This window comes from Psychrobacter sp. 1Y4 (genome assembly GCF_051847555.1).
In genome coordinates, this window is the sequence record NZ_JBPYDE010000014.1 from 1 (window position 1) to 106,914 (window position 106,914).

The 106,914-nt window shown below is 42.3% G+C and carries 89 protein-coding genes, 1 tRNA gene and 3 pseudogenes; 60 read left to right on the forward strand and 33 right to left on the reverse strand.

Annotated elements, in window-relative coordinates:
- Nucleotides 1–178 precede the first annotated feature (178 nt).
- Together ACS8FC_RS11630 and ACS8FC_RS11635 are read left to right on the forward strand one after the other, a co-directional pair.
- On the forward strand, nucleotides 179–1,855 hold the full coding sequence (locus ACS8FC_RS11630) for an arylsulfatase (RefSeq protein ID WP_439296919.1): 1,677 nt from the start codon (nucleotides 179–181) through the stop codon (nucleotides 1,853–1,855).
- A 173-nt stretch (nucleotides 1,856–2,028) separates the two neighbouring features.
- Complete coding sequence (locus ACS8FC_RS11635; RefSeq protein WP_439296920.1) at nucleotides 2,029–3,333, forward strand: anaerobic sulfatase maturase; 1,305 nt, start codon at nucleotides 2,029–2,031, stop codon at nucleotides 3,331–3,333.
- Nucleotides 3,334–3,352: 19 nt separating this feature from the next.
- Here the strand turns inward: ACS8FC_RS11635 and ACS8FC_RS11640 are convergent, their stop codons facing one another.
- Nucleotides 3,353–4,204 carry an IclR family transcriptional regulator gene (locus ACS8FC_RS11640; RefSeq protein WP_439296921.1) on the reverse strand — a complete coding sequence of 284 codons (852 nt, stop codon included), beginning with the start codon at nucleotides 4,202–4,204 and terminating at the stop codon, nucleotides 3,353–3,355.
- 345 nt (nucleotides 4,205–4,549) lie between these two features.
- On the opposite strand from ACS8FC_RS11640, the gene maiA reads away from it, so the two are divergent.
- The 10 genes from maiA to ACS8FC_RS11690 all read left to right on the forward strand — a co-directional run bounded on the left by maiA (nucleotide 4,550) and on the right by ACS8FC_RS11690 (nucleotide 17,347).
- Nucleotides 4,550–5,191: a maleylacetoacetate isomerase gene (gene maiA, locus ACS8FC_RS11645; RefSeq protein WP_439261292.1), complete on the forward strand. Its 642-nt coding sequence runs from the start codon at nucleotides 4,550–4,552 to the stop codon at nucleotides 5,189–5,191.
- 402 nt (nucleotides 5,192–5,593) lie between these two features.
- Nucleotides 5,594–6,556 carry a LysR substrate-binding domain-containing protein gene (locus ACS8FC_RS11650; protein ID WP_439260917.1) on the forward strand — a complete coding sequence of 321 codons (963 nt, stop codon included), beginning with the start codon at nucleotides 5,594–5,596 and terminating at the stop codon, nucleotides 6,554–6,556.
- A 328-nt stretch (nucleotides 6,557–6,884) separates the two neighbouring features.
- Nucleotides 6,885–8,312, forward strand: coding sequence for a 2-oxoadipate dioxygenase/decarboxylase HglS (gene hglS, locus ACS8FC_RS11655; RefSeq protein WP_439296922.1), 1,428 nt, complete (start codon nucleotides 6,885–6,887; stop codon nucleotides 8,310–8,312).
- A gap of 192 nt (nucleotides 8,313–8,504) precedes the next feature.
- Complete coding sequence (gene amaB / locus ACS8FC_RS11660; RefSeq protein ID WP_439260915.1) at nucleotides 8,505–9,995, forward strand: L-piperidine-6-carboxylate dehydrogenase; 1,491 nt, start codon at nucleotides 8,505–8,507, stop codon at nucleotides 9,993–9,995.
- A gap of 217 nt (nucleotides 9,996–10,212) precedes the next feature.
- A complete protein-coding gene (gene nhaC, locus ACS8FC_RS11665) occupies nucleotides 10,213–11,682 on the forward strand; it encodes a Na+/H+ antiporter NhaC (RefSeq protein WP_439296923.1) in 1,470 nt (489 codons plus the stop codon).
- Between the two features lie 15 nt (nucleotides 11,683–11,697).
- Nucleotides 11,698–12,984, forward strand: coding sequence for an L-pipecolate oxidase (gene amaA / locus ACS8FC_RS11670; protein ID WP_439260913.1), 1,287 nt, complete (start codon nucleotides 11,698–11,700; stop codon nucleotides 12,982–12,984).
- A 159-nt stretch (nucleotides 12,985–13,143) separates the two neighbouring features.
- The gene (locus ACS8FC_RS11675; protein ID WP_439296924.1) at nucleotides 13,144–13,995 is read left to right on the forward strand and encodes an HpcH/HpaI aldolase/citrate lyase family protein; all 852 of its coding nucleotides are present in this window, start codon (nucleotides 13,144–13,146) and stop codon (nucleotides 13,993–13,995) included.
- A 121-nt stretch (nucleotides 13,996–14,116) separates the two neighbouring features.
- Nucleotides 14,117–15,379: an efflux RND transporter periplasmic adaptor subunit gene (locus ACS8FC_RS11680; RefSeq protein WP_439296925.1), complete on the forward strand. Its 1,263-nt coding sequence runs from the start codon at nucleotides 14,117–14,119 to the stop codon at nucleotides 15,377–15,379.
- Nucleotides 15,376–16,599, forward strand: a complete 1,224-nt coding sequence (locus ACS8FC_RS11685; RefSeq protein ID WP_439296926.1) for an ABC transporter permease — start codon at nucleotides 15,376–15,378, stop codon at nucleotides 16,597–16,599. The genes ACS8FC_RS11680 and ACS8FC_RS11685 overlap by 4 nt, the downstream gene beginning before the upstream one ends.
- Before the next feature lie 16 nt (nucleotides 16,600–16,615).
- Nucleotides 16,616–17,347, forward strand: coding sequence for an ABC transporter ATP-binding protein (locus ACS8FC_RS11690; protein WP_439296927.1), 732 nt, complete (start codon nucleotides 16,616–16,618; stop codon nucleotides 17,345–17,347).
- A 32-nt stretch (nucleotides 17,348–17,379) separates the two neighbouring features.
- Here the strand turns inward: ACS8FC_RS11690 and ACS8FC_RS11695 are convergent, their stop codons facing one another.
- From ACS8FC_RS11695 to ACS8FC_RS11715, 5 genes are all read right to left on the reverse strand, one after another.
- Nucleotides 17,380–17,964: a TetR/AcrR family transcriptional regulator gene (locus ACS8FC_RS11695; RefSeq protein ID WP_439296928.1), complete on the reverse strand. Its 585-nt coding sequence runs from the start codon at nucleotides 17,962–17,964 to the stop codon at nucleotides 17,380–17,382.
- 17 nt (nucleotides 17,965–17,981) lie between these two features.
- Nucleotides 17,982–18,839, reverse strand: a complete 858-nt coding sequence (gene yghU / locus ACS8FC_RS11700) for a glutathione-dependent disulfide-bond oxidoreductase (protein ID WP_439296929.1) — start codon at nucleotides 18,837–18,839, stop codon at nucleotides 17,982–17,984.
- A 38-nt stretch (nucleotides 18,840–18,877) separates the two neighbouring features.
- Entirely contained in the window at nucleotides 18,878–19,561 is a 684-nt protein-coding gene (locus ACS8FC_RS11705; protein WP_439296930.1) for a glutathione S-transferase family protein, read from the reverse strand.
- A gap of 132 nt (nucleotides 19,562–19,693) precedes the next feature.
- A complete protein-coding gene (locus ACS8FC_RS11710) occupies nucleotides 19,694–20,953 on the reverse strand; it encodes an MFS transporter (protein ID WP_439296931.1) in 1,260 nt (419 codons plus the stop codon).
- 504 nt (nucleotides 20,954–21,457) lie between these two features.
- Nucleotides 21,458–22,657 (reverse strand): sugar transporter, encoded by a 1,200-nt coding sequence (locus ACS8FC_RS11715; protein ID WP_439296932.1) that lies wholly within the window; start codon nucleotides 22,655–22,657, stop codon nucleotides 21,458–21,460.
- A 501-nt stretch (nucleotides 22,658–23,158) separates the two neighbouring features.
- Here ACS8FC_RS11715 and ACS8FC_RS11720 point away from each other — a divergent pair.
- Nucleotides 23,159–23,674 (forward strand): hypothetical protein, encoded by a 516-nt coding sequence (locus tag ACS8FC_RS11720; protein ID WP_439296933.1) that lies wholly within the window; start codon nucleotides 23,159–23,161, stop codon nucleotides 23,672–23,674.
- A 108-nt stretch (nucleotides 23,675–23,782) separates the two neighbouring features.
- On the opposite strand, the gene ACS8FC_RS11725 is transcribed toward ACS8FC_RS11720, so the two are convergent.
- The 6 genes from ACS8FC_RS11725 to otsB form a co-directional block, all read right to left on the reverse strand.
- Entirely contained in the window at nucleotides 23,783–24,454 is a 672-nt protein-coding gene (locus ACS8FC_RS11725) for a glycosyltransferase family 2 protein (protein WP_439296990.1), read from the reverse strand.
- Nucleotides 24,455–24,517: 63 nt separating this feature from the next.
- Entirely contained in the window at nucleotides 24,518–25,309 is a 792-nt protein-coding gene (locus tag ACS8FC_RS11730; RefSeq protein WP_439296934.1) for a class I SAM-dependent DNA methyltransferase, read from the reverse strand.
- Nucleotides 25,293–26,111, reverse strand: a complete 819-nt coding sequence (locus ACS8FC_RS11735; protein WP_439296935.1) for a PIG-L deacetylase family protein — start codon at nucleotides 26,109–26,111, stop codon at nucleotides 25,293–25,295. The genes ACS8FC_RS11730 and ACS8FC_RS11735 overlap by 17 nt, the downstream gene beginning before the upstream one ends.
- Entirely contained in the window at nucleotides 26,099–27,178 is a 1,080-nt protein-coding gene (locus tag ACS8FC_RS11740; RefSeq protein ID WP_439296936.1) for an acyl-CoA dehydrogenase, read from the reverse strand. Before ACS8FC_RS11740 ends, ACS8FC_RS11735 begins: the two co-directional genes overlap by 13 nt.
- Nucleotides 27,179–27,276: 98 nt before the next feature.
- Complete coding sequence (locus tag ACS8FC_RS11745) at nucleotides 27,277–28,920, reverse strand: alpha,alpha-trehalose-phosphate synthase (UDP-forming) (protein ID WP_439296937.1); 1,644 nt, start codon at nucleotides 28,918–28,920, stop codon at nucleotides 27,277–27,279.
- The gene (otsB, locus tag ACS8FC_RS11750) at nucleotides 28,917–29,858 is read right to left on the reverse strand and encodes a trehalose-phosphatase (RefSeq protein ID WP_439296938.1); all 942 of its coding nucleotides are present in this window, start codon (nucleotides 29,856–29,858) and stop codon (nucleotides 28,917–28,919) included. Before otsB ends, ACS8FC_RS11745 begins: the two co-directional genes overlap by 4 nt.
- A 312-nt stretch (nucleotides 29,859–30,170) precedes the next feature.
- Between otsB and ACS8FC_RS11755 the strand changes: the two genes are divergently transcribed.
- The 3 genes from ACS8FC_RS11755 (at nucleotide 30,171) to rluF (ending at nucleotide 32,887) form a co-directional block, all read left to right on the forward strand.
- Nucleotides 30,171–30,815, forward strand: coding sequence for a glutathione S-transferase (locus ACS8FC_RS11755; protein WP_439296939.1), 645 nt, complete (start codon nucleotides 30,171–30,173; stop codon nucleotides 30,813–30,815).
- 103 nt (nucleotides 30,816–30,918) lie between these two features.
- Complete coding sequence (locus ACS8FC_RS11760; RefSeq protein WP_439296940.1) at nucleotides 30,919–31,632, forward strand: DarT1-associated NADAR antitoxin family protein; 714 nt, start codon at nucleotides 30,919–30,921, stop codon at nucleotides 31,630–31,632.
- Between the two features lie 262 nt (nucleotides 31,633–31,894).
- The gene (gene rluF / locus ACS8FC_RS11765; protein WP_439296941.1) at nucleotides 31,895–32,887 is read left to right on the forward strand and encodes a 23S rRNA pseudouridine(2604) synthase RluF; all 993 of its coding nucleotides are present in this window, start codon (nucleotides 31,895–31,897) and stop codon (nucleotides 32,885–32,887) included.
- A gap of 151 nt (nucleotides 32,888–33,038) precedes the next feature.
- Here rluF and ACS8FC_RS11770 read toward each other — a convergent pair whose 3' ends face one another.
- The 3 genes and pseudogenes from ACS8FC_RS11770 to ACS8FC_RS11780 all read right to left on the reverse strand — a co-directional run bounded on the left by ACS8FC_RS11770 (nucleotide 33,039) and on the right by ACS8FC_RS11780 (nucleotide 34,473).
- Entirely contained in the window at nucleotides 33,039–33,566 is a 528-nt protein-coding gene (locus tag ACS8FC_RS11770; protein ID WP_439296942.1) for a peroxiredoxin, read from the reverse strand.
- Between the two features lie 162 nt (nucleotides 33,567–33,728).
- Nucleotides 33,729–34,148 (reverse strand): annotated as a pseudogene (locus ACS8FC_RS11775) (IS630 family transposase); the annotation flags it as partial.
- Nucleotides 34,117–34,473 carry an IS630 transposase-related protein gene (locus ACS8FC_RS11780; protein WP_350657583.1) on the reverse strand — a complete coding sequence of 119 codons (357 nt, stop codon included), beginning with the start codon at nucleotides 34,471–34,473 and terminating at the stop codon, nucleotides 34,117–34,119. The gene ACS8FC_RS11780 and the pseudogene ACS8FC_RS11775, both read right to left, overlap by 32 nt.
- Before the next feature lie 50 nt (nucleotides 34,474–34,523).
- Between ACS8FC_RS11780 and ACS8FC_RS11785 the strand changes: the two genes are divergently transcribed.
- The gene (locus tag ACS8FC_RS11785; RefSeq protein WP_439296943.1) at nucleotides 34,524–34,832 is read left to right on the forward strand and encodes an AAA family ATPase; all 309 of its coding nucleotides are present in this window, start codon (nucleotides 34,524–34,526) and stop codon (nucleotides 34,830–34,832) included.
- Nucleotides 34,833–34,839: 7 nt separating this feature from the next.
- On the forward strand, nucleotides 34,840–35,826 hold the full coding sequence (locus tag ACS8FC_RS11790) for a hypothetical protein (protein WP_439296944.1): 987 nt from the start codon (nucleotides 34,840–34,842) through the stop codon (nucleotides 35,824–35,826).
- Nucleotides 35,827–36,039: 213 nt separating this feature from the next.
- On the opposite strand, the pseudogene ACS8FC_RS11795 reads toward ACS8FC_RS11790, so the two are convergent.
- Nucleotides 36,040–37,030, reverse strand: a pseudogene (locus tag ACS8FC_RS11795) (IS3 family transposase); the annotation flags it as partial.
- Between the two features lie 247 nt (nucleotides 37,031–37,277).
- On the opposite strand from ACS8FC_RS11795, the gene ACS8FC_RS11800 reads away from it, so the two are divergent.
- The 4 genes from ACS8FC_RS11800 to ACS8FC_RS11815 all read left to right on the forward strand — a co-directional run bounded on the left by ACS8FC_RS11800 (nucleotide 37,278) and on the right by ACS8FC_RS11815 (nucleotide 41,958).
- Nucleotides 37,278–38,633 carry an aminotransferase-like domain-containing protein gene (locus tag ACS8FC_RS11800; RefSeq protein ID WP_439296945.1) on the forward strand — a complete coding sequence of 452 codons (1,356 nt, stop codon included), beginning with the start codon at nucleotides 37,278–37,280 and terminating at the stop codon, nucleotides 38,631–38,633.
- A gap of 367 nt (nucleotides 38,634–39,000) precedes the next feature.
- Nucleotides 39,001–40,290 carry a CitMHS family transporter gene (locus ACS8FC_RS11805; RefSeq protein ID WP_439296946.1) on the forward strand — a complete coding sequence of 430 codons (1,290 nt, stop codon included), beginning with the start codon at nucleotides 39,001–39,003 and terminating at the stop codon, nucleotides 40,288–40,290.
- A 24-nt stretch (nucleotides 40,291–40,314) separates the two neighbouring features.
- Complete coding sequence (locus ACS8FC_RS11810; protein ID WP_439296947.1) at nucleotides 40,315–41,658, forward strand: acyclic terpene utilization AtuA family protein; 1,344 nt, start codon at nucleotides 40,315–40,317, stop codon at nucleotides 41,656–41,658.
- On the forward strand, nucleotides 41,659–41,958 hold the full coding sequence (locus ACS8FC_RS11815; protein ID WP_439296948.1) for an AtuA-related protein: 300 nt from the start codon (nucleotides 41,659–41,661) through the stop codon (nucleotides 41,956–41,958).
- A gap of 86 nt (nucleotides 41,959–42,044) precedes the next feature.
- Here the strand turns inward: ACS8FC_RS11815 and ACS8FC_RS11820 are convergent, their stop codons facing one another.
- Nucleotides 42,045–42,260, reverse strand: coding sequence for a hypothetical protein (locus ACS8FC_RS11820; RefSeq protein WP_439296949.1), 216 nt, complete (start codon nucleotides 42,258–42,260; stop codon nucleotides 42,045–42,047).
- A gap of 176 nt (nucleotides 42,261–42,436) precedes the next feature.
- On the opposite strand from ACS8FC_RS11820, the gene ACS8FC_RS11825 reads away from it, so the two are divergent.
- A complete protein-coding gene (locus tag ACS8FC_RS11825) occupies nucleotides 42,437–42,715 on the forward strand; it encodes a peptidylprolyl isomerase (RefSeq protein ID WP_439296950.1) in 279 nt (92 codons plus the stop codon).
- Between the two features lie 335 nt (nucleotides 42,716–43,050).
- Here the strand turns inward: ACS8FC_RS11825 and ACS8FC_RS11830 are convergent.
- Nucleotides 43,051–43,125, reverse strand: a tRNA-Gly gene (locus ACS8FC_RS11830).
- Nucleotides 43,126–43,394: 269 nt separating this feature from the next.
- Between ACS8FC_RS11830 and ACS8FC_RS11835 the strand changes: the two genes are divergently transcribed.
- On the forward strand, nucleotides 43,395–45,065 hold the full coding sequence (locus tag ACS8FC_RS11835; protein ID WP_439296951.1) for an alpha-keto acid decarboxylase family protein: 1,671 nt from the start codon (nucleotides 43,395–43,397) through the stop codon (nucleotides 45,063–45,065).
- 110 nt (nucleotides 45,066–45,175) lie between these two features.
- On the opposite strand, the gene ACS8FC_RS11840 is transcribed toward ACS8FC_RS11835, so the two are convergent.
- Nucleotides 45,176–45,952 carry a DUF5020 family protein gene (locus ACS8FC_RS11840; RefSeq protein WP_439296952.1) on the reverse strand — a complete coding sequence of 259 codons (777 nt, stop codon included), beginning with the start codon at nucleotides 45,950–45,952 and terminating at the stop codon, nucleotides 45,176–45,178.
- A gap of 390 nt (nucleotides 45,953–46,342) precedes the next feature.
- Nucleotides 46,343–47,131, reverse strand: coding sequence for an IclR family transcriptional regulator domain-containing protein (locus tag ACS8FC_RS11845; RefSeq protein ID WP_439296953.1), 789 nt, complete (start codon nucleotides 47,129–47,131; stop codon nucleotides 46,343–46,345).
- Between the two features lie 34 nt (nucleotides 47,132–47,165).
- Between ACS8FC_RS11845 and ACS8FC_RS11850 the strand changes: the two genes are divergently transcribed.
- From ACS8FC_RS11850 to ACS8FC_RS11865, 4 genes are all read left to right on the forward strand, one after another.
- A complete protein-coding gene (locus ACS8FC_RS11850) occupies nucleotides 47,166–48,536 on the forward strand; it encodes a lyase family protein (RefSeq protein ID WP_439296954.1) in 1,371 nt (456 codons plus the stop codon).
- 123 nt (nucleotides 48,537–48,659) lie between these two features.
- The gene (locus ACS8FC_RS11855) at nucleotides 48,660–49,718 is read left to right on the forward strand and encodes a TRAP transporter substrate-binding protein (protein WP_439296955.1); all 1,059 of its coding nucleotides are present in this window, start codon (nucleotides 48,660–48,662) and stop codon (nucleotides 49,716–49,718) included.
- Between the two features lie 133 nt (nucleotides 49,719–49,851).
- Nucleotides 49,852–50,874: a TRAP transporter substrate-binding protein gene (locus tag ACS8FC_RS11860; protein WP_439296956.1), complete on the forward strand. Its 1,023-nt coding sequence runs from the start codon at nucleotides 49,852–49,854 to the stop codon at nucleotides 50,872–50,874.
- Between the two features lie 94 nt (nucleotides 50,875–50,968).
- Nucleotides 50,969–51,889, forward strand: coding sequence for a TauD/TfdA dioxygenase family protein (locus ACS8FC_RS11865; protein ID WP_439260885.1), 921 nt, complete (start codon nucleotides 50,969–50,971; stop codon nucleotides 51,887–51,889).
- Nucleotides 51,890–52,242: 353 nt separating this feature from the next.
- Here the strand turns inward: ACS8FC_RS11865 and bhcD are convergent, their stop codons facing one another.
- From bhcD to bhcA, 4 genes are all read right to left on the reverse strand, one after another.
- Entirely contained in the window at nucleotides 52,243–53,241 is a 999-nt protein-coding gene (gene bhcD, locus ACS8FC_RS11870) for an iminosuccinate reductase BhcD (protein ID WP_439260884.1), read from the reverse strand.
- A 153-nt stretch (nucleotides 53,242–53,394) separates the two neighbouring features.
- A complete protein-coding gene (gene bhcC, locus ACS8FC_RS11875; RefSeq protein ID WP_439296957.1) occupies nucleotides 53,395–54,546 on the reverse strand; it encodes a 3-hydroxy-D-aspartate aldolase BhcC in 1,152 nt (383 codons plus the stop codon).
- 138 nt (nucleotides 54,547–54,684) lie between these two features.
- Nucleotides 54,685–55,665 carry a beta-hydroxyaspartate dehydratase BhcB gene (bhcB, locus tag ACS8FC_RS11880; RefSeq protein ID WP_439296958.1) on the reverse strand — a complete coding sequence of 327 codons (981 nt, stop codon included), beginning with the start codon at nucleotides 55,663–55,665 and terminating at the stop codon, nucleotides 54,685–54,687.
- 49 nt (nucleotides 55,666–55,714) lie between these two features.
- Nucleotides 55,715–56,878: an L-aspartate--glyoxylate aminotransferase BhcA gene (gene bhcA, locus ACS8FC_RS11885; protein WP_439296959.1), complete on the reverse strand. Its 1,164-nt coding sequence runs from the start codon at nucleotides 56,876–56,878 to the stop codon at nucleotides 55,715–55,717.
- 928 nt (nucleotides 56,879–57,806) lie between these two features.
- Between bhcA and ACS8FC_RS11890 the strand changes: the two genes are divergently transcribed.
- Complete coding sequence (locus tag ACS8FC_RS11890; protein ID WP_439296960.1) at nucleotides 57,807–59,489, forward strand: NAD-dependent malic enzyme; 1,683 nt, start codon at nucleotides 57,807–57,809, stop codon at nucleotides 59,487–59,489.
- A gap of 231 nt (nucleotides 59,490–59,720) precedes the next feature.
- Here ACS8FC_RS11890 and ACS8FC_RS11895 read toward each other — a convergent pair whose 3' ends face one another.
- The 3 genes from ACS8FC_RS11895 to ACS8FC_RS11905 all read right to left on the reverse strand — a co-directional run bounded on the left by ACS8FC_RS11895 (nucleotide 59,721) and on the right by ACS8FC_RS11905 (nucleotide 63,337).
- On the reverse strand, nucleotides 59,721–60,566 hold the full coding sequence (locus ACS8FC_RS11895) for an IclR family transcriptional regulator (protein WP_439260879.1): 846 nt from the start codon (nucleotides 60,564–60,566) through the stop codon (nucleotides 59,721–59,723).
- Nucleotides 60,567–60,786: 220 nt separating this feature from the next.
- Nucleotides 60,787–62,052: an MFS transporter gene (locus ACS8FC_RS11900; RefSeq protein WP_439296961.1), complete on the reverse strand. Its 1,266-nt coding sequence runs from the start codon at nucleotides 62,050–62,052 to the stop codon at nucleotides 60,787–60,789.
- Between the two features lie 130 nt (nucleotides 62,053–62,182).
- Nucleotides 62,183–63,337, reverse strand: a complete 1,155-nt coding sequence (locus ACS8FC_RS11905) for an acyl-CoA dehydrogenase family protein (protein ID WP_439260877.1) — start codon at nucleotides 63,335–63,337, stop codon at nucleotides 62,183–62,185.
- Between the two features lie 313 nt (nucleotides 63,338–63,650).
- On the opposite strand from ACS8FC_RS11905, the gene ACS8FC_RS11910 reads away from it, so the two are divergent.
- The 7 genes from ACS8FC_RS11910 (at nucleotide 63,651) to ACS8FC_RS11940 (ending at nucleotide 72,087) form a co-directional block, all read left to right on the forward strand.
- Complete coding sequence (locus ACS8FC_RS11910; protein ID WP_439260876.1) at nucleotides 63,651–64,427, forward strand: enoyl-CoA hydratase; 777 nt, start codon at nucleotides 63,651–63,653, stop codon at nucleotides 64,425–64,427.
- A gap of 97 nt (nucleotides 64,428–64,524) precedes the next feature.
- Nucleotides 64,525–66,135, forward strand: coding sequence for a 3-hydroxyacyl-CoA dehydrogenase (locus ACS8FC_RS11915; protein WP_439296991.1), 1,611 nt, complete (start codon nucleotides 64,525–64,527; stop codon nucleotides 66,133–66,135).
- Nucleotides 66,136–66,218: 83 nt separating this feature from the next.
- Complete coding sequence (locus ACS8FC_RS11920) at nucleotides 66,219–67,421, forward strand: 3-oxoadipyl-CoA thiolase (protein ID WP_439260875.1); 1,203 nt, start codon at nucleotides 66,219–66,221, stop codon at nucleotides 67,419–67,421.
- 48 nt (nucleotides 67,422–67,469) lie between these two features.
- Nucleotides 67,470–69,209 (forward strand): fatty acid--CoA ligase, encoded by a 1,740-nt coding sequence (locus ACS8FC_RS11925; RefSeq protein ID WP_439296962.1) that lies wholly within the window; start codon nucleotides 67,470–67,472, stop codon nucleotides 69,207–69,209.
- Between the two features lie 97 nt (nucleotides 69,210–69,306).
- Nucleotides 69,307–69,777 carry an acyl-CoA thioesterase gene (locus ACS8FC_RS11930; protein ID WP_439296963.1) on the forward strand — a complete coding sequence of 157 codons (471 nt, stop codon included), beginning with the start codon at nucleotides 69,307–69,309 and terminating at the stop codon, nucleotides 69,775–69,777.
- Between the two features lie 151 nt (nucleotides 69,778–69,928).
- Nucleotides 69,929–70,960: a porin gene (locus ACS8FC_RS11935; protein ID WP_439296964.1), complete on the forward strand. Its 1,032-nt coding sequence runs from the start codon at nucleotides 69,929–69,931 to the stop codon at nucleotides 70,958–70,960.
- A gap of 311 nt (nucleotides 70,961–71,271) precedes the next feature.
- Entirely contained in the window at nucleotides 71,272–72,087 is an 816-nt protein-coding gene (locus tag ACS8FC_RS11940; RefSeq protein ID WP_439296965.1) for a thioesterase family protein, read from the forward strand.
- Between the two features lie 218 nt (nucleotides 72,088–72,305).
- Here the strand turns inward: ACS8FC_RS11940 and ACS8FC_RS11945 are convergent, their stop codons facing one another.
- The gene (locus ACS8FC_RS11945) at nucleotides 72,306–72,872 is read right to left on the reverse strand and encodes a TetR/AcrR family transcriptional regulator (protein ID WP_439296966.1); all 567 of its coding nucleotides are present in this window, start codon (nucleotides 72,870–72,872) and stop codon (nucleotides 72,306–72,308) included.
- Between the two features lie 649 nt (nucleotides 72,873–73,521).
- Here ACS8FC_RS11945 and ACS8FC_RS11950 point away from each other — a divergent pair.
- The 14 genes from ACS8FC_RS11950 to ACS8FC_RS12015 all read left to right on the forward strand — a co-directional run bounded on the left by ACS8FC_RS11950 (nucleotide 73,522) and on the right by ACS8FC_RS12015 (nucleotide 87,969).
- On the forward strand, nucleotides 73,522–74,352 hold the full coding sequence (locus ACS8FC_RS11950; RefSeq protein WP_439296967.1) for an alpha/beta fold hydrolase: 831 nt from the start codon (nucleotides 73,522–73,524) through the stop codon (nucleotides 74,350–74,352).
- A 12-nt stretch (nucleotides 74,353–74,364) separates the two neighbouring features.
- Complete coding sequence (locus ACS8FC_RS11955) at nucleotides 74,365–74,673, forward strand: bifunctional 3-phenylpropionate/cinnamic acid dioxygenase ferredoxin subunit (RefSeq protein ID WP_439296968.1); 309 nt, start codon at nucleotides 74,365–74,367, stop codon at nucleotides 74,671–74,673.
- Nucleotides 74,670–75,911, forward strand: a complete 1,242-nt coding sequence (locus ACS8FC_RS11960; protein ID WP_439296969.1) for an NAD(P)/FAD-dependent oxidoreductase — start codon at nucleotides 74,670–74,672, stop codon at nucleotides 75,909–75,911. Before ACS8FC_RS11955 ends, ACS8FC_RS11960 begins: the two co-directional genes overlap by 4 nt.
- A 65-nt stretch (nucleotides 75,912–75,976) precedes the next feature.
- A complete protein-coding gene (locus ACS8FC_RS11965; RefSeq protein ID WP_439296970.1) occupies nucleotides 75,977–76,864 on the forward strand; it encodes a VOC family protein in 888 nt (295 codons plus the stop codon).
- Between the two features lie 50 nt (nucleotides 76,865–76,914).
- Nucleotides 76,915–77,700 carry a 2-keto-4-pentenoate hydratase gene (locus ACS8FC_RS11970; RefSeq protein ID WP_439296971.1) on the forward strand — a complete coding sequence of 262 codons (786 nt, stop codon included), beginning with the start codon at nucleotides 76,915–76,917 and terminating at the stop codon, nucleotides 77,698–77,700.
- A gap of 56 nt (nucleotides 77,701–77,756) precedes the next feature.
- Nucleotides 77,757–78,698, forward strand: coding sequence for an acetaldehyde dehydrogenase (acetylating) (locus ACS8FC_RS11975; RefSeq protein ID WP_439296972.1), 942 nt, complete (start codon nucleotides 77,757–77,759; stop codon nucleotides 78,696–78,698).
- 3 nt (nucleotides 78,699–78,701) lie between these two features.
- Nucleotides 78,702–79,721 carry a 4-hydroxy-2-oxovalerate aldolase gene (gene dmpG, locus ACS8FC_RS11980; RefSeq protein ID WP_439296973.1) on the forward strand — a complete coding sequence of 340 codons (1,020 nt, stop codon included), beginning with the start codon at nucleotides 78,702–78,704 and terminating at the stop codon, nucleotides 79,719–79,721.
- 5 nt (nucleotides 79,722–79,726) lie between these two features.
- Complete coding sequence (locus ACS8FC_RS11985; RefSeq protein ID WP_439296974.1) at nucleotides 79,727–80,695, forward strand: NAD(P)H-dependent flavin oxidoreductase; 969 nt, start codon at nucleotides 79,727–79,729, stop codon at nucleotides 80,693–80,695.
- 168 nt (nucleotides 80,696–80,863) lie between these two features.
- On the forward strand, nucleotides 80,864–82,714 hold the full coding sequence (locus ACS8FC_RS11990) for an AMP-binding protein (RefSeq protein WP_439296975.1): 1,851 nt from the start codon (nucleotides 80,864–80,866) through the stop codon (nucleotides 82,712–82,714).
- Nucleotides 82,715–82,747: 33 nt separating this feature from the next.
- Nucleotides 82,748–84,055 (forward strand): aromatic ring-hydroxylating oxygenase subunit alpha, encoded by a 1,308-nt coding sequence (locus tag ACS8FC_RS11995; protein WP_439296976.1) that lies wholly within the window; start codon nucleotides 82,748–82,750, stop codon nucleotides 84,053–84,055.
- A 13-nt stretch (nucleotides 84,056–84,068) separates the two neighbouring features.
- Nucleotides 84,069–84,617 carry a 3-phenylpropionate/cinnamic acid dioxygenase subunit beta gene (locus tag ACS8FC_RS12000; protein WP_439296977.1) on the forward strand — a complete coding sequence of 183 codons (549 nt, stop codon included), beginning with the start codon at nucleotides 84,069–84,071 and terminating at the stop codon, nucleotides 84,615–84,617.
- A gap of 36 nt (nucleotides 84,618–84,653) precedes the next feature.
- The gene (locus tag ACS8FC_RS12005; protein ID WP_439296978.1) at nucleotides 84,654–85,436 is read left to right on the forward strand and encodes an SDR family NAD(P)-dependent oxidoreductase; all 783 of its coding nucleotides are present in this window, start codon (nucleotides 84,654–84,656) and stop codon (nucleotides 85,434–85,436) included.
- 78 nt (nucleotides 85,437–85,514) lie between these two features.
- A complete protein-coding gene (gene mhpT / locus ACS8FC_RS12010) occupies nucleotides 85,515–86,768 on the forward strand; it encodes a 3-(3-hydroxy-phenyl)propionate transporter MhpT (protein ID WP_439296979.1) in 1,254 nt (417 codons plus the stop codon).
- 148 nt (nucleotides 86,769–86,916) lie between these two features.
- Entirely contained in the window at nucleotides 86,917–87,969 is a 1,053-nt protein-coding gene (locus ACS8FC_RS12015) for a hypothetical protein (RefSeq protein WP_439296980.1), read from the forward strand.
- Nucleotides 87,970–88,181: 212 nt separating this feature from the next.
- Here the strand turns inward: ACS8FC_RS12015 and ACS8FC_RS12020 are convergent, their stop codons facing one another.
- Nucleotides 88,182–89,666, reverse strand: coding sequence for a PucR family transcriptional regulator (locus ACS8FC_RS12020; RefSeq protein WP_439296981.1), 1,485 nt, complete (start codon nucleotides 89,664–89,666; stop codon nucleotides 88,182–88,184).
- Between the two features lie 278 nt (nucleotides 89,667–89,944).
- On the opposite strand from ACS8FC_RS12020, the gene ACS8FC_RS12025 reads away from it, so the two are divergent.
- The 4 genes from ACS8FC_RS12025 (at nucleotide 89,945) to ACS8FC_RS12040 (ending at nucleotide 97,414) form a co-directional block, all read left to right on the forward strand.
- Nucleotides 89,945–91,708: a sodium:solute symporter family protein gene (locus tag ACS8FC_RS12025; RefSeq protein WP_439296982.1), complete on the forward strand. Its 1,764-nt coding sequence runs from the start codon at nucleotides 89,945–89,947 to the stop codon at nucleotides 91,706–91,708.
- Complete coding sequence (locus ACS8FC_RS12030; RefSeq protein WP_439296983.1) at nucleotides 91,705–93,666, forward strand: oxidoreductase; 1,962 nt, start codon at nucleotides 91,705–91,707, stop codon at nucleotides 93,664–93,666. Before ACS8FC_RS12025 ends, ACS8FC_RS12030 begins: the two co-directional genes overlap by 4 nt.
- 288 nt (nucleotides 93,667–93,954) lie before the next feature.
- A complete protein-coding gene (locus ACS8FC_RS12035) occupies nucleotides 93,955–95,670 on the forward strand; it encodes a 5-guanidino-2-oxopentanoate decarboxylase (protein ID WP_439296984.1) in 1,716 nt (571 codons plus the stop codon).
- Between the two features lie 232 nt (nucleotides 95,671–95,902).
- Nucleotides 95,903–97,414: an aldehyde dehydrogenase family protein gene (locus ACS8FC_RS12040; RefSeq protein WP_439296985.1), complete on the forward strand. Its 1,512-nt coding sequence runs from the start codon at nucleotides 95,903–95,905 to the stop codon at nucleotides 97,412–97,414.
- Nucleotides 97,415–97,882: 468 nt separating this feature from the next.
- Here the strand turns inward: ACS8FC_RS12040 and ACS8FC_RS12045 are convergent, their stop codons facing one another.
- The 4 genes from ACS8FC_RS12045 to ACS8FC_RS12060 all read right to left on the reverse strand — a co-directional run bounded on the left by ACS8FC_RS12045 (nucleotide 97,883) and on the right by ACS8FC_RS12060 (nucleotide 102,175).
- The gene (locus ACS8FC_RS12045) at nucleotides 97,883–98,329 is read right to left on the reverse strand and encodes a hypothetical protein (RefSeq protein WP_439296986.1); all 447 of its coding nucleotides are present in this window, start codon (nucleotides 98,327–98,329) and stop codon (nucleotides 97,883–97,885) included.
- A 209-nt stretch (nucleotides 98,330–98,538) separates the two neighbouring features.
- A protein-coding gene (locus tag ACS8FC_RS12050; RefSeq protein ID WP_439296987.1) for an IS3 family transposase occupies nucleotides 98,539–99,704 on the reverse strand; the annotation gives its coding sequence in 2 pieces (ribosomal slippage) (nucleotides 98,539–99,446 and nucleotides 99,446–99,704; 1,167 coding nt in all).
- A gap of 193 nt (nucleotides 99,705–99,897) precedes the next feature.
- The gene (locus ACS8FC_RS12055) at nucleotides 99,898–101,451 is read right to left on the reverse strand and encodes an ATP-binding protein (RefSeq protein WP_439296988.1); all 1,554 of its coding nucleotides are present in this window, start codon (nucleotides 101,449–101,451) and stop codon (nucleotides 99,898–99,900) included.
- Nucleotides 101,441–102,175, reverse strand: a complete 735-nt coding sequence (locus tag ACS8FC_RS12060) for a heavy metal response regulator transcription factor (RefSeq protein ID WP_025645672.1) — start codon at nucleotides 102,173–102,175, stop codon at nucleotides 101,441–101,443. Before ACS8FC_RS12060 ends, ACS8FC_RS12055 begins: the two co-directional genes overlap by 11 nt.
- A gap of 227 nt (nucleotides 102,176–102,402) precedes the next feature.
- Between ACS8FC_RS12060 and ACS8FC_RS12065 the strand changes: the two genes are divergently transcribed.
- From ACS8FC_RS12065 to ACS8FC_RS12090, 6 genes and pseudogenes are all read left to right on the forward strand, one after another.
- A complete protein-coding gene (locus tag ACS8FC_RS12065; RefSeq protein WP_439296989.1) occupies nucleotides 102,403–102,729 on the forward strand; it encodes a hypothetical protein in 327 nt (108 codons plus the stop codon).
- Between the two features lie 134 nt (nucleotides 102,730–102,863).
- Entirely contained in the window at nucleotides 102,864–103,142 is a 279-nt protein-coding gene (locus ACS8FC_RS12070) for a hypothetical protein (protein WP_193006275.1), read from the forward strand.
- 125 nt (nucleotides 103,143–103,267) lie between these two features.
- Entirely contained in the window at nucleotides 103,268–103,864 is a 597-nt protein-coding gene (locus ACS8FC_RS12075) for a c-type cytochrome (RefSeq protein WP_025645677.1), read from the forward strand.
- Nucleotides 103,865–104,003: 139 nt separating this feature from the next.
- A complete protein-coding gene (locus tag ACS8FC_RS12080) occupies nucleotides 104,004–104,633 on the forward strand; it encodes a DUF411 domain-containing protein (protein ID WP_025645678.1) in 630 nt (209 codons plus the stop codon).
- Between the two features lie 67 nt (nucleotides 104,634–104,700).
- Nucleotides 104,701–106,398, forward strand: coding sequence for a copper resistance system multicopper oxidase (locus ACS8FC_RS12085; protein WP_439260842.1), 1,698 nt, complete (start codon nucleotides 104,701–104,703; stop codon nucleotides 106,396–106,398).
- 25 nt (nucleotides 106,399–106,423) lie between these two features.
- A pseudogene (locus ACS8FC_RS12090) lies at nucleotides 106,424–106,914 on the forward strand (copper resistance protein B); the annotation flags it as partial.

Here is a 106,914-nt window from a genome sequence, read left to right on the forward strand (position 1 = left end):
GTTTATTGTCTCTGATGTCATTCGCTTGGTTATTCTGGTTGCGTTCCCAGCGATCTCTTTGGTGCTGCTTGGTTAAAAAGCAGGCTTATCAGATGAACGATTTGATAAGCCTGCGCTTATTTAAAAATGTATTAATTGACACGATGGAATGTACTTACAACTATACAAGGATATAGCAATGAACACTTTTAACAATAAGCTGGCTATAGGCTCAGGGGTGATGCTGACTGGCATGTCATTGGGACATGCAGCAACTGTTCCTACTAACGATACTGATAAGCAAAAACCACCCAATGTATTAGTCATCATGGCGGATGACTTAGGGTTTTCAGATATCTCTCCTTATGGTGGCGAAATACAAACGCCCAATCTTCAAATGCTAGCAGAGAATGGTATAAGCTTCACCGACTTTTCGGTGACGCCATATTCTGCTCCGTCTAGAGCAGCCTTTTTGACTGGTTCTGATCCGCATGAAGTCGGCTTGGGTAATTTATTTGTATTTAATACACCTGAGCAAAACAAGGACCCTGATTATGTCGGTCATCTCAATGACAAAGCTCTAACGATTGCGCAGCGCTTGAAGCAAGCAGGGTATTTTACAGTGATGTCTGGTAAATGGCATTTAGGTACCGAAGCCAAAGACGCACCTACTAACTGGGGCTTTGATAAATCTTTTGTGTATTTAAAAGGTGATGGTAATCATTATAAACGTGATAATTATCCAGACGGTCCTGATGGCGATCAGCCCTATCGTCTAAATGGCGAGCTTACTGAACTACCTGATGATTTTTACTCATCGACCTCTTATGTTAATTTTCTGATGGACTCTTTAAATACTCGTCCAGACGATAAGCCTTTCTTTGCTTATCTACAATTCACAGCCCCGCATTCTCCTTTGCAAGCGCCGCGCGAAGATATAGAAAAGTACAGTGACTATTATCTAGACGGTCCACGTGCGCTTGCCGAGCAACGCTTTAAAAATGCGAAAAAGCTAAACTTTATCCCTGAAACTGCCAAACAACCTGCGATGGTAAGTGTACCTGAATGGGATAGCTATAGTGTCGATGAGAGACAAAAAGAAATCAAGCGCATGCAAATCTATGCCGCCATGATCGATAATATGGATACTAATATTGGTAGAGTAATAGATAGCCTCAAAGCAAAGGGTGAGTTAGACAACACCTACATATTCTTCTTCTCAGACAATGGTGCTGCCGGTAAATATCGTGAGACCGCAGGACGCTGGAAAGATTGGGTCAATAATGATCATGACAACTCGCTTGAAAATATGGGTAACTTTGATAGTTATGTGTCACAAGGGTTAGGCTGGGCACAAGCGTCTAACATGCCTTTTGGTCTTTTCAAAGGCTATACCTCTGAGGGCGGCATTCGCTCGCCTTTAATAGCCAGCGGTCCTAGCATCCCTAAGTCCAAAGTATCTGGTAAATACAGTAATCTGATGGATTTAGCGCCTACTATTTTGGATATCACTGGCGTACAAAAAACGACACCTAAAGGTAAAGCGCCATTAGATGGTGAAACGTTGATACAGGAGTTGACGCAGCCCAACGTTCAATCACGAGGTCCTTATGAAGCTGAAGTGCTAGAAATGAACGGCGCTAAAACGGTGCGTTTTGGAGACTTTAAAGCACTGGCGAACACCCATAGGTTTTCAGGATTGGAGGACGGTGACATACCAACGCAGCAATGGCAGCTTTATAACCTAGCGCAGGATCCTGGCGAAACCACTAATATCGCTGACAAATACCCCAAAATACTAGACAGCATGATTGAAAGTTATAATAAATATGCTAAAGACGTCGGTGTGGTCGAAGTGTCGCCTACTCGTAGATAAGAATAGTGTATAGCACAATCACGCTGCTACGCTTATCGAGTCTTAAAATCATATCTGCCATAATACGTTATGAAATAACATGTTATGGCAGATTATGACCCGTTATGATTATAAAAATTTGCAAAAAGCATTTTTTTATAAAAAGCACCTTTGAATTTTATAGAGTCTGACTTATGAAACGTATCCCAACAGTACCTGTAAATCAAAGCAGCGCAACAAATCCAAGCATATATCCCAAGCTTAAAATATCCGACACTCAGCAAACTGCTTATCGCTTTCATACGATGCTAAAGCCTAGTGGCTCTGCGTGTAATATCAACTGTGATTATTGTTTTTATCTGCACAAACAAGACTTGCTCAATCAGTCTAAGCATCCGCGCATGCCAGACAAGACCTTAGACCAGCATATTAGACAATATATTGAAGCGCAATTTGGTGCCAAAGAAGTCGTATTTACTTGGCAAGGCGGTGAGCCGACCTTGATGGGGCTGGACTTTTTTACTAGAGTTATTGAATTGCAAAAGCAATACTGTCCTGACGATATGGTGATTCACAATGATATCCAAACCAATGGCTTACTCCTAGACGAGAAGTGGTGCGCATTTTTAGCAGCCAATAACTTTTTAGTCGGTATCTCTATTGATGGACCCAAGCATCTACATGATCGCTACCGCCGTACCAATAATGATAAACCAACTCATGATTTGGTCATGGCTGCCATCAAACGCTTAAAAGCCTATCACATTCCTTTTAATGCGCTATGCGTCGTCAATGATGCAAATGCCAAGGAGCCTTTAGCTGTTTATCGATTTTTACGTGATGAAGTTGAGCCGCGCATGATTCAGCTTTTGGCTGGGGTTGAACCGCTAGATTTTAAGCAAGTTGCGCCCTTGCATTGGCAGCCTGATTCATTAAAAAAGATAGATGAGCTACAAGATATATCTGAATCGACGGCGATGAATAAAGTAGTCACTGATTGGTCAGTCACTCCTGAAGAGTGGGGGGATTTTTTGACCATAGTTTGGCAAGAGTGGATATATTTGGATTTTGGTCGTGTCTTTGTGGATCATTTTGAAAACACCATTTCACAGATGCTTAATAAAGGCGCGCAAAAATGTACGACGGCAGCTGTCTGCGGCAAGGCATTAGCGTTGGAGCACAATGGGGATTTGTATTGCTGTGACCATTTTGTTTATCCAGAATATAAGTTAGGCAATATTCACCATACTCATCAAGGCGACTTAGCCTTTAGCAAAAAACAAACTCAGTTTGGGTATTTAAAGCAGAGCACACTACCTAATTACTGCAAGACTTGTGATTTTTTAACACTGTGCTGGGGAGATTGCCCCAAACACCGTTTTATAAAGACCCCAGATGGGGAGGTGGGTCTGAGCTATCTATGTGCGGGTTTAAAAATGTATTATGCACACGTGAGCGCAGACTTACCTTTGCTTAAAAAGAAGTTGGGCTGGCATTAGTTTATCTATTAGCAATAGCCTAACGCTTAGTAATCTGATGACGCTGAGCTATTGATAGAATTTTATCGATTACTTGTTGATCATCTAGGGGCAGTTGTTCAGGCGTGCCGATAACGGTAATGGCGTACTCTAATAGCACATCGTTAGCAGATGCGCTGCTATCGTTGACGGCTTTAGACTGCGGTCTGATGACAGGTATGCTAATAGCATTTATACCCATCAACATGACACCTGTTACGATGGCATAACCTTGCGTACGGATATCGGTTTGCAGATTAGTAAACGCTTGCCATTTAGCAGACAGTTCAGCGTTATCAGGCTTGGTAGTAGAAACGACGGCCAAGATATCAATATCTCCTTGCCACTCTGCAAGCACCAAAGGTTTGATAATAGTCTCAGGCTGATAGCTGGCAAACAGTCTACCTGTCGCAGAAGACGCCAGTGGCATACGTGAGCCTATACGAGTAATGATACTGATCGGACTGTCCGGCTCAAAAGAATGGATGACAATAGGGCCTTCACTAAACCACTTAGCGATTTGTACCCCGCAGTTAATGGTATCTTTGATTTCAGTCGCCGCATGAGTTAGGCGCTGCAAAATATTGTTTTGATCGAAGCTATTGTGTCCCAGTGCATTGACTCGGTTACCGAGCCCGTAGCGTCCATCGCTCAGCTTGCGTGCATAGTCTTTACGAATGAGACTAACCAAATAACGATGTACTTTTGCAGGGTGCATTTGCATCGCTTCAGCAATGTCTTTTAACATCATAGGTTCGTGGTAATCTATGAGTACATCTAGGACAGAGAGACCAATCTCAAGTGACTGTATGCCACCTTGGTTTTTATTTGCTGTTGTTTCTGTTGATGACATTGATGACTCAGTTAAATAAAAAAACGATTTGATAGTTATAATCAATATAGCTGCTTCATTTTAGAAAGAATACAGTATTTAGGATGAATTTTCCGAAGCATCGGTCTGCAACGGCACAGCAAGGGAGTAAAATTTATACTAGCAGGATGCTATGAAAATCGACCTTATTCTATTTCAAAATGACTATATTTTAGGTTTGACAGGTTTATTACCATGGCTAATTATATAGGTAATAATGAGCGTTTGGTATATAGAAAAACTGTCTTTAACATCTACAAATAGGCATTGATAAATAAGCGTTTATAACTCAGCACTTACAATAACATAGGCAGGAGAATAACTATGATGACACTTTATGGCTACTTTCGTAGTGGCACTTCACACCGTACACGTATCGCGTTGAACCTAAAGGGTTTAGATTACGATGCAATCTCTATTAATTTGGCAAAGGATGAGCAGTCTGAGCCAGTATTTAAAGCTATTAATCCGCAAGGCCTAGTACCAGCCTTACAGACGGACGACTTATTGCTTTATCAAAGCCCAGCTATTTTAGAGTGGTTAGAAGAGGTTTATCCGCACAATCCATTATTGCCCAAAGACGCTGCTGGCCGTATGCAAGTACGAGCGCTAAGTGCGATGATTGGCTGTGACATTCACCCGATTAATAACCGCCGTATTTTGCAATACCTACGCAATGAGTTGTCAGTTGACGAGGATGAAGTGTTGGCATGGTGTCAGCGCTGGATAGAGGAAGGCTTTGCTGCATTAGAGACGTTACTGGCAAAAGATGAGGCGCGCGGCAAATTCTGTTACGGTAACAGTCCAACGTTTGCAGATTGCTATCTAATCCCGCAAGTCTATTCAGCTCGCCGCTTTAAGGTGGATTTAACACCTTACCCAAATATCATGGCCATTGATGAGCACTGCCGTACGCTCCAAGCATTTTTTGATGCAGATCCTATGAATCAGCCTGATGCACCGCATTAAGAATAACGCTTAAATGCGTTCACCGCTGATTTAACTATTAATTATTTTATTGTCATTCATTTCATTAAGCCGATAGCTATTTTGTTATCGGCTTTTTGCTGTCGTTTTATGACTGATAGAATGTTTTTTTAAGGTAATGCTTTTGATTAGACTATCAAAGAGCGTGAATCATTAGGCTTAATATCAGTACCTACTGTCCAATCCTTCAATCCAATGTCTCAATTTGAGATATAATCTTAATACTTGAACAAGAGTTTTTATTAATAAGACGATCAGCGTCGCCACAATAATGCGCAAACCGTTTGCCAGTTTAAATAGGTTTATGCAGTTTGCATAATTAAATAAAAGCGATAGTCAATCAGCTTTTGCTGCTTTTGTATTTACATGAGATAAAAATTATAAATGATGAAAACCGAAACCAGTAAGCCCCTTGCGTTTAGAAGATATCCATCGACGACTGCGCTGCAATGTTTTGAGACGGCCGCGCGGCATCTGAGCTTTACCCATGCCGCACAAGAGATGCATATGACACAAAGCGCCATCAGTAAGCAGGTTGCGCAGTTAGAGGAGATGTTAAACATTTCACTCTTTTATCGTACGCCGCACCGGATTTCATTGACGCCAGCTGGCAAGACTTATTACCTTGAAGTGCTAGAGATTCTCAAGCATATTGAGGTGGCGACCACCAGTTTGATGTCACATAGTGATAATACAGAAGTGCTCAAAATTGTCTCACATCCCACGTTTTGTTCACGCTGGCTGATACCTGCGCTAAAAGGGTTTAGCCAAGAGCATCCGTTGATTAATATAGATATTAAAGAGCTGGCTGAACCCTTTTTTTCTGAGGATCAAAACGTCGATATTGCCTTTTTATATGGTGATGGCATTTGGGGCGGTATGGAGGCGATTAAGCTGTTTGATGAATATTGTGTGGCGGTCTGCCAACCAGAATATTTGTATGATAAAAATCAAGATAAAAAATTTTGTACGAGCAATGCAGACGATTGCACCTTGCTACAGTTGAGCTCACGTCCAAGTGCTTGGTATGAGTATTTTAAACAACAAGACATTAGTATCGATGGGACGTTTGTCGGTCCGCGTTTTGATACTTTTCACGCGTGCATTGCTGCTGCCCTGCTTGGTTATGGTATCGCACTCGTACCCCTGCGGTTGGTTGCTCCTGAGTTGCAATCAGGGGCGCTAGTGACAGCATGGAATTATGCATCAAAAGGACGGGGCTCTTACTATATAACTTATCCTTTATCTTTGGGACGTTCCCACAAGGTAAAAGTCATTTTAGAATGGATCTCAGCGTATCTTGAAACCTCTAACCAGCATGAGAATGCGATAGATTTTGTGTTTTAATCGTTGAAATGGTTTTATATTTACCCTTATCGATAAGTTTATATAGGACTTCTTCCAAAGACCCTTCTTTATTCAAAACTTGCTTTTTATCTCAAGAGCCTCCTAAAGCTTATCGCTGAACTGAAAATCAATATGTAAACATATATGTCTTAGCAAAGAGGAGTGATTTTTCTTTGCTAACTCATGTATTAAATCTAACATTCTATCGGCAATGACAAAAAGGAATGAGCGCATGACTATTATTCGTTTGCTGAGCAGGCAGGGTTTTGCTCAAATCAGTGACAAGCGTCAAATAAAATTTCTGAGATTTTAACAAGGATGTCTATCTGTGAATCATACGTTTATAAGTCGCGATGATATTCGCCACGAGTTTTCTATGGCGATGTCGACCATGTACCAAACCGAAGTCCCACTATATGGTGATTTGCTTGATTTGGTTGCTGAAGTGAATACTGAGGTGCTAAACCAAAACCCTGAGATTAAAGAGCAATTGGCGCACACCGGAGAGCTTGATAGACTCAGTATGGAGCGCCACGGTGCGATTAGATTGGGCACAGCAGACGAGCTTAGCATGATGCGTCGTCTCTTTGCTGTCATGGGTATGCACCCTGTGGGCTATTATGATTTGGCACCTGCTGGCGTGCCCGTTCATTCTACGGCTTTTCGAGCCATTGATGCGCAAGCATTAAATCAAAGCCCGTTTCGTGTATTTACCTCTTTACTGCGCCTTGACTTGATTAATGATGAAGCATTAAAACAAGACGCCATAACCGCGTTAGCCAACCGTCAAATTTTTACCGATAATGTCGTTAGCCTGATTGAGCGCTTTGAAGCGCAGAGCGGTTTGACGGCTGAGGAAGGCGAGCAATTTATAAAAGAGGCTTTAGAAACCTTTCGCTGGCATGATAAAACGCCGGTTTCAAAAGAGCTATATCAGCGCTTATTAGCGCAGCATGGCCTTATTGCCGATGTCGTCGGTTTTAAAGGCCCGCATATCAATCATTTGACTCCTAGAACGCTGGATATAGATACCGTACAGCAAGGCATGCAGGCAAAGGGCATCCCGCCAAAAGCGATTATAGAGGGGCCGCCAAAACGGGAATGTCCGATTTTATTAAGACAGACGAGCTTTAAGGCATTAGAGGAAGCTGTTCTTTTTAAAAACCCAAACGGCGAGTACGAACAGGGTCATCATACCGCACGCTTTGGTGAGATTGAGCAGCGCGGTGTGGCATTAACACCAAAGGGTAGAGCGCTATATGACGAGCTGCTTAGCCAAGCACGCAGTCAATTAGGCGCGACTCCGAACGCAGACAATGCCTCGGAGTATTATCAAATTTTAGAGAGGGCGTTCGACGCGTTCCCTGATGATTATCAAGCCATGCATAATGAGGCGCTCGCTTACTTTTATTATCAAGCAGTCGATAATGCTGCAGATGTAGACAGTGCTATGCTTCATTTAGAAACCGTTGATGCACAAACGGTCGATTCAAAACAAGTAGTAAACGCTTTGATTGAGAAAGGCACTATCCGGATTGAACCTATCGTTTACGAAGATTTTCTGCCTGTTAGTGCCGCTGGTATTTTTCAATCTAATCTTCAGCAAGGCAAGCAAAGCAACTATGATGGCAATTCAAATCAGCATGAGTTTGAGCAAGCGCTTGGCGCTAGTATCTATGATGAGCTGGCGTTATATGAAGAGATACAAGCTCAAAGCTTAAAAGACTGCATAAATGCTTTAAACAGTTTTGTATAGGAGTACGGGTGTATATAAAACAGCTATGGCCGAAGGGCTGTTATGTATAACAAATACATATAGCGGTTTTATTTATTCGCTATTCCAAAATGGAATGACTGTAAGAAATTTATTATTTTGCAAGTTATCGCGTTGCAAGGTAGCTTAAATATCTATTAAGGATATTACAAATAACTATACAAGGGATTGAGTATGATTGAGCAATACATGTCTGCCATGGGTGTCAAAGAAGAGCAATATCAACATGGCGATTTTGAAGTCAATACGCCTATAGACGGTACGGTTATTGGCAAAATAACCTTAGATAGCGTCGATGAGGTTAATAATAAAATCCAAAATGCCAAAAAAGCGTTTAAGGAGTGGCGGGTCGTTCCTGCGCCCAAGCGTGGCGAATTGATTCGTCTGCTCGGTGAAGTGCTGCGCGAGCATAAAGAAGATTTGGGCATGCTGGTGTCGTTTGAAGCTGGCAAGATCAAAGAAGAAGGCCTAGGTGAAGTACAAGAGATGATCGATATCTGCGACTTCGCTGTCGGCGTTTCACGTCAGCTCTATGGCTTGACGATTGCCTCTGAGCGTCCAGGTCACCATATGCGTGAGACGTGGCATCCGCTTGGTGTTATCGGTGTCATCTCTGCGTTTAACTTCCCTGTGGCAGTATGGTCTTGGAATACTGCGCTGGCCATCGTCTGCGGTAACCCTGTAATTTGGAAACCGTCAGAGAAGGCACCTTTGGTCGCTTTGGCCTGTCAAGCCATGTTTGAAAAAGCCTTGGCAAAGTTTGGTGAGGCACCAGAGCATCTATCTCAAGTGATATTGGGTAAGGTAGATGTTGGTAATGCTTTAGTTGAAAACAAAGACGTGGCTTTGGTGAGCGCTACTGGAAGCACGCGCATGGGTAGAGCTGTCGGGCCAAAAGTTGCCGATCGTTTCGGTAAATGTTTACTAGAGCTTGGTGGTAATAACGCTATGATCTTGGCGCCGACAGCCGACTTAGATCTTGCGCTACGGGGCATTATATTCTCAGCAGTTGGTACAGCGGGTCAGCGTTGTACCACATTACGCCGTCTCTTTGTCCATGAATCTATTAAAGACGATATTTTACCACGTGTAAAATCTGCTTATGAGACCGTCAGTATTGGTCATCCCTTAGAAGGCAATTTGGTCGGTCCACTGATTGATGAAGACAGTTTTAACAACATGCAAGCCGCGCTAGAAAAGGCTCGAGAAGCAGGCGGCACAGTCACAGGCGGTGAGCGTGTCTTAGCAGACAAATATCCTGATGCTTATTATGTCACGCCTGCCATTGTAGAGTTTGATGAGCAAAACGACGTTGCTAGAAGCGAAACCTTTGCGCCGATTTTATATGTCATGACCTATAAAGACTTTGATGATGCTATTGAGATGCAAAACGATGTTCCACAAGGGCTCTCGTCATGTATCTTTACCAATGACTTACGCGAAGCTGAAACTTTCCTCAGCGATCGTGGTAGTGATTGCGGCATCGCTAACGTCAATATCGGCACTAGTGGCGCTGAAATTGGCGGTGCGTTTGGCGGTGAAAAAGAAACAGGCGGTGGACGTGAGTCAGGCTCTGATGCATGGAAAGCTTATATGCGTCGTCAAACCAACACCATCAACTATTCGACAGAGTTACCACTTGCTCAAGGTATTAGCTTTGGTTAATACAAGTGTGTGCAGTCAGTAATTAAGGTTTCGATTTAATTTGTAGCTTCTATATAGATTGATTGAATATATATTGCTCAGCACAAAACATTACGTACAAATCGCCGGACACCAACTGCCAAGTATACTCCACGTAGGCTTGGCAGACTAAAAATAATAAGCAACTAAGGATTGGTTGCAAGACTTATTGACGACTACTAAGGAAGGTAGATCTATTATGATAGATGACAAACCGCATGACCCCGCGAACGACGGCTATGGTCCGTCTTCTAGTTTCTTGCTTGATATTGCCCCTCTAGTATTGACTGCCATGATTCTTATGGTGCAGTTTTTCGTATTTAAAGACTTTACCCCGCACATACCGCTGGCTTGCGGCATCTTGATCACTGGCTTGTTTATGAAGATGCGTGGTCGTGACTGGCAGGGTATGGAAGAGCGGTTTTTAAAGGTTATTAAGATAGGCTTACCGGCGATGATTATTCTAATGGGTGTCGGTATGCTCATTGGCTCATGGATTATTGCAGGGACCGTACCGACCATCCTTTATTACGGTTTTAGTATTTTTTCTCCTTCCTCTTTTTTATTCTCAGTTTGTATTATTTGCGCCATTATTTCTGTTGCCACAGGTACCTCGTGGGGCACAGTCGGTACAGTTGGTCTCGCGATGATGGGTATCGGTATGGGTCTTGGTATTCCAGCCCACTTTACAGGCGGCGCTATCGTCTCTGGTGCCTTTTTTGGCGACAAAATGTCACCATTGTCAGATACTACCAACCTAACTCCAGCCGCTGCAGGCGTTGAGCTTTGGGATCATATTAGAGGTATGCTGCCGACGACCGTGCCAGCGATGGTTACTGCTTTAGCGATTTATGCATGGATTGGTATGGGCTATGGTGATGACAGTATCGATTTATCTTCTATCCGAGCCTTACAAACAAGCCTAGCTGACAATTACAACTTAAGCATTATTACCTTATTGCCTGCGCTTGTAGTTGTTATCGCGGCTGTCATGAAAATGCCAGCGATACCCACTGTCTTAGGTGGCGTCGTAGTGGCATCGCTTATTGCGTTTTTTCTGCAAGGTGTTGGTGTTAGTGAGATTTTCAACGTCTTACAAAATGGCTTTGTCAGCGAAACAGGTTTTGACGTTGTTGATCAGTTGCTATCAAAGGGCGGCGTCATGTCGATGACATGGGTCATTACCTTGACCATTTTCGCCCTCGCTTTTGTTGGTTCGCTTGAGCATTACGGTACACTAAAAGCCATCATGGCAAAAATCAACCATTTCGTGAAGTCACGCTTAGGTCTGATTTTTACGACTTACGGTAGTGTCCTTAGTGTAGGGACCCTTATCGGAGACGTTTATACGACTTTGGTATTACCAGGACGTTTATTAAAAGAGAAATATAAAGAGATGGGCTATAAGCGCACAACGCTAACACGCTCTATCGAAGACAGTGGTACGCTATTGTCACCGCTTATCCCGTGGAATATGGGTGGTAGCTTTGTCGCGGCTACGCTTGGAATTGCGACATTAACCTATGCACCTTTTGCATTTGCCTGTTGGTTGTCGCCTTTATTTGGCTTGTTATGGGCGTTCCTTGATAAGTTTATACCGCGTGAAGAGCCAACCGTAGAAAAGCTCGACACTGACACTTCTTCTGCTAATTCAATTAGTGAAGTGTGATAAAGGGAGTATGAGATGTTGCAAGAGCAATGTTTATGGAACATGACTGCGCCCAATATTGACACCTACAGCCAGATGAGTAGCGATACCCAAGCGACTATCTGTATCATTGGAGGCGGTTATACAGGGTTATCGGCTGCGATTCATTTGGCCGAAAAAGGTGTTAAAGTTATTTTGCTTGAGAGCCAAACGATCGGTAGTGGCGGCTCAGGAAAAAGCGTAGGACTGGTCAATGCAGGTACTTGGGCACGTCCCGATGATTTGAACATTGCACTAGGCGAAGCGGCAGGCGAGCGTCTGACAGAAGCTCTTGGACAAGCGCCAAGCTTAGTATTTGACTTAATCAAGCGTTATGATATCGATGCGCAAGCCACGCAAGCTGGTAATATTCACATGGCACACAACGCTAAAGGTGAAATCGATGTCGATATCAGATACGAGCAGCTCAGCCGTCGCGGTGCAAATGTTGAGGTGTTAACTGGCAACAAATGTCATGAGTATTGTGGTACCAAAAGTATCAATAAAGCACTGTTAGATCACCGCGCCGGTACCATAAATCCGCTGGCCTATGTCAGAGGACTGGCAAAAGTAGCGACAGATCTTGGCGTGACTATCTACGAGCATTCAGCCGTTGAAGCATTAGAGAAAGTAGATGACCATTGGTACACAAGGACTTCTAAAGCCCGCGTAAAGTCTGAGCGCGTCATTATTGCGACGAATGCCTATACCGAAGGCGAATGGACAGAAATTACCAAGACGTTTTATCTGGTTTATTACTATCAGATTGCGTCCGAACCGCTGAGTGGAGAGGCTGCAGATCGTATTTTACCTTATAAGACAGGCGCATGGGACACGCGACTAGCGTTATCTAGCTTTCGCCGTGATGACGATGATCGCTTATTATTGGGAACGGTAGGCGGTACCCAGCTTAAACCAAAATCTTTTTACCAATCATGGGCCAACGCTGTGCAAAAAAGCTATTATCCAGATTTGCCAGCATTTAAATGGCAATATGAGTGGACGGGCAGCTTTGGCTTTACGCAAGATCATATCTTCCGAGTCATGGAGCCCGATGAAGGCTTACTGACAGCCACGGCTTATAACGGACGCGGCATTACCACAGGCACGCTAATGGGTAAGTGCTTTGCAGACTATATACTGACGGGTAATAGAGAAAGTATCCCTTTACCATTTAAGACCTTAGAAGAAGCGAAAGTCTCTTTTGGAGGAATTAAATCTGGATTTACTGAAGTAGGATTAACGCTGTATCATGCAGGGCAATGTTTAAAAATCATCAGATAAATTGATGAGCATTCTTGTAAGCTATATAAATCAGTAAAGTATTGATTAATAACCGTATTAGCATTATGGTTAAAGCCAGACAGCATTTATGTTGTCTGGCTTTTTTCTTCTATTTTCATCATTCATAAAACAGTTATATTTAAAAAAATGGACACTCACATGCAGGCACCTAGCAATAAAAATCTCACTCATATGGCTAATGTAGTGAATAATAAAACGTGGTTATTCGTCCCAGCGACTCGAATAGATAGGGTAAGCAAAGCCTTTGCTAGCGGTGCAGATGCAGTGATTGTTGATTTAGAGGATGCGGTTGCTCAAGAGGATAAGGGGCAAGCGCGCAAAGCATTGCAAGGATATTATGATAGTGCAGACGATCAACCAGTTTGGGTACGCATTAATCAAGCAGGTAGTACTGATTTTGCTGAAGATATAAAAGCATGCGAGCAGATGCCCAATCTTGCTGGCGTCATATTACCTAAAGCTGAACAGGCCACAGATATCGAATACATTCATCATTTAACCGGATTATTTGTCATTGCACTAATAGAAAATGCCATCGGTTTGCATCAAGTCGATGCTATGGCAAAAGCGACAGGACTGGTCGCATTCAGTTATGGCTTTCTAGACTTATGCAATGATCTGGGAGTCCAAGTAGGGACGCCTGCGGCAGATATCGTCGCCAATCAGATTCGCTATCAATTAATCCTTACTTCAAAAATCAATCAGCTGTCGCCGCCCATTGATACGGTGTATCCCGATTTTAATGATGCCAAAGGGTTGAGCGCGCGCGTACAGCTATGGTCACAAATGGGCATGTCCGGCATGCTCTGTATTCATCCTAAGCAAGTGGTTGTTGTGCAAAACGCGCTGCAACCAACAGATGCTGAAATTGAGTTTGCTAGGCGTGTGATAGAAGAATATGAGCGCAGTGGACAAGCTGTGTTTAAAGTAGATGGTGAAATGGTCGATGCGCCAGTGATTCAGCGCTGTGTACAGCTGTTAGCTAAGTAGGTTGAGAAGAAAATCTACGTTTTATCACACTTATTATGTACACAGTTAAATTTACAATTTTTACATATAAGCCACTTTGTCCGTCGATATACCTGCTTTTAATTTGAACTGGAGAAACCTATTGCGCGCTGTCAACTATAAGTATGTGATTGTTATCGTACTGCTGCTGCTTGCCGTTGGTTTTGTGATATTCCGTTGGTGGCGAGGGCCGTTGTTGCCTAGTTACAGCGTCTCATCCATGCCACTGGTACAGACGGTGGTAGCGACCGGACGTGTAGTAACGACGTCACGTACTCAAGTTGGCAGTGAAGTAACTGGTGTGGTACTTGAGCGCTTGGTACAAGAAGGTGACCAAGTTGCTAAAGGAGATCTATTACTGGTACTAAGTTCAGATGGCGTTGCTGCTCAAGTGCGTCAAGCTGAGGCTGAGTTGGCTGAACTTATAACTAGTACACGACCACAAGCCGTAGTGGATTTGTCCAAAGCGAAAGTTCAGCTAGCGCAAGCTCTTCGTAACGTAGCACGTCGGCGCGAGTTGGCAGCGATTTCGGCAATCTCAGATGAAGAGATGGAGCAAGCAGAGCAGATGGAAGATCAGGCTCGTAATGATCTTAAAGCAGCACGCTTGCGAGCAGAAGCATTAGCATCTGGCGGCGTTGAGGAGGTTTTACTACGTGAGCGTATCGCTGCCTTGCAAGCGCAACTTGATAAAACTGAAGTACGTAGCGAGGTATCAGGGACGGTATTGACCCGTGATGTAGAGCCTGGTGATTTGGTGCAGCCTGGTCGAACTTTATTTACCATTGCGCTCGATGGAAGTACGGAGATTGAGGTGCCACTTGATGAGCGCAACTTGTCACGGCTAGCATTGCAGCAAAGTGCGATAGGCGTCACTGATGCCTATCCAGACAAACCTTTTCCTGCTCGTATCAACTTCATTGCACCAAGCATTGACTCACAGCGCGGTACAGTCGAGGTTAGATTAAGCGTTGATCCAGTGCCTCAATTTTTGCGTCAAGACATGACGGTATCGGTAAATATCGAAACAGGTCGCCGCGAGCAGGCGCTAGTGATTCCGAATGATGCTTTAGCGAATGTTCAAGAGGATAATGCCCAAGTACTGTTATTGCATAATGGTAAAGTACAACGGCAGAAGGTAACTTTAGGCCTGCGTGGCTTGGCAATGTCCGAAGTTAACAAAGGTTTAAACGTTGGCGACCAAGTATTAGTTGATGCAACTTCATCATTAGCTGATGGCGCGCGAGTACGTACTGAAGTACAAGAAATGCCATTCTCTGAAAGTAGCAATTATTCAAATAGCAACGTTTCAACTAACGATAATAATTCAGTTACCCGTAATGAACCAGCGGTGAAATTAAATTGAAAAATTTCTTCGGGCGACTATGGATTGAAGCAACCATTGCGATGAGTTTTTTGCGCGAGGGGCGTGCGCAGTCGCTAATGATTACCGTAGGCGTAGCAGTGGGTGTGGCTGTTATCATCTTTATTACGGCTCTGGTTCAGGGGTTGCAGTCTAATCTTATCGAAAACACCCTTGGCACTCAGGCGCATATTCGTTTATTGTCACCGGATGAAGTCAATCGGGTGATTCCGCCCAAAGTCGGTACTGTACAGTTAATACAAGAAGATAAACGCCCACAGCGACTACGATCAATCAATAACTGGCAACAGGTAACGACGACTTTGGATCAGTTGCCATTGTTGACGGCAGTATCACCGACGGTATCAGGGCCAGCATTTGTCCGTCGCGGCGATGCATTAGAGTCGGTAGCACTTGTTGGTACCGACCTTGAACGTTACCAGAAGATCATTCCGCTGGAAGATTATCTCATCAGTGGCGAGCTGCGAGTAGGCGCTGATGATGTGCTGATTGGCAGCGAATTAGCAAAAAACTTAGGGGTACAAGTAGGTAGTAAGCTGCGCATAGAAACTGGGCAACAGAATAGTGCAGTAGTAAATATCGTCGGTATATTTGACTTAGGTGTACGTGAGTTAGATGCTCGCTATGTCTACTTAGATTTGAAGCAGGCACAGTCGCTACTCAGTCTCCCAGGCGGGGTCACCGTAATTGATTTAACCGTCGCAGACATCTTTGCGGCAGAAGATATCGCCGCACAGGTAGGTCGCTTGACTTCATTGCAAGCAGAGAGCTGGATTGAGACCAACTCGCAACTGATGAATGCGCTTTCCGCGCAAAGCCTATCTACCAATATGATTATTGTCTTTGTAGCTATCTCAGTGGCCTTTGGCATTGCGAGTGTGCTGTCCGTCAGCGTTGTGCAGCGCACTCGAGAGATTGGTATTTTACGTGCAACTGGCGCTACCCGTCAGCAAATCTTACGAATTTTTCTGATTCAGGGTGCAGTCTTTGGTTTACTTGGATCAATGCTAGGTAGCGTGGCCAGTTACGCTCTAGTATGGGTGTTTAATACTTTTGGACCAGGTTTATTTTATATTCCAGTGTCTGCAAATTTGATCATGCTGGCAATGCTACTAGCGACGCTCACTGGTATTCTGGCTGCCGCGATACCATCACGTCGAGCCGCTGCTCTGGATCCAGTAGTGGCTATTCGCTATGTTTAATCATGAGCCTAATACTATGTCTGACAATACATCTAATAACTTTCATAACCCTCATGAAGTCCTGCGTTTAGAGGCGTTGAAAAAATCTTATAATATTGGTCAGCCTAACGAGATTGAGGTATTGCATGGTATTGACTTGCGCATTGATAAACACGACTTTGCTGCACTGATTGGCCCCTCTGGCTCTGGGAAAAGCACGTTGCTAAACGTGCTTGGCTTGCTCGATAAGCCGACCAGTGGTGAGCTCTATCTGTTAGGTCAGGCCACTAGTAATATGGATGATGCTAGACGTACTGCCTTGCGAGGCCATAGTATTGGTTTTGTCTTTCAGTTTCATCACCTCATTCAGGCGTTTACAGCGTTAGACAATGTGTTGATGCCACTGATGCTGACTCAAGGTCGCCCAGATAAGTTGGCGATACAAAAAGCACGTGACTTGCTGACTGCAGTTGGGCTGGAGAAGTTTGCTGATACTAAGCCGAACGAGCTTTCGGGTGGTCAACAGCAGCGAGTAGCCATTGCAAGAGCGCTTATAACGGAACCTCCGCTATTATTGGCTGATGAACCAACAGGTAATCTAGATACAGTCACAGCTGCTGAGGTGTTTGAGCTGTTTCGCAAGGTCAACCGCGAACGTGATTGCGGCGTGCTTTTAGTCACGCATGATCCTCGTCTATCAGCGACTTGTGATCGCACGATCAATTTGGTAGATGGGCTGATCGAAAGTGACACGTTAAATATAAAATAAGACTGGTGCTTATCTTATTAGAAAATACCTTATTAAAGAATACCTTCGAATATACCATCAATGTACTTTTCTACCGCATCCGTATCATTACTGACTTGCGCATAAGTTCTTAAACCCATTACTTGAATTTGAAAGTAGCGGGCCAGTTCAGCTGGATCTTTATTATCGCTAATTTCACCATTATCGATGGCTTGCTGAAATGTATTAATAAAAGAGGCTTCAACACGTTCTAAAATGCTGGTTGCATGAGCAAGCAAATCTGGACTGTCGTTTTGCGTGAGCTCACCGACGGTTTTAACAACCATACACATGCCGCTGGGTGCAGTGCCTTTACTACAAACAGTGACGCTATGAATAAATCGCTTTAGGCCAGCAAGTACTGTCTTTTCTTGCGCAATACTATTGGCAAGATTGGCAGCACCTTCTCTAGCATAGCGATTTAATGCCTCTTTAAACAAATTGTCTTTATTACCAAAAGCGGCATAGATACTACCAGGGCGCATATCGACGACATCTTGCAGATTTCTCATAGAGGTGGCGTGATAGCCCTTTTCCCAATAGAGGTTTTTGGCTTTTTCGATGACGTCATCACGATTAAACTTCGCTTGTGCACTCATAATTTTCACCTTACCGCTCATTTAGGTTTTAATAGTAACACTTTATCGATATCTGTTGCATTATGACGGTTTTTTAATTGTTCCCAGACTTCACCCGATGTACGGTTAACGATACGACCACGTTGTACGGCTGGACGTGCTAATACGGCTTTTGCCCAGCGCTGTACATGGGTGTAATCATCGACTTGCAAAAAGTCCTTGGCCTCATACTGATTACCCAACACCAAATTGCCATACCAAGGCCACGTGGCAATATCAGCGATACTATACTCATTACCGGCGATAAATTCATTTTTTGCTAATTGCTTATCGAGTACATCTAACTGGCGTTTGGTTTCCATCGTAAAGCGATTGATGGCATATTCAAACTTTTCGGGCGCATAAGCATAAAAATGCCCGAAACCGCCGCCCAAGTATGGGGCAGAACCATGCAGCCAAAATAACCAGTTAAAGACTTGGGTACGTTTGCTGCCTTTTTTAGGTAGTAGTGCGTCAAACTTTTCAGCAAGATAAAGCAAAATAGAAGCCGATTCAAATACCGTTTCAGGCTCAGTGCCAGAGTAATCAACGAAAGCTGGAATTTTAGAGTTAGGATTAATATCGACAAAGCCTGATGAAAACTGATCGCCGTCACCAATATTAATCATATGAGCGTCATATTCTGCGTCTTTGCCCAGTGCTAGCAGCTCTTCTAGCATGATAGTGACTTTTTGACCGTTAGGTGTGCCCATTGAGTAGAGCTGCAAAGCATGTTCACCTACTGGTAATGCTTTTTCATGGGTAGCACCTGAAACGGGGCGATTCACACTTGCCCATTTACCGCCACTCTCTGCATCATGTGTCCAGACTTTTGGGGGTATATATTGGTTTTCCATTTTTATTCCTACTTTTATGTGTATTCTTATGTTTGGGGTTATCCGATGTTTTTCGCAAAGTTTTGTGGATAGAGGGCACGTGCAGCTACATCATCAAAGTCAGATTTGAACTGAATGTCTTTAGCAATATTGCGAGCCTTATCTACCGCAGGACGAGCGTTTATACTAGCAAACCAACGTTTAAGATTAGGGTAGTTGTCTAACCCTTCTTCGCCCAATACAAACGTTGCCTTATCGACCCAGCCCCAAGCGGAGATATCCGCAATAGAGTAGTCATCACCAACTAAATATTCACGGCCTTCCATATGCTTATCTAGCACTTCGTAATGACGCTCAGCCTCACGAAGATATCGATTGATCGCATAAGGAACTTTTTCGGGTGCTTTATGTCTAAAATGCACGGATTGACCAGAAAATGGGCCTAAGCCGGTCGCGACAAACATTAGCCATGAGAGCATTTCACCTCGATCTTCAGCCTTTCCAGCAAGCTTGCCTGTTTTTTCAGCCAAGTACATCAAAATAGCCGTCGAATCAAAGACACGGTTGCCATCATCTTCGATAGCGGGCGTTTTACCATTCGGGTTAATCGCATGGTATTCAGACGTGTGCTGTTCACCTTTCATGGTATCTATTGGCATTAATTCGTACGCTAAACCCGTCTCCATTAAATAAAGAGCCACTTTCATAGGGTTTGGGGTTTGATGAAAATAAAATTTAAGCATGTTGATATCCTTAGACGGCTCGAAAGGTTTAGGTGTTAGTCTTACAGCCACTATAAAGAAAAATGAACGACCGTTCAAGTTATTTTGAGCAATCGTTCATTTTATTGGCGCTAACTATAACAAAGCCTTTTGCTAAGCAGATTTTTGCGGACGTAACAACAAAGCAAGTCCAATCGCTATAAAGGCTGCGATGCCAGAGACCATATAACTGATGCTAAAGTCGCCAGTAAGCTCTGCAAGATAACCTGCTGCCACTGGCCCAAGCGCCTGTCCGCCCGAAAAGGCAAAAGTCAGCGCCGCCAGCGCACTTGCCGCCGCTGCAGGCCCAAAATAATCGCCAGCACAGGCCGCCATAATGACAGGAACGCTCCAAACTACTAAGCCAAACAAGATAATTGACAAGTAAAGCCCTAAAGTCCAATCAGTCAAGCCAACCAGAAGATAAGCGATGGCAAGGAAGAAAAAAGCCAGCGCGAGCCCAAGGCGTCTGCCAATATGGTCAGAAATCCAGCCAAACAACATGCCTGAAAAGACACTAAGCAGACCAATCCATGCCCAAATACCGCCTGCAGTCGCTTCACTTAGTTGATACGATCCCACCATGCTAGTGACGATAAAGGTCACGTAAACCATATAAGTAGCGCCGTAAATGGCAAAGATGATACCCAAATGTACCAGCAGCTTGATATTAGCGCGTTCTAGCTTTTTCTTATTTTTTACAGGTGAGGTGGGTACACGTCCAAAAGGATTTTGATTGACATCGTCTGGATGATTGCGAATCAAAGTGAAAGTAAGCCAAGCTACCACGATATTGATAACGGCAAAAATTAGCCAGCCCGTCTGCCAAGACAGTAGACCAGAGATAGGTAAGAGTTTTGGTACGACGAAGCCCGATAGAATAATGCCAAAGCCAGGGCCAGCCATAACGAGTCCTAAGGCGAGCCCACGATGCGAAGGAAAAAACCAATGTGACATGACGCTCATCATTGGTAAGACCACGCCGCCGCTACCAATACCAGTCAATACGTAAAGTGCGCAGAGTAGGGGAAAGCTTGTGGTAAAAGCCATACCAAGCATAGAGACTGCGATTAAGAGAAGGCTGGCAGTACCAATGATTCGAGTACCAAATCGAGGTATAATGAGCGGGCTTAAAAGAACGGCAACGAGGTATCCTATCAGGTTGGTGAATCCCAATATTCCGCTTTGAGTATAATTTAATCCCAAAGAAGACGACATCGATGGTAGCAACATACCAAATGCAAATCGCCCTAATCCAAGTCCACAGAACATCGCTATAGAGCCTGTAGCGGCTACAATCCAAGCATAATTTAACCCGCCTAGTCTGAGAGGAGGAGTGCTATGTTTATCTTGTTGAATGATGTCCTCAGGCATTGTGATTCTCCGAGTGGCCGAAGAAGGTGAATGTCACGCTCACAATACGAAGGGTAGATAGAGATAAACCGAATGACGTAGCTATTTTTCTTGAAAGATTGCCCATTTTACACTTATCCTTGTGTGTTTGATGCAGTACAAACGAGTCCGATAGCAATGAGTATAGCTTTGCCTGAACACTCGTTCAATAGAAGTTATAGAAGTTTATGTAAATTGCTAAGATATAGTGGTGGGTAGCATAAAAAAATGCCAACCCATTTAAGTGGCTGGCATGTGGCTGGTTCTTATCTGATTGCGTTAATTTTGATTATAGCCAGTTCATTATAAAAAGGTTACAGTGAGACTGGGATAAATTTTTTGCCGCATCTGTCGGCGCAGGCACAGCACGCAAGAAAAATTTGTACCAGTCTAGCGAATTTATGCAGTGTATCTCTTTTATTTAGTAACGTAACGACTATACTTGCGGTTACTTACGGTTAACAGCAGTAACGATTTGGGTGTTTGTTAGCCAAGTCTTCTACTCAATTCAGAAAAGCGCTTTATCATATAGAGCATGAGTAGCAGAGCCACACTAGCAATAGCGGCCCCAACATAGCCCACGCTTGAGAGAGATAAATGCGTCACCGCGTATCCACCAAAGAGCGCACCCGTACCAATCCCTAAGTTGATAATACCTGAAAACATCGACATCAGCATGTCTTGCGCATTGACGTCGACCATAATGACTTTGGCTTGCATGGAAATAATCAGCAGCATTAGTGCCGCGCCCCATAACAAGGCAATTAGGCTGAGTGCCCAAATGGAGGTCACGACGAATAACAGGAAAAGCATAGAAAAAAGCATTAATATCGTCGATATCAGCATCAGCCGTGTGTTAAATCGATCACCCCAGCGACTGAATATGACACTGCCTACAATTCCTGCAACGCCGAATAGCAGGAGGACGACCGTCGCTGAATTTTCACTGATGGCGCCGACTTGTCGCATAAAGGGCTCAATATAAGAGTAGGCGGTATAGTGCGCAGTAAAAACCAGTAGAATAAGCAGGTAAAGACAGACCAATAAGGGATTTTTTAATAGCTCGGGAATTTTTCTAAAAGAGCCTTCAAACATACTGGGCAAGGTCGGTAACAGCTTCGCTTGTAGAATGAACACAATGAAAGCAATTCCGCCAATGCCACCAAACGTCGCACGCCAGCCAAACCACTGCCCGACCAAGCGCCCCAAAGGCACGCCCAGCACCATCGCTAATGAAGTGCCCGTCGCAAGCACACTTAGCGCCAGTGCTTTTTTGCCTTCAGGTGCCACGCGTATGGCGATCGCGGCGGTGATGGACCAAAATATTGCATGCGATAGCGCGATCCCCACTCGGCTGATCAGCAGCACATCAAAGCTCCATGCAAAGACTGAGAGCACGTGGCTGGCAATAAATACCGCAAACAAACCTAAGAGTAAGCTTTTACGCTCAAAGCGACTGGTCAGTAGCATCAGCGGCAATGACATAGCCGCGACAATCCACGCATAAAGCGTCAACATCCAGCCAGTCTCAGCTGTAGTGATAGAAAAATCTTGGGCAATGTCACTGAGTAGAGCGACGGGGACAAATTCTGTGGTATTCATGATAAAGGCACTGACGCCCATCAAAAATACTTGAAAATACTGAGTCCGGCGAGCATCTGGGCTCGCCTCAATGTTGTGTTTCATAAGATCCAATACAAGAAAATGCTAGAGCGTGTCCTCACTCGATAAATAATAAAAATGAGGACAAGCCCTAATACGATAAGAAGATTAGCCAATAAAGGGGTAAAAAATGCTGTGTGGTAAACACCTTTGGCAATATAGGAATGGCGAGGCAAGATACCAAGACCGTGACATTAGTTAAAGGGCTTTTTTGCTAATGATTGTTAATAAGTAGTTTAGCGTTATATGTTACGGACTAACAATAATTCTAAAAAAGAAGCACACATATCAGTATTTATTTCTTAGCAGTTGATGTGCTATTATCATTCAACAAACTATCGTGGGTTTAACAGTTTTGACATCGCTAACCATACTTATAATAAATGGTGGCGTACAAACCTTGCAACTTCCAGCGCGATATAAAACAATCCTGGTAAAGCGCATGAGCCTGTACTCCGACGTCCTCATTTGTGCCTGATATCATAATTTTTGTCGGAGTTATAGGAATCTAAGGTGTTCAATATCATGAGCCAATCAACCAATCCATCCAAATATACCCGCCGCTATCATCCGCGTCATTCTTTAGCACAATATGCTATCACTCAAATAGACACGCTTGAGCTGCGTGCGCAGGACATTATCAAAGCTATGGGTTATCCTTTAAAGCATACTATACCTGCTTGCGAGCGCTTACGTCATGTATTGTGTCATCGCTATCTTGGGCTTGATGGTAGCTATATGGACAAATATTTTACAGCTGATGAGTTTTTAGCAAAGCTATTCACGGTACTTGAGTTGCCTTATGAGCCATTCGCAGAATATATCGCACAGATTAAATATGAGTTGGCACATGACCCTAATTCTCTACCAAAGCATCACTTACAAGCAGAGGTAGGTTTTGACTGTGTCGATACAAATTGGGTATCTTGTGACGCAGCCTCACGTTTGGCTCAGCTACGGCTGTCATCAGCGTTTGCCACATTGGATGAAACTGAGCGACAGACAATTGTTCAAGAACGTATTTGCGAGTATTATCAGTAGTAGGTGGTGATCTGTCTTAAAGCGATATCATCAAGTGGTATTAATTATCAGTCAAGAGAATCAAGAGATCGATAATGTAGAGCATAAGTTGCCATGCCCTAATGACAACTATAAATTGCTTTGTTCCAAATTTGATAAAAACGCGGCAAAACCGTCATTTACCCGGCCGTTTACCCGGCTACTGGTGATGACTCGCACGCGATTGCTCCAAGTGATAGCATAACCTTGGGTCTCAAATTTTTTGACCAAATCCACATCTTCATGACATGGTAGGAGACTAAAGCCACCAACGGCAAGGTAAGCTCGACTACTAAAACTCAAATTTGCTCCATGAATATGCCGATGTCCCATCTTGTCTTGATAGTGAGCAACATAATCGTGTCGCGTTTGCGGTGACAAGTTTGTCCAGTCATCGATACTTACCACACCGCAAATCATATCAGTCGACTGCTGAGTTATATGAGCAATTTGATGCACCAGCCAATCTGTAGTCACAACCGTGTCAGCGTCTGTACAAGCAATCCACGTCGCGCCCTTTGCGATCGCATGTCGAATACCCAAATCTCGCGCCCGTCCCACACAGTGATACTCACAACTTATATGATTGACTGCTAGGTGTTTGACAATAGAGAGGGTGCCATCGGTGCAGCTATCAAGCACGACAAGTGGATATGCGGTAATGATCGAGGGGAGTCGTTCAATGGCAGTTTGCACCGACTCTAAGCAGGCGCTAATAGTCGATGCCTCGTTGTGAGCGGGAATCACTATACCGATTTTTATATCGTTCATAAGTTTCTCATTGTTTAGCGACTGGTCTTACTCCGTCATACTTCATTATATTCGTCATATCAGATTTTCTTGCATGGCGACCGAGCGCGGAGAGCGCTGCCAAACGTCTAATAAAAAATCACAATCTACAATCTGGCTTTGATGATTAAACATTGCTTGCGGCGTTTCTTTGTCATTTATAGTATGAAAGGTTTGGTGCAGACGTTGATGTACTGTCTCGCCCGTCATCACAAAGCCATCAATACTATATCGCCAATGGCAGAACAGTATAGTGCCACCTATTGCAAGGTTTTGCTGAGACCAAGCAATAACCTTATCGATATCAGTGGGCGATAAATAATACAAAATCTCACTAATAACAATTAAATCAAAAGGAGGGTTATGTGCGCCTGAAACCTCTGTTCCTGATAAAGGATAGGCTTCTAACAGTGTATCTTGTAAATTCAATAACGTATTAGGAATAATCCCTTGAATTACCTTAGTATGAGCGTGATTCGTCAAGCGTTGTTTGGCAAGTGCTACCGCCTGATGATTGCCATCTACGCATGTCAAAGTCTGACAACGTTGGGCCAATAACTCGCTAAATACGCCATTGCCAGAGCCCAGCTCAATGGCATTGTTATACTTTGCCTGTGGTAGTATTGCTAGACAGATATTACGTTTTCTTTTTTCATACCAGCGGGTTTGATACTCCCATGGATCAGTGTTGTCGTTATATAAGGCATCAAAATACGTTTCTGAGTAGGCATCAGTATGATTATCAATATGAGTAAAACTGTCCAAAGTTGTTTTGGCGTAACTATCAGCAAGATCAGCTGATGACGTCGATTTAGGTGAGTGGCTCATATAGATAAACTTCCCAAGGTTGGCTAATTCTAGCAATGGTTTGAGCAGATAAAATAGGGGGGTTGCCCGTACTTTCATCAACGGTAATTTGACTGTCAAAACAAGTAATGGCTTGGCTTTTACGCTGTAATTGCTCAGCGTTCAAATCGACTCTAACGGCATGATGCCAAGGAATGCGAGTGTCGGCAGGCTTAGCCCAGTGCCATGCCCAAATCAGTACCTGATAACACGCTAGATGCCGCTGCTTAGCAAATGCAGTGACCACACGCCCTGTCGCCTCATGATCTGGGTGGCCGTCGTGCATAAAAGGCGTCACTAAAATATCATCAGGCTGGATAATAGCGGCCAGTTTTTGCTCAAACTGCTCTTGTTCGGCAAACACATCGCCATCTGTCAAATTTAGCGCAACGATGGTCACTTGGTGGGCAATGCCCAATACTTCTAACGCTGCTAGGCTTTCTTTTGGACGGATAATATCAAGCTGCTGCGGAGGATAAATCTGTGAGTCTGGATGGCTTTGCGTGCCATTGGTCACGTGAATCAGAATAATAGGATTGCCATTAACCGCTACTTGCTGTAGCAAACCACTAGAGCCCAATATTTCATCATCAGGATGCGGGGCAAAAACGCACACCCGCTGCTTTGGTGAAAAACGCTTGGCAATATCTAACCGAGGTAGGTTTTGTAGCCCTTGCCAGTTTTTCCAACTCTCTATACTGGTGCCATCGCCTGCTATCATACGATCGCCAACGATTGGATGATGACTCTCAGACGTAGCCATATTAGAAATTACAGTTGCCATATATTTACCTGCCCGTCTGTTAAATCACTGGTTGCGCTAGATAGCTCGCCAATTTTTTGTAAATCAAACGCGCCATGACTTTGACGGATAAACACGCTTAGATCTGCTGATAATCTTGCAAAATGCGCGTTACCACAAAATGGTGCTGCGCCCAATGCTTGTCCAGCACTCTCTATTACTTGCCGAGCGACTTGCTCGACATGCGCCCTTAATTCGCGAATAGCCAACTCATGGGACAGCGTGGGCTGGGTATCTATAAGTTGAGCGACATGATGAAAATACTGTTGAGTCACACTCAATGCTGTACTGACTTGCCCTAAATACATGGCTTTATAGTCGTTTGGTTTTTTTTGATAAGACTGCATTAAATAAGTGGCTATACATGAGGCTGCGCCATACCAGCAAGCAGCAACTCCTGCCGCTCCATGCCAAAATCCTACGCGCTCTAGGTACGCATCGGCTTCCCCAGCAGTATTAGCCGTTACTTGTTCGAACGTTATAGCGGCAGTATCAGTGGCTTGCATACCTACTGCTTGCCATCCACTATTATCAATCGCAATGCCATCTTGCTGCATATCTACGACAAGCAGTTGTGAGCGCCCATGCTCATCTCGATAAGTCATTACGCCATAGTTGACAATATTCGCGCCTGAACACCACGCTTTTGTGCCACTTATTTTGCCTTGCTGATAGCGTATGGGGTGAGGGTGACCCTCTGACGCCCAAACTGCACATAGCCCTTTTACTGCTTTGCCATAACCCAATTCGTGCAAGATGCTTAGGGCATCTAGGTGCGACTCAAACCACTTTACAATCGTTAAGTCGATACTGGCAACATAGGCCAGCACTTGCCAACGAACCAAAGTGCGTGAGTTTGATTCATTAACACTATCAGTACCGTTGGCAGGATGTGGGATTTCGTCACTATAAGTGATTAAGACATTCAATATGTTACGGCGCAATTCGTCCGTTATAATAGGCAAGTCAGTATCTGTTGAAACGGTACTTATCACGCCTTTTATAGCGGATTTAATGTCCTGCAATAAAGTATCTTTTGCATCCAGCATAAGGGTTCCCTAATTATTTTTATAAATCACTTATTGGTACTACGCTCAAGGACTAGCTATGGGTTAAACGTCGTTAATCATAAACCAACGACAAAATATCATCGGTATAAATCCTCTAAGAAGTCTTGCTGCCAAGCTTGTAAGTCATACTCCCAAAGACCTTGCAATAACGTCTGATAGCGAGACTTACGTTCTTTTAAGGGCATTGTTAGAGCGGTTTTTAGACCTTCTATAATGCTCTTTGGATTGTGCGGGTCGATGATAACAGCTGCCTGCATTTGCTCAGCCGCTCCTGCATAGTCAGAGAGTAGCAGTACCCCAGGATTGTCTGGATTTTGTGCGGCAATATACTCTTTGGCGACTAGGTTCATACCGTCTTTGAGCGAATTTACCCAGCCAATATCGCTGTACCAAAACGCTGCCATCAATTCTCCATGATTTAACACGCTTTCACTATAGGTAATCGCCTGCCAATTATTCGTAGAGTCAAAAGTATCGAGATTACATGCCTTTACATCATCAATTTTAAAAGCATCTGATTGTACCCCAATCAGTGAAAATTGCTGATTTACCTCATTGACAGTCTGTCTAACATCGTCATAAAGCCGCTGATAAACAGGTAGATCTAAGCGACTAGGACAAGCAATTTGTATCAATTTTAGCTGATTTTGATAGACGGGATACTGCTGCAAAAACTGGCGATAGGCCGAAAAACGCTCTAACAACCCTTTGGAGTAATCAATTCTATCTACCGCGATTATCTGCTGGACGGCTGTTTTTATATCAGTCTTTTCTGGCATTTGTCTTTTATATTGCGAAGATAAATATGAAGATGAGTTGATGACCTGTTGTTGTATTTTGTCGACATCTATACCGATTGGATAAGCATCAATCATTATATGGTGCGGAGCATCTGAGTCTAGGTTAAGCTCCAACTGCGCACCAGTCGTTCGATTGGACTTAGCAAAATTTTGTGCTGTATGTGCAGGGTTATTTGTAGACTCTTTGAGCATATTATTAGTTTTTAACATGCTATCGGTTTTTGACATACTATCGGTTAAGTGGCGGGTATTTAAATAGCTGTCCTTTAAATAATGGTTAAAGACCGCCAGACAATTTTCTTTATCTTGCTCAGTTTGTGTACCGAATACATCGTAATGAGCAAGGTGCTTAATCAATTCAGGACTTTGATCAAGCTTTTGCCAAAATGTGAGGGGAGCAAACGGGATGTGCAAAAACAAGCCGATACGGTTATTTAAGCCCAGCTGCCTACAATAATATGCCACACTTAAAAAGTGATAATCATGTACCCAAATGACATCATCAGGTTGAATAATCTTTTTTAATTGTTTGGCAAAAAGTTGGTTGACCGCTTGATAGCCTGCGTAATCTTCTGGCGCTTGGCTAATCAGATGGGCTTGCTCGTGCAACAGCAACCACAATACATTGTTAGCAAATCCGCAATAAAAATGCTGATATTGTTTAGAGGTGAGGGCAGTGGTCATATAAGTGATGTTCTTATTCGCCACTTGAACATCGGCATCGGTTGCAGTCGCTTGTCCATTACAGTTAAACTCATTGTCAGCACTGTCATCGCAAGTGTCCACAATATCACTATTCCAGCCCATCCAAATGCCTGAGTTTCCTATTAGCATGTCATGCAGGGCGACGGCAAGTCCGCCTGCCATTGGGTTGTTATCGGGCATTTTTACCCGATTGGATAAAACGATTAAGCGGCTCATATAAGACATCTCGTTGTTTTTTTAGTAACAAAGGCATTTGGAGCGGTTGATTCAGATAAAAGAGTGGCCCTGCTTTGACAAAAGTCTAAAAAGCTACGCAGTAAAACCGTTACCTCAGCAATGTCATGTATGTAGTAATAAGCACAAGTGGCTTCACTACCTACTTTAATGCCCATGCCTTTTATAGGCTGATCAAGATGAGTCAAAGATGTATTTTCGCTTAGGGCATCTTCTTGTTGTATGGCTCTAAATCCCGCCTCATCAGTGATATCATCACCGATAAAGATAGGACAAAGCTTATGATCAGTTTGCATCTTTTTTAATAAGGTCAAAATAGCTGCGCCTTTATCAGCCCCTTTTGGTACCGCTTCCCAGACATATTTGCCTTGTTTCAATGTCCAATTAACACGATTTTTTACCGTTTTTGCCATAATGGCATACGCGGTGTCAGTTAAGTTGGGGTTTTGGCGATAGTGCAGAGCGACGGAGTAAGGCTTATCTTCTATAGTAAAGTCATCATAAGGTTTGCAAGATTGGATAATGGCCAGTTTGATGGCACTAAGTTCAGTGTTATCACATTGCAAAGTATCTGTATTGTCGTAGCTTGTACCTTGAGCTTCATTACGATCAAATTCTATTTCGAGACCATGAGTGGCTGCAATCGGTACTTGTATAGGAGATAGCATTTGCTTTGCTTCAGCCAAGCTACGTCCCGTCACAACACCTATGTCAACGCCGCAACTTTGTATGTCTTTTATGAGGGACAAGGTTGTATCAGGAATGCTGCTGTCTTTTGGATCAAGCGTAAAATCAGCAAGCGTGCCATCGATATCTAAAAACAAGCAATAATCCTGCTGAATAGTCAGATAATCAGCAAAATCTCTTGGTTCGATATACACCGGTGGTATATTTAAACGAGGGTTTTTTGCTAAAGTCACACTTTTCCCCTTTTAGTTAATAAGTCATCATATTATATCGTTGTAATTTGACTTTACTTAATTTTGATACAAAATAGGCTTTTATCTCTAAAAGTGAATATATCTTTAAGTATCTGTTTATAAAATAATAATCGATGAAGTCTGGTGATAAGTCTGCCACAAACCGACTCACACTGCGACACAGCGAATGTGTCATTTAGTATGAATTTTTTTAGTGTAAAACTTTTAATGTATCAAACAATGTGGTTGATGATAAGATAATAGACTTCATCTTTAAGCTCATTCATCCAGATCCAATTGCGAAAAATATTTATGACTTCCTCACTTCATCGCCTGTACTCTTTTCGTCGCTGTCCTTATGCCATGCGTGCTAGGCTTGGTATCTTATTTGCTGAGTTGCAAGTGGAGCTGCGAGAGATAATATTAAAAAATAAACCGCCACAGATGCTAGCGATTAGCCCAAAGGGAACTGTGCCTGTTTTACAGCTTATAGATGGTGAAGTTATTGAAGAGAGTCGAGAGATCATGATATGGGCGCTTAAGCAAGACGATCAGCAAGGGCTACTTGATACAGAAGTTATTCACCAAGCAAATGCGTTGATTGACAAAAATGATAATGAATTTAAACATTGGCTGGATCGTTATAAGTATGCTGATCGTCACCCTGAGATGACCCAAGAAGCGTATCGACAACGGGGTGAGGCGTTTTTGCATGTTTTAGAAGAACTGCTAACCAAGCATACTTATCTTTTAGGGGAGAGCATAACCATTGCTGATATTGGGATTATGCCTTTTGTTCGTCAATTCGCTCATGTGGATCGCGAGGTTTTTTATAGTCTGCCTTATCCAAACCTGCAGCGCTGGCTACAGCATTGGTTGGCGCACCCAGTATTCATACAAGCGATGACGAAGTATCAGCTTTGGCAGGAAGGAGATGAAATGGTGGTTTTTCCATGACCAGTAATGTTCCTTCTTAAAGGCAAGCACTAGCGTTATGAAAGAACATTTATACAAAACTATTGATATAATGCACATTGTTACGAAATAAAGAAATCAAATTATGGAACAAAGACAAGACGCTGTAGAACACAAACCCGTATTTATGCCTAGAGTCAACAGTGACAATCTGGTAAAAACAGATATGGTTAGGTTTGAGCGGCATGTGGGATTTGCCAGTCGGCAAAAGAAAAAATCCATCAACGATATGCATCAAGTCATTCGTAAAAAATATGGATTCAACCACGTCTTAGAGCTATCTAGTAAGTCTGGCAATAAGCTAAGTTTTTTGCTCAGTCCACTTAGCTTAAAGCTCACTGACGAGCACAATGGCGCGCAGCATAATGTCGAAAACATCTTTCAGGCGAGCAAGGTGTTTGAACATGGTGGTCCCTATAGTGACTTGCTGACAGTGCCACCAAGACAGGCCAAAAAAGACGAGCGCTTGCAATCGTCTGGTGAGCTCATTGGTTACAATGATTTTGGTATGGAGTGGAATCTAGAGCCGCTGACTGCGTTTTATGATTGGCTGTATGTTAACGCACTAAAGCAGAACACTCAGCTCCACGAAGAGGTCATGCAATATCAAGCCTTTACAGATATTGAATTTAATCCCAAAAAGTCTATTCATTGTCCGGCTTATTCGCTGGCGATGTTTGTAGCACTCAATAAACGCGATTTACTTGATAACGTTGAAGACCCAGGAACGTTTTATGACTTACATACTGAGTTTAAATTGAGTAATACAGCCCATCTGTTAGAAGAAGGGTGGTTTTGAATAGTTCGACTAGAGATTGGCTTCGTTTGTCCGTCACACGTCTTTCAATTTGTATAGGTTTTTTGCACTTTTGGCATCATTAGAAGCTGTTTGACAAAACTTCGATTTGTACGATTATGCACATGTTTCTAGATTTTGTTCTCTCCTTTAAAATGGGTACTGAATTTCCTATATAATGTGAGCCACCTCGCTGATGATAATCCACTCAATTTAGTCTTTTTCTTAGCAAAAAAGGCTTTTTATTAGGTAAAAATGGCACTTTATGTTTAACACTTCCTCGACTCGTTTAAATAAATACATCAGCGAAAGCGGTATTTGCTCCAGGCGAGACGCTGACCGCTTTATTGAACAAGGTAATGTCTACCTCAATGGTAAGCGTGCTCAAGTAGGCGATCAGGTGGTTGCTGGAGATACGGTAAAAGTCAACGGACAGCTCATTGAGCCGCGAGAGGCCGATGATTTTGTTTTTATTGTATTGAATAAGCCCGTGGGTATTGTAAGCACCACTGAAAGTTCTGAGAAAAATAACATTGTCGATTTTGTTAGACATGGGGTACGTATTTTTCCAATTGGTCGTTTGGACAAAGATTCCCAAGGTTTAATATTTTTGACCAACAATGGCGATCTAGTGAACAAGGTTTTACGTGCGGGTAATAATCATGAAAAAGAGTATTTGGTGACGGTTAATAAACCGATAACCGATAGTTTTATCGAGGGTTTGGCAGGCGGTGTGCCTATTTTAGGAACGATGACCAAAAAATGCCCAGTGACTAAGGTGGCACCCACCGTATTTAACATCACGCTAGTACAGGGGTTAAACCGTCAAATTCGCCGGATGTGTGAGCATTTTGGTTATGAAGTCGTGAAGCTTGAACGTACGCGGATTATGAATGTGACTCTTAAGGGTCTTCCAGTTGGAGATTGGCGAGATTTAACTCCAAAAGAGTTGTCTGTTTTACTTAACTCTATAGAAGATTCTTCTTCGCAAGACAAGAATGCGGCTAAGAAATCTCGCAATAAACCAAGAAAAAATGCTCGTACTAATAGCTCGTCAAAATCAAAAGCGTCTTCTAAATCAACAGGCGCGGCAAAGGGGAATAGTAAACATCCTAGAGACGGTGCCAGAAAACCATCGGGTTCTAAAGGTGGGCGTCCTTCTGGCCATGGTAAGAAGTCTGGGGGCAATGGCAAACCTGCAGCAAATGGCAAGCGCCCTGCAAAAGGTCGAAGTTCTAAGCGCTCTTCACGGTCGTAGTTTTTTAAAGTATGAAAGCGAATTACCGCATAGCCCTTATATTTAAGGGCTATGTGGTTCGGCAGTTCAGTAGTTCGATAGTATTAGAGCATCTATCGACGCCTGTTAACACTTGATAACACTTGATAAAAACAGTCAAGCGTCAATGTGGTTAAGCGTTACTTTTCAAATACTCTAACATGGTGTCCGCATCTGATACTTCAAAAGGATCTATTGGACAGTTGTCGCCAAAATCAGGTTCCTTAAACACTTTTTTGATGGCTTTATTGTCGACATACATCGAATAACGCCATGAGCGCATACCAAAGCCAAGATTACTCTTATCAACAAGCATACCCATTTTACGAGTGAACTCACCATTGCCATCAGGAAGTAAGAAAACGTTTTCACGGTTTTGTTTTAGGCCCCATTGGTACATGACGAACGCATCATTGACAGAAATGCAAACTATTTCATCTACGCCTAACGCCTTAAACTCATCATAAAGCTCTTCATAACGAGGTAAATGGCTGGTCGAACAAGTTGGCGTAAAGGCACCTGGTAGTGAGAACACGACCACTTTTTTATTAGCAAATAACTCATCAGTGGTTAGGTTATACCATGTGAAGGGGTTGTCTCCTCCGATAGATTCATCACGAACACGAGTTTTAAAAGTCACATCAGGTACATGGGTAATCATTATTTACTCCGATTTAGATTATTGTTTTTTAGTTTTCAAAATACTGCGCATATATAGTCAGTTCAAAATAAAAATGTTATGCCTTGGACAAATATCATAAAACAATTTGGATAAGTCATTTTGCATCCAACCTTGGCGTAGAAACTTCACTTGAGCCCATTTCTTTTCGATAGGGTTTAGGTATGGGCTGTACGGCGGCAACCAAAGAATACGATGCCCGTGCCTGTTTAGTAGCTTTTGAATGCGTTTGCTCTTATGAAATCTGGCGTTATCCATCACAATCACGCATTTAGTTTTAAGACTTGGGATTAGCTTGTGTTTGCACCAGTGATAGAAGACGATGCTGTTGATGTTTGTCTCAAAGTAATCAAGCGCAAACAGCATCTTTTCATACAGAGCACCAATAACGTTGGTTCGCTTTTTACCTTGCCAGTTGTAGCTATCGATACAAGGCTTACCGATCGGCGCATAGCCATGAGAGCGGATGGTCTCGTGCTCAAAGCCGCTTTCATCCATATAGACAATGGGATAGCCTTGCTGCGTAAAGCTATCAAGCTTTCCCTGATACGCCGCTCTTTTTATTGGGCAAGCTTTTGGATGCTCTAAGGTCTTTTTTTTGACTGATGCCTAGGCGCTTTAGGGCATGATAAATGCCTGTTTTACTACAATTTAAACGATGTGCTCGCTCATACTGGTAATCATCAGGATGTTCTTTGACATCATTAAGTAGCACGTCATCTGGTATTTTATAGGGTTTGGTTTGCCTGATTGTTTTGCTATGAACACGTCTCTTCCAGTTTTGTATGGTGGTTGGGCTGAGATTATAGAACTCAGCCGCCCCGGCAATGGTCATACCCTCGTCTAAGCTTTTTAGTACTTGTTTGCGAAAATCTAGTGAGTAAGTCATGGTCTTTATGATAACAATTGGGTTTAATAATTAGTTTATAACACTTTTAAATGGGTTTGGCTATAGAAATAAGACTAAGTAGTGGGAAAGCAATAAGCTATAGGAGTCTCTCATCTGGAGAGAGACAAGTAGTGTTTATCTTTCTAAAAATTATAAATGGAAGTGTCGATAACTCTCTAATACTAATGGATGAACCAGAAATATCATTACATCTTTCGTGGCAAGAAAAATTATTAACAGAAATCACAAAATTAAATGATACAAGTCAAATTATAATAGTAACCCATAGTCCTGCTATGGTTATGAATGGTTGGTTAGATAGTTTTGTAGATATAAAAAATATAACAACAGAAGCGTAGTGATAACATGTCAGAATTTAGTGATTTCCTTACTGATAGAGACTATATTGGCTCTTACAATGTATTTCTGTCTGGGAATATTGCAGATAAAGATAATGGCATCATCTATGTAGAAGATGCTTCTGATTGGAAATTTTGGGAAGAGTTCATTGATTATTATTACCCTAAGGAATACATGTGTCGTCCATCTTCTAAAGATGGGAAAACAGTAACTGGAAAGAGGTTTTTAGAGACTATATACGATACGGCTAACGAGAAAGTAATAATAGCTGTTGATAGTGATTATGATTATATAGCTTCCAAAGCGCAAGCGAGCCATGTTTTCAACCATAATAAATATATTGTTCATACATATGGCTTCAGTAGAGAAAGCGTACAGCTTGAAAAATATCACTTACAGAATTTTTTTGAAAGATGTAAATTAACACTACCCAATACAGTGAACTTACTAGAATTTCTAGAAAAATTTTCTGAAATATCGTTCAGTGCCTTAGCTAGATATACAGTCCTATTAAAGCGAGTTAATTATATTAATATACATGAAAATGGATTTAACTCCTGTTTCAATATTCTTGATAACAAATTAATTGATAATGATTTGAATGTAGATTTATCTACTATAAATAAAATAGAGAATAGCTTTGATTTGTTTTTTTCTGAAAAAAATATATCAGAAAATGATATAGATGAAGCAGAGTATTTCTTAAAGAGAATAGGAATAAATAAAGGTAATGCATACAGGTTTATATCAGGACATGTGTTCTTCGTTATAGTCAAAAAAATTCATAAAGACTCATTATTACAACTGATGAAGGATGAAATTGTAAAGGTTAAAGAAGATGTGGATAAAAAATCGATTAAAGGTATGGTTAGCCATGTAACGCACCTATTCAAGAATTCATTTAGTTTCGATACCTATTGTAATATGCGTTATGTAGATCCTGATGACGAGGTTCACAAACTTATACTGTCAGCTATTGATAATATAAAGTGATAAGTGTTCTTTAAAGCTAGCTTCTTTTAGACCTTAGGAGTTAGAATCTAGAATCTAGGAAAAGGCAGCTTAGGTTTGAGTATGTTTGAAAATCTATACAATCACTAATTTCTAAACAAAAAAAAGCCCCACCGCTCATATAAAGAGTAGTGAGGCTTTTTAAGTATTTGGAGCGGGAAAAGAGATTCGAACTCTCGACCCCAGAAGCTCTCTATTGTCGAAGCAATTACCTTTGCTGCTCATCGAACCTTTAAACTCATGTTGCTCAATGATCTTGTGGTAGGCATGGCTGTAATACTGACTGCCTCTGTCAGAATGCAAAATCAGCCCTTGGCTGGGTCTTTTATTTTTAGTTGCCATATTGAGTGCACGGCATACTAAATCTGTTGTCATGCGCTTATTAATAGGGTAGCCGACCAGCTCTTTGCTATATAAGTCTTTAACTCCAGATAAGTACAGCCAGCCCTCCGTTGTCCAGATATAAGTAATATCGCTGACCCAAGACTCATTAGGTCGACTGGAGTCAAATATCTGATCCAACACATTTGGATAGATTAGCTTGTTATGGTTTGAGTTGGTGGTAACTTTAGAGCGCTTGTGGCGACGGCATTTGATGTCGTACTCTTCTTTGATGCGTCTGACCATGTATTTACTGATGGCATATCCTTGCTCTGTAAGATGAGCATGCAGTCGCTCATAGCTATAGCACTTTTTGGTCTCAGTATGCGCCACTCTAACCAACAGCTTACACTGATTGCGATGGATAATCTGGTCACTGATGCCACGATTTATCCAGTCGTAATAGCTTGATGGTTTAACGTCTAATATGTGACACATGTGGGTAATGGTAAAGATCTGCCGATCTGCCGATTTGCTTTGATAAAGGCGTACTTCACTAATTGTTTTTCGTAAAGTACGCCGTGGCCTTTTCTAGTATCTCGCGCTCCTCTTCGGCAATCTCAAGCTGACGTTTAAGACGCTTATTTTCTTCTATAATGGCCATGAGTTCATGGTCATATTGCTTAGTGCCGACAAGCTTGCCTTCATTAGCTTTATTCTGCCAGTTAGATAAGGTTTGCATGGCAATGGCAAGCTGCTTTGCGGTAACTGAAACATTGCCGTTGTTGTCGGCTATCTTTTTGACCGCTTCGGCTTTGAATTCTGTGCTATAAGTGCTGATTTCTTGGTCATGGTAAACTCCTATTAATATGCTTAGTTTACCAAGTTTGGTTCTACAGTTTTTTCAGCATAGCTCAAGTATATATGTGGTCATAATCAGCCTTGATAAATATGAGGAGCTTAGTAGTCTAATATTAGTAGTTTAATTATAGCAGTCTATTTTGAGTGGCCTATTAACTGATTAATTGGTCTTATTAGAAAGTTTAAGCGATATGCTTATAAAGGTTTACTATGATATTTAATGAGTCTTCTACTAAAAACGGAGTTTAAAATTGAAGAAGTTCGAAAAAATATGTCTATTAGTCATTGATGATATTAAGTCTGGTAGAAAGAAGGTTGGAGATAAAATACCTTCGATTCGAGCAATGGCAGAAAAACACAAGGTGTCTAAGAATACAATAGTAAATGCCTACAATATCTTACTCGAACAACATTGGATCAAGGCGCTCCCTAAGTCTGGGTTTTATGTCGGTGAAGATTTATCCAGTACACCAATGCTGAATTCGACCCCTTTTTATACGGGCATTGACCTATTGGAACAGCAAATGATCGACCAGTCCCATCATAAACCTGGTGCGGGACGCTATCCCAAAGAATATATGGATAAGCTGAACCTCGAGCTCTACTTAGGGCAGGCGAGTGACAACGCTGAGTTGGCAGACTTCGACCGTGGCAATGGTGATCCAGCAGGCAACGTGTTACTTCGAGGATTGATTGTCGATATCTTGAGCAAGCGCGCGCTAACTGTCGATTCTCAAAACGTATTACTGACCTACGGTACCAATCACAGCTTAGATTTGATTATCAGACAGTTTTTAACCAAAGGCGATCAGGTCATCGTAGAGTCCCCTGGTTATTATCCATTATTTAGTAAGCTTGACTTACATCAAGTTCATATAAATCCCATTAAGCGAACCAAGTTTGGTTTAGATGTAAACAATTTAGAGTCAATCATTCAAAAACAACATCCAAAAATTTTATTTTTACAGCCTTTTGCCCATAACCCAACAGGGACAGACTTGAATGTCCCAAACATGGCGGCGATTCAGAAATTATGTATCAAGTATAACGTGCTCATTGTTGAAAATGATCCGTTTTTATTAGCAAGAGACGGCACTGCTAGTTATTTTTTTAATAAAGATTGTCCCGTTATTTATGTCAGCAGCTTTTCAAAAACAATATCTGCTTCAATCAGATGCGGCTTTATCGTCGCCTCTAAATCGATGATTAAATCACTTACGCGGCTAAAGATGATCACTGTCATCAATACCTCTTCCATCATGGAAAATATTCTTAATCATCTCATCACCAGCGGTGCTTTGGCCAATCATCTACACGCTCTTAAAATGATATCTGATGAGAAGTCAGTCGCCGCCATCACTGCGCTGAGCAAAATCGACGGACTCACACTTTATCCTCACAATCCCAGCGGTAATTTTTTATGGTTTCGTATTCCCATGGATGACAAAAAAGTGGTAAACGATGCAAAAAGTAATAATATCTTTATTGCTCCAGGTAATCTGTTTTTCCCATCCGACCCCGCTTATTTTGCCTTAAGGGTTAATAAATTCTATATAGATAAAACTACTGTTAATTTTATTAAGACAACCGTATTTAATAATCACTAAAACCTTCTCGTTCTCAGCATTTACCAGCACCAATTCTATTTATAACGCCTTTAAAAACCATTTGGCCTGTACTTTTAAAAGGTCAAGGCAGTAAATAGCCTCTAAGAAGACAGCGATATTTGATGATATTGCTGCAGAAATTTTTTACCTCTCCATATCTCCCTTTTTTTCCATTAACTGCCTGTCTTGAAGCATAAATTTTTACTAAAAATGGGTACAGTTTTATGTGAAAAATCATCTCTGTACCCTTGGAAGCGTATTCCTTCCGTGGTATTTCTATTAGAGCTTGACGTAAGTTATCAGCTTATGCCAAGGCGGACTGGTAGGTATTAGAAGGAAGAAGTTAACTTTTAAAAGGAGAGTAAATTTGTTGGCTTTATTGGGGTTTTTGACAATCTTTGTGTTTTTGGGCCTGATACTTACTAAGAAAGTATCTGTCATTGTTTCGCTAATTCTAGTTCCTGTAGTTTTCGCTTTAATAGGTGGATTCGGTAGTGAGTTAGGAACCTTCATGTTAGATGGTATCGTTGGTGTCGCGCCTACAGGAATCATGTTAGGGTTTGCCATTTTATTTTTCGGAGTGATGAACAATGCGGGTTTATTTGATCCGCTAATTTCGAAGGTTTTGAAACTGGTTAAAGGCGATCCAGTAAAAATCACAATAGGAACTGCCATTATTGCAATGGTCGCTCACTTAGATGGTTCTGGGGCGTCCACTTTTTTGATCACCATTCCTGCACTGCTACCGCTATACGATAAATTGGGAATGAACAGGATTGTTTTAGCCGGTATGGTCGCTCTCGGTGCTGGCACAATGAATTTAACTCCTTGGGGAGGTCCAACAGCACGAGCAGCCGCCGCGCTAGACGTTAGTACTGCTCAATTATTTAATCCTCTGATTCCTGCTTTTGTGGCTGGAGTAGTTTGGATTATTTTCGTGGCATATCTAGTCGGGAAAAAAGAGCGTAAACGCTTGGGTGTTCAGGATATGGAGCATAGTTTGCATGACGAGTTGACTGAAGAAGAACGCAGTATGCGCCGTCCGAAAATTTTCTGGTTCAATTTTGTTTTAACCATCTTGACTATAGTAGCACTGGTTCAAGTCTGGCTCCCTCTACCAGTAGTCTTTATGGTAGCTTTTGCAGTCGCTGTTCTAATAAATTACCCTAAACCAAATGATCAAATGGATCAAATAAGAGCACAATCCGTTGGCATGATTACAGTAGTTTCAATTATTTTTGCTGCTGGTATTTTCACCGGTATTCTTTCAGGTACAGGTATGATCACTGCTATGGCTACTTCGTTAGTCAATATCATTCCAGATACTGTAGGCGGTTCTATGGGAATTATTGTAGCCACAATAAGTATGCCATTAAGTTTGATTTTCACTCCAGATGCTTATTATTTTGGGGTCATGCCAATTCTTGCAGAGACTGCTAGTGCATACGGACTTGATCCAATACAAATCGGTCAAGCTTCTATGCTGGGGCAGATGACTACTGGATTTCCATTGAGCCCTCTGACAGCATCAACATTCTTATTAATTGGTTTGGCAGGGGTAGAGCTTGCTGATCATCAAAAATTCGTATTCAAATGGGCATTTGGTACCACAATTGTTATGACTATCGTGGCAGTTATCACAGGTGTCATTATATAAATAGCACTACATGGAGGTTATATTATGAAATCGATCAAAATTGGGTCTGGAGCTGGTTATTCAGATGACAGGTTAGAGCCAGCACTTGATATCATTCAATATGGGGAAGTCGATTATATTGTTTTTGAATGCCTTGCAGAACGAACGATTGCCATTGCACAGCAGCGAAAAATGAAAAATATAAAAGAGGGTTATGATAGTCTTCTTGAGTATCGAATGGAGCAAGTTTTACCTCTTTGTGCAGAAAAAAATGTGAAGATAGTAACGAATATGGGTGCTGCAAATCCAGAAGCAGCTGCTGAACGGGTAAAACAAATTGCCCAAAAGCAAGGTCTGCATAACCTAAAAATCGCGGCGGTAACTGGAGATGATGTTTTATCAAGAATCGATCAATATCAAGACCAAAAACTGTTAGAAAATAATAAGCATATTAAAGAGCTAGGATCGGCAATCGTTTCTGCTAACGCTTATATTGGAGCAAGAGGTATCGTGGAAGCACTTGAAGCAGGTGCGGACATAATTATTACTGGTCGAGCAGCTGATCCTTCCTTATTCCTTGCACCCATGATTTATGAATTTGGCTGGTCTTTTGCAGATACTGAACTTCTAGGTAAAGGAACGATAGGAGGTCATTTGATGGAGTGTGGCGCTCAAATCACTGGAGGCTATTTTGCAGACCCTGGATTTAAAGAGGTGCCTGAGCTTTGGAACGTAGGCTTTCCAATCATGGAAGTGGATGAAAAAGGTGATTATTATATTACGAAACTGGATGACTCTGGTGGTGTGGTTTCTCTAGCAACGGTAAAAGAACAGCTACTTTATGAAATTCATGATCCGGCTAACTACCTAACACCAGATGTCATTGCGGATTTTTCTAATGTTCAAGTCGAGGAAGTAGAAGACAACGTTGTTAAAGTTTTTGGCGGCTCCGGTAAAAAAAAGACGGGCTTGCTAAAAACCAGCATAGGATATAAAGAAGGCTACATTGCTGAGGCAGAAATCAGCTATGGCGGTTCAGGTTCCGTTAAAAGAGCAAGGTTAGCAAAAGAAATCATCCAGAAAAGACTGGACGCCCAAAATATTGAACCCGTTGAGATTCGTTATGATTTTATCGGACTTAATTCTTTATATGGAAATGAGATTCCCGATACGCAGGAAATGCTGGAAGTGAGACTTCGTGTTGCTGCAAGAGCTGGAGATCATGTGATCGCGAAAGCTATTGTTCGAGAGGTGGAGTCTCTTTATACCAATGGTCCAGCAGGTGGTGGCGGAATTCGCTCGAATATTAAAGAAATAGTTTCAATAGGCTCAATTTTGATTCCAGAAGCAGACACGGATATTAAAATCTCATATCGTGAGGTAAAGTAAATGAAATTACGTGAAATAGCACATTCCCGTACGGGTGATAAAGGGAATATATCAAATATTTCTCTTATAGCATTTAAAAATGAAGACTATGAATTAATTAAAGAAAGAGTTACTGAGGAAATAGTGAAAGAGTGGTTCAAAGATATCGTACAAGGTGAAGTCACCCGTTATGAGCTGCCGAATCTTAGTGCATTCAATTTTGTTATGACTGGCGCATTAGGAGGAGGGGTTACAAAGTCCTTAGCACAGGATATGCACGGGAAAAGTTTAAGTTCTAAACTATTGGATTTAGACATATAAACAAAATAAAGTCTGGGTCACATAAAAACCAAACAAAAAAATAGCGCCTAACATGGGCACTATTTTTATATCAGTAAACTGAGTTATTAAGAACGATGACTATGACTATGAGTTTGCTTAGCTTGATATTTGCTTTTCGCTTTTAGATGCGCTGCTGCCTTTTTTGACTGATGCTTTGATACCACTGCTTTTTTCTTAACTTGCTGATGTTTGTTATCGACCTTCACCCTGGGTGTTTGATGCTTCACTTGAGCCATATGATGTTTGGTAACTTCAGGCGCAGCACTTGCTTGACTGACCATGGTAAAGCAAATGTTGTAGTGGCAGCGACACTCAAAAGGCAACGACTCTCATCCAAAGAGTAGCGCCTGTGTAGATAATGACTTTTGAAGAAGTAGAGCATACAAGTTAGGTTAGCAATCAAAGTGTGTAATGGTATAATGCCCCGATAATCGATATTTCATGAAGGGTTTACATTATGGCTCGTACAGCTAGCGCATTACACATTTTAGTAAAAGACAAAGAACTGGCTGAAGACATTATTGCCAAGCTTAAAAAAGGCGCCCAGTTTGATGTGCTAGCTAAAAAACATTCAACCTGTCCATCAGCTAAAAAAGGCGGTAATTTAGGTGAGTTTAAAAAAGGCGACATGGTACCGGCATTTGATAAAGTCTGCTTCAACGGTGAACTCTTCACCCCACATTTAGTGAAAACCAAGTTCGGCTGGCATGTGGTTAAAGTGCTTTATAGGACGTAAACGTTAGTGTCGGAGCTTTGATTGTAAGCCAACTAAAGTATGACTTAAACTGTAGTGGCATAATTAAATTGGACTATATTTAAGATAAGATATTTAAAAAGTAGCCGCCATAACCAGAGTGCGGTAATAGCTCATAAAGCTCGCTCTGAAGCTGATAACACATATCACAGCCACACAGCCAAGACTCGCATCTAAGCGCTTCTGTACCTATAAACGGATCGCCATACACAGAAAGATATTTCGATAAATCTTTTATAACCCTCGAAAATCAGACAAAAAAAATCCTCACTTCCTATTTAAGGAGTGAGGATTTTAGTGCTTTTTCAAGCCATATTTGGAGCGGGATAAGAGATTCGAACTCTCGACCCCAACCTTGGCAAGGTTATGCTCTACCACTGAGCTAATCCCGCTGATTCATCGTTTGATTAACTATCATCAGATGATGAAGGCGTATTATACGCGGTTTTTCTGGGCTGTCAACAACCACCATGAAAAAAAGTAAAATTTAATAAAATAGGCATGTCATCGTACCATTGATGTATGATATAACAGTTTTTTATAATAGGTATTCCAAAAGATTTTTGTCACACAGATAATTTTGAGATACGATTTTATAATTATTTTCAACCGTTTATATTATTACTAGTATTTATGAATATAATTCTTAAGGATAAGAGCTATGAGCCAACAGTATACCATCGCTGACTATTTGTTCGATCGCATCGCTGAAGCAGGTGCGACTGAGATATTTGGCGTACCAGGTGATTTTAACCTAACATTTTTAGACAATGTTATTGATTCTGACAAATTGCGTTGGGTAGGTAATACCAATGAGTTAAATGCAGGTTACGCTGCTGATGGTTACGCACGTGAGCGTGGGTTTGCAGCTATGGTGACGACCTTTGGTGTGGGCGAGCTATCAGCGATCAACGCTACCGCAGGCTCTTTTGCAGAGTATGCGCCAGTATTGCATGTTGTCGGTGCGCCCAGTACGGCTTTGCAAGATTCTAAGCAACGTATTCACCATACGCTTGGTGACGGGGTGTTTAACCACTTTATCAAGATGGTAGAACCAGTAACAGTAGCACGCGCACACCTTACCGCCGAAAACGCAGCTTCAGAGATTGATAGAGTCATTCGTGTGACCCTCAAAAAACACCGTCCAGGCTACTTGCTACTATCACCAGATGTGGCACGTCAGCCTATTTACCCACCATCTACTAAGCTTGTCGATAGTGCAGAGAAAATAACCAGTGAAGCTGCCTTGGCTGATTTCAAAAAAGCATTGAAGGCGTTTTTGCCGAACAAGACGACTACTTTGATGGCGGACTTGATGGTGCATCGTTTAGGACTACAAGACCAGCTCAAAGCTTTGATTGCGGATACCGAGATTCCTTATACGACGCTATCTTGGGGTAAGACTCTATTGGATGAGCAAAGCGATCGCTGGGCTGGCACATATGCAGGCGTAGCATCACGTCCAGTAGTGAAAGATGCAGTAGAAAACTGCGAATGCCTCATTAAAATTGGGGTACAGTATACCGATACGACGACTGCAGGATTTAGCCAAAATATTGACAAAAAAACAGTCGTAGATTTGCATTATGAACGCGCGACCATTAGTGGACAGAACTTTGCTCCTATTGCGTTAGAAGATGCGCTACAAGCATTACATGAAGTCATGACATCAGGAATCAATATCGTACCAAAACCCTTTTGTAGAGAAATTAGGCCGCATGAGCAACATGGCACTGATGAAGAAGCCATTCGTCAAGACGACCTATGGCATGTTATTGCAGACCATTTGGATCATAACAATCTAGTGTTTGCCGACCAAGGAACTGCTTACTTTGGTATCAGTGATGTACGTCTACCAGAAGGCGTGACTTGTTATGGTCAGCCAATGTGGGGCTCGATTGGTTATACCTTACCGGCAAGCTTAGGGGCAGCTATCGCATCGCCTGATAAACGTAGTGTATTACTCATTGGCGATGGCTCAGCATTATTGACCATACAAGAAATAGCAACGATGATTCAAGAGCGTATCAACCCTGTCATCATGCTTATCAATAACGACGGCTATACCGTTGAGCGTGCCATTCATGGTGAAAACCAGCATTATAATGATATTCCTAAGTGTAACTGGCACCTGATGCCGCAAGCTTTTGGTGCAGATGAACAAAACAGTCTTGTATTGAAAGCAGAGACAATGAGCCAATTGAAAGCTGCTCTAAAGACAGCCGCAGCAACGACAGATAAAATGGTGTTTTTAGAGGTGATGACGGACAAGCACGATATTCCGCCTTTGTTGGCAGATATTAGTGCAGCGCTGAAGCCAAAGGCAGATTAAGTAGTTGCATATATAGTTATTTATAGCACAAGCATCAAAAAGCCCCGCTCAAAAGTTTAAGCAGGGCTTTTTAATTTTATATTAAGCGTTGTAATGGTTACTTGTAAGGTTTAGAAATGGAACTTAACTAGTGCACTGGGGACGCTTTGATCTACGCCATCAAAACCGAATTTGTTTTTCCAGTAGCTGTATTCCATACCCACTTCAATACGGTTGTCGATACCCAATGCATCTTGTAGGTTGTACTTAATTTGTGGATTAATATGTAGCTGATCAGCTTTGTCATCGTTATTAAAAGAGTAATCGATATAGCCATCAACGACGAAGTTGTTCTTCTCCCAACCATAGGTTAAGGTAATTTGCTGATCATCGGCATCACTGAACGTATCATCGTTGAAAGCATGATAGATTGATGCTGAAGCATACTTCATACCATCGATTGGTATGTTTAAATCAGCGCCAATACCCACCAAAAAGTTATCTTGCTCAAACCCACTTTCACTGGTTCCAAACTCATATTGACCAGCCAAGTTCACCTGTTTGATGAAGCTATTACTGTAGTCGGATATTTTAAACTTAGGCGCAACTTCGCCATAAATATCTTTTGAACGACTGCCGCTGACATCTTCATTGCCTTGCAAGCGATCAACGAAAAAGAACAGACCGCCCCAATCAAAGGCTGAGGCATGCTCAAGGGTGACGGTGGTTATTTCCTGTTTTACACCTGCAGGCCCGGTTTTATAATTGTCACCATAAAGCACAGAGATGCTGGTGTCAGAAAAAAAGCGTTTGGCGTTGGCACTCGTAGACATTGCGCCTATAGCGATAATAGCGGAGGCGGCAATAGTAAGTGGCTTGATAGCAGAGGTAGTTGAATTAAAACGCACAGTATTACTCCTTTAATTACAGTCGTTAATTTCCCTCAAAAGCACAGTTATAGGATTATACAAACGTCAGTTTTAACATCCTGTCAAAACGCACTATTACTGCGAAGGAAAGACAATTTGATAGAGTTGACCATTTGGTCAAGATTTATATTACTACAAAGAGATTACAATTAGTAGCACTAATGAATTAAAAAGTAGAATATAAAAAAGCTCACAGTCACCTGTGAGTTTTTGATGCTTTACGGAGTATAAACGTCATGACCGCTCATACTTTAATTGAGCAGACGTAGACATACGATTTACTATGTAAGTCATTGATTGTCAATAATATTTAATGTCTTTTATCAGTTTTGGCCAACTATAGCAACCTACTATATTTAAACTTATGAGTTAAATATAGTAGGTTTGGATTTTTGCCGCGCAATCACGTAGTATTAGTAAAAACTGTTCGATCAAAACGTCATGAGAGATGCGTAAGGCATTGGTGCTAATATTAATAGCGCCAATAAGCTCGTTATTTGCTTTATAGACTGGCAGTGCCAGCGATAATAAACCTGTATCTAGCTCTTGATTGACCACGACGTATTGCTGATCTTTAGCGTCTTTCAACACTTGATTAAGCTGATTACGATCGGTAATGCTGTAGGGCGTATGAGCACATAGCTCAACGTTATTAATATAATTTCTAAGCGGCTCATCAGGAAGGTTGGCAAGTATCGCGCGACCCATAGAGGTATAAGCTGCAGGTAGTCTTGTGCCAATCGCTAGGGTAATAGACATTAGGCGATGTTCAGCCGCAGAGCGGGCGATATATACCACTTCATTGCCATCCAATACGGCAAACGAACACGACTCCCCAGTTTGTTCAGTGACGCGTTCTAAATAGAACTGGATAATATCGTGATGGTGGACACTACTCAAGTAACTGACACCAAGACTTAGCGTTTTAGGAGTTAGACGAAATTGACGCTTGCTTTTATGGACATAACCCAGAGCGTGCAAGGTTAATAGATAACGCCTAGCCTTTGCTCGATCTATCTTGGCACGCTCAGCTACTTCGCTTAACGTCATGCTAGAATGGTTTTCATCAAAAGTGAGTAATACACTCATTCCTGCCGCAAGCGATGCAACAAAATCTGGACTATCAACAGGTATTTTCTCATCTTGTTCTTTATTCATGCTATTCAATGATTACCAAAATTAGAGATTCTAAATGAAAATTACTCAATTAATCAATCAGCCATTTATGCATACTAATACTGTAGAGCGCTTTTCAGATCGGCTGTTTGTGCAGGCTATGATAGATTTTGAGCTGGCCATTATAGAGGCCCGAGAAGGTCATAGCCTCATTCCAGCAGGCATTTTACAGCAAACCAAAGAAGCGCTAACGATAGATTTGTTCGATATTGATGAGATTGGAGCGCAAACCTACCTTGGTGGCAATGCAGCTATTCCTTTTGTCGCTCAGGCCAAAACCTTGTTACCTCAAGACATAAAACTGTACTTTCATCAGACCGTCACCAGCCAAGATGTTATTGACACAGCGATGATGATGATGCTTAAGCCTGCTTTAAAACGTATCAATAATGATTTAACCGATATACTACAAGCTTGCGCTATATTAATTGAGAGTCACCGCGCGACACCGATGGCAGGTAGAACCCTATTACAACAAGCATTACCGATTACTTTTGGAGTAAAAGCCTCGCAGTGGGCAGCATCGCTTATCGCTGTTTTGCCAAATTTAATGCAATTAGAGCAAGCAGGTTTTTATTTACAATGGGGCGGCCCTGTTGGGGTTAGTAATGAAGAGAATGAACGTTATAAGCTGCCTCAGCAAGTAGCGACATTGCTCGGCCTATCGTTACCGCTGCTGCCATGGCATACAAATAGACAACCTATTCATGCGCTCGCTTCTGGATTGGATGCTTGTGCTTGTGCTATGGAAAATATCGTTGAAGATATAGCATTGATGTGCCAGTCTGAGCTAGGCGAGTTGGCGGAGCCTGCTATTGAAGGGATGGGCGGCTCATCATCGATGCCGCATAAGCGCAATCCTGTATTGTGTGCACTAATTAAGACCGCTACGTTAAGGATGCATGGACACCTAAGCGTGATTAGTAATACAACCGCTCAGCCTTTTGAGCGCGCATTGGGCCAGTGGCATGCAAGCTGGATGCCTTTAATGGAAGGGACCGCTTTGCTCGCGGGTGCTGCAAATTATCTGAAGACTTTATTACAAGGGTTACAAGTGTATCCTAAGCGCATGGCGGCCAATCTTGATTTAAATAGTGATGCGTATCTTATTGAGCCTTTGAGGTATCATTTTTTAGAGCATCAAGAGCAAATCTATCCTTTAATAAATCAAGCGAGCGAGCAAGCACATAAAGAACATAAAGGCTTTGTAAAAACGTTTTTTGAGACAATAACACACTCATCTATACAGATTAGCGATCATGACTCAAATGAGCTTGCGACACTTCTATCTCCTTTGACTTACTGCGGTGCTGCAGACAAACAGTGTCAGCTAATAATACAAGCAATCGAATCGATAGTTGCAAAACCAACCAGCATAAATAAATAACCTGATTGACAGAAGCTTAGAAAAGGGTTACGTTAATTCACTATACGAACAAGGATTCTTATATAGAACAATTGATAAAGATTTTAATCCATTTATCTTTACTCATCAAAAAAGGAATTTGTGATGAAAAAAATGCTTTCTATTAGTATGGCATTGACGGCTTTAATAGGCTTTGCAGGCTGTTCACAATCAAATGATACTGCTAATGATACTAGTGCGACAAGCTCAGAAGAGACGACTACATTACGTTTTGCTCACTTTTGGCCAGCGACTTCAGCGACGCACAAAGACGTTTTTGCACCTTGGGCAAAAAAGGTTGAAGAAGAGTCAAACGGTCGCCTAAAAGTTGAAATCTTTCCTTCTGCCACTCTTAGTAAAGCCGATGCCGCTTACGATGCTGCTGCTAAAGGTACCATCGATATTGGCTCTCAACTTCAAGGTTATACCAATGGGCGCTTCCCATTAACTCAAATCACAGAGCTTCCTGGTCTCTCAAATTCAGCCACTCAAATGAACTGTATGCTCCAGACATTGTATGATGATGGGGTGATTTCGAGCGAATATGAAGACACGCATTTGTTATTTATGATGGGTACTGGCCCTGGAGGTATTCATACAATTGATAAAGAAATTCGCAAACCAGAGGATCTAAAAGGCTTACGTATTCGTCGTCCTTCTGCCATCGCTGGCGACATTATTGAAGCAGCAGGAGGCACGCCTGTCGGTCTACCAGCTCCTGATCTTTATACTTCGCTGCAACGCGGCGTACTGGACGGTTTAAGTTTGCCGTGGGATGCAACTGGCTCATTCAAACTTATCGAACTTGTAAACACTCATACCAATATGCCTTTTTATAGTTCCGCTATTATGGTGACGATGAATAAAGACAAGTACGAAAGCCTACCTGATGATCTCAAAAAAGTTATCGATGACAACTCCGGTATGGAGATGGCTGTCATCGCTGGTGAAGTGTTTGATGGTGAAGATGCTAAATTTATGGCTGAGGCCGCAGCCAAAGGCGATACCATGATAGACATCCCTGATCCATTAAATGACCCTGCATGGAGCGCACCATTGGAAGCTGGTACACAAAAATATCTAAAAGACACTAAGGCCCTTGGCTTGGATGCCCAAACAGTCTATCAAAAAGCCAAAGACGCTAGTGCAGCGTGTAAAGCCTAGTTTATATAATCATAATAGACTAACCTTATACAAGAAGTTTGCATGATTTTAATTTATCTACAAGGATGTGATGAAGATGTTTTTTAAAATTAAAAGGGGCGCCATACCTTTATCTTTGCTAATGGCATTAGGCATGTCAGGCTGCTCTAATCAATCTGAGGAAGGTGTCAATACCGATTCAGGCGCAGCAGATGTTACGACGCAGGAAATTACGACGCTAAGGTTCTCACACTTTTGGCCATCTACAGCAGCTTTGCATACTGATGTGTTTGAGCCGTGGGCCAAAAAGATTGAAACAGATTCAGAGGGGAGGCTAGAGGTTGAGATTTATCCTTCAGCCACTCTAAGTAAACCTGATATCACTTATGATTCGACTGCTAAGGGTACTGTGGATATAGGGGCGCAAGTTCAGGGCTATATCAGTGGCCGTTTTCCGTTAACTGAGATTACCCAGCTACCCGGCCTTTCAAGCTCAGGTGCTCAATTAAGCTGCATGCTACAAACCTTGTATAACAATGATGTGATAGCAGATGAGTATGAGGATACCCATCTGCTATTTATGATGGCGTCAGGACCTGGCGTTTTTCATACGATTGATAAACCTATTCGTGAACCAGAAGATCTCAAAGGCATGCGTATTCGCCGCCCGTTAGAGATAGCGGCCAATATTATCGAAGCGGCAGGGGGCACACCTGTTGGTATGCCGGCATCTGATCAATATACTTCCTTGCAACGCGGTGTGATAGATGGAGTGAGCACGCCTTGGGATGCGGCAGGCGCCTTTAAGTTAGCAGAATTGACCAACACGCATACGACTATACCTTTGTATAGCTCTGCTTTATTGGTAACCATGAATAAAGACAAGTATCAAAGCCTACCTGATGATCTCAAAAAAGTTATCGATGACAATTCAGGTATGGATATGGCAAAGGTTGCGGGCAGCTTATTTGATAGTGAAGATATCAGGGTTAAAGCTGAGTCCAAAGCTCGCGGCGATACGATGATAGAGATTCCTGATCCATTAAACGATCCTGCTTGGAGCGGTATACTCAAGACAGAAATTGAGAAATACCTCAATAACGTGGAAGCGCTTGGATTAGACGCACAAGGCGTTTATGAAAAGGCACAAGAAGCGAGTGTTGCTTGTAAGGTTTAATTTTTATTAGCGAAAAATTAGTAATCGTATTGAAATATTGTTTTTTCAGTTAATGTAGTAAAACTCATTTTCAACAATTTTTAAGGGATTAAAAATGGTTAATAGTGTTCACCCCACAGGACTTTTCGATAATAGTGCGAAAGATTATCAGCATATTACTGCTCATCCTTTAGCTTCTGCTATGGGCGCAGAAATTAGAGGTGTAGATTTAAGCGATGTCAGCGACGATGTCATGGCTGAGATCGAAGATGCCCTTTATCGACATAAAATGATTTTTTTTAGAGATCAGGAAATATCTTTTACTGATCACGAAAACTTAATCCTTCAGCTTGGTGAGTTTGGGACAGATGCTTATACGACTGGTGTTCCTGGTCATCCAAATGTTCAACCGCTTATTAAAGAAGCAAGCGTAACTACCAAAAGCGTATTTGGTAGTGGCTGGCATGTCGATTCAGCTTTTTTAGAGTGCCCGCCTTCTATTGCCATTAATTATGGGGTAGATATACCGCCATACGGTGGCGATACGATGTTCGCCAATGCTGTGTTGGCTTATAACTCTTTGAGTCCAGCGATGCAGGAAATGATAGCGCCGCTAAAAGTATGGATGAGTGGTAAAAACGTCCTTGCCAATATGCAATCAGAAAAGCAATCTCAAGAGTCAGGTAAAGTAGGGGCTATTGGCAATATTGAACTGGATTTAAATACCCAGCAAATGCTAGAAGGTTTTTATCATCCAATGGTCAGAACCCATCCGGTTTCAGGTGAAAAGTCACTGTATGTCGATAAGATTTATGCCTGCGGTATAGAAGGCATGACAGAAGATGAGTCGCGACCTTTACTTGATTTTTTATCCAGCTTTGCCACTCAAGAATCTTTTACTTGTCGTTTAAGATGGGAAAATAATACCGTTATTATGTGGGATAATAGGATTTGCTTGCATCAAGCTTTTAATGACTACGATGGTTATCGGCGCGAGATGTATCGGGCGATAGTCATGGGCGAGAGGCCAGTATAATAAGTTTTTATACGGTCAAATAAAAACTTCAAATTTAGTAAAGATCAACTTCGACAGCGATAAGGTGGAAAACCCATCTTATCCTATCAATCAAGCGGTATGCCTCACATAGCTTTTTATGAAGGCAGATCAGACGCGTATTGTGTTAGGCACGGCGCATTAAAACGTATTTTAAGAAGTAAAACATATATAGCTAATACAAATTATAAAATGAGACAAGCCTATATGAATGATGACTTTTATTTTAATACGATTAATAAAGGGGTCAGTTTCGATGGTAAACCGACGACATCGTTAAAACCGCCAAATAAATTTATTTGGCGGTTTTAAAATACATTCGTTAATATAAATAATTATAGCGAAATTTGCTGAGCTTCGCCTTTTTCAAGCGCCAAGCGTGCTGCTGCAGAAGCAACCGCTAAATCTTGCAGGCCAACACCAGTCCCATCAAACAAGGTAATCTCGTCATCTGAGCTACGACCCGGATGATCGCCGTTAATCGCAGCACCAAGAGTGGTAATATCGCTCTCTTTGATAGCGCCAGATTTGATGGCATGTTGCGCTTCACCAAGGCTGATTGATTGGGCGATTTCATCAGTAAAGACAGTAGCAGAGGCTATCAGCTCAGCATCAACTTCTTGCTTACCGACTGTATCAGTACCCATGCAAGCGATGTGAGTGCCAGGCTTGATCCACTCTTTCATCAGTAGCGGCTCAAATGCTGAAGTAATAGTAATAATTACGTCCGCTTGCTTACACAGCTCTTCACGCTCAACCGACTCAAATGCTACGCCTGCTTCTTCAGCGACAGCTTGTAGGTTTTTAAGGCGATCTTTGTTGTTGTTCCAAGCGACTACTTTATCAAAATCACGTTGCTCAAGTGCGGCGCGTAACTGAAAAGTAGACTGATGACCGGCACCAATCATACCGATAACTTTGCTGTCTCTGCGAGCCAAATGAGCAATCGATACGGCAGAGGCGGCGGCAGTACGTACAGCGGTCAGATAGTTACCACCGACGAGCGCGCGCAATTTACCATTATCAGGATTAAACAAAAAAATCGTCGATTGATGGTTGGTCAAGCCTTTGGCTTCGTTACCTGGCCAGTAACCACCTGATTTTAGGCCCAATGATTTACCAGCGCGATCAAACCCTGATTTAAAACCATATAAAGCATCAGCATAGCCAATCGCTTCACGAATCACAGGGAAGTTATAAGCATCGCCGCGTGACATGGATGCAAATACATTTTCCACGGCTGTGAAAGCTGAGGCGCGATCAATGACTGATTTACAAGCGTCTTCTGAGACGATCAATAAACCGTCGTTATTGCTGCTATTTTCTGCACTCATTATAAATTCCTTTTTATGCTTTTTAATTGATATTTCTTGAATCTTAGTTTTGAAGTGTTCGTTTTCAACTAGCATTTATTAAATAAAAAGAGGCTATTGTAGGCTACGGCTACAACAGCCCCTTTAAAAAACGATAGTGATTTAATTCAGGAATTAGTATGCGCGGCCACGTGCAGAGACAGGCCATACGCTTTCAACTTTGCTGTTACGTACGCCGACATACCAGTCATGAATGTTACAAGTCGGATCACAATGTCCTGGCACCAGCTTTAGCTTTTCATTGATTTTAAGTACACCTTCAGGATCGCTTACCACGCCATGCTCATCCGAGCATTTTACGTATTCAACGTCATCACGGCCGTAGATGAAGGGTAGGCCACTATCGACTGACTGTGCTTTTAGACCGGCATCAACGATAGCTTTGTCAGGCTTAGCGTGGCTCATAACAGACGTTAATAAGAATAACGCATTTTCCCACTCGCCTGCATCGATACGATTGCCGTCTTCGTCCAAGATACGACCGTAGTCAGCATCCATAAAGGCGTAAGAGCCGCACTGTAATTCGTTATAAAGACTTGAATTACTTTCAAAATAGTAACTACCAGTACCGCCACCAGAGATAAATTCTGGTTTTAAACCAATCTCTTCTAAGGCATCAACGGCGTGTTGAACTTGATCGATAGCAGCTTGGGTCTTAGCTTTACGATCGCTATAGCTGTCCATATGCTGCATGGCGCCTTGATACGCCTGAATACCTGTAAACTTCAAGTTTTCAGCGGCATCGATGGCTTTAGCAATCTCTACGACCGCTTCTGTAGTAGTGACACCGCAACGGCCTGCGCCGCAATCGATTTCGATATAGCAGTTAAGCTCAGTGCCGTTTCTGACGGCGGCTTCTGATAATTCAGCGACATTATCGACGTCATCAAGACAAACGGTGATTTTCGCACCTAATTTTGGTAATTTGGCTAAGCGATCAATTTTTGCTGGATCACGTACTTGGTTTGATACTAAGACGTCTTTGATGCCGCCACGTACAAACACTTCCGCCTCAGAGACCTTTTGGCTACAAATACCAACTGCGCCGCCAAGCTCTTGCTGTAGTTTTTGCACGTCAACTGACTTATGCATTTTGCCATGGCTACGGTGGCGCATATTATGATCTTTAGCATAATCACCCATTTTTTTGACATTACGCTCAAGCGCATCAAGATCTAATATCAAGCAAGGGGTCTGGATATCTGCTTCGTCCATACCAACTTCAGCCGGGACGTTAAAACCAACTTCCAATTCTTCAGTAATCATATTCAAGCTCCATTTGTTTTCATTGATTGTATTTACTTAATTATACTTAAGGACATTTAAATGCGTTCAAACTTGCGCATGACTAGCGCTTAGTTAACGCTTGATTCGTCATCAATTATTGATAATGAATTGCCAAAATTAATTCCAAGGCAACTTGTTAAGATCAACGTTACCACCTGTAATGATGATGCCAACCTTTTTTCCTGCAAAAACGTCTTTGTTTTTCAAGATGACTGCAAGTGGTACCGCGCAGCTTGGCTCGATGATAATTTTCATATGTGTCCAAGTAAGCTTCATCGCCTCAACGATTTCTTCTTCAGTTGCTGTTAAAATATCAGTGACGTAATTGCTGACAAAATACCATGTTAACTCTTTAAGCGGTACTTTTAGGCCGTCGGCGATAGTATCCGGTGCATCATCAGCGATAATATGACCCGCTTTCAATGAGCGTGCAGCATCATCAGCATTTACAGGTTCAGCAGCGTAGATTTTGACATCAGGGGCTAGGTTCGATAACGTCAAGCAGGTCCCTGAGATCATACCGCCGCCGCCAATTGGAGCGACAACCATGTCAGGCTTTACGCCACGCTCTTCCATTTGCTCTAAAAACTCACGTGAGCAGGTCGCTTGTCCAGCGATAACGCGTGGGTCGTTGTATGGGTGGACAAAATCGCCACCGGTTTCTGCTTGAACCTTAGCAAATACTTCTTCGCGAGAAGTGGTCGATGGCTCACATTCAGTAATGATACCGCCATAGCCGCGTACTGCCGCTTTTTTAGCTTCTGGTGCGCTGTGTGGCATGACCACGTGACAAGGGACACCGCGCTGGCCGGCGGCATAAGATAAAGATAGCGCGTGGTTGCCTGAGCTGTGTGTGCAAACACCATTTTGGGCTGCTTCATCAGACAGACCAAACACTGCATTGGATGCGCCGCGTACTTTAAAAGCGCCGGCTTTTTGAAAGTTCTCACATTTAAAGAACATCTCGCAGCCTGCCAGCTCGTTCAAAAACCGCGAGGTTAAAACCGGTGTGCGATGGATATAAGGCTTAATACGCTCATGCGCCTCTAACATGTCATCAAGCGTTGGAATCGTTAAGCCATCGTCATTTGTGATCATAAAAAATATTCCTTCATTTTTTAATTGTTTGTTATTTGATAACTTTTATCTAGTTATTGCGGTAATACTCTTGTGCCGCAGTGACGCCTTGACCTAGCGTGATAGGATAATTTAAGTCAACCATTGCCATCTCAATAGCTGCTAGTCCCGCTAGAACCATGACTTCAGTAAGTGAACCCAAGTGTCCTATTCTAAAGGCGCGACCAGCCATCTCACCTAAGCCAACACCGAAAGATATGCCATATTTATTAAAGGCGTGATCGGTCAGCTCATTACTATTGAAGCCTTCAGGAACATATATCGCACTTACAGTCTCAGAGTATAAGTCAGGCGATACTGCACATAACTTAAAGCCCCAAGCATTAACCGCTTGGCGTACGCCTTCAGCCAAGCGATGATGGCGCGCGTAGACATTCTCAAGGCCTTCTTCAAACAGCATATCAAGACTGGCTCTCATGCCATAAATGAGATTTAGGGGCGGGGTATAAGGAAAGCCGCCATTAGCATTGGCTTTTAGCATGTCACGAAAGTCAAAATAGGTACGTGGCAGTTTAGCTTGCTCCATTGCTGCGAGTGCTTTTTGACTAACGGCTAGTATCGCCATACCCGTTGCTAGCATGAAGCCTTTTTGCGAACCAGCTACCGCAATATCGACGCCCCATTCATCCATTTTAAAGGGAACACAAGCGATTGAGCTGACGCCATCGACGAATAAAAGAGCGGGGTGATCCGCGTTATCCATAGCATGACGAACCGCGCCAATATCGCTTAATACACCCGTTGCTGTTTCGTTATGCGTGACCATCAGTGCTTTGATTTTGTGATCTGTATCTGCTGCCAAGATAGCTTGGAACTCATCAGCAGGAGCGCCCGTTCCCCAAGGACATTCAACCACTTGTACATCCAATCCATGACGCTGGCACATATCGATCCAGCGATGAGAGAACATACCATAGCGAGCGATTAGTACTTTATCACCAGGAGATAGAGTATTGCTGATAGCCGCTTCCCAGCCGCCTGTACCGCTTGAAGTGAATAAAAGGACTTCACCGTCTTCAGTGCCAAATACTTTTTTGGCATCAGCAAGAACTGGTAAAAAGGTGTCTGAGAAATCAGGGGCACGGTGGTCTTGCGTTGGAACGTTCATCGCATGACGCAATCTTTCTGGTATGTTGGTAGGACCAGGAATAAAAATTGGGTTTTGTAGTGACATGATTCACATCCTTGTAAGTGCATATAAAGGGGTGCAATAATTGTATAAGCAGGATTTCATGCGAATTCAATGCAAGAGTCTTCCTGACTCATACAGTTTGATTTATGCGTATTTCGAATTTAAAAAATTAACCATGTCAAAGAAAGGAGTTGCAGGTGATCGGTCACTTTACTACTTACTGCGTTCTTTTTATGGTGTTCTTGCGGTAACGATTTTTACGAAGAAGATACTAAGAGGTTTTGGTCAAAGAGTGTAGGTACTCATTAACTGATTAAAATATAGCACTAATGACAAGTCGTAACAAGTAGTTTTAAATACCCTTTGTAATAAAGTTGTCTCAACTATGACTGTGGTTGTGTTAACTAAATAGCTGATATTACTGTTATCTGTCTTACTGTGTTTGAACAAAAATAATTTATAATAGCTCTATCATATGGCTATACTTAACCAATTCTGAACTTAACCAAAGCTAATCTATACTATCATTATTTCAATTGTCGAGCAGTTGTCCTAAATTTAATGTTATCATCTGCTAATTTTTTGACAGCCTTTGCTTTAAATTCTATATTATAACTCTACATTTTCTTGGTCATGATAAACTTCTTGTTAGATGGTTAGTTTACTAAGCATATCTGTATATTTTCTTTAGCATGACTTATATGAATTAACTATTAATTTGGTATCAATTACTTGTTTAGATAAACAGACATCACAAAACAATCAATTTACCCTTGATGTTAAGCGCTTATAAAAGACATTTGACTGGTTAAGGGTAGCAACTCTTGATGGTGTTGAGTTTAGTGGTATTAAGTTGAATAATTTTAAGAAAGTTAGACCAAGAACTAGATTTAAATGATGTTTATTATTTTATGGAACGATAAAAACAGTTAACTTTTTACTATCATACCCTTATTAAGAAGATCTTATTATGACAAACCAACGTCCTTTATACATTCCCTTTGCAGGTCCTGCACTATTAGAAACCCCTTTGCTAAATAAAGGTAGCGCCTTTTCACCAGAGGAACGTGATAGCTTTAATTTGACAGGTTTATTGCCTCATGCCATTGAGACGATTGAAGAGCAATCACTACGCGCATATCATCAGCTCAGCTCCTTTACTAATGATATGGACAAGCATATTTACTTACGCAACATACAAGATACCAATGAGACCTTGTTTCATCATTTGATTGAGCAGCATATTGAGGAAGTTATGCCGCTTATATATACCCCAACGGTTGGCCAAGCTTGCGAAAAATTCTCTCAGATTTATCGCCGTAAACGTGGTTTATTTGTCTCTTATCCTGAGCGTCATAAAATCGATGATATGTTGCAAAATGCAACCAAACAAAAAGTAAAAGTGATCGTCGTTACCGATGGTGAGCGTATATTGGGCTTAGGTGATCAGGGTATTGGTGGAATGGGAATCCCAATCGGTAAACTATCACTATATACCGCTTGCGGTGGTATTAGCCCAGCTTACTGCCTACCGATTTTATTAGACGTTGGTACCAACAATCAAAAGCTGCTTGATGACCCTATGTATATGGGCTGGAGAAATCCTAGAATTTCTGGCGATGAATATAATGAATTTGTAGACTTATTCATTCAAGCGGTGAAACGTCGTTGGCCTGAAGTGTTACTACAATTTGAAGATTTTGCACAGGAAAATGCGACACCATTATTGAATAAATATCGCGATCAATTATGTTGTTTTAACGATGATATTCAAGGCACTGCTGCGGTTTCAGTCGGTACATTGATTGCAGCATGCTTAAATAAAGGCGAGAAACTTAGCCAACAAAACATAGCATTTTTGGGGGCAGGGTCAGCAGGTTGCGGTATTGCAGAGCACATTGTTCGTCAAATGCAGCGCGAAGGGTTAACTGAAGAGCAAGCCCGTAGCCAAGTGTTTATGGTGGATCGTTATGGCCTTTTAACTGATAGCATGACAGAGCTACAAGAATTCCAAGCACCGTTAGTACAAAAAGAAGCCAATATTCAGCACTGGGATAAGAGTGAGCAACTGGGCTTAGCACAAGTGATTGAGCAAGCAAAAATAACCGTATTGTTTGGTGTCAGCGGGCAAAAAGGTTTGTTTACCAAAGAGGTGATCGAAAAGCTATGTGCTAATACTGAGCACCCAATTGTATTACCACTTTCAAATCCAACGTCTCGTGTCGAAGCCACACCGCAAGAAGTGACTAGCTGGAGTCACGGTCGCGCCATTATTGCCACAGGTAGCCCTTTTCCTCATACAACGTTTGAGGGGCAATCTTTCGAGGTTTCTCAGTGTAACAACAGCTATATATTCCCAGGTATTGGTCTCGGTGTCTTAGCAGCACGAGCGACAGGTATCAGTGACAATATGTTAATGGCTGCAAGTCAGGCCTTAGCGGATATTTCAATGGAATATGACAAGGCACCAGGGGCAATACTGCCGCCAATAAAACTTATCAGAGAGATCAGCGAAAAAATAGCCTATGCAGTAGCCTTACAAGCGGTTGAAGACAAACTTGCTTTACCAGTAACATTAGAAACTTTGGAGCGTCGTTTAAAAGCCAATTTTTGGCTACCTAAATACCGCAACTATCGTCGTACTTCTTTTTAGAAATAAAAAAGTAGCTGCTAAAAAGCACTTAAAAAAAGCGCACAAAAAAGCCGAATGTTATTAAAAATAGCATTCGGCTTTGTTTTTTATTATATTTTACTAAAGTTTAAGCAATAAAAAACTCCTTTAAATTTTAAGAATTAAAAGGGTTTAAAAATAATTAACCTTAGTCGATTAACGAGAGTAGTATAGTTGATCTTCAGCAGTATTTGAGCTAACTGTTGACAAGCTTTAGCTTATATAAATATTACCTTCAATATTATTCTTCATATGCAGTAGACGAGGAGCAATATCTTCTTCTAACTTAGTACGGCTAAGCACAAAACTTGGCGCGCCACAATTAAAAGTTAGTAATCCCTCAGTAGGGTGCATCATGGCAGTAGCAACAGCATTGACGTCTTTTTGCCATTCACTAATCGAAAAACAATACCCATAATCTTCATAATCTTTAAAAGCTTTGTCCAGTCCTCGCCTAATTTTTAACCAGTCGTCTTTATACTTACTACGAATGGCATCAAGGATAAATTCTTGCTCAGCAGGTGGCATACTGGCTAAGCAAGCTCGTCCCATAGAACTTAAATGAATGGGCAGGTATGAGCCAACATTGCGTCGCATGGTAGTCGTGCCAGACCCTTGCACGACATTTAGATACACCATCGTCAGTCGATCGCGGGTTGCCATGGCAACCGCACTATTGGCATAATCCGCCAACTCTTCCATGTACGGTGTGACTAAATTGTTGATAGAGATGTTCGCCATCATTGTATAACCAAACCCCAACACACCCGCAGAGAGCTGATATTTACTACTGTTGGTCGATTGCTTTAAATATCCTAATTTGACCAAGGTATAAGTAAGACGCGTAATCGTCCCTTTAGGCAGACCTGTCATTTGACTTAGATCTTGATTGCCGAGATAAGGGCGCTGCGGGGTAAAACAACGTAGCAACTCTAGTCCTCGGGCCAAAGCCGTAACAAACTGCCTGTCGTTTTTATCTTTCATCTCTGCAATCGGCTCTAACAGCTCAATGTGTGTTGCTTCATTAGAGTTTTCATCAGCAAGGGTATTAGTAGTCATACAAAGTTTATTAGTCTCAATTAAATTAATGTGAACATTATAAAGAATACACTACTTAAGGTGTTTTATAAAAAAACAATAAAATGGTGGTACGCTAGTACTTACTGGTTTGCACCTTTAATAAGACTATCTTAAAGATTCAGTATTAAAGGTGCAGTAAACTTCTTAACATAGCTATTATAAGCTATTTCGCTATGCGGTATATATGGACTTAATATTATTACGCTTTTTGTGGATCATACTGTTGCTCTTTGATGAACAAGGTCGGAATAAGACCGCATAAGAAGTACGCGCCTGCCATGAGTAATAAACCTGCACCGATAGAATTTTGCATAGCCATATAACCGATGGCAACAGGTGCAATAACTGATCCAAGCCGTCCGATATTGAATGCACCGCCAATAGCAGTCCCGCGAATAGCAGTAGGAAAGCTTTCCGTTAAATAGGTAGCATTAATAGCATAAGGAATACCATATAAGAAACCAAAGGCTATCATCAACCAGCCAATATTGTCTGGGGTATGCATATAGACTAATACTGGAATGAATAGGGCGGTGCCCATGGTGCCAAAAGCGAATACTATTTTGCGACCGATTCTATCAGCTACTATACCTGCTACGAGTTTTGCAAACATCATGGTCAAGTAAGTACCCGCCATATATAGAGCCATCTCTTTAAATTTGATACCCAGTTCAGTCTCTAGATAAGAAGGTAGCCAGTTGCTTACACCAAAATAACCAAAGAGTAGTAAGCCTGAACTCATCGACCATAGAATGAACATAATGCGATGTCTTGGATTTTCAAAAATTGCTTTGTAAGGATTTTCTGGTTTTTGGAGCGAGTTTTTCGCGCCACTGAGTTTAAGTGCACGCGCTTCTTTCCAAGAGTTTGGCTCAGGTATAAGAAAGTACATCGCTACTGCAAGAATAATAGGCAAAAACGTTAAGAGATATAGTGTGCGCCAACCATAGCTGGGAATAATCCAAGCAGAAACGCTAGTAATCACTAAAGACCCTAACGTAAAACCTGTCATCAACATTGCAAGCACGGTTGTTCGATGTTTGGTAGGCACCATCTCCGACATCAAAGTATTAGTCGCAATATATAAACTACCAAGACCCAAACAAGCGGTGAACCGCAATGCTATAAACTGCTCATAGCTCTGCACAAATCCGCTAAAACCTGATAATACGGAGAAGAGAGCAGTCGCAACTACAATGACGCGCACACGCCCAAAACGATCACAAGCCCAGCCGCCAAAAAATCCACCGATTGCCATGCCAAATAGTGACCAACTGCCCAAAGCACCAGCTTGTACATTGGTCAATGCAAACTCTAGCTTTAGGCTCGAGAGCGTAAAGGCGAGGATACCAATATCAGCGCCATCACATAATAAAACTAAAAAACAAAAAACGAATGCCAATTTCCAAGGTTGTTTTTGTACAGAATCTAAGACTGGCTTTGAAGTTATAGCAGCACTTTTCACAATATATATCCTTATTGTTGTGATAATAGAAGACTACAGTCAAGGGTAGGATTTGGTGGTATCAGCATCCTAGCAAACACCTCAATACTCTAATAACGTACATACTTATTAATCATCGAATAAGTATTACTTACTCGCTAACTTCTTTGATCATATTGCGGGCGATAATAATTTGCTGGATTTGAGTAGTGCCTTCATACAAACGATATAAGCGCACATCACGATAAAAACGTTCAATACCATAATCCGCAATATAGCCCGCACCGCCATGAATTTGCACGGCTCTGTCAGCAACACGGCCGCACATTTCGGTGGCAAACATCTTGGCGCATGACGATTCGGTCACGACATCCTTACCTTCATCGCGTAGACGTGAAGCGTCTAGTACCATAGATTTAGCCGCATAAATCTCTGCTTTTGAATCAGCGAGCATGGCTTGAATAAGCTGAAAATTAGCAATTGGTTGACCAAACTGCTTACGCTCAACAGCATAGTGTAAGGCATCATCTAACATTCGACTTGCGGCGCCTGTACTTGCTGCTGCAATATGTAGGCGTCCTTTATCAAGTACTTTCATAGCCGTTTTAAAACCTACACCTTCAACGCCACCAATCAATGCATCAGCAGGCACTACGCAATTATCAAAGATAACATCACAGGTATGCGCGCCTTTTTGGCCCATTTTTTTATCAATTTTACCCAACGTAATACCAGGGGTGTCGCTCTCAACGATGAAGGCTGAAATGCCACCTGACCTTTTATTTTGTGGATCAGTACGTGCCATTACAGTAAAGATGCCAGCTTCAGGGGCATTGGTAATATAACGTTTAGTACCGTTGATAACATAGGTATCACCATCTTTAATGGCAGTGGTCTTTAATGAAGCAGCATCTGAACCAGAATCCGGCTCGGTCAAACAAAATGAGCCGATAATTTCACCGCTAGCAAGTCTTGGTAGGTATTTTTGTTTTTGCTCTTCGGTACCATCAATGACTAGACCAGATGAGCCAATACCATTATTTGTTCCTATTAGTGAGCGAAATGCAGGAGACGTGCGTCCTAATTCAAATGCCAGTGTGACCTCTTCTTCCATGGTAACGCCAAGCCCGCCGTAAGCTTCGGGAATAGTAAGTCCGAACAGCCCTAACTCTCTCATTTGATTAATGATATCGTCTGGAAGACAATCGTTTTCTGCGACCCAATGTTCCATTGGTATTAATTGGTTGCTAACAAATTGACGGATAGTTTCGGTAATTTGGTTAAGAGTTTCCTTATCTCTGATCATGTGGTTCTTCCTTGTTTGATTAATACTTAGAGTGATAACGACTTCGTAATTACCTTGAACAAACAGCATAATTGATAGTTTATTAAAATACAATACTTTTGGTTTAAATAACCGCTATGCGGTATTAATTAAAAAATTGAAGTCTAAGTAGTCCGTATATTTCTAAAATTGACTGAGATTTACTCTTCACAAAAGAAAATAAACAGTATATATTGGTCTTGAATATCGCTATGCGGTATTATATTTTATAATTAGTAATGTATTTTAAAGATTGCGATATTTTACTTAACGATAATATCTAAAGGACAGCATCATGGAAGAGCAGATCATTATTTGTGAAACGTTAGAAAATGGCGTAAGTCTGATAACACTTAATCGTCCCAAAGTTCGCAACGCTTTAAATGCTGAACTACGTGAGCAAATGGCAAAGATTTTCATTCAATTAAACGATGATCCACAAACCAAGGCTATCGTACTGACTGGTGGCGATAAAGTGTTTGCGGCTGGTGCTGATATCAATGACTTTTTAACCGCAAAAACGGTTGATGTCTATCTACGTCGTAGCGAGCAGTATTGGGATGCTATTACTAATTGTCGCAAGCCGATTATTGCAGCGGTCAATGGCTATGCGCTTGGCGGCGGCTGTGAGCTTGCTATGCACGCTGACATCATTGTCGCTGGTAAGTCTGCCAAGTTTGGCCAACCAGAAATCAAAATCGGCTTAATGCCAGGAGCTGGCGGCACGCAGCGATTGTTTCGCGTGCTTGGCAAACATAAAGCCATGAAGCTGATATTAACGGGCGATATGATAAGCGCTGATGCAGCAGATCAAATGGGGCTGGTCTCTGAAGTGGTCGAAGATGAGGCGACTATTAAGCGTGCTATTGAGATTGCCGAGCAACTAGCGGGTTATTCACCGATTGCTTTAGAACAAATTAAAGAAGTTGCCAATCTTGGGGTGGATATGCCACTACAAGGCGCATTGGCCTTAGAGCGTAAAGCCTTTCAGATTTTATTCGATACTGAAGATCAAAAAGAAGGGGCGAAAGCTTTTTTGGAAAAGCGTGACGCCAATTATAAAGGTCAGTAGCTGGCTGAAAAATAGCAAATATACTTTGAAAACGAGATTGTTCAACAAGACCATATAGAGCGACAAGAGCTCATAAAGTAACGAGACCATATAAAGGATTATTATGACTGTTAAATCATTGGCCATTATCGGCACTGGCGTTATGGGCATGGGCATTGCGCAAATCGCTGCCCAAGCTGGCATTCAAGTGCTTTTATTTGATGCCAAAGCGGGCGCCGCTGCACAAGGGCGTCAATCCCTACAAACCACACTCGAAAAATTAGCGGCCAAAGGCAAATTTACCGATGAGCAGCTGCAGTCTACTTTATCGAATCTAACAGTGATTGAAGAGATAGCTAAAATCGCCGAGGTAGATGTCGTTATTGAAGCCATTATTGAGAATTTAGAAATAAAACAACAGCTTTTTAAACAGTTAGAAAGCATCGTCCCTGCCGAGACGATTTTGGCAACCAATACTTCATCGCTAGCGGTGACCGCGATTGCTTCTAATTGTCAGCACCCAGAGCGCGTAGCAGGATTTCATTTCTTTAATCCAGTGCCGCTCATGAAAATCGTTGAAGTGATTCCGGGACTCTCTACCAAATCTTCAGTGGTAGAGACGCTTACGGATTTAGCCAAACGCATGGGACATTTAGGGGTGGTGGCAAAGGATACCCCAGGTTTTATTGTCAATCATGGTGGCAGAGCTTATGGCACAGAAGCTTTAAAAATATTAGGCGAGGGAATCGCTAGCTTTGAGGATATCGATCGTATTTTACGTGAAGGCGCTGGCTTTCGGATGGGACCCTTTGAGCTGCTTGATCTCACTGGCATCGATGTGTCGCATCCAGTTATGGAAACGATTTATAACCAATATTACTTTGAGCCTCGCTATCGCCCGCATCCCTTGACCCGTCAAATGCTAATAGGGAAAAAGCTGGGTCGTAAAGTTGGTGAGGGCTTTTATCACTATAAAGACGGTCAAAAATTGACAGCGAATACGTCGCAACAATCATCGTTTGAAGCATCAGTGTCCAAAGTAAGGTCTGATGTATCAAACGTAACAGTTTGGATTGGCGCAGACTTAGCAGAAGATAAAAAGCAGTTGGTTGATTATCTAAACGCTAACAGCATCAATATCGACGACAGTGATAAGCCAAATTCTGACAGCTTAATATTGCTGGCCATCTACGGCGAAGATACGACCAATGCGGCTATTCGCTATCAAGTGAACCCTCAACAAGCGGTCGCCATTGATATGCTGACTGACTTATTCAAGCATCGTACGTTGATGCCAAGTATCGTTACGCAAGATAACTTTGTAGCGCAAGCTTATGCCCTATTTGCTAGCAGTAATAAGTTTGCCAAAAGCTTAAATGATCACTCGGATGAGGGCTCAAATGTTGCTGTCGATGCCACGCTAATTTCCGAAAGTACTGGCTTTGTGGCGCAGCGAGTCGTGGCTATGGTCATTAATTTAGGTTGTGATATTGCGATGCAAGGTATTGCCACGCCAGAAGATATCGACAATGCCGTCAAGCTTGGATTGGGCTATCCGTATGGTCCTATCTCTTGGGGCGATGAGCTTGGTGCCGAGCGTATTTTACTCATCTTAGAGCGTATCTATGGGTTAACGGGTGATCCGCGTTATCGTCCTAGTCCATGGTTACAACGCCGCGCCAAGCTAGGCATCTCATTATTTACTCAACAGAGCAATTGTCAATGCTAGATTGCTGATGCTAAGAGCTAGACCAATTTAATAAACGCTATATTTTAATAATGCAAATTCTTAAAACACAACAAGGAACAGTTATGTTAGACGCCTATATTTATGACGGATTAAGAAGCCCTTTTGGTCGCCATGGTGGAGCATTAGCAACCGTGCGTCCTGATGACTTAATCGCCACAGTGATGAAGACTCTGGTCGAAAAGCATCAATTACCTAACGATATCTTTGATGAAGTGCTGATTGGTAATACCAATCAGGCCGGCGAGGACTCACGCAACATCGCTCGTAATGCTGCATTGCTAGCGGGACTAGATGTCAAAACACCCGGACAAACCATCAACCGTCTGTGTGCTTCGGGATTATCGACCGTCGTTGATGCTGCCCGTAGTATCACTTGTAACGAGGGTGACATATTTTTAGCAGGTGGGGTTGAGTCAATGACCCGTGCACCATTTGTCTTTGCTAAGACCGAGCAGCCTTTTAGTCGTGAATTTAAAGTATTTGATACCACCATTGGCAGTCGATTTCCCAATCCTCTTTTGACTAAAGAATTTGGTAGCGATAGCATGCCGCAGACGGGCGATAATGTCGCTCGCAAATACGGTATCACTCGTGAAGAGGCGGATAAATTCGCAGCAGCCTCGCAAGCTAAATATCAAACCGCCAAACAAGCGGGGTTCTTTGATGAGGAAATAACGCCAATTATGGTATCGCAAGGTAAGAAGTTACCCGAAAAAGCGATAACAGAAGATGAGCATCCTCGCGCCAGCTCTACTGTGGAAGCACTGCAAAAACTGAAACCGTTAAATGAGAATGGCGTAGTTACGGCAGGGAATGCATCGGGCATTAACGATGGGGCGGCTGCGCTGATTATTGGCTCAAAGCAAGCAGAAGAAAAGTTAGGCTTTAAGCCTATTGCCAAAATTCTCTCATCCGGTGCCATGGGTGTTGAGCCCAGTATTATGGGCGTAGGCCCTGTTGAGGCCATTAAACTGGCATTGAAACGCGCTGATTTGACCCTTGATGATATGTCCATCATCGAGATTAATGAAGCATTTGCCTCGCAGGTACTCGGTTGCCTAAAAGGTTTAGAGATTGACTTTGATGACAAGCGTATCAATCCCAATGGTGGCGCGATTACCGTCGGACATCCACTTGGCGCATCGGGCGCTAGACTTGCCTTAACTACAGCGCGCGAGCTACAGCGCACAGGCGGACAATACGCGATAGTCAGTTTATGTATTGGTATTGGGCAAGGGCTTGCCATGGTGATTGAACGAGTCTAACTCCATTAGTACTCTTGCCATACTATTTTATTATCAAGGATGACAATAATGACAACGATACTCAACCAACATGAGAACTACCAACAAGCCGAAGAAGCGTATGGTTTTCCTTTGATTATCAAACAGCTGCTAAACCGTGCAAAGATCGCCTCTACTCAGCAAACCATCAGTTATGCCGATAAGGTGACTTATACGTATGCTGAATTTTTTAAGCGGGTTAATCGCTTGGCAAACGTACTTAAAAATATGGGTTTGCAAGCAGGTGATGTGGTTGCGGTCATGGATTGGGACAGTCATCGTTACCTTGAAGCGTATTTTGCCGTGCCCATGTCTGGCATGATTTTGCAAACGGTCAATGTACGCTTGGCTGAAGATAAAGTGCTGTACACCATTAACCATGCCAAACCAAAAGCCTTGTTATTAAATGCTGAATTTGAGCCCATGGCTAAAAATTACCGTCATGAAGCCCCTTCTATTGAGAAAATTATCTGGCTTGATGACACTGACTTTGATGGTACTGGTTTTAATGAAGCTAATTTTGATGATGCTGATTATAGCGAAGACACTATAAAAGCTCAGCAAGCCAGCATGCCAGATTATGTCGAAGGTGAATATGAAGCCATGCTAGCTGCGGCCAGTGATGAGTTTGATTTTCCAGATTTCGACGAAAATACTATCGCCACCACGTTTTATACCAGTGGCACGACAGGAGACCCAAAAGGCGTCTTTTTTACCCACAGGCAAATCGTATTACAGACGCTATCGAGTACTCTAGCATCCGCACTCAGTGCCGAAGGTCAAGGCGCTCGCTACAATGATGTCTACATGCCAATGACGCCATTATTTCATGTGCATGCATGGTGTTGGCCGTATGGGGCAACCATGATAGGGCTCAAACAAGTGTATCCAGGGCGATATCTTCCTGAAGTATTGGTTGACTTGATTGAACACCACAAAGTTACCCTCTCACACGGTGTCCCAACCATTTTACAAATGTTAATTAAAGAGATGGCAACACGAGGACGCAAGTTCAACGGTCTTAAGTTGTCAGTAGGGGGTTCCAAATTAAACGAAGGCCTAGCTGAAGCTGCTCTTGAAAGCGGTATCGAGTTTATCTCAGGGTTTGGGATGTCAGAGTCCTGTCCTGTCCTTGCCAGAATGGCATTCGGTGATCAGACAAATACTATGACAACGACAGAACAGATCAATTATCGTTGTCTTTCTGGCTCTCCGATTATGCTGGTATCAATGGAGATTTGGGACGAAAATGGCAAAGCCCTACCCATGGATGGTGAGTCGACAGGCGAGCTGGTTGTGCGGGCGCCTTGGCTGACCCAAAGCTATTTTAAGAATGCAGATGCTGGCAATGAGTTGTGGCGCGGTGGTTGGATGCATACACAAGACATTGCTTGTATTTCACCTGATGGCACGCTAAAGATTACCGATAGACTCAAAGACGTCGTTAAGTCTGGCGGCGAATGGATATCCTCGCTGGAAGTCGAAAATATTTTATCATTTCATCCGAGCGTTGCTGAAGTGGCCATAATCGGAGTAGCGGATGAAAAATGGGGCGAGCGCCCTTTAGCGTTAGTAGTCTTAAAACCTGAGCATGCCGATACCAAAGCGGAGGCTATTTTAGCGATAGGTCATCAAGCGGTTGAGAAGGGCTATTTACCAAAGTATGGCGTGCCAAGTGAAATAAAATTCTTAATAGAAATGCCGAAAACCAGTGTGGGCAAGCTCGATAAGAAAAAGATGCGCATGATGTACACAGAAAAATTGATTTAACCCATAGCGATAATTGCAAAAAATATATGAGCTTACTGATAATTTTAACGTTGGTTAATAACACCTACGCTCATTAGCATAACTAGAAGAGAGAACTATGAAGGCTGTAGCGATATTACCGGAAATACAAGAGACGCTGAATAAAGATAAATACCATCCCATGCATGGTTTTGCGGTTATTCATTCCCAGCAAGTAGAGTGGGGCGATATGGACTCCTTTGGTCATGTTAATAATGTGGTCTATTACACTTATGCCCAAAATGCACGCATTCACTATAACACTCAATTAAATCTATTTAATGAAAACACCTTTTCAGTCATGGCAGCGTCATCCTGTCAATATTTCAAACCAGTGACTTATCCCGATACCCTATGGATTGGGGTTCGAATCAAGAAAATTGGCAATGCCAGCGTGATTCATGAATATACCTATTATAGTACGGCTATGAATACTATCGTTGCTAGCGGTGAGTCAGTGCTGGTATATCTTGATAAAACTACTGGACAAAAGAAAAACATTGATGAGACCAAAAAAGCCGCGATTACTGCTTTTGAAAGTTTTAACTAAACTGTGAAGTTCAACTAAATTAGGAGGTAATTTTTTTATAAGGAGATAGTGCTGGTATTTATAGGGTTAAAAAATACGGTAACAATAGAGATTTAAAGGGATTTAAATTAACTTAAATGAATTTTAAAACAACACAAGGAATGTGTAGATCATGCTTTATATCAAAAAGTTGTCTTTTGGTTTGGCTGTCTTGGGAGCATGTGTACAAGCACAAGCAATAGAGCTTGTCACCAATGGCGATACTACTTTAAGTATCGGTGGTTATGTTAAAGCAGAAGGTATATTTTATTCTCCAGATGAAGGGGAGTCTGAGTTTAAAGGAAGTGGACGGCAATCTCGGATTAATCTTAAAACCACCAAGGACATAGAGGATAAAAAATTAACAGGTTTTATTGAAGGGGACTTTTATGGCAATGCTGCAAATGGCGGTTCAGACTTGCGACTTCGCCATGCTTATGCTCAAATCGATGATTTGACAGTCGGTAAGACGTGGAATGGTCAGTTCTTAGCGGTCTACCCACTTTTAACTGAGCAGCTTGACTTTCGAGGCACGGGTTTGGGCACCATCTCTGGTGGTGGCGCTTATATTCGTCCAGATTTGACGGTACATTACGTTCATAAAGGGTTTCGTTTTACGGCTCAAGAACCTGTTGATGACGAAGCTGATTTGCCTGATATGGTTGTTAGCTACAAGGATGATATATCTGATCTTAGCTATAACTTGGCGGTTACGGCTCGTGAGGCCAAAAATGGAGAAGATTCAGATATAGGCGTCGGTGTTTCTTTGGCTGGCAAACTGAAAATAGGCAATGATTCGCTACATGCGAGCGTATACAATGGTAAAGGGATGGGCGCCTATTCCACCGTATGTGTTGGAAGAGTCCTTGGTTCGACTGACGATGTAGATTGTGATGCCGAAGACGGTAAGCTTGTATCACAAACTGGCTTCACGGTAGGGTATAGGCATAAATTTACAGAAAAGCTGATGAGCAACATGCGTTATGGTGAGATTAATGTAGATGATGCGGTAGATACCTCTGTGAACGTAAAAAGCATCAACCTTGTCTATGAGTATTTTCCAGATCTAGATGTTGGTATTGAGTGGAGAGATCGAAGCGATAGGACCACTTTAGAAGTAAGAAAAGGTCAGCAAGTTGAAATAATGGCCAAATACGAATTTTAAGCTAATATGTTCTTATTGAACATTCAATAAAAAACCCCTTCAAGTCTAATAGGTTTGAAGGGGTTTTTGTTTTTCTAATATCTAGTGTATCCATTTAATTTAGTATCAACTATATAGAGTAATTAGGGATAACTATCTTTAGGTTATTCGAGTTTTGTATAAGCCCTCCTTAAACAAATTATCTACTTAAAACATCAGTTAAAAGTGAAAGTATATTTTCAGTGGGGGAGCAACGCCAATATATCTGTTACTATCCTAGGTTTGAATCTACTCAGATTATCTTACTAGGAAACCAAAGTGAAGGGATAACCATGGCAGCTTATTACAATTTTATCAAACGTGAACAGCAATCAGATAACATCAGTATTGCTTACTACAAACCTACTCAGCATGCTCAGGGCGCATGGAATCAGCATGAGCAGCATATGGCACCGGCGACTGGAGTGCTCACTCACGAGCTAAACCAGTTTGCACCGCAAGCGAATATGCGCATAGCCCGCATTAGCCTTGATATCTTAGGACTTATACCGCTGGATGATTTTACTATTACCACTCGCTGTATTCGTCCTGGAAAAACCATTGAATTGATAGAGTCGGTCATGAGTAGTGGTGGTCGAGACTGTGTTACCGCGCGCGCTTGGCGATTGTTGACGCAAGATACCAGCGCCATTGCAGGTTTGGAGGATCAACACGCTCCTCACCATCCTAATGATCTACCAGTTTGGGAAGATATTAAAGGCTGGCCCGGCGGGTTTGTCAAAAGCGTGCATCTCGTCGCCAATTCAGATCGGCGTAATGGTAAAGGTATGGTATGGATTACTAATAATACTGAAATGGTAGAAGGTGAGCCAACGACTGATTTGGTGCATCTATTAGGTATGGTCGATATCGCCAATGGCGTCGTACCAAGACTTGGATTGGAATTAAGCGATTTACAATGGATGTTTCCTAATACAGATTTGCAAATTCACATGCATCGCATGCCCAAGGGAAGTTGGTTAGGTATGGAAGCGGTACAACAGTACGGTAATGACGGTATTGGTATAACTAGCACGGTCTTACATGATGTACATGGACCCTTTGGTCGTAGTGAACAAATCCTTACTCTTCGTCAAGTTCCGCGTTAAATTTGGATTATACACAAACGTTAGAAAATATAGACAACGGTAGTAGCATGATAGTTATAAGGAGTTCTTATATTACTTAACTAGGAAGTAACTTATCTAGATTGTTATCATAATACGATGGTGACATCTATTTGAGTCACCATCGAAAATAGATGACATCATAGCTAATTATTTTAATTGTTACCCTAACTAATTAGTCTCGTTTTATGAAAGCAACATCACAATAACGTCTCAAATATCTGCTCAATATGGGCTACCTCCTTGTATACATTTACAACGGATACTCCCTGCATCGTGTAATAAAAACATGAAGCTTTTATCTCGGCCTGCGCTTTGTCATATCCCAAGTTTTCATAAATCATCGCAATAAAGGTCAGACGATGAGTATCGACTTCATTCAGAATTTCTCTTACCGCTTTATCATTTTGTGACCAGTTGCGAATTGCTAACTCTAAAGCGGCACCGTTGGTTTTGCTATTACGCTTATAGGGAATTAAAAATAGCTTTCTTAGGCGCTCTTTAGGTGTTAATTCTGTATCATTCAAACGCTCTATAATCGCAACCGTTGAACGAATGCGCCAGTTTGATAGTATTTTTTCGAACAGCTCTTTTCTGCTACTAAAATGCCAGTAAAAACTGCCCTTGGTAACCTTTAGCTTTTTGGCAAGCGGCTCTACTCTGACGGCAGAGATACCAGATTTAGCCAACTCAGATTCAGCGATATCTAACCAATCTTTCGCCGTCAGTTTGTTGGGTTGACTTGGATTTTTTTCTATTAAATCCATGCTTTTAAGACCTCTACTTTTTAAAAAAAGAGTCAATCATCGTTGATTAACTCTAAAACCGTTTGTTGATTATATTTGGTGCGCTTCCAGTATTCTAAATGCTAAATACAAGATACCTAAAATCTGATGATACGAGAGCACTTATAGGCATTGATAATTATACGCGTATCAAGTCGTTCATATCAGATTCGCAGCATTTTATCACTTTACTCCATTTAAATCATTGGTTAAATATTAGCCTAATAGAGTCCTTTTCTCCTTCTTATCTACTATTTAAAAATCAACCTCTCATGACATCAAATAAGCATAAATAGCGTTTTTTTTATTTATCTTTCTATCTCCATACGGTTAAGTATTTTATTAAGACATACGCATAAGCATGTTTTACATAAAAAATACCTATCATTTTAGTCTGTTTGAAAAAATAATTATTAAGCATAACCATATATATTATGTGAATTTAAACACTATTATATACAAGGTTTCTGCATATAAAGATATAATAATTAACTGGTTTTCCATAAGTGCAAAAGCGTTTTTTTAATGTTTAACATACGGTACCGTATTGACATGATAAATTCTTTGTATTATTGTAAATGTCAGTGATAAATAATCATCTCGTGAAAACTGTTATCAAGGAAGATTAAATATGCAAGTAATTGATTCTGGCAAAGGCAAAACGATTGAAGCTTTTGGATTGCAAACCAACTATTTGGAAATGGGCGAGGGTGAGCCATTATTGCTACTGCATGGTTCAGGACCAGGCGTCTCTGCCTATACCAACTGGCGTAAGATTATTCCTGAACTGGCCAAACACTTCCGTGTCATCGCGCCTGATCTGGCGGGTTTTGGACACACCGAAAGAGATCCCAATTTCAGCTACGATATTAAGCATTGGGGCAAACATTTATTGGCTTTCTTAGATGCGCTAGGTATCGAAAAAACAAATGTAATCGGAAATTCATTTGGCGGCTCGTTAACTTTAGCAACGGCGGCACGTTTTCCTGAAAGATTCTCCAAGCTCTGTTTAATGGGCACTCCGTGTGACAAGTTCTTTATGACGCCAGGCCTGCGCTCGGGATGGGACTACACACCATCACGCGAAAACATGCGTCAAGCCATGTCTCATTTTCCCTATAACCCAGACACCATCACCGATGAGTTGGTGGAAGAACGTTATCAAACCAGCCTCATTCCTGGCGCGCAAGAAGGTCTGCGTAAGCTATTGATACAGCCAAATGAGGAAGGTGAAACTCAACTCTCGGGCATGCCTGAACATGTGGTCGCCAAAATCAATCATTCCGCTATCGTTATTCACGGCCGTGAAGACAAAGTTGTGCCGACAGAAATGGGCTTTAAGTTGGGTCGTTCGATGCCCAATGCCGACTTGCATGTCTTAGCCAATTGCGGACATTGGGTCATGGCGGAAAGACCAAAAGAGTTCCTGCAATTGGTCATCAATCACTTCACGGCAGAATAAAGCGAGGTTGTTATGTTTCATGTTGGCAAATTAGAAGACTTAGAGATTGGTGAAGCGATCAAGCTTGATAATTTTGTTCCTCCGATTGCGATTATTCGCGGTGAAAGTGGTGAGGTATATGCGATCGATGACACCTGTACTCATGCCCAAGCTTCGTTTTGTGATGGTTTTGTAGAGGGTGATACCGTTGAGTGTCCGCTGCATATGTCAGTCTTTTGTCTAAAGACGGGCGTACCTGATAATCCACCAGCCATAAAAGCGGTCAACGTCTATGATGTCGAAATCAAAGACGGTGAGATATACGTTGAGGTCGACAGATGAGCCAGATTGAGTCAGTCATCGTCGTCGGTGCGAGTGCCGCTGGGATAAGCTGCGTCAGAACGTTACGCCAACTGGGGTTTCCGGGTAGTATTACGCTGGTCGATAAAGACCAACATGGCGCATATGAGAGACCACCGCTATCTAAACAGATTTTGATGCAAGCAGACAGCACACATCATGATATCGCTTTAATCAGCGATGACGAGCTCTCGGCACTCAATATAGAAGCTCACTATGGTGACAGCGCCCGTGAAGTAGATCCTATAACACGCTGCATTATTCTAGAATCTGGTAAAGAATTAACTGCCGATGCCGTCATTTTGGCAACAGGTGGCGAAGCAAGACGCCTACCTATAGAAGGGGCAAATCTACCGCAAGTATTGGTACTACGTCATTATGAAGATGCTTTAAACCTACGCCAAAGATTGACCGCTGATACACGTGTGGCGGTGATAGGTGGGGGTTTTATTGGTGCTGAAACCACAGCTTCGCTATCTAAATCTAACGCCGTAATACAGTGGCTAGATGCCGCCGCGCTACCTATGGCTCATCTGCTACCGACAGAATTATGCGAAAAAATCGTTGCCAACCACTGCGCCCAAGGTGTGGAGCTGACGTCTCATTGCCGCCTCGATAAATTTATAGAGCAGCCAGATGGCAGTGCGTCCATATTATTTGATGATGGTACATCCATTGAGGTTGACGTCATTGTAATGGGCGTTGGTATGGCGCCAAGCACCCCTTATCTTTCGGATGCTATTTGCGCTGAGTTATTAAACCCAGTAACGGGCGGTATTCAAGTTAATGACAATCAAGCCACTAAATTCGCAGACGTTTATGCGGCAGGAGACGTTGCGGCAGTGACGCAAGCTGACGGTTCAACGGTACGTCATGAGCATTGGCAGTCAGCTCAACATCAAGGGGAGCGTGCCGCCGCTGCTATTTTAAATCAAGAGTTACCAGTAGCACCTGTCGATTGGTTTTGGTCAGATCAAGGCGATTTGCATATAGAGATGGCTGGCAAGATTTTACCAACCAAAGAGCATTTGGTCGTGAGACTAGAAGGTGAGTGGCCGGTGTATTTTAGCGTCGTTGATAATCGCGTCGTTGGTGCTGTCAGCGTCAATAATCCAAATGCCGTTCGTGCCGCCATGCGTATGATAAAGAATGATGTGAATGTTGAGCCATCACAACTGGCCAATCCAGAGCTACCACTGCGAAAACTGATGCGCGGCTAAATGCGCGGCTATTTGTATGTTGGGCTGTGTAGTGCAGGAACAAAACTCATAAAAGGGATTTTAATATGTCGGAGATAAAAGCATTAGGCTATCTGGGCTTTTCCATTGCTGATAAAGAAGCGTGGCGAGATTATGCTGAAAACATACTGGGCGTCAGTGTCGATGACCATGATAACGGCGATATGTCACTGCGTGTCGATTCGTATGCTTGGCGTATTAAACTTAAAAACTCAGATCATAACAATCTAGATTATGTCGGTTGGGAAGTTAGTGACAAGCAGGATTTGGAAAATCTGAAAAACCGCTTGCACGAGCACAGTATCGCTTTTGAACTGGGTTCCGATGAGTTGGCAAAATCGCGTCAAGTAAAAGAGCTTATTGTCTTTTATGATCCTGACGGCACCCGCTGTGAAGCCTTTTATGGTCCTTTGCAGTTGACCAATCAGCCTTTTGTCAGTCCTAAAGGTTTTCGCTTTATTACTGGCGAGCAGGGACTCGGTCATATCGTTCTGATTACCAAAGACCATGCAGCGCAAGAAGCATTCTACACTCAGCTTTTAGGTTTCAAAGTATCGGACTACATCAATACCGAAATCGTACCCGGTAAGCCTTTAAGTATCACCTTTTTACGTTGCAACGGACGTCATCATTCTTTGGCATTAGCGCCTGTGCCTATTCCAGCGAAAGTTGCTCATATCATGCTGCAAGTCGATAACGTCGATGACGTTGGTCGGGCGATGGATGCCGCCGAAAAAGCAGGTACACACTTCTCGTTCACGCTAGGTCGACATTCTAATGATGAGATGTTGTCTTTTTATACCATGAGTCCGTCGGGCTTTGATGTTGAATTTGGCTGGGGTGCGATAGAGGTTGATGATGATAGCTGGCATGTCAAAGTTCATCATACCAATTCGGCTTGGGGACATAAGTTTCAGCGTCCGCCACGTAAATAACCTATCTATATACGACGCAAAAATACACGACGCACACGAGAGCTTACATTATGAATGATAAGAGCAACGCTTCAGAGTTAGCACCCTCACTATTTGATGCTTATAAAAAAGGAGCAGTCGCACCACTACGTAACCAAGTTGATGCTACAGATATCTCTTTGGCTTATCAGATTCAGCAAGAGAATCACCGCCGCTGGAGCGAGCAAGGTAGAGTCACCATTGGTCGCAAGATTGGTCTGACCTCAACCGCTGTGCAAGCACAATTGGGTGTGGATCAACCAGACTACGGCATGGTCTACGCCGATACTTGCTATTGCTCAGGCGCGCAAATATCCGTCGGGCAATTCCTGCAACCTAAGATAGAAGCTGAAATTGCCTTTGTATTGAAATCCGACTTAGATACTGACCATTTAACGATTATTGATGTTATCAATGCCGTTGATTATGCCGTTGCCGCTTTAGAGATTGTCGATAGCCGTGTGGCGAACTGGGACATTAGCCTGTTTGACACTATTGCTGACAATGCTTCTTATGGCGGAATTATCATGGGAACCACGCCCGTACCGCTTAGCCAACTGGATTTAGAGAGCTGCAAAATGCAGTTAGCAAATGGTGATGCAGTCGTTTCTGAAGGCGAAGGTCGAGCGTGTTTAGGCAACCCTTTGTTAGCGACACTTTGGCTTGCCAATATGATGATTGAAAACGGTCAGCCGCTCAAAGCAGGTGATGTAGTGCTATCTGGTGCCTTAGGGCCAATGGTAGCCGTCAAGTCAGGCGATCAATTTACCGCCAGCATAGATGGCCTCAATAGTGTGTCAGTGAGTTTCATCGATTAATCAACCGAATAACAAGCCGAATAAGCAGTCTATCTATCGAAAAGGATGTCAATAATATGTCAACTAAAGTGAAAGTCGCCATCATCGGTTCAGGAAATATCGGAACTGATTTGATGATTAAAATTCTAAAAACCTCTCAAAACCTAGAAATCGTCGCCATGGTTGGTGTCGATCCTGAGTCTGATGGCTTGGCTCGTGCCAAACGCATGGGTGTCGCGACCACTCATGAAGGTATCGACGGTTTAGTGGCTATGCCTGAGTGGAAAGACATTGCCATTGTCTTTGACGCCACCTCCGCCTCTGCACACGCTACCCATTCAAAAGTCTGTCATGAAGCGGGCAAAGTCATTGTTGATTTGACCCCAGCGGCGATTGGTCCATTTATTGTCCCCGCCGTCAATGGTGAGTCTAATATCGAGCAGCCAAATGTCAATATGGTGACCTGTGGTGGTCAAGCGACCATTCCTATGGTCTATGCCGTATCACGTGTGGCACCTGTGCACTATGCAGAAATCATCGCTTCTATCTCGTCAAAATCTGCAGGACCGGGTACTCGAGCAAACATTGATGAGTTTATGGAAACCACTTCGCACGCAATTGAGCAAGTAGGCGGTGCCAAAAAAGGTAAAGCAATTATTGTCCTAAACCCTGCTGAGCCACCGATGATTATGCGTGACACTGTAATGACGTTTTCTGAAGATGCGAGTGAGGATGACATCAGAGCCAGTGTTGATGAAATGGTCAAAGAGGTACAAAGCTATGTACCAGGTTATCGCTTAAAGCAGACCGTACAGTTTGAGCGTTATACCGAGCAAAACCCATTGCACATCCCAGATATCGGTACGCTGACCGGGCTCAAAACCTCAGTATTTCTTGAAGTAGAAGGCGCGGCGCATTACCTGCCTTCGTATGCGGGCAATCTAGACATTATGACCTCAGCGGCCCTAAAAACTGCTGAAAAGATTGCGGTCGCCAGACAAGCACAAGTGGGAGCATAAATCATGACTAATAAAAAACTATACATCCAAGACGTTACCCTTCGCGACGGTATGCATGCCATACGTCATCAATACGGTATTGACCATGTCCGTAATATCGCTAAAGCCCTAGAAAACGCTGGTGTTGATGCTATTGAAGTCGCGCATGGCGATGGCCTAAGTGGCAGTAGTTTTAACTATGGTTTTGGTGCGCATACCGATTGGGAGTGGCTTGAAGCGGTGGCTGATGTGTTAGACAAAGCGGTATTGACCACGCTATTGCTACCTGGCATCGGCTCTGTCCAAGATTTAAAGCGCGCTTATGATTTGGGCGTACGCTCAGTACGTGTTGCAACTCACTGTACCGAGGCTGACGTCTCAAAGCAGCATATCGAAACTGCTAAAGAGATGGGCATGGACACCATAGGCTTTTTGATGATGTCGCATATGGTATCGCCCGCCAATCTAGCCGAACAGGCGAAACTTATGGAGTCGTATGGCGCAGGTTGCGTCTATGTCGTAGACAGTGGCGGCGCGATGAATATGAATGATGTGGCAGATCGGGTCAAGGCGCTAAAAGATACGTTAAATGATAGCACTGAGCTCGGTATTCATGCTCATCATAATTTAAGTTTAGGCGTGGCAAATAGTATTGTTGCAGTCGAAAACGGCGTAACGCGGGTCGATGCTTCTTTGACTGGCATGGGCGCTGGCGCTGGAAATGCACCGCTAGAGGTATTTATTGCCGCCATTAATCGCCTAGGGTGGGAGCATAACTGTGACCTTTACCAATTGATGGATGCCGCTGAAGACTTAGTGCGACCGCTACAAGACCGACCGGTTCGAGTTGACCGTGAGACGCTGACCCTTGGCTATGCTGGTGTTTACTCTAGCTTTTTACGTCATGCTGAAAAAGCCTCTGAACAATACGGTATTGACGTGCGAGAAATATTGGTTGAAGTGGGCAAGCGTAAGCTTATCGGTGGTCAAGAAGACATGATCGTTGATGTGGCCTTGGACTTAATTAATAAAGTGAAGGGGTAGAAGATATGGCCAATAGAGATATCGTATCTACATTATATGATCAGATGCGGCTGCCAGTTATCGTGGCGCCTATGTTCCTGATATCGGGTCCTGATTTGACTATAGCCGCCGCAAAAGCCGGAATAATAGGCTGTTTTCCAGCCCCTAATGCACGCACGATTGATGTGTTAGAAGTCTGGTTGGATAAGATTGAAGCTGAACTTAAAGATACAGAGTATGAAGGGATGTGGGCGATGAACATGATTGTCCACAAAAGCTACGACCGTTTTGAGGCTGAGTTGGCTTTAGTTGAGCGCTACAAGCCTAAATTCGTGGTAACTGCTCTTGGTAGTCCTAAGCGTGTGCTAGATAGAGTTCATGCTTTTGGCGGCAAAGTGTTCGCCGATGTCATCAATGCAGAGCAAGCCAAAAAAGCAGTCGAAGCAGGGGTTGATGGTCTGATTTTGGTCTGTTCTGGGGCAGGTGGGCATACGGGTAAATATACCGCTTTTGCTTTTGTGGAAGAGGTTCGCCGTTTTTATGATGGGCCAATCATCGTTGGCGGGGCGATACAAAGCGCCAAATCAATCGCTGCTTTGCTTGCTCTAGGTGCTGATTTTGCTTATATGGGTACTCGATTTATAAGCTGTCCTGAGAGCTTAGTGAACGATGAGTATCGCAATATGCTGGTTGATTCAACTATGTCAGATATTGTGACGTCGGATGTCGTCTCTGGTGTTATGGCGAACTGGTTAAAAGCCAGTCTAGAAAAGTCAGGCTTTGATTTGAAGTCAGCCAAAGGTAGTACGGAAATTGATTTTTCTGATATTCACGGTGAGGGAAAAGCGTGGAAAGACACTTGGGGCGCAGGTCATGGGGTGAGTGCGACCGAATGTATTGAGAGCGTCGCTGACGTGGTTGACTCATTATCCAGTGAGCTTCATACCTTAAAGTCTGATCTTAATAATAAGCTCACAGAATGGCCTAAGTTATAGCCGCGGAGCTTAACCATCTATAAAGCGTCAACAAGGATTCCAATAGAAGCATCTCATTGCAAAAAATGACCTTTATGTTTGTTTTTATTATTCATAAAGTTGCTTTCATTCAAACAGCATTGAGTATAAGAAATTCAAATTGGTCTAAACCATGGAAGGATAGTCGAAATGATTGAATTTAGTTTCAAATCTGATTCAGAAATAAAGCTTGGTCATCATGATGTTATTGCTGAAAAAAACACCCAGAATCACATTATTTTGCGCAATAAGGAACCTCTCAATCTAGACGATTATACGATGCTAGATTGCGTTGATTATTGGTCGCAGCGCTCTCCAAATACTGTATGTATGCGTGAAAGGGCAGCTGATGGTTGGACGGAGATATCATACAAGGAGTTTGCCTCTAGAGTAAAGAGTATTGCGACTCACTTAGGAACCTTAGATCTCTCAGCCGATAAACCACTGATGATAATAGCGCCAAACTCCATTAATCATGCATTAGTCGCATTTGCTGCAATGACCATCGGTATACCAGTGACCCCCATCTCTATCGCTTATGCTCTATATGGTGAAACTTTTGGGCGTCTTAACAATGTGATTGATATTGTAAAACCTGGAGCGATTCATTTTAGTAATACCAATATATTCAAAAGTGCAGCAAGGTCTGTTCTCGCAAATTACGATATACCTTGTATCGCTTTTAATTCGGACATGGACGAAGTACCGACAATTCGCAGCTTACCAACAATCACAGATGAAGAAGTTGCAGAAAGAAGAAGCAAGATCAACCAAGATACTATTGCTAAGGTCATGATGACTTCAGGCTCTACGGGCAATCCAAAAGGGGTTATTAACACCCATCGAATGATGTATAGCAATCAATTTGCCCTTTATAAGATGTGGCCATTTTTGCAGGATATAAAGCCAAGTTTAGTAAGCTGGTTGCCTTGGAGTCATACCTTTGGTGGCAACGTATGCATCAATATCGTTTTATTTAACGGGGGCACACTAACCATTGATGATGGCAAGCCAGTCCCAGGTCATATTGGCCGAACTATCGAAAATATCTGCCTGATCGAACCTAATATTCATTTTAATGTGCCTGCAGGTATTGAAGCCTTATTGGCAGAATTTGAAGACAATCATCGTCAGGCACGCAAATTTTTCTCCACTGTAAAAGTTATTTTTATTGCAGCCGCAGCGTTACCTGAAAAAACGAGAAAGAGACTGGCCGAGCTTTCAATTGAGCTGACAGGAACTCGTCCAAAGCTTCTAGCGGGCTGGGGCTCTACAGAGACAGCGCCTTTTGCTACCTGTCTAAATTTTGATTCTGATTTGGCAGTTAACATCGGTGTGCCTCTACCCGGTACTGATATTAAGTTAACGCCTATACAAGATAAATTAGCGCTCGCTGTCCGCGGGCCTAATGTCACACCAGGATATTGGCGAAATGAAAAAGCCACTGCTGAAGCGTTTGACGAAGATGGCTTTTATTCTATAGGTGATGCTGGTCGATTGATTAATCCAGATAACCCATCTGAGGGTTTAGTATTTGATGGAAGGACTTCTGAAAACTTTAAGTTGACATCAGGTACTTGGGTGAATGTGGGTGAGGTAAGAATAGGGGTGATTAGTGCTTTAAAGCCTTATTTTTTAGACGCAGTTATAACTGGGCATAATCAGCCAGAGCTTGGCTTATTGATTGTGCCAAATGTTGAACGCTTGGCTAGTAAATATGGTTTGGAAGAAGAGCAGAAAAATGCAGCTGAGTTGCAGAAAATCGACAAGTTAGTGGAGCAAGTAATAGATCTGTTAAACGATTATAACGAGATATGTTTTAGCAATAGCAAAAGAATAAGTCGATTCGCATTTTTGCCTGAGCAACCATCAATCGAGAGAAACGAGATTACTGATAAAGGCTATTTAAATCAACGAGCTTTATTAGAAAATTGGTCAGAGCTTGTTGATCAGATGCATCAACAAGAAAGAAAGACAAGTATTCACTTCCACGCTTTTTAAACCAGCACACCATCTTATCAACATGGAGAAATAATGATGTCAATAGATATGCGATCGCTAGTAGATTATGAAAAAGGTTTAATCGATAGACGTATTTTTTGGGATGAAGACATTTATCAGCAAGAGTTAAAACAAATCTTTGCCCGTTGCTGGCACTTTGTGGCGCATGAGTCGCAGGTCAAAACTTTTGGAGAGTTTATCACCACTTATATCGGTGAAGATGCCGTTATTGTCGCGAGGGCAAAAGACGGTAGCATCAACGTCATGCTTAATGCCTGTCCACATCGCGGTAATAAAGTTTGCTTCGCTGGTGAAGGCAAAATCCGCTCGTTCGTTTGTAACTATCACGGCTGGGCGTTTGGTCTAGATGGCAAGCTTAATGGCATGCCTGCGAATGAGTTATATGACAACACTGAAGGCTTTAACAAAGAAGATTGGGGTTTGCATAGAGCGCGAGTGGAGACTTATAAAGGTTTAGTATTTGCGACCTTTGATGAAGAAGCACCGTCTTTAGGAGAGTATTTAGGAGATTTTCGCTGGTATCTGGATGCCATCTTAGATGTAGATGACAAAGGTACAGAGTTTATTCCTGGTACGACGCGCTCATTATTAAAATGTAATTGGAAATATCCTGCGGATAACTTTGTCGGTGATATTTATCATGCGCTATGGACGCACCTTGGTGCGGCAGAAGCAACGCTAAAAGAAGCGGGCGGTATTGTTGTCAGTAACGAAGACTCCTATCAAGCCAGTGTCAATGGTCATGGATGGGAGTTCTCATTAGCGAACAACTTTGGTAATGCAGCGACTATGGGTGATAAAGATATCATCAAATACTTGCGCGCGCGCGAAGAAGAGATAAGTAAGCGTCTTGGAAAAGTACGGGCAAAATTGTTAGGTTCTGTTGCGTCTGGCTTGGTTTTTCCTAACTTTGCCTTCTTGCCGGGTTACTTAACCTTTAGAACATTTCTACCCAAAGGGCCGACAGAAACAGAGCTACATAGCTGGACATTAGTCCCGAGTGAAGCGTCAGATGAGATAAAAAATAAGTGGCGCTTAGGTGCTATGCGTACGTTTTCTCCCAGTGGGATTTTGGAGATGGACGATGGGGAAAACTGGGAACATGCCACGCTTGGCAACGCAGGATACGTCACTCGTAATCAAAAGCTTTTCTATGGAATGGATCCAACGAAAGGGCAAGCAGTTCCTGTTGACCTACCCGGCACAGTGACTAAAGGTCAGCTTAATGATGCCAACCAACGTCTATTCTTTAAGCGTTATGCAGAGTTTATGGAAGCAGACACTTGGGCTGATATTCCACTAGCGGAACAAAGATTCTAAAAAGGAGCTAAACATGACCAGAGATCAGTTATTAGCACTTGACGCTAAAGGTAAACATGTGGATATGCAAACCTTTTTTGATATTCAAAGGTTTGTGAATCACGAAATATATCTGCTGAATCACGAGATTCTTGATGAATGGGCAGACAGTTTGGAAGACGACCTCATTTATTGGGCGCCTATTCGCGAGAATATATTGCGTAGAAGCCGTACGCCAGAAATTACCACGGCTAGGGTGTCTTTATTTGAAGAAGATAAAGACTCCATCATGATGCGCCTAAAGCGTAACGATAGTGGTATGTGCTGGACAGAAGATCCACCCACTCGCCAAGTGACTGCTGTATCGAATCTACAGGTTTTTCACACAGACAACACGGACGAGTTTGAAGTACATACGGTATTCACTCTATACCGTAGTCGCTTTGAGCGTGATGACTCTACCTTAATGGGACGCCGTAAAGATATCTGGCGCAAAGTCGGCGATGAGTATCGCTTGGCTGGACGACTAATTCTGCTGCAACAATCTACATTACTGACTAAAAACCTAAACGTATTTATGTAGTGTTTTATAAAATTTCATAGGTAATTTTGAGGCAATATGATGCAAATGCTATTGAATAGACGGGTGATTGTCACAGGAGCTGGTAGTGGTATTGGCAAGGCTATTGTCGAGAGGTTTCTCGATGAAGGCGCTAAAGTGCTTGCTGTCGTACGTAAACCTGAGCAAATAGAAACTTTTTTAACCAATAAAAACTTCTGTTATGTAGTCGGTGACGTCAATGATTATGCGACCAACCAATCTGCTATAGAGATGGCAGTTGAGAAGTGGGGCGGCTTGGATGTCATGGTAGCCAATGCTGGCGTGTGGGATTTCTTTAAAAAACTGCAAAAAATGTCACCGCAAGAATTGGAGGACGGATTTGAGCAAATCATGTCAACCAACGTCAGAGCCGTACTGATGGCGGCTCATGCCAGCTATGCCGCTCTACAAGACTCTCATGGATGTTTTATAACGACAGGTTCAAACGCTTGCTTTCGTCCGGGCGGCGGCGGGCCTTTATACATTGCTTCCAAATACGCGCTGCGCGGCGTCGTTGCGCAGTTAGCTTTAGATTTTGCACCTAATGTACGGGTGTGCGGAGTCGCACCTGGAGCCACAGATACGCCTATCAGTGGTACCGATGCACTCAATCAGCATGATAAATCTATGAATGCCGATCGCACGCGTTTGGCATCTATGGGTTCTCATATTCCATTAGGTCGCGTGTCCTCTCCTGAAGAACACACCGACCTTTATGTCACTTTAGCAAGCGAAAAGGGTGCACGGTATGTCACGGGCACTATTTTAGTGAGCGATGGAGGATTATCTGCCGGCCAATAGTACTTATAAGAGAGTCTCTTAGATTGAAGAGTAACCAACCCTAACATTCATATTTATTTTAAACTCAAGGAAGAGTCTATGATTACCTCTGTGCATAATGCTGCACCCAAAAAACCTGCAGTAATGTATACGACATTACTCATGTGTTTTTGTATTGCCATTCTAGAAGGATTCGATATTCAATCAATCGGTGTGGTGGCTTCCTCTGTTCAATCGGAATTTGGTCTCACCAAAGGAGAGCTAGGTTGGATATTTAGTGCCGCCACTCTAGGGATGTTTCCAGGCGCAATCGTCGCTGGACGTCTCTCAGATAAAATAGGTCGTAAAAACATATTGATTTTCAGCGTAGCATTGTTTGGCATTATGTCGCTCGCGACCGCATTTACTACTGACTTTAGCTCACTTGTCATCGTGCGTTTTTTAACAGGTATCGGGATGGGTGGCGCGCTACCTTTGATGATTGCGATGTCATCAGAATCTGTCCCCGAGCGTTGGAGCGCTACTGCCGTTAGCGTGATGTATGCAGGCGTACCGTTTGGTGCTGGTATCACTGCGGTCATTGCAGGAGGATTTACGGGTGCTGGGGAGTGGAAAAATATTTTTTACTTAGGTGGACTGACACCTATTGCTATTGTGCCCCTTTTATTCTTTTTCTTAAAAGAAACTTATACCAAGAAACAAGCGATTAAAGATGATCTCAAAGAAAACACTGATTTCAAATTTATCCTATTCGGTGAAGGCCGTACGGCAACCACTATTCAAATCTGGCTAAGTTTCTTGGGCACCTTAATTGTTTTGTACTTTATCTTAAACTGGCTACCCGTTCTCATGCAGAACAATGGCCTTAGTATGCAGAGTGCAAGCAACATCCAAGTAGCCTACCAAGTAGGCGGAGTATGTGGAGTGCTTATCTTAGGTTGGTTATTATCTAACATCAAACTTAGGTCAGTCGTCATCATGATCTATATCGGTATTTTAATTGGATTGTCTGCATTAACATTCTCTAAATCTTTAACAGCGCTAATACTAGCATCAGGTGTTTCAGGCTTTTTCATCACTGGTGGTCAATCAGCTTTATATGCGTTAGCGGCGAGAGCTTATAGTAAGAGTATGCGCGGTACGGGCGTTGGCGTAGCCGTTGCTATGGGACGTATTGGTTCATTCGTAGGGCCTCTATTAGCGGGTGTTATTTTCTCTTATAACTCGAACTCTTCATTTGTGATCGGCAGCAGTATTCCAGTCATTGTCATTGCTGGTGTCGCTGCAATATTACTAGCGAATAACATCGCTAAACGTGAGAGTACAAATGCAGCGGCACTCACTAGGGGTTAAATAGTTCATTTAAATTACAGGTTTATCATCAATATTAAGGCGATTGTAGGAACGACTTTAGGTTATGAAGTAGCCTCTTTCGCCTGAGCTTGATTAACTGCATTTATTAAACGGAATTGATAATAAGACAATAGGGAATAGAAAAATCATGAACAATCTAAAAAAAGTAACGTTGGCATTGGCTGCTTTCGTCGCGTGTACCAACGCCCAAGCCATCGATCTAGTCACCAAGGGTGATACCACTTTAAGCGTTGGCGGTTATGTCAAAGCAGAAGGTACCTTTATTTCACCTGATGATAAAGACTCTGACTTTGAAGGTAGTGCGCGAGAGTCTAGAATTAATATAAAAGCTACTACGCTCGTGGATGATAAAAAAGTAACAGGTTTCATCGAAGGTGATTTTTATGGAAACTATAGCGGCTATGATAGTGGCTCTCCTGAGCTTCGGCTACGCCATGCTTATTTACAGGTAGATAAGGTTACTGCAGGTAAGACTTGGAATGGACAGTTTTTTGCTGTCGCGCCTCGTTTAACCGAGCAGCTTGACTTTTACGGTACAGGTTTTGGTACGATAGCGGGTAGTGGGCTTTATGTTCGTCCAGATTTGACTTTGCACTACGCCAATAAAGGACTTCGTGTGACAGCGCAAGACCCTATATCTGATGACGCTGATTTACCTGACATGGTCGTTAGCTATAGCGATGATATATCTAATTTCGGTTATACCCTTGCTGCGACTGCACGTGACGCTAACACCGGAATAAATGATGATTTAGATACAAAGCTAGGGCTAGGGGTTTCATTAGCGACTAAGCTAACGCTAGGTAAGGGCTCATTACATGGCAGTATATATACTGGTGAAGGCATGGGGGTCTACTCTGGCGTGTGTACAACAGGCGCCTTAAATCCTGGCAATACTTTAAGCTGTGATGCTGAAAACGGTGAGCTTGTTTCGCAAACTGGCTTTAGCGTGGGTTATCGTCATGTCTTTTCACCGAAACTGCGTGGTAATATGCGTTATGGAGAGGTTAGTGTAGACAATGAAGCAGATACTTCAATTGACATAAAAAGTGCCAACCTTATTTACACCTATTTACCAAACCTTGATATTGGTGTTGAATGGCGAGATCGTAGTGAAACAACATTGCCATGGAGACAAAAAGGTCAGGAAGTTGAGGTAATGGCTAAGTATAAATTCTAAAGTAGATATATTTCACCTAATCTCAATTGCAATTTCAACGATATTATAAAGAATACTAAGTAATAAAAGAAGGTTTCTAATGCTATCTATAAATAGCGTTAGAAACCTTTTTTTATTTTAAAAATATAGTGACTAATAGAAATTATATAGGGAATTATTGTTCATCACATATTAATGAAAGAGTTTAGGTTTTTTATCTAAAATGATTAGTATTATAGTTTTCCTATCAAGCATCCTGACTTAACTGCAAACCAAAGAATGGCTGTATCATCCATATTATTCAGAGATCTACCCGTTATTTCCTCAACCTTCTTAATTCTATATATGAGCGACTGTTTATGGATATGAAGTTCTTTGGAGGCATTCAACCATGATTTATTATGCTCTAAGTATACTTTTAAACTAGTTATTAACTTTGATTTTTGAGTAAGATCATAGTTTTCTAACTCACCCAAAATATTTTCATACGCTTGCTTGGCTATTTCCAAGTTTTTAGGTAGCCAAAATGGAATTGTTGAACATGACTTGTAAGAAACAATATGCTTAGAATCCACACAGAACTCTAATGCCAGATTCGACTCGCGTACCGCTTCATGTATACGCATAACATTATCAATTAAGGAGCTATACCCTATAGAGTGTCCGAGTATAGATTGTATTTTTGGCAGCAAAGACAAGTCATCGACCAATCCTAATACTCTGCATGGTTGTTTTTTGAGTAATACTCGAATGTTATTGCGGCATAAAAGTTCATTCCAGTTATTCAAGTCAGGCCGCTCAATTTTTATAGAAAAAATCACTGACTTTTCTAAATTAAAATTAAATGGTTTAAGTTTCTCTGTCACGTATTTATCTGGAAATCTTTGTTGTAATAACTCATCAAATACTTCAAGCCCGAGTCTAAGAAAATTTTCATATTCGAATCTACTTCGCTCTAACTGTATGCCGATAACAGCCGCTACATGACTTAATAGAGTGTAGTCTATCCATTCGTTTTTTCTAATGATAATACTTGCTTCATTTTGAGTTAGAAGCTTCAGTATCATCCATTCTTCATCATTAATAATGATCTTTTTTACGACAGTGGCTGTATTTCTTTCTTTTAAGTAATAATCAAATAGAACCTTAACTTTTTTCTCAGGAAGTTCGGATAAATCTGAATCCCAAGGCTTAAAGGTTTTTGAGTCTATTAAATAAATCGTTGATCCAATGTTTTTTTGTAAATTTTGGAGTAGTTGTTTTATTCCTAATCCTTTAATACTTAAACGAGCGGTTTCGTATACCTGCATAATAGTGTGATTTTTATTATGACTTTCATTTTTTTTATAATCAATAATTAATCTAGTAATGGCTGAAAATGGAATTTCATATTTCATAAGTAATACATTAAATCCTAAAGCTTCAGCTTCTTCTAAAAGCGCTGAAATGTCTTTGGGAGCTCGCATATTTTCTCCAATTACTATCCCAACTATTTTAGCCTTATATAATCTCTGTATATACTTGATTTGCTTGGTTTTATTATACGGTATACCAATGCCTGTGGTCATAAGAAGGTCGCCATCACCTAACCATTCTGTAGGATCTGTTAATTCACAAACATGAGCCCAGTGCACTGGTTTTTCTAAATTGTAGTTTTTCGAGATAACTTTAATTTGTAAGGCTGAATTAGCAACAAGATCATTAACTGTAAGGCCCATAACCTTCTCCTAAAAGCACATTCTTTTAAACTATAACGCTTTTTTAAACTATAACATAGTATAAAAACTCTTATCAGAATCTTATCTTCTTATAATTGTTTGTAGTTATTTAAGACACTATGCTAAGTAAGTTGTATAGAAGAAAAACCGTATTTTAACAGAACTAGTAGTAGGCTAGATTTGTACTGTTTATAGTTGGTTTGAATAACATTGGAAGTTAACTTAACGGCATCTGATACCTATGCTGTTAATGTGCCACATTATATTAAGGATGATCCATGAATATATACTTCTGGGGACTATTAGTTAGCATTGCTGTCTACCTGCTAGTAGGCAACTATGCCGGGCGTAGGGTACAAGGTATAGAAGACTACTACGTGGCAGGGCGAAACGCGCCCACATTACTGATTGTTGGTACCTTAGTAGCCAGTTTTCTTAGTACCACCGCTTTTCTTGGTGAAACGGGCTTTGCCTACGACGGCTATGCCTTTTTGATGCTGGCACTGACCGCAATCAATACCAGCGGCTACGTGCTAGGGGCACTATTCTTCGGGCGTTTTATACGGCGTAGCAAATCATTGACCGTTCCAGAGTTTTTTGCTAAACGTTTTGATTCGCGTGCAGTTCAGAGGCTAGCTGGGTATACCACCGCGATAGGTCTGACCGCCTATTTACTTGCTGTCACCCAAGGCGCTTCGATTTTGATCTCAGATGTGGCAGGAATCCCCTATGGCGTTGCTCTGCTCATGGTTTGGGTAGGCTACATGGGATTCACGCTGTATTCGGGATCTAGCGGTGTGGTACTAACTGACACTATTATGTTTATACTGTTTACCGCGGTTACCGTCATCGCTCTACCTTATATACTGGTTGAAGGGGGCGGTTGGCATGCTTCGTTGACCGCGCTTGCCAACTATGATCCCAAGCCTGGTATTATTGCTTGGCATGGATTAACGGGGGAAAATGCTATATGGTCTTCGGGAGGTGAAGCTCTTGTTTGGGCTATCATACTGGGAGCCTCTTGGTCAATCGTGCTGGCAGTCAGCCCATGGCAAACCAGCCGTTATCTGATGGCAAGAAGTGAACATGTGGTAGTACGCTCAGCTTGTATCGCTGGACTGGTACTCGCCTCAATGTACATAATTATGATGTTCAGCGGAGCCGCTATCAACCTTGCCAACCCAAATATCGAACCCTCTGAGCGCGCTATCATTTGGGCAGGCATAAACATGATGCCGGCGTTTGTTGGTACCTTGCTAATTTCGGGTATTATGGCTGCCGCTCTATCTTCTTGTTCAACCTTTTTGTCCTTAATAAGCTTTAGTGTTACCAACGATATCATTGATTCAAGCAAGTGGGGCGAGAAAAAGACATTACGCCTGAGCCGCTATATTATGTTCGCTGCAGCATTGATTAGCTTGATTTTAGCGTTTCTCCAGCCACCAGCAGTGATGTGGATAACGTATTTCGCTGGCACTTTGTTTGCGTCTTCTTGGGGACCTGTCGCCTTTATGAGTATCTGGAGTCGCCGCATCAGTGCGCCCGCAGCTTTTGTTGGAATGTTCGTCGGTTTTGTCGTTAATATCGGCGCTAAGCTGATGGACACTGCTGGGATGATTTCATTGTCTGTATATATGGATCCCTTTATCTTAGGTATTGTCAGTAGTATTGTTTGTATTCTAGTGATTTCTCGTTTCACCAAGCCAACGGTCGCCGCTCTCGCCTACCTCGAAGCTATTCACAAGACACCAGAGGAAGAGTTCGATCCGGTAAAAGTTAAGAAAACATTGATTTGGCCGGTCATTGTAATGGTCTCGGGGCTAGCCATTTCAGTGCTAATGCTCGTGTTCTATGCGGTTCCTTATGCCGCAGCAGTAGGACGTGAGTTCAGTATATTCAGCGGCGAAAGCTTGCTGGCAATGGGCTACGGACTGGCGGTATTTAGCGTAGGATTGCTAGCTTTTTGGCAAGTAAAACGATCTTATGGTCACAAAGCTGCAAGCATCGCAGCTGATAAACAGTTAATGGAGTCACGTTCATGAATACTCAGAAGCTCTTCCCAACTCTATTTTCACCGTTTAAAATTGGTCAGCACACTATACCTAATCGCATCGTGTTTACGGGTCATGATACCTGTTTACCAGAAGATGGCGTTGTCAACGATGCGCTTGTCGCGTATATCGAGAAGCGTGCTCGGCATGGTACTGGTCTAATTGTACTGCAAGTCTCGGGGGTACACGAAACCGCACGCTATACCTCTCAATTGCTGATGGCTAACCAAGATGAATGCATTCCAGGATATAGACGCTTGGTCGAGGCCTGTCAGCGTCACGGCAGTGTGCTTTTTGCACAACTGTTTCATCCAGGTCGCGAAATTATGGAATCTGCCGATGGATTAAAACCGGTCGCTTACTCTGCTTCTAGCACTCCTCAAGAACGCTTTCATGTCATGCCTCGTGCCCTCAACCAAAGCATGATTAATGAGATTGTCACCAGTTTTGGCGACGCGGCTATACGCATGCAGCAGGCAGGCATTCAAGGCGTAGAAATTCTTGCCAGTCATGGCTATCTACCAGCACAGTTTCTGAACCCAAAGGTGAACAGTCGAAACGATAAGTACGGTGGTAGCTTCGCCAACCGCATACGTTTTCTCGAAGAGATTATTGATGAGATTCGTAGCCGAGCCGGAGATGAGTTGGCAGTAGGCCTGCGTATCTCTTGTGACGAGCGCGATGAAGACGGTATGAGCGCAGGGGATACAATCGAAGCACTAAAACATTTAGAAAATAAGCTGGACTATGCCAGTGTTGTTGCCGGCACCTCAGCGTCGCTAGGGGGAGCGGTGCATATTGTGCCACCCATGATATATGACAGTGCCTACCTTAAAGACGAAGCTCTGGCGCTACGCGCGGGCCTGTCCTTACCCCTGATCCTCACTGGGCGTATTAACCAACCGCATGAGGCGGAAGAGGTAATATGTTCAGGAGCTGCGGATTTATGTGGTATGACCCGAGCGTTGATTTGCGATCCAGCAATGCCGAGTAAGGCCATAACCAATGATGCTGATGGCATTCGTGCTTGTATTGGCTGCAACCAAGCTTGCATTGGCCGCTTTCATCGTGGCCTACCAATCTCCTGCATACAATATCCAGAATCAGGCCGTGAGCTGGAGTACGATGACATCGGTACCGCGCTACATCCTCGTCGTGTTGGGGTAATCGGTGGCGGTCCAGCAGGCATGAAGGCTGCCGTAGTAGCAGCAGCTAGAGGACATAAAGTGACACTCTTTGAAGCCAATTCACGTTTGGGGGGTCAAGCAAATCTGGCGCAACTATTGCCACATCGTGCTGAGTTCGGTGGAATTGTCACCAACTTGCAAGAAGAGCTTAAGCGTAGTCAGGTAGAGGTGTTGACGCAGCAAAGCGTCACGCCGGAAAAACTGCTTGAAGAAGGCTACGAGGAAGTACTAATGGCTACTGGTGCCAGACCCTATAGTCCAACTTTGGAATGTATGGGCAGTTTGCCAGTCAGTCAAGCTATGGATTTACTAGGTGCAACCACTTTGCCCGGGGGGCATGTGGTGGTCTATGACAGCAAGGGTGACTGGATCGGCGTTGGCATCGCAGAAATGCTGGCAAAGTCAGGCGCGAAGGTTACGCTTGCGGTCAATGGCCTACATGTCGGTGAATCGTTGCAGAGTTATGTCCGCGATAATACAGCGGCAAGAATTCACAATCTTGGCATTAAGATAATAACTTACGCCCGAGCATTTGGGATAGACGATGACACGGTCTATTTTCATCACACAGCAGGCGGTGAGCCAATGATTCTGGATAACGTAGATCATCTAGTATTATCTTGTGGTGGAATACCCAACGTCGACCCTGAAGATGAGGATCGATGGCTTGATTTACCGATTACTCTGATCGGTGATTGCCTTGCCCCACGTACTGCCGAGGAAGCTGTGTACGATGGTCTCAAATTCGCCATGAGTATTTGAATGGAGCCCTTACTAACGAAAATCTTTGGCGCGATCAAACGTGTGATAGGTTCTACAGGGTAACTTTGTGATTGTTAGCTTTATGATTATTAACTAATGGTTATCTATCTTTAGATAAAGCACAAGCAATTAAATCATAAATTGATGTTTTCAACCTGATTCTAAAATTATGATCTAGTCGAATTATTGCTTTATGGTTCAAGCAATGAATCTTTAGTTCCAATGCCCAATCTATTGTTTGAGATCAGCCGATAATGCTAACTGTAAACTTTCAAGGATGAACGACTTATGACAAAACATACAACGACGACAACGACAGAAAACACTCTGCCTACCATTCCATCAATAACTTGTGGCGAGCTACTCGTACAATGGCTAGAATATTATGGCGTTGACACGGTATTTGGTATTCCGGGTGTCCATACCGTAGAGCTATATCGTGGCCTGCCTAATACTAGTATTAAGCATATCACTCCGCGTCATGAGCAAGGCGCTGGATTTATGGCCGATGGCTATTATCGAGCTTCTGGTAAGGTAGGCGTTTGCTTTATCATTACTGGTCCCGGTATGACTAATATCATGACCGCCATGGCGCAAGCATTAGCGGATTCTATACCTATGCTGGTCATATCGAGCGTAAATAAAATAGCGCAAACAGGTAGCGGGGAGGGGCATTTGCATGAGCTGCATGATCAGCAAGGTATGGTCAGCAAAGTTGCTCTCACTAGCAAAACGATTTGGCAGCCTGAAGCGCTTCCTAAAGTCATCGCCGGGGCCTTTGCATTATTCAATGGTACACGTCCAGGCCCGGTACATATCCAATTGCCCATTGATGTGATTACCGCTGATGCTAGTCACGTCGCCAAACCACCTACAAAAGGTCAAGTCAGTTCAAGCAATGCTACAGTGCCGCAAATTATGTTGCCATGTCCTCATCCTGAGCAGTTAGATTTAATCGCCCAGCAGCTAAAAACAGCGAAAAACCCAGTATTACTTTATGGCGGCGGCTGCGTCGATGTTGATAGCGACGCGCAAAAGCTAGCAGAGCTTATCGATGTGCCGACCTTTTTGACCATAAATGCCAAAGGGTTATTACCGCCCGCGCATCCACTCAGTTTGGGCAGCAACTCGTCATTGCCAGCAGGTCGGACGCTTATTGGAGAGGCTGATGTGGTATTAGCAATTGGTACTGAGCTTGGCGAGACTGACTACGACACCGTACTGGATGGCGGGTTTCGTATCAACGGCACGCTTATCCGCATTGACTGCGATGCCGAGCAATTACAGCGTCCTTTTATAGCAGATATTGCGGTATTGTCTGATGCACAAATGGCGATTAGTGGACTGTGCATGCGCTTACAAAACCAAAACTTAGACCGTCAAGCTGACGACAAAGTAGAGCAAATTAAACAAGATATGGTCAAGGAGATACCAGCCAATTTTGCTGGACAAAATGCCTTACTTAAGCTGTTTAGAGATGAGGTAGCAGACGTCATTATTGTCGGCGACTCAACGCAGCCAGTTTATAGCGGTAATCATAGCTTTGAAGCGTTGGCTACCCGTCGCTGGTTTAATTCGGCAACTGGATATGGCACCTTAGGTTATGGTCTACCAGCAGCTATCGGCGCTATGATTGCATCTAATAAACCCGTTGTCAGTCTGATCGGTGATGGTGGTATTCAGTTCACTATCGCCGAACTTATTTGCGCCGCTGAACTCGAGTTGCCGCTGATTGTATTAATCTGGAATAACCAAGGTTATGGAGAGATACGTAGCTATATGGAAAAAGGCGGGCTGCCACTTATTGGGGTCAATATTAAAACGCCAAGCTTTGAGCCATTAGCGGCAGGGTTTGGCGCAGGCTATCGTAGAATCACTGCTAAGCAGCAACTATTAGACGCGCTGCAAGAAGACATTAAAGGCAAGCAACCAGTTATTTATGAGGTTGATGAAGCCGATGAATTTTTGACTGAAATGGGCCATTCCTTTACGTATTTCAGTTAAATGCGTTTAAGTAGTTTGGGTACTCGTAGTTATAATATTAAGAATTTAAGATACATGTACTTACCAGTAGCCAATTTCAACAAACGATTTAATTAAAAATTTTATAACTCCTACAAATATTTCTTTATTTTTTATATGTTATTAAGGCATGTCTTCAATCTGAACAAACGAGCCTTAAGATAATTTTTGTAGGTATATTTTTTCATCAAAACATTAAAGGTGGTAACCTAATATGAATAACGAATCTAAATACATCACGCAAGAATTGGCAAAAGAGACAGTCAACAACGAAGTGGTACTAGACTCTGCTTATATAAATGGCAGTTGGGAAGCTATTGAGTCATCATCTATTAGTCATAACGGTATAAATGAACATTCATTATATGACCCAAGTACCGGAGAGGTTATAGCCACGGCTCGATTATGCACTGAGGCTCATGTAGATGCTGCTGCTAATGCAGCTTCTAAAGCTCTGTCTTCATGGTCACAAACCACAGTAAGCGAACGTGCTGGTTATTTGCATGCCATTGCCGATGCGATGCAGGAGCAGCTCGAGCAGCTAGTAGGGTTATCTGTTTTAAACAGTGGTAAGCCTATTGCAGAAGCTAAGATGGATGTCGATGATGCTATTGCTTGCTACCGCTATTATGCTGATCTTATAGTCGAACAAACTACTTGGACCGAAGTGGCAACGGACGATTCTAGTGTAAAACTACTTAAAACATACGCTCCTATTGGTGTCTGCGTGCTTATTGTTCCTTGGAACTTTCCTATGGTGACGACCTCTTGGAAATTAGCACCAGCTTTAGCAGCAGGATGTACCGTAATATTAAAACCATCCGAGGTGACGTTGTTGCCAGAGTTGATGCTAGGTAATATATTATCAGCTATTGGTTTACCAAAAGGTGTCGTCAATATTCTACCAGGCGCTGCAGAAGTAGGGGCAGCGATGACCAATCACCCCCTGATTGATAAAGTATCTTTTACTGGTAGTAATGGGGTGGGAGAAAAGGTCATGGCCCAAGCCGCAAAAGGCGTAAAAGATATTAGTCTCGAGCTTGGTGGTAAGTCTGCTATTGTTATCCGTGCAGATGCGGACTTGGACATGGCCTGTGACATTATAAGTGGTGGTATCTTTACCAATGCAGGTCAGATGTGTTCTGCGACCTCAAGGCTGCTTGTTCATCAGGATATCGCCGACGCTTTGTATCAAAAACTAAAAGAATATATTCAAGATATTTATGTCAGCGATGGCTTTGATCCTAATACCCAAATGGGTCCATTGGTAAGTCAACAACAGCTTAATCAGGTAAATAAGTATTTCAATATTGCTACCGAAGAAAAGCTTGACTGTGTTATTGGTGGCGAAATATTAGATAGATCAGGCTATTTTGCTAGTCCAACGCTATATACAAATGTGCCAACGCAGAGTTCCTTGTGGACGGAAGAGATATTTGGTCCTGTACTCGTTAGCAATACTTTTAAAGATGATGAAGAGGCTATTCAATTAGCAAATGATAGTAATTTTGGATTAGCAGCGACTGTCGTAAGCGCAGATGAGCAAGCGGCATTAGAGATGGTATCGCAAATTAAAGCCGGTCACCTTTGGATTAATGAGCAACAAATTTTATTCGTACAAGCAGGATGGGGCGGATTTAAGCAAAGTGGCATTGGCCGTGAGCTTGGTGAGGATGGTCTATCCGCTTACCAAAAGAGTAAGCACGTTATATTACCCCGCTCATAAATAGGGTAGCCTTATTCGTTTACTCGAAACATTATAGTTCTTTAAATAAAACCCCAATGCTGAGACTCAGCATTGGGGTTTCGTTCATTTGTGTCTGCATAAAATTTAAACAATAAAAAACCCCTTCAAGTCTAATAGATTTGAAGGGGTTTTTGTTCTTTCTAATATATGGTGGGCCCAGTATCAACCACATAAATATTCCAAGTTATTGATTTAAATATTTTTATTTAAAAATATTTTTTATTATACCAACGGTTATACCAACAAATGAGTTAGGATATATGCTCAGTGATCAATCAATATGGCAAAGAACTTGACCTAAAATATTATTGTTATCTATTGTTAATATAGCGCCTTCTTATGACTAGAGACATCTTAATAAGGAGTAGTTAGATTATTAGAGGCATAGGTAACAGAAAATAGTTAAGACAAGCTTTTGAAGTTTCTTTTAAATAACATCAATATCTTCTAGCGAATATCAACTACGATAATTTTTCTTGGCTCTATTGAATGATGGTTTTTAATCATTTTTTGAATATTCTGCTTTAGCTTTTTATCGCTATTAAGATGCTGTTGACTGTTTTCTAATATTAGTTGCACATAATTGGGTAGTATCTCTGTTTTATTGTTTTCAATTTGCTCAGTAAGCTTACTCTTTAATGCACTCTTTTTTGAGAACAACTCTTTTAATCTATTTGTAATAGTCTCAATAGACATATAGTCATTCATAGAGTCTTGTTTTAAGTCACAAAATAACTGATAAAAATGAATGCATCTCTCTAAGATTTTTGACTTAGATAATTTTATTCCTTTCGGTAAGTTTGCAAAGTTTTCAATATCGAAAGCACTAGCAATATAGACGCCGCACTCTGGCGTTTTTGAGTAAGGGTATACCGCTGATTGGCTATATAACATATAAAGAGGAACACGCTTATTCTGCTTCGTATAATTTAGCAAAGTATTAATTTGTTGTTTAGTGTCATTTGGGTAACTAAAGGCATGACCCCTGCCGTCAAATCCGTATAACTAAACTTGGGAGATTTTAATTACGCAGCCTGACGATAATAATCAAACCACATGACCCCTGCCGTCAAATCCGTACACATAAACTTGGGAGATTTTAATTACGCAGCCTGACGATAATAATCAAACCACACCTGTCTTGGTGATTTATAGCCCAAACCCTTTTGAATTCTAGTCTGATTGTAGTAAAGCTCGATGTATCTAATAATATCGTTGATCGCTGCAAATCTAGTCTTATAATCCTGATGATATACCAGCTCGTTCTTTAAAGTGCCCCAGAAGCTTTCTATTGGAGCGTTGTCGAAGCAATTACCTTTAGCGCTCATTGAACCTGTAAACTGATGCTGCTTAACGATCTTGTGGTAGGCATGGCTGCAATACTGGCTGCCTCTGTCAGAGTGAACGATTAGCCCTTTGTTTGGACGTTTATTCCTGATGGCCATGTTCAATGCGCGACAGACCAAATCTGCGGTCATGCGTTTGTTGATCGCATAGCCGACCAGCTCTTTGGTATATAAATCTTTGACTCCCGCTAAGTACAACCAGCCCTCATGTGTCCAGATATAAGTAATATCGCTTACCCATGCTTGGTTAGGACGACTGGTGTCAAACTTCTGATCGAGCACGTTTGGATAGACCAGTTTGTGATGATTAGAGTCAGTGGTGACTTTAAAGCGCTTATGACGACGACATTTAATGCCGTGTTCCTCTTTGATGCTTCTTACCATATATAGGCTAATGTCATGCCCTTGCTCGCTTAGATGAGCATGCAGTCGATCTACGCCATAACGTTCTTTCGTTTCATTGTGAGCGGCTTTAACCAGTAACTCGCACTGATTACGATGTACCTGCTGACAGCTGATATGACGACCTAGCCAGTCATAGTAGCTTGAGGGTTTAACCTGTAGTACGCGGCACATGCTACTAATGCTAAAGACTTGCTGGTTGTCTTTGATAAAGGCGTACTTGACTAGCTGTTTTTCGCGAAGTACGCCGTCGCCTTTTTTAGTATTTCGCGCTCCTCTTCAGCCACTTTAAGCTGCCGCTTGAGCTGCTTTATCTCTTTAAGAGCACTTATAAGATCAGGATCGTATTGAGCTGTTCCTACAAGTTTGCCTTGATTGGCTTTGTTATGCCAATTTGAGAGCGTTTGCATGGCAATGCCAAGCTGCTTTGCAGTCGCTGAAATATTGCCGTTATTGTCTGCTATCTTCTTAACGGCTTCTGCTTTAAATTCGTCACTGTAGGTTCTTACTTTCTTGGTCATGGTAAACTCCTGTCAATACGCTTAGTTTACCAAGTTTAGTTGTACGGTTTCTTCAGCATAGCTCATCATAATCTAGCCTTATACACTATATGAATAATAGCATTCAGAGCCTTTCGACTTATCAAAATAAAATAGACCTATAGTAGGTCTACATATTATTAATATTTTGAACACTAGGATATTGAGGTGTATGCTACTTAGCAATCAATAATCCTACAGTAACTTCAAAACAATACTCATCTTTGTTAGTGATATTGACCGTCCCTTTATGAGCATTAGCAATAGCCTGAACGATAGATAAACCCAAACCTGATCCTGAATGGTGCTGGCTAGTTTTATCATGACGATAAAAGCGCTCAAACAATCGATCTGCTTCGCTTTGGTTTAGAGGTTTTTCTAGAAGGTTAGTAAAAGTTATCTCTAGCCAAGATTGCTTCGCGGTTTGAGTGTTACTTTGATCGTCTTCAAGCATCTTATAATTATTAACGGAAGTATTTGGAGTGTTGACAGTGGCTGATATTGTGACGACGCTATTACTAGCGGCGTAGTAGATCGCGTTTGATAGCAGATTAGCAAATAGCCTTTGTAATAAACCTTCATCGCCTAATACTGCCTTAAAATCTCCTAATTTTACAAAAGTTATTTTACGATCCTCGGCAATCATTTCAAAGTAATCTAACAGCTTATTGATTAGGACCTCAGTATCTACAGTAGTCACTTGCGAATCACTCAGTCCTTTTTGGGTTTTTGCTAGCAGTAGCATGTTGTTAATCATCGCCGATAATTGCTCTAAGGTGTCATGTTGCTGATGTAATTGTTCGACATATTCCTCTTCCTCTCTAGGCTTATTTAACATGACTTGCGTTTGCGTAATCAGCGTCGCTATTGGCGTGCGTAGCTCATGCGCGATATTGTCTGAAAATCGCGACAACGACTCAAAATTGCTTTCAAGCTTAGCCATCATCGAGTTATAGGATTCTGCTAAAGGTCTTAGCTCTAATGGCATATCACTAACTATTACTCTTTCGCTCAATTTTTCAGGATGAATACCTTTCATCCTTTGCACGATAGTGGATAAAGGGGCAAAACCCCAATACACGCTTAAGGCTGCTATTGAAACCAACAGTAGTGTGATGGCAAATAGGATCAGACTAAGTTGACGGTTAAACTGTAATAAATACTGATGATGCACGTCAATGGGTAAGGCGATAAGGGCAAGCATGTCATCGTCTCCAATAACCATAGCTCGATAACGTCTGTCTTTAATATTTATTACAAACTGTCTGTCATCATGATTTTGCTGTAATGATAATAGGTTAAAGTCGGCACTTAATTCATTAGCAAAGTTTTTGGGAGTACTAGATAGCAATCGCCCCTCTTTATCAGCAATGATAGTTTTTAGATCGTAATCTAGCGCTGATGAATGCAGGTGATCATCATTTTCTGTGGCTATTGTAGGAAGTAGATTTGAAGAAGCTTTCGAGCTTAGCGGTTGTTGAGTGTTTGATGGACTTTGAGGCTTAGGTAGTGTCTGAGAGGCTATTTGGTTATCCGCCTCTGTTACGCGCTTACGTAGATTAAAGGCTGCGTGGGTAATGATTTCAGCATCCATTTGCTCAAAATGGCCTTTAACAGAGTGCTGTACCCAGATATAGATTATCAACTGCGATAAAACGACAAACATCGTCAATAAAAACACAGTTCGCCATAGTAAGGGTAAGCGTCGATTGTCCAATCTATTTATCATATTGGCTATCTTCCGTTTCGCTGGCAGCTTTATTACTAGCTGAAACGTCGACAGCATCTAATCGGTAGCCCATGCCACGCACAGTATGAATTAGCTTGGTATCAAACTCATCGTCTATTTTTATACGCAGACGTCTTATTGCCACATCAATCACATTAGTATCGTTATCAAAGTTCATATCCCATACTTGTGAAGCAATGATTGAGCGTGGTAATACTTCACCGCGGCGCTCTAATAGAAACTGTAATAGGGAGAACTCTTTTGCGGTTAGTTTAATGGGCGTGTCTCCTCTATGTACAGTGCGCTTGGCAATGTCCATTTTGAGATCCGCTATTTGCATGAGCGTACTTTTATAGTCGGCTTGATTGGCGCGTCGTAATAAGCTTTTTATCCTGACTATTAACTCTGCAAAGGCAAAAGGTTTGGTCAGATAATCATCACCGCCAATCTCAATCCCCTTGATTTTGTCATCTAAATCATCTTTTGCGGTTAGAAATAACACTGGCGTATGCTTGCCAGCCGCTCGGTAATTACGTACTAGCTCAAAACCGCTAACATCAGGCAGCATAACATCCATGAGTATCACGCTAAACTCTTCAGTCATCATAGCATGGTAGCCATCTAAACCTGTCAGCTGATGATCAACAATGAAGCCTGCTTCACTTAAGCCTTTTTTTACATATTCGCCGAGTTTTAATTCATCTTCTACTAGTAGTACTTTCATAGTAATCCTTCAATATAATTATGATTTTATAATACCCAAATCAATATAAATGACAAAACGGACTGGTATCTGACAAAGATGTCATGCGCTCGTCATCAAATGGTCAGTCTTCGTTTGTTAATCTATACCTATAGTACATAGCGGCTCATTCTTGATACGAGTAGCTACTATGAATTATTACTACAGGTAATTAGTTTCAATATTTAATAATTTATTAAGGATGTTATATGAAAAGCTATCGTTCATTCAAAAAAGTGGTGCTGCTATCCGCTTCGATGCTTATCGGTATATCAGCAGCTAATGCGCATACTACCAATCTAAGCACTTCAATTATCGATAATTGCGATAACTTAACTACGTTTGCCAGAAATCTAGATCACAATAACGCGCAGATGTCTGATGCTCAAATGAAAAGCTATGTTGATGCACGAGTCGCTTGCGAAGTTCAGCATCAAGATCAACATCTGCAGTCTGAAAAGTATTTTATAAAAAAATATGGTAGCGATCGTGATAGAAATGCTGATGCCATACTAAATGAATACGTGCAGCATTAAAATATAAAAGTAGCAAGATGACAATATTGTCATCTTGCTGTCATCTCTCTGTCAGAATCAATAAGTTATGCTTTAGACTGAATTAATATCCTAAAGCTTTATGTACCCTCAACTAAATCAATTAAGGATTAACCATGTCACTCTTTAAATCAAAGTCTTTACCTAAAGCAATCGTAGCCACTGCCGTCGCTCTAGTCGTTTCAACCTCAGCTCTAGCACATGATCCTAAAATGCATGCTGAAAAAGATCAAATGAACTGTGAAAAAATGGAAAAGCATATGCAAATGATGCAAAAAATGGATCATAGCAAGATGGACATGAACGATCCCGCTATGAAATCAATGATGGCTAACATGGGTAAAATGAAACAAATGTATCAAAAGCACTGCGTAACAGATAAAAGTGACTCTTAAACATTGATTTTATAAATCCTTTATTACTGCTAGATAGTTTCATCAATCAGTAATAAGGGTTTGTAGGAAATATTTGTAGACGCTAAGAGTAGGGTATTAAAGAAAATGGATTTTAGGATAAACCCATGAAGTTTTTACTAGGAGTACTTTTCACTGTCGTGGTCGCTATTGTTGGTGTCTTTACTGTGGTTATGAGTGGTGTCATTAATATTGGCGCTGATCAAGGACATAGTCCATTGGTTTATAATTTCTTGGAGACGGCTCGTACCCGTTCAATAGCCTACGCTAGCAAGGACATTATTGTTCCAGATTTAGAAAAAGTAGAGATGATTAGCTCAGGCGGTGCCGATTACAAAGATATGTGCGCAGGCTGCCATTTGTCTCCTGGGGTAGAGAGCACTGATTTTAGTGAGAGCCTATACCCTAAGCCACCTAATTTCACTAATGCGCAAGTAGTTGATCGTTATAAAACGGATGCAGGAGCTCAGCAAAGTTTTTGGGCGATTAAGCACGGTATTATGGCATCAGGCATGCCAGCATGGGGTGCTTCTCATGACGACGATAGAATGTGGGCAATGGTCGCTTTTATTAGATCACTACCTGAGTTAAATGAGAATCAGTATACCATGCTAACCACTAGACTGGATGATGACATGATGGATATGTCACTGAATAGCGACATGATGGATATGTCAGAAGGTGGAGCTGGAATGCAGCATTAATTCTTCCATATTCCTTTATAAAAGCGCAGTGCTAAATAGTGCTGCCTTTTGGGATTTAAACTTTGCCTATACTACACTTAGTTATAGGGTATAAATCTTTAGAAGGTTCAACAGATAAGCAGACGCTTAGGAGTAAGTTATGAGACGCTATATAAATATAATGGGCAATGGACATAAAAAGGTATCAGCTTCTGCTCTTTTACTAGTAGCAACGTCAACAGTAATGGCTTGTAGTCAGCCCGATACTAGTGTTTCAAATTCTACTCAAACTGAGCCAACGCTTGCCACCAAAAGTGCTCAAATAGAGCAACCACAACCGCAAATGATGTCTGTCAGTGCTAATTCAGGTACTGGGTCGACAATTCTACAAAACGTCTCGGCTACAGTTTACAAAGATGCTAATTGTGGCTGCTGCAAAGAATGGGTAGGCTATGCCGAAGGTCATGGTCTAAGCGCAACTGCGCAAGACGTTACAGATTTATCTTTATTTAAAGAGCGTTACGGTGTCCCGCAGCAAATGCGCTCTTGTCATACCACCGTCACTACTAATGGTTATGTTTTTGAAGGTCACGTTCCTGCCAAATACATGGCACAGTTTCTAGCCAATCCGCCAACTGATTCCATCGGTCTTGCGGTACCGAGTATGCCAGTTGGTAGTCCGGGCATGGAATATCAAGATAAATTTATGCCCTATAAAGTCATGCAATTGAACAAGGATGGCAGCACTCAAGTGTATGCGGCTATTGAGTCGCCAGCGCAGCAGATGTAGTTCTATTAATAAGTTATCAGATATATAAGTTCAACTCTCATTTCATGGATTAACTTAGGTCAATATTATGAATAAAAACAGATTTAACCGCAGGCGTTTTTTGACAGGGTCATCCACCTTGCTCGGCGCGTCGATGCTATCCACACTACCGACGATGGCTAATAGTGCTTTAACTAAAAGCCAAAATGTCGTAGTCAATAGTGATAGAGCCGATCACATTGTACCTATACTAACGGGTAATGAATTTGATCTTTATGTCAGTGAGAAGATGATAACGGTCAACGGTAAGTCAAGCATGGCAACGCTGATAAATGACTCACTGCCTGCGCCAACGCTTAAGATGCAAGAAGGCGATACGGTCACCATTCGAGTCCATAATCAGCTGAATGAGTCGACCTCTATTCACTGGCATGGCCTCTTAGTGCCGTTTGAGATGGATGGCGTACCGGGTATCAGCTTTGATGGTATTCCTGCGGGTAGCACCTTCACGTACAAATTTAAACTGACACAGTCAGGCACTTATTGGTATCACTCGCATACTGGCTTCCAAGAGCAGACCGGTATGCGCGGGGCTATTGTGATTGAACCTAAAGGGCGCGAACGCTATCCTATCGAGGAAGACCATGTCATTTTGCTCAGTGATTGGACGCACCGTGACCCGCACAACTTGGTTAAACTATTAAAGCAACGCGCAGACTTTGATAATTATCATTTACCAGATTTTAAAAAGCTACTGTCCGATATTGCCGCAACAGATCTAAAAGCTGCTTTTGATAAGCGCAAAATGTGGAATCAGATGCGCATGATGCCGACAGACTTTACTGATCTGTCTGGTGAAAAAACCTTTACCTATCTGATGAATGGTAAAACCACAGCGGCTAACTGGACGCAACTTGTCAAGGCTGGACAGCCTGTCAAACTACGTTTTATTAATGGTTCAGCGCAGACGATATTTGATGTACGCATCCCCGGCCTAAAAATGAAAGTCGTCGCGACGGATGGGATTGATGTCAGTCCCGTCGATATCGATGATTTCCGTATTGGGGTGGCCGAGACTTATGATGTCATCGTGACGCCCACTAAAGACGCGCATACCATATTTGCTCAAAACATAGATCGGTCAGGCTATGTTGCGACAACGCTTGCTACCAAAAAAGGTGCTCGTCCTGCGATACCTGCTATGGACAAAATCGAATGGCTGACGATGGCCGACATGATGGGCGCCATGGGATCGAATGGCTATAACGCTAAACATGCCAAAACAGAATATGACTTTAAGTCCGATATGCGCGTTGATAGTCCGCGTATGAACCTTGATGACCCTGGTATTAATCTACGTAACATTGATAGAAAGGTTTTGAATTATAGTCAGTTGCGCTCTGTCGGCGATGAGATAATGGCAGAGCAGCGCAAACCCACCAGAGAGATTGAAATACATCTGACGGGAAACATGGAGCGCTATATTTGGGCTCTAGACGGGGTTATGTTCAAAGATGCCGCACCGGTCAATATTAAGCCCAACGAGCGCGTACGTATTACCTTAGTCAATGACACCATGATGAATCATCCCATGCATTTGCATGGTATGTGGAGCGATCTGCGGATGCCTTCAGGTGAGTTTCAAGTACGTAAGCATACGATAATGGTACAGCCTGCACAAAAGATAAGCTTTGATGTCACCGGAGAAGCTGGCAGATGGGCATGGCATTGCCACTTGCTCTATCACATGGAAGCAGGGATGTTTAGAGAAGTTGCCGTTGTTTAATAAACCTTCGAATATGAGCCTTATTATGAAAATATATAAAGTAGGTCTACCGTTTATTGGCATGTCATCTTTGATGCTACTAATGTCACCTTTAGCAAACGCTGCTGAGATGTCGAACATGGATCATGGCAGTATGGACATGTCTGGTATGGATATGTCAGATATGGATCACAGCAGCATGGATATGTCGGGCAATATGTCAGATATGGACCATAGTGGCATGGATATGTCGGGCGATATGTCAGGTATGGATCATAGTGGCATGGATATGTCGGGCATGGATCATGGCAGTATGGACATGTCAGGAATGCAAGGTGGCGAAGCACCAGCCGATGCTCGAAGCCCTGACTACTCGAACGGTGTTCCCTATGGTCGCTTTGGTAAGCCTGTGATGATGGGTAGCTTACCGTTATGGGGCGTATCAGTAGACGATTTGGGCTATCAATTTGACGATGATCAAATCAATTATGAGTTTGATACGTGGTACGGTACAGACAGCAACCGCGTAACGCTACG

What these genes read in the sequence shown, in the direction of transcription:
- ACS8FC_RS11630 (WP_439296919.1), top strand. Translation starts at nt 179, where the DNA reads ATGAACACTTTTAACAATAAGCTGGCTATAGGCTCAGGGGTGATGCTG.
- ACS8FC_RS11635 (WP_439296920.1), top strand. Translation starts at nt 2,029, where the DNA reads ATGAAACGTATCCCAACAGTACCTGTAAATCAAAGCAGCGCAACAAAT.
- ACS8FC_RS11640 (WP_439296921.1), bottom strand. Translation starts at nt 4,204, where the DNA reads ATGTCATCAACAGAAACAACAGCAAATAAAAACCAAGGTGGCATACAG.
- maiA (WP_439261292.1), top strand. Translation starts at nt 4,550, where the DNA reads ATGACACTTTATGGCTACTTTCGTAGTGGCACTTCACACCGTACACGT.
- ACS8FC_RS11650 (WP_439260917.1), top strand. Translation starts at nt 5,594, where the DNA reads ATGATGAAAACCGAAACCAGTAAGCCCCTTGCGTTTAGAAGATATCCA.
- amaB (WP_439260915.1), top strand. Translation starts at nt 8,505, where the DNA reads ATGATTGAGCAATACATGTCTGCCATGGGTGTCAAAGAAGAGCAATAT.
- nhaC (WP_439296923.1), top strand. Translation starts at nt 10,213, where the DNA reads ATGATAGATGACAAACCGCATGACCCCGCGAACGACGGCTATGGTCCG.
- amaA (WP_439260913.1), top strand. Translation starts at nt 11,698, where the DNA reads ATGTTGCAAGAGCAATGTTTATGGAACATGACTGCGCCCAATATTGAC.
- ACS8FC_RS11675 (WP_439296924.1), top strand. Translation starts at nt 13,144, where the DNA reads ATGCAGGCACCTAGCAATAAAAATCTCACTCATATGGCTAATGTAGTG.
- ACS8FC_RS11690 (WP_439296927.1), top strand. Translation starts at nt 16,616, where the DNA reads ATGTCTGACAATACATCTAATAACTTTCATAACCCTCATGAAGTCCTG.
- ACS8FC_RS11695 (WP_439296928.1), bottom strand. Translation starts at nt 17,964, where the DNA reads ATGAGTGCACAAGCGAAGTTTAATCGTGATGACGTCATCGAAAAAGCC.
- yghU (WP_439296929.1), bottom strand. Translation starts at nt 18,839, where the DNA reads ATGGAAAACCAATATATACCCCCAAAAGTCTGGACACATGATGCAGAG.
- ACS8FC_RS11705 (WP_439296930.1), bottom strand. Translation starts at nt 19,561, where the DNA reads ATGCTTAAATTTTATTTTCATCAAACCCCAAACCCTATGAAAGTGGCT.
- ACS8FC_RS11710 (WP_439296931.1), bottom strand. Translation starts at nt 20,953, where the DNA reads ATGCCTGAGGACATCATTCAACAAGATAAACATAGCACTCCTCCTCTC.
- ACS8FC_RS11715 (WP_439296932.1), bottom strand. Translation starts at nt 22,657, where the DNA reads ATGAAACACAACATTGAGGCGAGCCCAGATGCTCGCCGGACTCAGTAT.
- ACS8FC_RS11720 (WP_439296933.1), top strand. Translation starts at nt 23,159, where the DNA reads ATGAGCCAATCAACCAATCCATCCAAATATACCCGCCGCTATCATCCG.
- ACS8FC_RS11730 (WP_439296934.1), bottom strand. Translation starts at nt 25,309, where the DNA reads ATGAGCCACTCACCTAAATCGACGTCATCAGCTGATCTTGCTGATAGT.
- ACS8FC_RS11735 (WP_439296935.1), bottom strand. Translation starts at nt 26,111, where the DNA reads ATGGCAACTGTAATTTCTAATATGGCTACGTCTGAGAGTCATCATCCA.
- ACS8FC_RS11740 (WP_439296936.1), bottom strand. Translation starts at nt 27,178, where the DNA reads ATGCTGGATGCAAAAGATACTTTATTGCAGGACATTAAATCCGCTATA.
- ACS8FC_RS11745 (WP_439296937.1), bottom strand. Translation starts at nt 28,920, where the DNA reads ATGAGCCGCTTAATCGTTTTATCCAATCGGGTAAAAATGCCCGATAAC.
- ACS8FC_RS11755 (WP_439296939.1), top strand. Translation starts at nt 30,171, where the DNA reads ATGACTTCCTCACTTCATCGCCTGTACTCTTTTCGTCGCTGTCCTTAT.
- ACS8FC_RS11760 (WP_439296940.1), top strand. Translation starts at nt 30,919, where the DNA reads ATGGAACAAAGACAAGACGCTGTAGAACACAAACCCGTATTTATGCCT.
- rluF (WP_439296941.1), top strand. Translation starts at nt 31,895, where the DNA reads ATGTTTAACACTTCCTCGACTCGTTTAAATAAATACATCAGCGAAAGC.
- ACS8FC_RS11770 (WP_439296942.1), bottom strand. Translation starts at nt 33,566, where the DNA reads ATGATTACCCATGTACCTGATGTGACTTTTAAAACTCGTGTTCGTGAT.
- ACS8FC_RS11780 (WP_350657583.1), bottom strand. Translation starts at nt 34,473, where the DNA reads ATGACTTACTCACTAGATTTTCGCAAACAAGTACTAAAAAGCTTAGAC.
- ACS8FC_RS11785 (WP_439296943.1), top strand. Translation starts at nt 34,524, where the DNA reads ATGGGTTTGGCTATAGAAATAAGACTAAGTAGTGGGAAAGCAATAAGC.
- ACS8FC_RS11790 (WP_439296944.1), top strand. Translation starts at nt 34,840, where the DNA reads ATGTCAGAATTTAGTGATTTCCTTACTGATAGAGACTATATTGGCTCT.
- ACS8FC_RS11810 (WP_439296947.1), top strand. Translation starts at nt 40,315, where the DNA reads ATGAAATCGATCAAAATTGGGTCTGGAGCTGGTTATTCAGATGACAGG.
- ACS8FC_RS11815 (WP_439296948.1), top strand. Translation starts at nt 41,659, where the DNA reads ATGAAATTACGTGAAATAGCACATTCCCGTACGGGTGATAAAGGGAAT.
- ACS8FC_RS11820 (WP_439296949.1), bottom strand. Translation starts at nt 42,260, where the DNA reads ATGGTCAGTCAAGCAAGTGCTGCGCCTGAAGTTACCAAACATCATATG.
- ACS8FC_RS11825 (WP_439296950.1), top strand. Translation starts at nt 42,437, where the DNA reads ATGGCTCGTACAGCTAGCGCATTACACATTTTAGTAAAAGACAAAGAA.
- ACS8FC_RS11835 (WP_439296951.1), top strand. Translation starts at nt 43,395, where the DNA reads ATGAGCCAACAGTATACCATCGCTGACTATTTGTTCGATCGCATCGCT.
- ACS8FC_RS11845 (WP_439296953.1), bottom strand. Translation starts at nt 47,131, where the DNA reads ATGAATAAAGAACAAGATGAGAAAATACCTGTTGATAGTCCAGATTTT.
- ACS8FC_RS11850 (WP_439296954.1), top strand. Translation starts at nt 47,166, where the DNA reads ATGAAAATTACTCAATTAATCAATCAGCCATTTATGCATACTAATACT.
- ACS8FC_RS11855 (WP_439296955.1), top strand. Translation starts at nt 48,660, where the DNA reads ATGAAAAAAATGCTTTCTATTAGTATGGCATTGACGGCTTTAATAGGC.
- ACS8FC_RS11860 (WP_439296956.1), top strand. Translation starts at nt 49,852, where the DNA reads ATGTCAGGCTGCTCTAATCAATCTGAGGAAGGTGTCAATACCGATTCA.
- ACS8FC_RS11865 (WP_439260885.1), top strand. Translation starts at nt 50,969, where the DNA reads ATGGTTAATAGTGTTCACCCCACAGGACTTTTCGATAATAGTGCGAAA.
- bhcD (WP_439260884.1), bottom strand. Translation starts at nt 53,241, where the DNA reads ATGAGTGCAGAAAATAGCAGCAATAACGACGGTTTATTGATCGTCTCA.
- bhcC (WP_439296957.1), bottom strand. Translation starts at nt 54,546, where the DNA reads ATGATTACTGAAGAATTGGAAGTTGGTTTTAACGTCCCGGCTGAAGTT.
- bhcB (WP_439296958.1), bottom strand. Translation starts at nt 55,665, where the DNA reads ATGATCACAAATGACGATGGCTTAACGATTCCAACGCTTGATGACATG.
- bhcA (WP_439296959.1), bottom strand. Translation starts at nt 56,878, where the DNA reads ATGTCACTACAAAACCCAATTTTTATTCCTGGTCCTACCAACATACCA.
- ACS8FC_RS11890 (WP_439296960.1), top strand. Translation starts at nt 57,807, where the DNA reads ATGACAAACCAACGTCCTTTATACATTCCCTTTGCAGGTCCTGCACTA.
- ACS8FC_RS11895 (WP_439260879.1), bottom strand. Translation starts at nt 60,566, where the DNA reads ATGACTACTAATACCCTTGCTGATGAAAACTCTAATGAAGCAACACAC.
- ACS8FC_RS11905 (WP_439260877.1), bottom strand. Translation starts at nt 63,337, where the DNA reads ATGATCAGAGATAAGGAAACTCTTAACCAAATTACCGAAACTATCCGT.
- ACS8FC_RS11910 (WP_439260876.1), top strand. Translation starts at nt 63,651, where the DNA reads ATGGAAGAGCAGATCATTATTTGTGAAACGTTAGAAAATGGCGTAAGT.
- ACS8FC_RS11920 (WP_439260875.1), top strand. Translation starts at nt 66,219, where the DNA reads ATGTTAGACGCCTATATTTATGACGGATTAAGAAGCCCTTTTGGTCGC.
- ACS8FC_RS11925 (WP_439296962.1), top strand. Translation starts at nt 67,470, where the DNA reads ATGACAACGATACTCAACCAACATGAGAACTACCAACAAGCCGAAGAA.
- ACS8FC_RS11930 (WP_439296963.1), top strand. Translation starts at nt 69,307, where the DNA reads ATGAAGGCTGTAGCGATATTACCGGAAATACAAGAGACGCTGAATAAA.
- ACS8FC_RS11935 (WP_439296964.1), top strand. Translation starts at nt 69,929, where the DNA reads ATGCTTTATATCAAAAAGTTGTCTTTTGGTTTGGCTGTCTTGGGAGCA.
- ACS8FC_RS11940 (WP_439296965.1), top strand. Translation starts at nt 71,272, where the DNA reads ATGGCAGCTTATTACAATTTTATCAAACGTGAACAGCAATCAGATAAC.
- ACS8FC_RS11945 (WP_439296966.1), bottom strand. Translation starts at nt 72,872, where the DNA reads ATGGATTTAATAGAAAAAAATCCAAGTCAACCCAACAAACTGACGGCG.
- ACS8FC_RS11950 (WP_439296967.1), top strand. Translation starts at nt 73,522, where the DNA reads ATGCAAGTAATTGATTCTGGCAAAGGCAAAACGATTGAAGCTTTTGGA.
- ACS8FC_RS11955 (WP_439296968.1), top strand. Translation starts at nt 74,365, where the DNA reads ATGTTTCATGTTGGCAAATTAGAAGACTTAGAGATTGGTGAAGCGATC.
- ACS8FC_RS11960 (WP_439296969.1), top strand. Translation starts at nt 74,670, where the DNA reads ATGAGCCAGATTGAGTCAGTCATCGTCGTCGGTGCGAGTGCCGCTGGG.
- ACS8FC_RS11965 (WP_439296970.1), top strand. Translation starts at nt 75,977, where the DNA reads ATGTCGGAGATAAAAGCATTAGGCTATCTGGGCTTTTCCATTGCTGAT.
- ACS8FC_RS11970 (WP_439296971.1), top strand. Translation starts at nt 76,915, where the DNA reads ATGAATGATAAGAGCAACGCTTCAGAGTTAGCACCCTCACTATTTGAT.
- ACS8FC_RS11975 (WP_439296972.1), top strand. Translation starts at nt 77,757, where the DNA reads ATGTCAACTAAAGTGAAAGTCGCCATCATCGGTTCAGGAAATATCGGA.
- dmpG (WP_439296973.1), top strand. Translation starts at nt 78,702, where the DNA reads ATGACTAATAAAAAACTATACATCCAAGACGTTACCCTTCGCGACGGT.
- ACS8FC_RS11985 (WP_439296974.1), top strand. Translation starts at nt 79,727, where the DNA reads ATGGCCAATAGAGATATCGTATCTACATTATATGATCAGATGCGGCTG.
- ACS8FC_RS11990 (WP_439296975.1), top strand. Translation starts at nt 80,864, where the DNA reads ATGATTGAATTTAGTTTCAAATCTGATTCAGAAATAAAGCTTGGTCAT.
- ACS8FC_RS11995 (WP_439296976.1), top strand. Translation starts at nt 82,748, where the DNA reads ATGATGTCAATAGATATGCGATCGCTAGTAGATTATGAAAAAGGTTTA.
- ACS8FC_RS12000 (WP_439296977.1), top strand. Translation starts at nt 84,069, where the DNA reads ATGACCAGAGATCAGTTATTAGCACTTGACGCTAAAGGTAAACATGTG.
- ACS8FC_RS12005 (WP_439296978.1), top strand. Translation starts at nt 84,654, where the DNA reads ATGATGCAAATGCTATTGAATAGACGGGTGATTGTCACAGGAGCTGGT.
- mhpT (WP_439296979.1), top strand. Translation starts at nt 85,515, where the DNA reads ATGATTACCTCTGTGCATAATGCTGCACCCAAAAAACCTGCAGTAATG.
- ACS8FC_RS12015 (WP_439296980.1), top strand. Translation starts at nt 86,917, where the DNA reads ATGAACAATCTAAAAAAAGTAACGTTGGCATTGGCTGCTTTCGTCGCG.
- ACS8FC_RS12020 (WP_439296981.1), bottom strand. Translation starts at nt 89,666, where the DNA reads ATGGGCCTTACAGTTAATGATCTTGTTGCTAATTCAGCCTTACAAATT.
- ACS8FC_RS12025 (WP_439296982.1), top strand. Translation starts at nt 89,945, where the DNA reads ATGAATATATACTTCTGGGGACTATTAGTTAGCATTGCTGTCTACCTG.
- ACS8FC_RS12030 (WP_439296983.1), top strand. Translation starts at nt 91,705, where the DNA reads ATGAATACTCAGAAGCTCTTCCCAACTCTATTTTCACCGTTTAAAATT.
- ACS8FC_RS12035 (WP_439296984.1), top strand. Translation starts at nt 93,955, where the DNA reads ATGACAAAACATACAACGACGACAACGACAGAAAACACTCTGCCTACC.
- ACS8FC_RS12040 (WP_439296985.1), top strand. Translation starts at nt 95,903, where the DNA reads ATGAATAACGAATCTAAATACATCACGCAAGAATTGGCAAAAGAGACA.
- ACS8FC_RS12045 (WP_439296986.1), bottom strand. Translation starts at nt 98,329, where the DNA reads ATGTTATATAGCCAATCAGCGGTATACCCTTACTCAAAAACGCCAGAG.
- ACS8FC_RS12055 (WP_439296988.1), bottom strand. Translation starts at nt 101,451, where the DNA reads ATGATAAATAGATTGGACAATCGACGCTTACCCTTACTATGGCGAACT.
- ACS8FC_RS12060 (WP_025645672.1), bottom strand. Translation starts at nt 102,175, where the DNA reads ATGAAAGTACTACTAGTAGAAGATGAATTAAAACTCGGCGAATATGTA.
- ACS8FC_RS12065 (WP_439296989.1), top strand. Translation starts at nt 102,403, where the DNA reads ATGAAAAGCTATCGTTCATTCAAAAAAGTGGTGCTGCTATCCGCTTCG.
- ACS8FC_RS12070 (WP_193006275.1), top strand. Translation starts at nt 102,864, where the DNA reads ATGTCACTCTTTAAATCAAAGTCTTTACCTAAAGCAATCGTAGCCACT.
- ACS8FC_RS12075 (WP_025645677.1), top strand. Translation starts at nt 103,268, where the DNA reads ATGAAGTTTTTACTAGGAGTACTTTTCACTGTCGTGGTCGCTATTGTT.
- ACS8FC_RS12080 (WP_025645678.1), top strand. Translation starts at nt 104,004, where the DNA reads ATGAGACGCTATATAAATATAATGGGCAATGGACATAAAAAGGTATCA.
- ACS8FC_RS12085 (WP_439260842.1), top strand. Translation starts at nt 104,701, where the DNA reads ATGAATAAAAACAGATTTAACCGCAGGCGTTTTTTGACAGGGTCATCC.